The organism is Paenibacillus sp. J22P169 (assembly GCF_059691995.1).
The window spans coordinates 230,686-346,028 of record NZ_JCAUAO010000004.1; the positions used below are offsets into that span (position 1 = coordinate 230,686).

The window sequence follows — 115,343 nt, forward strand, 5'->3', positions numbered from 1 at the left end:
CGTTCTGTCTATTATTACAAACGATATCAACGCGCTTAATGAACTGGTTAGGTGCTAGTAATATTTTATTAGGTATAACGGTCCTCTTCTTTGGCGGTTTTGGACTCACAGCATTATTCATGAATCAATCGCTTGGATTAGTGATGGTTTCCGGGTCATATGCGGTTTTTTATATTTTGCTGTATTACATTGCAGAGCCTTGTTATCAGCTTTTCTTCAAAATGATGCCGATCTCCAAACGGGATGGCTATCGTTATTTTGCGCAAGGGGTCGCTGCTTCTGGCGGTATTCTAATTGGTTCGTTTTTTTCTATGCTTCATTCGTTCGGTCTCCTTCGATTGTCGCCTCTAGCGTGGCTAGGTGTCGTGATTGCAGGGATTCTGGTCGTTGTAGCTTGGTTTGGTCGAAATCTGTATATTCGTGAATTGGTCAAAAGCGTACAATCCTTGCATGGGGATTTATCGGAAATTGCGAGCTCTTTTATCGGAGGTATACGCAGCTCCAAGGCTTTATCGGCGATCCTGGCCTATTTGAAGCACCCTAATGATTACGTGCGGGAGCTTGCCTTGGAAATTATCGGTAAAGCGAAAGATTCCGCGTTCTTGCCTCATTTGATCCAAATGATCGGGGAAGAGAGCTCGCGGATTCGAATTGCGGTATTACGCGCGATGAACCTGCAGGGTGCCACGATTCAGGATCTCGTGCAGGTCGCGTCCTTCCTGGAGGATGAGGATCCAGAGGTTCGTGCCGAGTGTGTGAAGTTGATTTCGAAGGCTTCTCATTTGAAGAGCCAGTCCCATTTCTTTATCCGTGTGAAGTTGTTGGATACGCATCCGAAGGTGGTGCATGAAGGCGTCAAAGCCCTGTACGCACTGGAAAGTGAAGAGAGCTACGCGGCCTGTGAGGAAGCGATTATCAAAATGCTGGATACCGGCGGAGAATGGGCTGTCTATGGCTGCCATACGGTAGCTGATCTGAAACTAGATACGTATACAGCTTGGGTCGTGTCATTACTTGATGAGGAGCGTCCCGCTGTGAAGGTGGCAGCAGCGCATTGTATCGGTAAGCTTCAGCACGTGGAAAGCATTCCTGTCATGCTGGGGATGGTGTCCATGGCGGATCAGGAGCTGCGCAAAGCTATTCTGCAATCCTTTGTGGATATGGGCGAGAAAGCATTGCCTACACTCCTGGAGTACAGTCACCATCCGAATCCATTCATCTGGAATGCCATTGTAACTACGCTCGCTGAACTGTTGGAGGAAGGTAGACTGCGCTCAATGCTCGTTGAGCTTTGTGTACAGCGGCTGCAAGCATCGACACAGGAGCGAGCGCTGCCTATTGCGCTCGAGAAGCTGGGCCTCATGGGACTTGCGGAACTCGCGAAGGAACGCTGTGGAGAGCTGCATGATGCACTAATTGATGGGGCATGGTCCGTCATGGCTAAGCTCGTCGATGAGCGGATCATTATGACACTGCGCGAAGCCATTCAAGACGCGAATGTTGAACTTCGTGAGAACGGTTTGGAGGTACTTGCGGAGGGACTCGGCGATCGGAAATTGGCCTATGCTTTATTAGACCAATTGAAACAGGAAGGCGTAGCAGTTGTCATGGAAGAATTACAGCCGCTTCAACTGCTTCAAGAAGCTACAACATGGGCAGACAGCTGGCTCAAGGATATTGCTATCTACGCACTAAGTGCATTGGAGCGTGCAGATATGAAGGAAGAACGCAAGTTTTTAACGATGCTGGATAAAGTGATCTTTTTGAAGCAAGTCAGTTTATTCGCGGATTTGTCCGTTGATGAGTTAGGTTTAATTGCGGGAATTGCAACCGAAGAAGTTCATGAGGATTTAACCTACTTATTGCGGCGGGGAGAACCCAATGCAGCGATGTATCTCCTTATTGAGGGGCATGTTGAATTAAGCAATGAGACGGGTGTTGGTGAGACATCGACGATTGGCGTTTTGGGACCTAAGCAAGCAGTTGGGGAAACGACGGCATTAGACGGCTCACCATCGTCCGTTACCGCACAGGCGATATTCGATGAGGTACGCGTCCTTACCTTGCAGGGAGAGAGTTTATCACGGTTAGTGAGACTGTACCCGGAGATTGGAATCGGGATGCTGCATGCTTCAAGTGCAAGAGTACGATTGCTGGAAAACATGCTGTTGAAAATGTCGTAGGAGTGATCGGATTGAGTATTGAGTCCATCGTATTGAGCAACGATTTACAAGAGCTAGAACGTCTAGCGGCCTTTATCCAAGGCATATCAGGGACTCTCGGCATGGATGAGAAGTCTCTGTTTCAAATCAATTTGGTCTGCGATGAGCTCGTTACAAACATTATTCTATACGGCTACCCATCTGCTCCAAATGGGATGCATACGATTCGCCTTGATGTTGGGCAAACCCCGGACGGTTGGGAGCTTTGTCTGACCGATCGTGGGATTCCTTTTAATCCACTGTTAAAATCCAGCCCCCGCACCGACTTATCTATTGAGGAGCGAGGTATCGGCGGGTTGGGTATTCATTTTGTCAGGCAAGTCATGGACGAACTGCACTATGAGCGCTTGAATGAGGAGAATGTGTTTCTAATGAAGAAAAATCGCATCCAAGAGGAGGGTGTTTCATGAACATTACCGAGCAGAAGCAAGATGACATTGTACTGGTAAGCTTACAGGGGAGATTGGATGGCAATACATCCGCAAGCTTGGAATCAGCTTTTGCTAAGCTGGTTGAGCAAGGCAATGGCAAGTTCGTGTTTAATCTACAAGGGCTGGATTATGTCAGCAGCGCAGGACTAAGAAGCTTGCTATCCGCTGCCAAAATGGTCAAAGTGATTCAAGGTAAGCTTGCGCTAGCTCGGATGAACGAGCATGTGAAGGAAGTTTTTGATATGTCGGGCTTTAGCAGCATTTTCAAGCTGTATGAGACCGAAGACGAAGCAATTAATGCCATTAAATAATTAGTTTTGAGAACAACTTTAAATGGATTAGGGATAGTTAAGCTGGCTAATTGATTGGATAAAAAGGAGCTGAGCTGGATGGATCTTGTCGTAGGCGTGCTTGTAATTTTGTGTCTTGTGGCTGTCATCCAGTGGCAGCTAGGGAATCGAAAACGGCAAGCAGCGGAGTTGGAGCTTAGGCGGACGATGCAGCTTTTTGATGTGAGCTTGGAAGTGAACTCAACCATTCGCAAACAGGACCTGCTTGTCAAAATCATGGAAACTTCATCTCGGATCATGAATGCGGAGGCATCCTCTGTTATTTTGGTCGACGAGGAGAAGGGTGAACTGTTTTTTGACCTTGCGCTCGGAGCAAAAGGTGATGAGGTGCGTGAAATCCGCCTCAAGATCGGCGAAGGCATTGCAGGCTGGGTCGCACAGACAGGGAAGTCGGTTAAGATTGACGATGCGGCACGGGATGAACGCTGGTCATCGAAGGTCGCCAAGCGCGTCGATTATCCAACGCGTAACATGCTCTGTGTTCCTCTAGTCAGTAAGGGGAAAATCATTGGCGTGCTGCAGGTTTTGAACAAACGAGGCGATGCACCGTTCACGGATCGAGACTTGCAGTTACTGGAATCGATCGCTTCGCCAACGGCGGCTTCGCTAGAAAATGCGATGCTGTACGATGCCTTGGAGAAATCGATACATGCTTTGAAAGTAACGACGGCGGCAAAGGAACGCATGGAAAGTGAACTGCGGATCGCCACCGACATTCAGATGGGATTTCTTCCTCGCAAGAGTTTAAGTTTGCAAAGTCGTGGTGCGGATGCTGAGCTTGGAACAGATGGCAAAGATATGTTTCTTAATGCCCAAGCGGAGGCGCAGGCGATTATTCGACCAGCGCGCGAAGTAGGCGGCGATTTCTATGATTATTTTCGAATTGACGAGAATCGCTTATTCTTTGTGCTTGGCGATGTCTCAGACAAAGGGATTCCCGCTGCTTTGTTCATGGCGGTGACGATGACGCTGCTCAAAGGTAAAATGTCAGCTGAGTTGACACCAGGTGGCCTGCTAACGGCCGTCAATCAAGAGCTCTATAAGGATGACTCCACGATGTTTGCGACGATTTTCTGCGGGGTATTGAACGTTGCGACAGGTCAACTTCTATATAGTGACGGCGGTCATTGTCCGCCTTATATCGTGAGGGCAGGCGGTGAAGTGGAGCTTTTAAAAGGGAAAAAAGGACTCCCGCTTGGCGTCATGGACGACATGCTGTATATGGATAATGAGGTCACTTTAGATCTAGGAGATCGCATCATCGTGTATACAGATGGCATTACGGAAGCAGAAGACCGACTTCAACACCAATATGGCTTTGCCCGGCTCCAAGATGTGTTGGTGAAGGAGCAAGCGAGTAAGCCGGAGCAATTGCTTGGTCAGATGGTGGTGGATGTAGATCTCTTCGCAGATGGAGCCGTCCAATCGGATGATATTGCCGTGCTCATTATTGATCGCAATCCAATCAAATTGTAAACTCCGCTGTAAAGCGTTGTGATATAGTTAATAGACAGACTTCTTGCACTGAGGGACGGACATGTAGAAGTGCAAATCAGGGTTGAATCAATGCTTCCATTAAAAGCTCGCTAGGAGGGTTATGCCATGCAAAAATCCCATATTAACCGGCAACCAGATTCTTCTTTGCATACGAATCAGAAAAGCAATAAACCAAATTCTCCCGTATCCTCCGATCTGATGAACATTCAACGAGCTATCGGCAATCGCGCTGTTGGCAATATGTTGAACATTCAGACCAAAATGACCGTTGGTCCAGCTGGTGATGCGTATGAGCAAGAAGCTGATCAAATGGGGAAACAAGCGGCTGAACATATTGCTGCGTCAGAGAGTAGTGGAGCCTCTAAGCCAGATGTTCAACGCTCAGAAGGCGGGGAGTCGGAAGAGGAAGAGCTGCAAATGAAGCCATCCTCGGAGTCGATCCAGCGCTCAGAAGGCGGCGAAGCGGAGGAAGAGGAGCTGCAGATGAAGCCATCCTCGGAGTCGATCCAGCGCTCAGAAGGCGGGGAAACAGAGGAAGAAGAGCTGCAAATGAAGCCATCCTCGGAGTCGATCCAGCGCTCAGAAGGCGGCGAAGCGGAGGAAGAAGAGCTGCAGATGAAGCCAACCTCGGAGTCGATCCAGCGCTCAGAAGGCGGGGAAGCGGAGGAAGAGGAGCTGCAGATGAAGCCAACCTTGGAGTCGATCCAACGCTCAGAAGGCGGGGAAGCAGAGGAAGAAGAGCTGCAGATGAAGGCATCGTCCGAAGGCGGATTTGAAGCGGATGCAGGGATTGAGTCGCAGATTAAAGCGAAACAAGGCAGCGGCAGCAAAATGGACGCAAGTATTCAAGCGAAGATGGAATCGGCGTTCAAAACCGATTTCAGCAACGTAAATATACATAATGATTCAGAGTCATCCAAGATTAATCGATCCATAGGTGCAGAGGCTTTTGCTACGGGAAATGACGTGTTCTTTAGGGAAGGCCGATACAACCCAGATACACGCGAGGGGCAAGAATTGCTTGGTCATGAATTAACCCATGTTGTTCAACAACGAGGCGGCAAGTAAAGCGAACAAGTATGAATTTAAGACCATGAAGGAGCTAGGTAGAGATGCCCCAAGGAAAACAAGGCCAGACCAAACCAGCGAGCCCCTCGCATCAGCGCACTCAGCAATTGCAAGCGGGTCCGATAAGTACCAGTGCCTCACAAGTGTTACCTATGGGGACTAACATCTTTATGCAGATGCAGCGTACAGTTGGTAATCGCGCAACACAAGCTTACGCGAATCAGCTCATTCAGCGGAATCCAACGCAAACACAAACGCCAGTTCCCACCGTGGCACCGCCAGTCGCTTTCCACCGCCGCAGGTCAGGGACTGGCGCACCGCCAAGACCTACTACACCTGCGCCCACGACAATAGTAGCACCGCAGGCAACGAATACGACACAGACACCAGCCCCAACAACGACGACAACATCGCAGACAGCGACAACTAGTCAAACACCAGCCCCAACAACCCTGACAGCACCGCAAACAGCGACTGTGCAAACACCAGCGCCAACGGTGATTACGCCAACGGTACCATCCGCTTCTACCATGCATCCTACAGGAGACAATACCAAGGATAATGCAGACATGACATCTGGGGTGGGTGGAACGTTCTCCGACAGCTTCGGTAAACGTGCCGATGATTTGAAAGAGTCGTACGATAAAACGAAAGATGCTGGAACGGCGCAACAGTCAGCTACCATGGGGGCTGTAGCTTCTACCGCAGATCTTGTGAGCGGGCCTTTCCAGATCATGAGTGCGATCAGAGAAACACTCAATGTTTCTGGTGATGCGAACCGAACTGGTCATAACAAACGCTGGCAGTATGCAGGCACAGGATCAGCCATGATTGAGTCAGGCGGTAAAATGGTCAGCGGCTCGGCTGGTCTCGTAGACAAAGCAGCCAAATCAACGGGGCATAAAAATGGCGTAGGCGGTTCTTCTTCTGTCAGTGATTATACCGGCACAGTGGCGGAAGCGATCTCCGCAGTCAAGAATACGATTATGGCAGTTAAAGGCATTTACGATATGTACAGTAAGCACTCCGAAAATGGTGGGCTCGATAAAGGTGAAAAAGCAAGAGGGACTATCGAGATCGTTAGTAATGCTATCCAAGCTGCGCAATCGGGTATCAAAGTGGCGAAGGGCATCATGGAGATCATGGAGACGAGTACGGCTAGTTTGACAGCTGTTATACCGGGCGTCAGTATTGCCGTAAGCGGTGTGAAAATTGCCATCAAAACCGTTGATGTGATCAAAGCGGGCTTAAATCGCAGCGCCATGACGACGATGAAACGTGATTTCAAAGGCAAAGCTGAGCACGCCGATATTCTCAAGGAAAAACGTTGGTACACGCGAAATGCTGGTGTAGACAAAGCGAAGCTAGCTACGAAAAAGCAGCAACTGCAAGCGGATATTGCATCCGGAGATCCAGTCAAAGTGGCAGCAGCCAATCAACAACTGGATGAAATCGCTCAATATGAATTAGCGAAAGAAATGAAGAAGATTAACGTGAAGCGAACAGACCGTGGAGCTATTCAAATCGGGCTTGAGCTTACCAAAATTGCGGCAGATATTGCTACGCTAACAGGGGTAGGAGCACAGGTGGGGACACCACTGAAAATCGTTGCTTCTGGTATCGGTGCTGCTATGCCAATTGCTAGATCCTTGAAGCAGGCTGGACGTGACCGCGCATCGAAAGCAGGCGCTTGGGGTATTACTAAAGCGATCTTCAATGCAGATAAATCGACTGATAAAAAGCTTGAAAAACGTGCTAACGACACGGATCTTATCTTTGATATGTTTATGAAACTACCTGTATACAATGAAACTGACGCAGGCGTAGTCACACGTTACAAACAAGTAGAGAGCTTTGTAGAAGCAGCTGGTATCAGCATTCAAGCTTTGTATAAGTTCGAGAGTGATCCTGCTAAGCTGAAAGGCGCCATTGTTGAAGCGATGGGCAAGAGAGAATAGGAGATTGAACAGATATGTTGACAGAGCTTGCACATGCGCGTCACTTGGCGCAATTAGGGCAATTGAAAGAGATTTTGGATGAAGCAGAGCTTGCCACGAATTTATTAGAGAAATCCGAAGCGATTCCGCTTCATGTGCTTATGGCAGGATTTCAAGAGGATAGTCAAGGGAGGGATCGTTTCCTTCATTTTAGCTTTTTACCCTTAAATGATGAGGAAATAGTCGCTATTCAACTGCTGCAAATCTACAGTACACTGCCGTTTCATCTTCAGGCAGGTGCTCGTGAAGAGGTAGCCGCGCTCTTACTAGAAATTAATACCCGTTTGCCAATAGGTCACTTTGGCGTGAATGAGGAAGGCGAGATCCACTATCGTTATGTGTATAGCTTATCCGCTTCGCGTACGTTCGAAAGTGATGAAGTATTAGAGATTCTTACTCTGTTCGTCTATATGTGTGATATGTTTGCAGAGCACATTGAGCAAGTTGCCAGTGGTGAAGCGAAAGCAGAGCAGGTCATTCAAGTCTTAAGATCATAAGTTGCGAAAAGACCTCCAAACCCACTCTCTGTGGTGTTGGAGGTTTTTCTCATTTCCTCGGAAATATTCGACTTATTTCACCTTGTTTTGCAGCAGTTCAATGAACTGCTTACCGATATCTCCCATTTGCCCGCCTGCAGGGCGATTGCCTCCACCGAAGCCTCCACCATTTTGGCCTCCGCCATTCGCATTACCGCCGCCGGAGCCACCATTTGGTTTTTGGCCGCCGGCTGGCTGACCACTAGCTGTCCCATCCGTGGCATTAGCTGTAGGCGCAGCAGAAGCATCAGGCGTCTGCGCTTTGCCTGCATCGCCTGAACCGCCATTGCGATTGCCGCCAGGGCGTTGGCCATTTTGACCGGCATTGCCTTGACCATTTGGCCCGCCGTTGCCGCCGTTACCGCGATTGCTCATGCGTGTTTCTGCATCTGTAAGGAAGGTCTTCTGCGCATCTGTCAGTGAAGCCATCAGCTTGGTTTTATTGTCATCACTAAGCTCTTTCTTCGTGATGATATCCTGAGCGACCGGCAGCATGGCTTGCGCTTGCTCTTTCGTGATGGTCAACCCATCCGCCTTATCCAGCATCATCAGCATTTGAAAAGTACTGAAGAGTTGACGCTGTGCTGGGTCCATCGCAGGACGGTTTTGTTGGTTGTTCTGTTGGCCATTCCCAGCTGCCTTCTCCGTTTGTTGCCCAGGCTGGGAAGTTCCTGCAGCTGCAGTTTGTGTGTCAGATTGATTCCCGCATCCGGCTAGAAGAATGGGGACCAAGATGCATATGCCTGCTAGTTTGCTCATATTCATACGTGTATGTATCACTCCTATTTTTGTTTTCCACGTTGTCATTGTACGATGTTATTATGAAAGAATAGCGAATAAAAGCTGAAAGCCAGCTTAAAATTAGTAGATTAAAATGCCATGAGGGAGGCGCCAAATGGAGTTTAGAACGATTGATGTGGAGAAGGATCGAGAAACGATCATTGCCTTTCGGAAAGATTCTTACGTAGTGAGCTTCGGGAGTGAAGAAGGCTTCGGAGATGAGGATGACTATGTGAGAAGGATTGCCGATCGCGTTAGGCGCTTTCCAGATGGACTTGTGCTGATTGAAGATGAAGGACAACCCGTTGGTCAATTAGAGCTTCAAATAGTTCTTCACGAGGGCAGTTATATCGGCTATGCCAACTTGTTTTACCTAATTCCATCCTACAGAGGTAAAGGATACGGTCGACAGTTAGTAGCGTATGCGGAAGGTTTTTTTGAGAAATATGCCGTGAAATCATATCATCTACGAGTGGCGCCAACGAATTTACCTGCGCTGCGCCTGTACGAGAAATGTGGCTTTCGCCTCTTAGAAAAAGAAGAGGATCAACCCAACGCCGTCTGGCGAATGGTCAAGGATCTCTAGTAGGTCTCGCGCAGCGGAGCCGATTAAGAATAAAGCCGTTAAGCGCAACCTATATGCGCATAGCGGCTTATTTGCTATCTGACGTTGCGTTGGAAGCCCAGTGTTCCGGGCGAGTTAAGTACGCAGGCAGCTTCGTGTGCTTATCGCCTTTGGCGGCATTCACTTGAAACTGAGTAAGAAACAAACTGTCACTTAAATCCGCGCCACGGAGGTCAGCGTCTCTGAAATCAGCGCCGATGAGATCCGCTTTTCGCAGATCGGTGCCTCGCAGATCAGCTGCAATTAAATAGGCACCTCGCAGGTTGCTTGCCCGAAGATCTGCACCATTCAAATTAGCCCCAATCAGATCGGCGCCTCTCCCATATGATTTACGGCGCCCTTTGGTGACCGGGAGCTCTTTGAGGGCTTTTTCGCGCACACTTTCACTTGTTTGAAGAAGCAAAACATTCACGGCGGCTCGATGTGCGGCAACGTCCAGCTTGGCGAGGCTATCCGGATCAAGGTTCGTGAGGCGTTCGGTTTCGACAAGCAATGTGTTCAGCTCTTTATGAAGCTCTTCAACCTCTTGCCATTGTAAAGCCTCCGTCAAATACCAGAGAAGCTCATGGAGCTGGCGCATCAAAGGAAATATTTCAAACATTTGCTTCGCGGTGTCAGGAGCTATTCGCCAATCCTTCCCGCCAAAGGTGCTCTGCGAAACTTTCTGGCCCGCCCCAAAGCAGTCATACACCGTACAACCCCGAAAGCCGATCTGCCGGAGCTGGGTATGTACACCACAACGAAAGTCGGCTTGCAGGTTCGTACAGGGATGTCCGGCATCCTTATTGTTGGCGAAATCCGTTGAAGCTGCGTAAGGCAGGGCAACACAACATAGGCCAAAGCAGTTCTCGCAATCTCCTTGCATATGGAGTTTCTCTATCATCAATGACGATCTCCTTGTAATATGATCATTTTTTACATTATACAACGCAGAAGCCATATGCAAAAACCAAGAGTTATGCTATAACTGGTGAAAAAGCTATTTCACGAACAATGTGAGAGGGAGACATCCATGAGCACATTAACGAAAGCAATTTTAATAGCAGCCAAGGCACATGATGGTCAGGTAGACAAAGGGGGCAGCCCTTACATTCTACACCCTATTCGTCTAGCCAGCAGAGCAAAAACTACCGAACAATCCATTGTTGCCGTCTTACATGATGTTGTGGAGGATTCGAGCTTTACCCTATTTGATTTGAAAAAAGAAGGCTTTAGTCTACCTATCCTGGAAGCGCTAGATTGCCTTACGAGAAGGCCTGATGAGTCGTATGAAGGATTTATTAAGAGAATCAAAGTTAATCCATTAGCCTCATTCGTGAAGCTCCTGGACTTAGAAGATAATTGTGATCTCAGTCGAATTGAACATCCTACCCGTCAAGACTATGAAAGAATCGATAAGTACAAAAAAGCGATAGCCGAATTGAAATATGGAAGCTGACACCTTGGGGGTGTCAGTTTTTTTGTCGAAAAAGACTTGCAGAGTGAGGACATCAATCGACATACGAAATGAGCTTTTTGCAATATGATAAGTGTATGCGTACAAGCTGACTATATGAAGAAAGGGTTGATCGCCATGAACAACATAAAAATATCCTCAAAAGGTATCGAAAAAGCGCTTCGTAAGTTTGATTATTTGCAAGCTATTGCCGAATACATTTGGAACGGTTTCGACGCTGAGGCTACGGCGGTAGACATAACCCTTCATAAAAACATACTAGACGGCGTGGATCAAATCATGATTGCAGATAATGGCTATGGCATTAAGCTGAAGGATTTAGAAGGAAAGTTTACGCCTTTCTATGAATCCGAGAAGAGTGTGGATCCTGATAAACGGGGAAGAACGACTTCGGCAATGCACGGGAAAAATGGGATTGGTCGCTTAACGTTTCACCGTTTTGCTTCCGAGGCTGTTTGGCAAACCACCTATGAGGACGGGCTTCTGCTCAAAAATACGTATAACATTCACATTCATGCCAAACGGTTGGATGCCTATCATGTGACGAAGCCTGATGTAACAGATAAGGACAGAGGGACGACCGTCACGTTTAACAATATAATCAACGAGTTCGTTGTTGAGGATTTCCTGGCATTTTTGAGCAGAGAATTTGGGTGGTTCTTGGAACTACACGCGGACAAACCCTACACGATTCGTATTGATGGTGAACCGTTAGACTACGCAAGCTTGATCGCGGAAAAGGAAACCTTTACTTCCGTGCATCCGATGTCGCAGACGAAATTTCGCATCACGTATATACGTTGGGAAGATCGTATGAATCATGAATATTCGAAGCTGTATTTTATCGACTCGAAACAGAAAGAGCAGCATAAACAGCCGACGACGTTTAACAATAAAGGTGATTCCTTTTACCATAGTGTCTATATTCAGAGTAAGCTATTTGATCAGTTTGATTTTAGCTGTGAAGATCTGAGTGGACAGCAGTCGTTTACTTTCGGTGCAAGTCGAAAAAGCGATGCTTTTCAATTTCTATTGGATGAGCTAGGCACGTTTATTAGTGAGAAAAGGCAGCCCTATCTGCGGAAATTATCCGATGCTGTCATCAAGGAATTTGCTGAAGCTAAGGCGTTTCCAGCGTTCACGGGCGATCCTGAGGCGGCGAACCGCCGGGATGAGCTAGAAGCTGCGATTCGTGAGTTGTGCCATGCGGAGCCCAAGGTATTTGCTAGATTGAATCCCGAACAGAAGAAAGTGCTTGCGCACCTGATCCATTTGGTTGGGTCAGAGGAGAGGCAACGGTTGATGGCGGCACTATAATTGGGTACTATAAGGACTAGTTATACTTGGGTATACTAGCGATTGAAAGGGGCCCAGATCATGAACGTTGAAGAAGTGAAGCGAATTAGTGAAGTGTCTAAAAATGAACGGTGGCCTTACCCGCGCACGTTTCAAGCGTTATTGGATGCAGGCGTGACTTCCTATCGAACTGAAGTTGCAGATAATTTTACGGTGTATATGGGAAATGAGGATCGATACGAGGATATGAATTCCTCGATGTCCGAGACGTCCAAGATTGCAGATCATTTTAATGGCGATGAGGTGTTAAGAGGCCTCCAGCACCATCAGAAGCATCTTACGCCTTATTCGGATTTCTTGAAGGATATGTCGAAAGCCGGGGTTCACTATTATATGGTTGATATGGTTGAACGTAAGATAACATATACTAGCGGCAGACCGGAAGAAGCCTATACAGAGGCTATTCCTGTATTTAAATAAGATTGTGCAGCTAAGCTGTGTCCCCATAAGGGCGCGGCTTTTTTCTATGGTTGTATGAAATTAAGTGTAGGTTATACAACTATTCACTGGAAGGGATCTACAGGATTATCCATTTTTATCTCGAATACTTGGATACAGCTTTTTTTCGGGGAGGAACAAGAGGAAATGGAGAAGAGAATTGTAATTGGCATCGATGGTGGAGGAACGCACACAAGAGCAGTGGCAGTGGATTTATCCGGTCGAGTAGCCGCTTTTTCACAAACGGGCGCTGCTAATATTCATAAGGATTCTAATGCAAAAGAGCATGTGAGAGCTGCGATTACCAGCCTATTAGTAAAAGCAGGACGAAATGAAGGAGATATCGTTTCACTTGTAGCAGGAATTGCCGGACTAGATCGGGCAGAGGATCAGGTGTGGTGTGACGATTTTATCGCAATTGATGGGGTACATGGGAAGAAACGGGCCGTTAGTGATGCTTGGATCGCGCAAGTCGGCGCCTTAAGTGGAGAGCCTGGGATTATTGCCATTTCAGGGACGGGATCCGTTGTTTTTGGTATCAAAGAGAACGGGGAGCAGCTGCGAAACTATGATTTTCGGCAGTATGCAAGCTCGACTGCGAGGCATCTTTCCTACGAAACCGTCTTTCGTATCCTAGCAGGAAGCTATGTGTTGGAAGACGAAGAACTTATTTCAAGGATCTTTGCCTATTGGGGAGTCTCGCATATGCAGGAACTAGGTAAATTAGCCTCCACTGGTTTCATACCCGACCAGCAAGCCTGTAATCGGAAATTTGGTGACATGGCGCAACTGGTAACAGATGCTGCGGCAGCGGGGAGTCCTTTGGCGAAAGAGGTGTGTAATGTGGCAGTCTCCCAGCTCGTAACTGCAATCCGGCTTATCGGATCGCAATTTACATCGAATTGTATCCGTTTAGCACTGATCGGCAGTGTAGCACGTAGTCCGTATATGATGAAGCGACTTGAATACGAAATAGCCCGAGATAATAAGCAAGGAAAGACATATGAGGTCCAGCAGCCACGATACGAACCTGTCACTGGTGCTATCCTTATGGCGTTTCATCAAGCAGGAATCCACATAACGAATGAAATCTATGAGAATCTGAGTTTGAGCCAGCGGTAAGGAGTGATAACCATGCAAACTGTCTATCTGATATCTGGCCCAGCAGGGGTCGGAAAGTCAACGACCTCACGGGAATTGGCCAAAGCTTTGCCCAATTCCGCATATATTTCAGGTGATGCAGTTAGTTATATGCACGTGAATGGCCGTGAGAAGCCATGGGAAAGTCGATCTGAGCTATCCCTCATTTGGCATAACATTTGGCAGCTTACTGCTAATTTTATTGCACATGGCGTAGACGTGGTCGTCGATTATGTGACGTTTCCTGAAGAGGCAGCATGGCTCCAAAAGCAGTTAATGGCATTAAATGCTAATGTTGTTTATGTTGTTTTGTGGACAGACAAAGCGACGATTCTGCAAAGGGATCAAATGAGATTGCCGCAGCATCAAATGGGTGAACGTTGCCTAATTCTCATCGATGAATTTGAAAACTCGGGATTAGAGCCGAAACATCTTATGGATACGAGTCTACGCCATGTTGAGGATTTGAATGAGATCATAGATGACATTCGGAGTAACGAAAGATACAGGCTGAAATTCGAATTATGTCCATAACAAAGGAGCCCCTAAATGAACAATCACGCAACAGGGCTACATCACATCAAAGCAATGGTCGAGAAAAAGGTGACCTGGCTTGAGTTGTTTTACGATTTACTATTTGTAGCGGCCGTTTCCAAAGCAAGTCACGTCTTGCTGCATGTGCATCATGGCACGATTCCGCTAGAGTATTTGAGCAAATTCGTTCTCATCTTTATTCCAATCTGGTGGGCTTGGGTAGGGCAGTCGCTTTTTGTCAATCGGTTTGGGCGGGACAGTACCTCGCATCGCGTCTTTCTCATTCTGCAATTATTTTTTGTGCTAATTATGACGGCTAGCCTGTCAGTCGATTTTGATCAGTATTTTGTGCCATTTCTTATCGGATATTTAGGTTTGAGAGCGATGACGGCCATTCAATACCTGGCTGTACATCAAAAAGAAGAAGAACATCGTCGGAACACAGCGCGTTACTTAGGCAGCCGATTCTGGATCGGACTTGCCATATCGGCGCTCTCCCTGTTCTTCGATTCATGGATCCGATACGCTGTGTTGTACGCGGGCATTATGGTGGATATTCTGCTCCCCTTAATGGGGCGGAAATATTTGCTGAGAAGCCCGATTAACACCCATCATTTATTAGAGCGCTTCTCGTTATTCACGCTGATCCTGCTAGGGGAATCGGTCATTAGTATACTTGCCGTCTTGCAGTCGAGCGATTGGACGTGGCAATCCATTGTTTTCGCGTCCATCACCTTTCTATTAATCATCGCGATGTGGTGGCAATATTTTGAGAATGTGGAGAAGAAAGTGAACAAAGCGCTAGAAACGGCAGGGCAAACCATCATCTATGGCCATTTATTCATTTATTTATCCTTGTGTATGATTGCCGCTTCGATACAGCTGTTATTCTTGGAGCAGTTGAATTATGGGTTTATGTTGAGCTTTATTTTCGGCTCTGTGCTCCTGTATTTTTTCTCAACATCACTGGTTTTTCACAAGTATAGACATGCACATCAAAGGCTAGGATTAGCACATTTAGCGATATTTCTAGGGCTGCTAGTTGTATTTCTTGGGTTGGATCTGATGTTCGAAATGCCAAATTACGTAATTATCGGAGAAATGACGTTATTTTTTGTTGTGTATGCGAAGGGAACGACTTGAGACTTGAGATATCACTGGGAGGGGAACATGATATGCGCGTAGACATTAACGCTGACCTTACACTCAAATCACTCGAACCAAAGGATGCGGAAGCTTTATTTGCACTAACCAATAGCTGTCGGGATTACCTGAGAGAATGGTTGCCATGGGTGGATGCGACTCAGCATAGCGATCAGTCAAGAGCATTCATCCAACACTGTCAAAATCAAGAGGCAGCCAATAATGGCTTCAATGCTGGCATTTGGTATAAAGGAGAGTTCGCAGGCTGCATTGGATTTCACCCGATTAATTGGGCTAATCATTACGCTAGTCTGGGTTATTGGCTAGGGGAAGGCTTTCAAGGTCATGGCATAATGACTCGGGCCTGCCAATGGGTTATCGATTATTCGTTTAACGAACTGGGCCTAAATCGCGTGGAAATCAGATGTGGAGAAAGCAATTTCAAAAGCCGAGCCATCCCAGAGAAATTAGGATTCACGAGAGAAGGTCAGGTTCGCGATGCCGCGTGGCTTTACGACCATTATATCGACCTTATCGTGTATGGCATGCTGAAGCGGGAGTGGCGAAAGGGAAACCAATAAACGTACAGGGTCAAAGATAACTTTTTCAAAGCAAAAACGATTGATGAACTCATCCTCTCGAGTATTGTACATGAGGTTAATCATGAGGGCATGATTGCTTCGATGCTTAAGGTGCTTAAATAACGACCAGATCACATAAAAACAGCTCTTCAAAGAATAACTTTGAAGAGCTGTTTTTGTTTATTACATGTAGGATAGCACGCCATCCATTATTCCGTCTGACGCTCCGTCTGTATCCCCGATAGCCTGTACCACAGAAGCATCCCCAGCGAACAAAGCCCAACCAGAATTAACAATCCATATACATGCATGTACGAATAAAGAAGCGACGTATTCTGCTGGATTTCCAGTAAAATACCGCATATCGCGACTGATATTGATCCTCCAAAAAACTGGATGAGTTGCATGAGTCCCATGCCTGAGCCAATTAAGTGCTTCGGCAGAATGCGCGAAGTTTCGTTATTCAATGACGCAATCGTCGCTGAAAATGCAGGAGAGAAACAAAGATAGCCAATCAGAATGACATGCGGCGAAGCGCCGAGCAGCGTGGAGAATGCAATCATCACCAGTGATAAGACTCCATGGCCGATAAGCAGAAATCGCAGATTGCCGAATCGATCGATCCATCGGCCGACGAAGCGGGTTAGGAACGCGGAGAGGATCGCGCCTGGCGCAATTGTTAAACCGATGGCCATCGCCGATTGATGGAACAGCTTGGCCAGTACGAGCGGCATCAGAAATAGATTCCCAAGGTTCAAGACCAAGATACAGAAACCGATCACGACAAGCTTCCGGAACGCGGGATTCGCCAGCAATACGGGATTAATGAACGTGTCGCTTGAGCGCCGCAGATGCCAAACGTGTACACCAAAGGAGAGGGCACTAATGGCAAGCCACACGCCAGAAATCTGCGTGACAGCGAGTAGTAAGGTCGCGGCATTGACGACCGTCAATAGCGCTCCTAGCATGTCGAAACGGAACGCTACGGGCTGCTCCTTGGGGAGCAATCGCAAGAGAATAGGAAGAATGACTAAGACTAAGCAGGTAATCGCGAACAAGCCATTCCAGCCCCAATATTCGCTGATAATGCCGCCAACGATAGGGCCGAGCCCGAAGGCCATCGCACTCCCCGCGGAAATCATCGCAATGGCCGAGCCTCTTCGTTCAATCGGGATGTAACGGCTGGCGAGTACCAATCCTAGACCGGCCATGACTCCTGCACCTGCGGATTGTAGAATACGGGCAGCAAGCAAGGTGTGGAATTCCCGAGCGAAGAGACCAAAAACAGACGAAAGTCCAAGGATGATAAGCCCTATGGTTAGGAGCTTGCGTATTGGAACCACATCGGAGAGTCTGCTATATAGGACGGTTGATAAGGCATAGCCAATGGAATAGCTAGAGATGACCCAAGATCCGAGATCCGCAGTGATGCTGAGATCTTGAATAATACTAGGAATCGAGACGTTGAACATCGTCGTATTCATAACAACAATGAACAAGCCGATTGTCCAAACGGGCATTACAATTTTATCGTTCATGTGGATCCATCCTGTCTGACGCGAGATGTACATATGATTTCCTTATTATAAACCTACATCGTCTAATAGCCAAAATTGATAGGCAATCGCCAATTGACAGGTTGGAAAATCGGAGGTATTATTTTATTATACATTTAGATAAATATCTAAATAAGGAGGACCACCATTTGAATGAGGCATTTAAAGCGTTAGCGGACCCGACTCGTCGTGAAATTTTACAGTTGCTGCGAGAAAAGAGTATGAATGCTGGTGATATTGCTGATCATTTTAAGATTAGTAAGCCGAGCATATCGCATCATTTGAACCTGCTTAAACAGGCTGGGCTCGTAATGGATGAACGTCAGGGACAACATATCATGTATACCTTGCATACCACGGTTGTTGAAGACGTCATCGGATGGATGTTTAACATACTTAACAAAAAAGATGAGGAGGAACCATCATGAAAAAATGGAAGGAGATTTTGTTATATGTGATTAGCCTTTCCCCAGCGTTAGGGGGCTTACTCCTGTATAATCGTCTTCCGGACACGATGGCGAGCCATTTTGGAGTGAATAATGAAGTGAACGGTACGATGAGCAAAGAAATGTCGCTGCTCATGCTGGTGCTGCTGGGTCTGCTGCCGCTGTTCATGCGGGTTATGAGAGCGATCGATCCGAAGAAAGCGAATTTCGAGAAATTCCCTGCGGCTTTTGAGGTGACACGATTCGGGATCTCCATCCTTTTAGCTGTCGTAGGTTGGGCGGTCATTTTCTTTAACTTGGGGCATAGCTTGGACTTTAAGAAAATCACCATGATATTACTGGGCGCGCTGTTTGCCGTAATGGGGAACTTTTTGACGCAAGTGAAGCCCAATTATACGTTTGGCATACGGACACCATGGACACTCGCGAATGAAGAAATTTGGAGGAAAACACATCGTTTGGGCGGTCCACTTATGATGCTGGGCGGAGTCATTTCGTTTATCGCCGCGTTCTTAATGACACCAATCGCAATCTTCATTTTTATAGCGGCAATTGTCATCAGTTCCTTTATTCCGGTCATCTATTCGTATGTTATTTTTACCCGTCTTTCAAAGTAAATAGACGATAGGAAGACTGCCAGCGATAAGCTGAGCGGTCTTTTTTTAACTACGGTCAAATTTTCTTGACAATCGACAAACGAAGAGTCGCTAGCTTACATCTGTTTAACACCATTAACCTTTAAGCTTGGCGTGTCACTTTTCAATGCATATTTCCGATTTAGCAGAAATCCGAAGAGGGAAGCAAGGGATTGCTGAAACAGCATGCCAAGCACAACTGGAATTGCCACAGGGGGCGGGAAATAGGCAACAGCGAGTACCGCGCCCGCACTTATATTTCGCATACCACTGTTAAACGTAAGGGCAACCACGACATCTTGTTCCCAGCGGAACAACCTAGCGACAAGCCATCCAAGCATGTAGCCTAGCGAGGCCACGATGAGCACGAAAGCTGCCAGACCGAGCAATTTTGCGTTGAAGTCACGTAAGTAGGGCGCGATGACGGAGCTATTAATGGCGACGACAACGCCCATGAAAATTTTAGAAAAAGGACCTAAACGGCCACCCCACTGCTCCTTTATTTTCCCCCGCGTCCATTGATTCAGCAGCATCCCGAGGAGAGAAGGGACAACGATCATGAAGAATAAGCCTTTCATCATAGCGAACGTATCGAGCTGAACCTTGGTACCGACCAATACAGAGAGCGTATATGGCACGACGAAAGGTGAGAGGATCGTATCCATAAGGATGATCGAAAGTGTCAGTACAATATTGCCTCGATAAATCGCCACCCACACGAAACTAGTAATGCCAGTTGGAATGGCAGCGGCCAAAATAAGTCCCGTAATCGTCAGCGGTTCGTGACTATAAACAACATGCCCAAGACCGAGCGCAATAAGCGGCATCCCGACATGCAGAATAAATAAAGTAGCTAGAAGTGGAAGCGGTTGAACGACAACCTTGATGAATTCTTTGAAGCTGGAAGCGATACTTCCCGAAAAGGTCATAAAGGCAAACAACCAAGGTGAAAGATAGGTGAATCCAGATAAGTGACTTCCGAGCAGAACCCCGATAAGGACACTTAGGGGAGTGATGAGCGGCAAAATCTTTTCTAATTGTCGATTCAACTGAGGCAGCATCTAGGTGAACATCCTTTCTGGACTAGCATAAGCACGTTTTCCTCATTGTAGCAGAACGAGCATTAGAGGAGTAGACTGTACCATATTTACTTCCAGAAATGTAAATTTAGTTTTCTTGGGTGAATGTGGACACACAAAAGACTGCCGAAAGACATAAATATGACTAATGTGACAATTGAAAGGAGTCCATATAATGTATCGTTTCTGGGATAAAGTCATTAAACTGATTATGGTATCCGTACATCCGAAGCATATTGTGGAAATCGGGGCACACGCGGGGAATACTTCTGTACAACTACTGGAATATTGTTTAGGATTTGGCGGAAAGTGTGTCATCATCGATCCTGCGCCGTTATTTGATGTAGATAGCTTTACAGCACGCTATGGAGAATCATTCGAGCTAAAGAGAAAACTCAGCCTTGAAGCTTTGCCAGAATTGAAGGAAATGGACCTCATCCTCATTGATGGTGACCATAATTGGTATACGGTGTTTCACGAACTGAAGGAGATCGAAAGAATCGCAAGGGTACAAGGGAAATTCCCGATTGTCTTGTTCCATGATACGCAGTGGCCGTATGGTAGACGTGACATGTACTATATGCCAGAGACGATTCCTGCTCAGTTCTGCCAACCTCATGCAAAGAAAGGCATGGCACCTGGGCGGCGGGAGCTTCTTGAACATGGCGGATTGAATTATGGTCTCAATAATGCCTTTTTGGAATATGGGGAACGCAACGGGGTACTGACTGCGATTGAAGATTTTCTGAAAGAGACGAGTTTTGATTTGACATTTAAGCAGCTTTTTTCCAACAACGGCTTTGGGATTGTTTATCCGAAAGATCAAGAGACTACGAAATTGGTCGAGTATGTATTTAAGGCATCAGGAATGTAGCTCGAAGCGAGCCAAGGCTGCCATTGAACACAATGGCAGCCTTGGATAAAGAGAATTGAACTTTTATTTACCAAGTAAAATTTTCGTGTATGGAGAATCGATAGGCAGCATGATGACAGGCTCTCCTTTAAATGACACCAAGTAACTATCCAGCGTACGATAGAAATTGTAGAAAGCAGGATCCTGGCCGTAAGCAGTGTTGTAAATTTTAGCCGCCTCTTGCTCGCCTTCGGCTACGATTTTCTTCGCATCCGCTTGGGCTTGCGCGATTAGTTCACTTGCCTGTCTGTCGGCTTTGGAGGTGATTTTCTTGGATTCCTCATCGCCCTCAGACAAGTACTTCGCCGCAATAGATTGACGGTCGGAGATCATCCGTTTGTACACGCTTTGCTTGTTGGAATCGGGCAGATCCGTGCGCTTGATGCGTACATCGACGATTTGGATACCGTAGTTATCGCGTTCCATCAACTCCGAAACTTCCTTCGTAATCTCATCGTTCAAGTTACCACGTTGTGTGTTTTCGCTAATGATATCGCTGTAATTAATTTCCGATAACTTCCGTCTAACGGTGTTGTACACAGCAGCATCAATACGTTCTTCTCCGCCTGTGATCGATTGAATCGTGCGCAAGAACTGCTGAGCATCATCAATCCGCCATACCGTATAGTTATCAACTTCGATTGGCTTCTTATCTTTGGTCAAAATGGAAGTAGGCTTGCTATCGTAAACCATTTGGTATTTAGGGAGCGTGCGAACCGATTCAATGAATGGGATTTTAAAATGAATACCAGGTTCGGTTTGGATACGAACGGCTTCTCCGAATTTGAGAACGACGCGGTATTGGCCTTCTTTGACAATAAAGATGGAGATTAGGAAGAAAAAGACGAGAACGACACCAATGATGGATCTCAAAATCCATTTACTTTGTAAGGTCATTTCGCAGCTCCTCCTTGCGTCGTGCCGGTTGCAGCAGCAGGTGTGCGCAGCAGCTCATTAATCGGCAAATATTTGACCGTTTCGCCGGTGCTGTCGCTGATGAAAATTTTGGCATTCGGTAATATTTTCTCTAACGTCTCGATGATAAGCCTGCTCTCTGTAACTGATTTATTATTGGCGTACTCTGCATATAGGGCGTTAAACTTCGCAACATCCCCCTGTGCATTCAAAATCCGTGATTTCTTCTGGGCCTCGGCATTCTCTAGAAGTGCCTGAGCGTTACCGCGTTCCCTTGGAAGGATATCATTTTCGTATTTTGTCGCTACGTTAATCTTCGTATTTTTCTCTTCACGAGCGTTGGTTACATCTTTAAAAGCATTTTGCACATCGCCCGCTGGCGGCTCGATATCTTGGAACTTCAAATCGACAATATGGATACCTGTTTGATACTTCGTCTGCATCTCAATCAGTCGCTCTTTAACCTTGCCTTGGACCTCGGTTTTTCCTTCTGTAATGGCAAAGTCTAGCGCCGTAGCGCCGATAACCGAACGAATCGCTGCACTCGCGGAGTTGCGAAGGAACAATTCAGCATTATCAATATTGTACAAGTAGTTACGCATGTCACTGATATTCCATTCCACAACGGCATCAGCGGATAAAATATTTTCATCCCCCGTAATCATCATCGCTTCTTCTTCTACGGGTGTGATTTTGCCATTGGTTTCACGGAAGCCAATTTGGATACGCTGTGTCTTTTTGGCAGGAAGTACAATGACCTGTTGAATAGGGAAAGGGAGTTTAAAGTGCAGCCCAGCTTCTTTTTCAGTCGTGTATTTGCCTAGGGTTAAAATGGCCGCTTTCTCATGCTCCTGGACCGTATAGAAGGTGGACTTTCCAAAGATAAGGACGAGAACGATAATAAGGCCGGCAATGATTTTGGTCACCAAGCCCGGCGGGAGCGAGGTTGGTCTTCGTCGATCTGGTTCTGGGAGTACAAATGGCTCCATTGAAAACACCCCTTTAATATAAGTTTTACTGATATGCTATACGGGAAGTTTTGGGAATGGTTTCAATAGGAAAATTGTTATTTCCAAGAGTTGGCTGTCATGCTATGATATTGAGTAATTGCATACGAATGAATCCCTAGGGGCGCCGAGAGGCTGAGACAGTGTAGACTGAACCCTTTGAACCTGATCTGGTTTATGCCAGCGGAGGAAAGTGGAACGAATTTTGGAGCCGATTTAATATTTGTTTATGATGAGGCAGCCTACAACCACTTTCCTGAGGAAAGTGGTTTTTTTGTGTTTTACGACGGTGTCAGAATAGTTTGCTTGCTAATGAACACAAGTGATGTTTGGTGGAGAGGAAGTGGGTTGTAGGTGTCGGAGAAAGAGCTGCATGTCATAACGGACGGGAAGCTTACATGGTCTGAACTGGCGAAAATTGCGGTTCAAATCTACCCGTATGTCACGGCGATCCATATTCGCGAGAAAATGAAGTCCTTGGACGAAGTGTTTATCGGCGTGCAGTACTTATTGGAGCAGGGGATTCCTGCGAAGCGTTTGTACGTCAACGGTTTTCCTTCTATTGCGCTCGCCTTACAGACAGGGGGGCTTCAGCTTCCAGGCACGACGCCAGCACTTGTTATACAAGATGAGTTTTGCCGGGGGATACAGCGCATAGGAGTCTCAGTGCATCATGCAGATGAGGCGAAATGGCGTGAACAAGATGGCGCCGATTATGTCATGTTCGGTCATATCTTTGCGACCAACTCCAAGCAAGGAGTGCCCCCAAGAGGCTTGGAGCAATTACGGGAATTAGTTAATCACATTAACATTCCAGTGATTGCGATTGGCGGGATGACGCCTGCAAGTGTAAGATCCGTGCTGGATACAGGAGCATCTGGCATCGCAGTCATGAGCGGAATATGGGAAGCGGCGGATCCTCTCGGAGCCGTTATAGCCTACCAAGATGAGCTTAGACAAATAGAGGTGAGTTAAATGTCAGCAGCAAGATCAGATGTCATCATCGTTGGCGGTGGTGTGATTGGCACATCCATCGCGTATTACTTGGCAAAAAGAGGGCAATCCGTCACGCTGCTGGAGCGCAGCCAGCTAGGCACAGAAGCCTCGGCAGCGGCAGCGGGCATGCTCGGGGCGCAGTCCGAGATGGAAGACACAGGCGCCCTATTCCAGTGGGCGCGACAAAGCCGTGCCATGTTCCCCGAGCTGAGCGGGGAACTTCGAGAACTCACGGGCATCGACATCGGTCTCGTCCGTGAGGGGCTGCTGAACGTCGCGCTCAGCGACGTTCAAGAGGAGGAGCTGCGCGCGCGGGAAAAGCTCCAGCGCGACGCGGGCGAGAAGGCCCAGTGGCTCAGCGCCGCTGAAGCCACGGCCATAGAGCCCGCGCTGAGCGGGGCGACGCGCGGAGCCCTGTACCTGCCCGAGGATGGGCAGGTAGATGCTCCGCTGCTTGCGGCGGCATTCGCGCAGGCGGCGCAGGTACTGGGGGCGAAGGTGCAACCGTTCGCCCAGGTGCAAGGGCTGCTGACCGCGCAGGAGCGCGTCATCGGCGTGCTGACGGCCGCCGGTCCGCTCTACAGCGACCACGTGGTCGTCGCCGCAGGCACGTGGAGCGGTCAGCTGCTAGGGAGCATCGGCATCGATCTGCCGATGTATCCCGTGAAGGGCGAGTGCTTCTCCGTGAGGACACCGAAGCCTATATTGAAGAAAACCCTGTTCACACCAGGGTGCTATATCGTTCCGAAAGCCGGCGGACGGCTAGTGGTCGGCGCGACGGTCGTGCTGAACAGCTATGACCGCAAGGTGTCGCTCTCAGGTCTAGCCGAGCTGATGGAGCGCGCGAGGGGGCTGATGCCCGCACTCGGCGATGCCGAGTGGGAGAAGGCTTGGTCGGGGCTGCGTCCGCAGACAGCCGACGGGCTTCCATACATTGGAAAAGTACCGACACATGAGGGCCTGTATACAGCGTGTGGTCATTACCGCAACGGGATTCTGCTGAGCCCGATCACCGGGAAAGTGATGGCGGATTGGATTGTAGGCGGAGATGGCGCAGGTGAACAAGGGATACATGCGATAACCCCTTGGTTGGATTCGTTCAGCCCTGATTTGTCACCAGAGACGACGCGAGTAAGTCACGGGGAACAGGACTTATTTTCAGCTTCAGGAAAGGAATTGATAAGCATTGAAACTGCACATTAATGGTCAACAGGTTGACGTACCCGATACGATTCGGACCGTAGTGGAGCTGCTCGCGCACTTTGATTTAAGCGACAAAATGCTTGTGGTGGAGCATAATGCAGCCATTTTACATAAAGAGGATCACGCTGGAGCTGAGCTTGCAGAAGGACACAAAATTGAGATCGTTCATTTCGTTGGAGGAGGATAAAACATGTTAAAAATCGGTCCATATGAGTTTCGTTCACGTTTGCTGCTAGGTACGGGGAAGTTTCCTGATTTTCAGATTCAAAAACAAGCGGTGGATATCAGTGAATCCCAAATTTTGACGTTTGCGGTTCGTCGGATGAACATTTTTGAGGCGAGTCAGCCGAATTTCTTGTCGATGTTGGATACGTCGAAGTTCACGTTGCTGCCGAACACCGCAGGTGCCAAAACTGCTGAAGAAGCGGTTCGCATCGCTCGTTTAGCTAAGGCATCAGGTTTATGCGACATGATCAAAGTCGAGGTTATTGGGGATGAAATGACACTGCTGCCTGATCCAGTGGAAACGCTGAAAGCTTCGGAAATGCTGCTGGAGGAAGGCTTTATTGTACTTCCGTATACATCAGACGATGTGTTATTAGCTAAACGTCTGCAAGCACTTGGCGTACATGCGATTATGCCTGGTGCATCACCAATTGGCACGGGGCAGGGGATCATTAACCCGTTGAACCTGAGCTTCATCATCGAGCAGGCGACGGTTCCGGTCATCGTGGATGCAGGAATTGGTGCACCTTCGGATGCGTCGTTGGCGATGGAAATGGGTGCGGACGGCGTACTGCTTAACACGGCAGTATCGGGTGCAAAGGATCCTGTCAAAATGGCATACGCCATGAAGCTCGCGATTGAAGCGGGACGCGCTGGCTTTGAAGCGGGACGCATTCCGAAGAAGCGTTACGCATCGGCGAGCAGTCCAATGGATGGTTTGAGCCGGGTGTAGGAAAAGGGGGAGTACCGTGGCGATTTACAAAGCTTTGACGATTGCCGGCTCGGACAGTGGCGGTGGTGCGGGCATTCAGGCGGATCTGAAAACATTTCAAGAGTTAGGCGTGTACGGCATGTCCGTAATTACGGCTGTTACTGCGCAGAATACGCTGGGTGTACAAGGGGTTTACCCGATGAGCGCGGAAGCGATCGAACGCCAACTGATGTCCATTGGGGAAGATTTACGACCAGATGCTTTGAAAACAGGCATGCTGTTCAGCGGCGAAATTATTCGCATTGTGGCGGCGGCGATTAAGAAATATGCATGGAAGCAGATCGTTGTAGATCCTGTGATGATTGCCAAGGGCGGAGCTTCGCTCTTGCAGCAGGAGGCGATTGACGCGATGATTCATTCGTTGCTGCCACTAGCTGATGTGGTGACGCCGAATATTCCTGAAGCGGAGGCGCTTAGCGGGATATCGATCACGGATGGAGACTCCCGGCAGAAGGCGGCCTTGCGAATTCATGAGTACGGCTGCAAGCATGTGATGATCAAAGGCGGTCATGAAGCGAATACGGAACAGGCGACGGATCTGCTGTATGATGGAGTTTCCTTTACCGAGTTCACTTCGAAGCGATTGGTTACGCAGCATACGCATGGAACAGGCTGCACATTTGCAGCCGCATTGACATCAGGATTGGCGCAAGGACACACGACGAAGGCGTCCTTACAACTGGCAAAAAGCTTCATCCACGCTGCGATCTCGGAGCCTTTACATATCGGAAGCGGGCATGGACCGACAAATCATTGGGCTTATCAGCAGAGTGTTCGAGCAGCTGATTCAAGAGCTACGCCCACGCGAGGTGTGCGATGAGCGTTGTAAGAAATCAAGAAGAGCTGCGCAGTGCGCTGCGTTTGTATTTGGTCATGGGCAGCCCTAACTGTGCTGGGGCTGACCCGTACGAAGTGCTGGAAGCCGCCATCGACGGCGGCATCACGATGTTTCAACTGCGCGAGAAGGGCCCCGGTGCCCTACAGGGGGCGGAGCTGCTCGCGCTGGGTGCGCGGCTGCGCCGCCTTTGCGCGCAGCGCGGGATCCCGTTCATCGTGAACGATGATGAACGGCTGGCTCTAGAGCTTGCGGCCGATGGAATCCACATCGGCCAAGAGGATGCCCCAGCCGCCGACGTGCGCCAGCGGCTGCCGAACATGATCGTGGGCGTATCGGCCCACGATCTGGGCGAGGCCCAGTTGGCGCTGGCAGAAGGCGCCGACTACTTGGGCGTAGGCCCCCAGTACGCCACGCGAACGAAGCTCGATGCGCGTGAGGTCCAGGGGCCTGCCGTACTAGCGCGGATGCGCGCAGGCGGCATCCAGCTGCCGCTCGTGGGCATCGGGGGGATCGATGCCACGAATGCAGGCGCCGTCATCCGCGCAGGCGCGGACGGCGTCGCGGTGGTGAGCGCCATCGCGGGTGCTCGATCACCGCGTGAAGCTGCGGAGTCGCTACGGAGGCTGCTTTACGTGTCGTCATCGAATATCGACTGACAAAAATCAATCTCCCATCATCACATCAACAAATAACGACTGACAAAAATCAATATTTGGTAAATGAAATTACACGTCTCGAACATTTAATAGGGGGTTAGGGAATTCAATTTGAATGGAACTATCCCCTCGGTCATTACGCATCATCACATCAACAAATAACGACTGACAAAAATCAATATTTGTAAGATGAAGTTGCTCTTCTCCCGAACATTTGATAGAGGGTTAGGGGAACCATTTGGAATGGAACGCCCCCTTCGGTCATCTCGCATCATCACACTAGCAAATAACGAATGACAAAAATCAATATTTGTAAGATGAAAATGGCTAGTTTTGAGCACTTGATAGGAATGAATAAGTTCTGCTAGATGACACGAACCAATTAAATTTGCATTTTCCTGGCGACGTTTCTACCTTTATTGGTGACAGAAACGTCCCTTTTTGCTACCATAGTAGAAAGCTTAATTTCGGTAACCCTTTAAAGCGGTGAACTGTCGCATAGACAAAGGTCTAGTACTGAATCATTTGGTACTCCGAAACCGCAATTGACATAGATTCTGTTTAGCATTATGATACGGTTAAAAAGATTTGACCGTCGTTTAATTAATCTTTCTAAGAGATTAAAAGTTGACCAAGAGGCGCTGTTGCAAGGCTTTTCGAGAGAAATACTCGTTCTAGCATTTGTTACACCGTTCACCTTGGAACTAGAGAGGGAGGTCGGATCCACGATGAAACTGCAGCCTGTTTATATCATTGAAGAACTTGAACAACTCAAAACCATAAGCGATCCACTTCGCGCTAGAGTACTGCTTTATCTCATAGAGAAAGCTTATACCGGCCAGCAGTTGGCTAAACTGTTAGGAATGGCGCGTGCCAAGGTGCATTATCATTTGAATGAGCTTGAGCGACATAATTTGATTTGTGTTGTTCGTACGGAGCTTAAGAATGGTATTGTACAAAAATTCTATCGTGCGGTAGCGCGAGGGTTTGTACCTGGCGAGAACTTACTTCCGTATGTTTCGGAGGTAGAAAATTATTACCGAGAACGTACATTGAGTGTACTTGGACATGCTAGAAACAGAGCGATTAATGCGCCTGAAGAGGCGTTTCAGATTCCGTCACCCGACCGATCTCAATGGCCGATCATCATGACGCAGGTTGAAGTGCAAATGAGTAGAGCGAAGTATACGGAATGGTTGAGGAAATTTCGCGCCCTGATTTATGAGCTCGATGCTGAACAAGAAGAGAGCGGGGAATGGTTTTATCTGACTACGGTCGGCTTTCAGACACATGAAAGAGGCTTTGACCCCGTTGAACCCGCCCAAGAAGAGGAGAGTTAATCCATGTTGGATCCTAGACTAACTAAGCTTGCAGACGTATTGGTGAATTACTCCGTAAAAGCGAAAGCTGGCGAGAATATTTTAATTGAAGCGTACGGTATTGATTCCGCGTTGGTTAAAGAAATTGTTAAGAAAGTTCATGCCGCAGGAGCACATCCTTTTGTAAACTTGCGTGACCATGCTGTCATTCGTGAACTCGTTATGAACGGGACAGAAGCTCAAATGCAAACATGGGCGGATGCAGATGCTTTCCAAATGAAACAAATGCAAGGCTACATAGGGGTACGCGGCGGCGCTAATATTTATGAGCTGTCGGATATTCCAGCGGATCGGATGAAGTTATACAACTCCGTGTATTATCAACAGGTTCATTTTGATGTCCGTGTGAAGGATACGAGATGGGTCGTTCTGCGTTACCCAACGTCTTCGATGGCGCAGCTTGCTAGCATGAGTACAGATGCGTTCGAGGATTTCTATTTCAATGTATGTACGATGGATTATGGCAAAATGTCAAAAGCGATGGATCCGTTGAAAGAGCTTATGGATCGCACGGACAAAGTGCGCCTAGTGGGTCCTGGAACGGATTTGACCTTCTCCATTAAAGGAATCGGCGGCGTGAAATGCGATGGTGAGCTGAATATTCCGGATGGTGAAGTGTACTCGGCTCCAGTGCGTGATTCCGTTAACGGTGTCATTTCTTACAACACTCCTTCGCCTCATGATGGCTTTATCTTCGAGAATGTTGTGCTTCATTTCGAAAATGGTAAAATTGTTAAAGCGACAGCGAATGATACGGATCGCATTAATGAGATTTTTGATATGGACGAGGGCGCGCGTTATGTTGGTGAGTTCGCGATTGGCGTGAATCCTTACATTCAACACCCGATGAAGGATATTCTGTTCGATGAGAAAATCGACGGCAGCTTCCACTTCACGCCTGGTAATTGCTATGATGATGCGTATAATGGCAACAAATCTTCGCTGCACTGGGATATGGTAAATATCCAACGTCCGGAATACGGTGGCGGTGAAATTTGGTTTGACGATGTTTTGATCCGTAAGGACGGCATTTTCGTATTGCCAGAGCTTCTAGTCTTGAACCCGGAGAACCTGAAATAGGTTTCCCGTTCTATTGAAATAAGGTTGTCCATCGTCATAGACGTGGGCAACCTCTTTTTTGTTGCAGACAAGTTTTATGACATCGTACTTTTCAACTGCTGAACAAGCTTCTTAGGTGCCGTCCGCGCATACCCTTCTACGATTAAATCCTGAATTTCAGTCCAAGGCACGAGGTCAACGTTCAGAATGCTTACCCAGCCATGACGGCCGATGTAAGGCGTCTTTTGATACGCTGTGCCTTCTTGACCTAAGAGGAATTCCTGGGTTGTAAGATTCGTTTTGAGCGATGTTGAGACTTGGCCATCGGTCTCACCAATAAAAATAAAAGGTTTGTCTTTGACACGAAAGGTGGTGTGGCCAAAGCCATCTACCTTTTCTTCTACTTCCGGCAGTATAGTGCAAAAATTGCGGATTCTGGCAACCATCGCGAGTCCTTGAGCGGATTCAATCTGACTGTGGGACAAGAGGATCAACTCCTAAAGAGTGGATTTGGACTTTCGAGAAACAACTGCCAATTAAATCCGGCGTTGCTGTGACTGATACTGCCGAGGTGGCAGACCGACAGCCTTTTTAAACGTCCGAATGAAGTTGGAATAATCGTTGAAGCCTGCTAACTGGCAGGTGTCGGTGACCGTAGAGCCTTCGCGCAGCAAATGTTTAGCTCTGGCTATACGTTTGAACAGGATGTGCTCGTGAATCGTGCTGCCTGTATGCTTTTTGAATAGTCGGCACAGGTAAGAGCGATTCATGAAAACGACCTGCTCTAGAACCTCAAGCGAGAGATCTTGATCTAAATTTTCGTCAATGTAGGTGAAGAGAGAGGAGAGCTTGTCCGGCATCATGACCTGTTCTTCTTGTTTACCTTGATTTTGAAAGATCCGATTAATAAAAACAAGCAGTTCAATAAAGGTCGATACGTACAGGATATCTGATCCAGGCAGTGCCTGTGGGCGGCGATGCATCTCCATGCGATCATAGAGCTTCATGATGTCGTCGATTTGCGGCGGCGTCAGTCTCATCCGATTTTGCTCACCAAAAACGCGGTTATCAAAGCAGTCCAACAGGTTGAACTCTGGAGAATTGAATTGCTGCAACAGAGCAGGATTGAAGTGAATAACGACGTTCTCGTAACGTTGTTTTTTCGATTGGAAATTAGGCCGATGAAGCTCATTGCTATGCATAATCAGCAGGTCGCCATACTGCAAGGGATACACTTGCTTTTCGATAAAATAATGAACGTCACCTGTCAGAAAGAAGTAGATTTCATATTGATCCTGATGCTGGTGGAAATCCAGTGGGATCGGATTATGGGTTACCGCGTGTCGAAAAGTCAACAGCTGATTAAGATTTTTGTACATTTCCTGCATGTGAAGATCTCCTCTGTGTGGAGTTGGAGTCAATATAAGCAAACTTTTGCCCAATTAATGCAATGAATACGTTTTTATTATACTGCAAAATATAGGAGAGATAAACATTCAACCTATTCTTGCTTATAACTTAAGGAGGCCTATATATGAAATTATCCGTATTTACTGTTGCTACACCAGATTTGACACCTGAAGAGCTTGCTAAAGTAGCCGCTGCTGCTGGTATTTCTGGCATTGAGTGGCGCTTCAAAGATATCCCTGCGGACGCAGTGGGAGAGACGCCATCCTTCTGGAGAAACAATCTGTGCTCCATTGATCCATCTGCTTCGGATGCAGAACTAGAGCGCTTTAAACAAGCAGCGCTTAATGAAAACCTAGTTAATCTGAGCATTACACCGTATCTGAACAACTGTGATGTAGCGGAAACGGAGCATGTCTTCAAAGCGGCTCAAAAAATCGGCGTTCCTTTTATTCGTGTTGGCGTGCCTGGCTACGATAAGAGCCAAAACTACAATGATTTGTTTGCCAAAGCAGTGGACTACCTTCACCATGTACAAGAGCTATCGCAGCAATATGGGGTGAAAGGTTTAGTTGAAACGCACCACAACACGATCACTGCAAGTGCTGGGTTAGCGCATCGACTCGTATCTGGTTTCAAACCGGAGAACATTGGTGTGCTTCACGATGCAGGGAACATGGTACATGAAGGCTTCGAGAACCACCGTATGGGCCTTGAATTGCTAGGACCTTACCTTGCACACGTGCATGTCAAAAATGCCGCATGGACGCTTACAGGCGAAGAACAAGACGGCATTAAGCTTTGGAAAAGCGAATGGGCACCAATTGATGCGGGTATCGTGAACTGGAAGCAAGTACTTAGCGATTTGAAAGCAGTCGGCTACGACGGTTACCTCGGTATTGAAGATTTCAGCGGTCAATTCGGTTCTCAAGAGATGCTAAATAACTTCGCAGCGAAAGTGAAGCAATGGCTGGCGTAATAGTATAAGAGAAAAACCTTCAAAACCACTGTCAGTGGGGTTGAAGGTTTTTTTGTGCTCGGTTTATTGGTGGTTAAAATGCAAAAATACAAACTTTTTAGGTGAAGTAGCTTAGGCTTGTTTAATAAATGCAAAAGTGCATCCTTTTGGATCGAAAAGGTCTGAAGAGAGCTGAAATCACAAAAATTGATGCCTTTTCGCATCAATTGCATCTGAAATCGCTTATTTGTTAGAAAAAAGATGCACTTTTGCACTTCTCAGCAGGATGGACTGGACGCTGGTGGTTGCGATACGATGGTGCTGCTACCTGAATATAGCTTGGCTAACTCTATTTGTCTTCTGTATGCAGCTTCACAAACGCACGAATCGCAGCATTAATCTCCCGCTCAATAGCCCCAGAAACGACATCCGTATGCGGGTTGTACACTTCACGCAGATCGGCATCCGCATAGCCATCCAAAGCGACGATGGCACCCGCACGCACACCACGAAGGGAAGCGATGACATAGAGGGCGGCAATTTCCATCTCAACGGCCAAAGCGCCAGCTTGCTTGTATTTACGGTGGGGGAATTCCTCAACCCCTTGGAAGAAAGCATCCAATGTAACCGTAATCCCTTGCTTCACGAGTCCATCCGTTTCAGAAGCCGCTTCGAATAGCGCACGGGTAACAGCGTGATCAGCTACCGCGGGGAAGCCGTGAGGAACTAACTGGCGAGTCAAGCCTTCTTCACGTACTGCGGCTGTACTTACAACGAGGCTTCCAGGCGGTACGTCGGCTGAGTAAGATCCAGCGGTTCCTACGCGAATCAGTGTCTTGACGCCACCTTTGATGAGTTCTTCGAAGCAAACAGCCGCTCCTGGCGACCCGACACCATGACTTACAACGGTAATGGGAACGCCATCTTTTTCGCCAACGAAGGTCCGATATTCTCGGCTAAAGGAAAGCTCGCGTACATTGTCTAGTTTGCGGGAAATAGCTTCCGCTCGGAACGGATCACCGCACACGATGGCGTAAGGAGTTAAGTCTTCCGAATTGACTTGTAAGATAGGTAATAGCAACTTAATCGAACTCCTTTCTGACCCACTCATCTTCTGGAATTGGTATGGCTTCACCTGAGAAGCGCTGTTCTTCGAAAGGATCTGCGACGTTATGGAAGCCATTGCGTTCCCAGAAGCCTTCGCGATCTTCCGCCATGAATTCGATGCCGCGAATCCATTTAGCACTTTTCCAGAAGTACAAATGAGGGACAACGAGCCGAAGCGGCCAGCCATGCTTTAGCGTAAGTGGCTCGCCATCAAAGGTCATAGCCAGTAAGATGTCGTCACCCATCAAATCTTTGAGCGGCACATTCGTTTCATAGTCGTTGTCCGCATGAATCATGACAAACTTTCCTTCTGGCTTTACATCAATCAGTTGAAGGAAATCTCTGAATCGCACACCTTCCCATACCGTATCCAGCTTGGACCAACGGGTCACACAGTGAATATCGCATTGAACTTGTGTACGAGGTAGGGCAAGTATGTCGTCGTAGCTGAATGTTTTCTCTTCGGCTACTTGTCCAAAAACGCGTAACGACCACGCCGTCATATCGTACTTTGGTACTTCACCCTCATGTAAAATGGGGAAGCGGTCCGTAACAACTTGACCAGGTGGAATTCGACCAGCAAGCTCTTGTGGAACGTCTACAGCGGGAATTTGCATGCGCTTGATGCGCTCCGCTTTGGTGTCTTTATGCATCTGCCATCCTCCTAAGCTTATGCGTGCTCTGTTATCGCGAGCTGCCATTCGCTTTCTGCGCATCCTCTAAGTAATTACTTTTACGGAAGAACAGCATGGCAAGCAATGTCACGATATAAGGCAGCATTTGTGTGAAATGGGTAGGTAATGAGAAGCCCTGAAGTCGGATACTGAACGCATCCATTAAGCCGAACAGTAAGCTGGAAGCCATGACGCCAATCGGATTGGCTTGTCCGAGCATAGTCGCAACGAGTGCGATGAAGCCGCGGCCTGCTGTCATGCCTTCAGTGAACATGGTCACTTGACCCAGTGAAAGCTGAGCGCCTGCTAGTCCGCAAAGGACACCACAGATGAGAACGGCCAAATATTGCATCCGATTGACCTTAATACCGATACTCTTCGCGGCAACCGGGTTTTCACCGACAGCGATCATTCGGAAGCCAATAACGGACCTAAATAGTAAATACTGAAGAGCGAATACAAGTACAAAAGCTAGATAGACAAGAGGGGAATGCCCGGAAATAATCCCGCCAATGACAGGAATATCTTGAATGAAGGGGATGTCCCACTTCGGAAGTCCGATCATATTTTTATCATAGTAAGCGCCTTTTACATTAAAAATGGCTTTCAAACAAAACGCTGTTAATCCTAAGGCGAGGAAGTTGAATGAAATACCGACGACGATAACATTTGCTTGCAAATGTATACTTATATAAGCAAATATCAGTGAAAACAGCATGGTTACGGCTATGGCAATGAGCACGGCAAGGAATACGTTGCCTGTGTAATAATTACCAACAATCGCCGAGAAGGCGCCAACCAAGACGAACCCTTCTAAGCCGACATTAAACAATCCGACCCGCGAACAGATCGCTCCGCCGAGTGCTGCAAGAAGAATGGGAGCAACCATGCGAAGCATGGAGTTAAATAATGATACATCAAGAAGATGCTCCATCGCCCTTGCCTCCTTTCCGACGTTTCCATAGGGTATAGCTGAATTTAGCTGTTACAAAGAGAATTAACAACGATTGAATGACACTGGATATTTGCAGTGGAATGTCTGTATTGCGCTCAACACCCATGCCTCCGGTCTGCAAGGCAGCAAGGAGAAGAGAGGCGATGGCCGTACCTAAGGGGTGAGCCCCTGACAGTAAAGTCGCCATGATGCCTGACCAAGCATAGCCTGGATTCGATATCATCCCATCGGTATAGCGATATTGCATACCGAGAACCTCGACGGCTCCAGCAAGTCCGGCGAAACCGCCGCTAGCGAACATACTCGTTAGCATCACTTTTCGTCTATTTACCCCGCCATAGGCTGCAAATAAGGGGTTATAGCCCAACATCCGAATTTCATAACCAGCAACGGTATATTTAATGAACAAAAACAAGAGAATGGCTAGTCCAATGGCTATGATAAAGCCGGCATGGACGCTCATCCCTTGAAACAGCTTGGGAAGCCATACGCCTTTATCAATCATCATTGTTTGGGCGAGCGCTGCTGAACCCGATTTGTCTTTCAATGGATAAGCAACCAAATATCCTGCGAATAAAGCCGCTATATAATTAAGCAACAATGTTGTAATGATCAAATTCATCCGAAATTTAGCATCGAGCCAGCCGGCAAACGCTGACCAAATGCCGCCTGCTAGAATGCCGCCAAGAATGGCAGCTAGTAATTTAAATAACGGAGGTCCAGGCAGGTACAGCGCAACCATGGCGCTGGATAAAGCGCCTAGAATCATCTGGCCTTCCGACCCCATGTTGAAAAATCCAGCACGAAAGGCGATTGAAACGCCTAACCCAACAAGAATGAGTGGAGTGGCGCGCGTTAATGTATTCGTGAAATAGAAGAAGTTGCCGAAGGCACCTTTCCACATCTCTGTGTACGTTTCAATGACGGACCCGCCAATCAGCAAGATGGCAATCGCACCACCGAGTAAACCAATGACAACAGCCAGCAGCGGTTGAATCCAAGCGCTTAGATTGAGTCGACTTTTAAGCATTTGAATTTCCTCCTGCCATCCATAAGCTAATTTGCTCCTCTGTTGCTTCTTCTGCTGACAATTCGCCGACAATTCGGCCTTCATACATGACAACGATCCGATCGGACAGCTGGAGAATCTCTGTTAACTCAGAGGAAACTAATAATATAGCTCCTTGCTCGTCCCGTTTTCGGAGGAGCTCTTCATGAATCAATTCCATGGCCCCGATGTCAACACCGCGCGTAGGCTCAGCAGCAATGAGGAAAGGTTGTTTCTGAGCAATCTCTCTGGCCACAATAAGCTTCTGCAAATTACCGCCGGATAGGAACTTCACTTTGGTATCTTGAGAGCCAGCCTTAATCTGAAATTGCTGGATGAAGCCGCTCACCATCTGACGCAGCCCCATACCTTGTAAAAAGCCTGAGCGACTTGTGGTTTTATGATGGCCCATCGTACCATTTTCTAACACAGTGCCTTCTTTGGCTGCACCCCATTGATAACGATCTTCAGGTACATGGGATAGTCCAATTTCTCTGATTTCACGAACAGAGCGTCCTTGAACAGGCTTGCCTAATAATTGAATTTCTCCCTGATCAATCGTTTGAAGTCCGGAGATCGCTTGAATCAATTCCGATTGGCCATTACCTGAAATGCCAGCAATACCAACGATTTCTCCGGCTTTTACTTGCAAATTAACACGATCGAGCACAGGCTTTCCTTTATCTCCAAGAATGGAAACGTCTTGAACCTGAAGAATGGTCTGACCAACATTCAGATCACGTTTCTTAAGCTGCTTCAAATCTCTGCCTACCATTAACTTGGAAAGCTCTTCGATGCTAGTTGCGCTTGCATCTACGGTGCCTGTCATTTTCCCGTCCCGAAGCACGGTAACCCGATCCGCAACTTCCATCACCTCATGCAGCTTGTGCGTAATGATGATGAAACTCTTGCCCTGATTGGCTAGGCTCCTCATAATGACGAGCAGCTCCTTCGCCTCCAGAGGCGTGAGCACACCAGTGGGCTCGTCCAAAATAATAATGTCTGCGCCTTGATATAACACTTTCAAAATCTCCACGCGCTGCTGCAAGCCTAATGGGCAATCAGCGACTTTCATGGTCGGATTAATGGGTAGGCGATACTTGGTGCAAAGCTCTTCGACCTGTGAAACAGCTTTTTTACGATCAAATTTGAGTCCAGCTTTGGGCTCATTGCCGATCACGATATTTTCAGCCACAGTAAACGACGGAAAAAGCATGAAGTGCTGATGCACCATACCGATACGATGACGAATAGCGTCAGTAGGGTTGGTAAACACAACTTCTTTGCCATTCAGAAGAATACTGCCAGCCGTAGGCTGCTCCATGCCGTACAAGATGCGCATTAGGGTTGTTTTGCCGGCGCCATTTTCCCCGACTAATGCATGAATTTCACCTTGACGCAGCGAGAAATCAACGCCCAAATTAGCTGTTAAATTGCCATATGTTTTTGTAATTTGACGCATTTGAAGCAGCATAACGGTTTTTCGCTCCTCTACCTAGACATGAGGAAACTGCTTACGTCTCCGTAAACAGTCTCCAGGTCAAACATATGTGATTATCGTACTGATAACTATTTTACTGGATTTTCTACTTTCACTTTACCAGAAACGATATCATCACGTATAGCTTTTACCTTCGTAATGACATCTTGTCCTACGAAAGGACTTAGTGCCGATTTTGTTTCTCTCGTAACGAATGTAAGACCAACGCCATCTTCTTTCAAGCCGTAGTCAACAGCACCGAATTTGAACGTGCCATTTACGAAATCTTTTACCGTTTGATAAGCAACAGCATCTGTACCTTTCAATTGGGAAAGCACGATGTGCTGTGGATCTGTTACCGTACGGTCAATATCTTGTCCGGAAGTAAAGAAGCCTTTTTCTTTCGCTGCTTCGAATACACCAAGATCGCCTACAGCGGATGCGCCTGCAATGAAGTCTGCGCCTTGCGAGAATTGTGTTAATGCCAATTCTTTCGCTTTTGCTGGATCCGTGAAGCTGCCTACATAGTTAACGATGAATTTCGCATTCGGATTTGTTGATTTCAAACCTTCTTGGAAACCAACGGTATATTTCTTGATAAGTGGGATATCTACGGCAGCAACCATACCTACCACATTTTTCTTCGTAGATAGACCTGCTGCTGCTCCTAGCAAGTAAGCAGCTTCATGTTCACGGAATACAACGCTGCGAACATTCGGAAGATCGACAACCGTGTCAATAATCGCGAAGGATTTCTTCGGATTCTCAGTTGCTACTTTTTTAAGTGCATCCTCAGCTGTGAAGGAGCTTGTAATAATCAGATCATAATTGTCAGCAACGGCAGCGCGTAAGTTTTGTTCGATCGCGCTCGCATCTGCGGACTCTACAGTTTTAACGGTAACACCAAATTCTTTACTAGCTTTCTTTACACCTTCATCCATTTGTGTGAAGAATGGGTTCACACCGATTTTCTCAGGTGTAATAAGGATAATCTTCTTATCTGATTTGGCTGCTGGCGCACCCGATGCTGCAGGTGATGCTGTGTCTGTTTTCGCAGCCCCACAACCTGTTAGTAAGACAGTTGCGGCAAGAACTGAAAATATTGCTTTTTTCATGATGTGTTTCTCTCCTCTATATCTAGTATGTATTTAAGTAACCGATGACTTCATTTATATCCTACTAAAAAAGTCGGATATAGTCAAAGGGGTTGTTTTCCAATTCGACAAAATCAAACATTTTTCTACATATTTAAATCCCAACGGTTATTATACTAAATTGCACGATCACAATCCATAAGAATTACTTGGCAACTGTGAATAAAGGGAAAACCTTCAAAACCGCGAGGCCGCGGTGATGAAGGTTCTTTGTGGTTTCATGAATGTGTATGTTTCTCAGCCGTACGATTCCGCATCCGCAGTGTCATCCACGCACTCCAGCCATAAATCGCGGCACTGACATAAAATAAGACATCGATCGTCAGCCAATCAATGATATACCCGCCGATTAGTACGGCAAATCCGGATGATACCGATGTCCAGAAATGGTAATTGCCAAGCGTTCCGCCACGTTGTCCAGACGCGGTTCCATCCGCGAGTAACCCCCGCTCGCTCATCTTCTGCATGGCGTTGCATACGCCCATAAAAGCTTGAATGAGTAAGACGAAGCCGTAGGAAGGAATCCAAGGGAAGACGAGCATTGCTGCCATCATACCAAGCGAACTTCCTGCCATTAGCTTCACTGACGCGTGGTCAACGAGCTTGCTAAGCCAGAGGGCCGAGGCCGCCGAGCTTATCGTGAATACGGCGAAAGCGAGGCCATATGCGGAATACGTGCTGCCGAGATTTTTCAAAAACAACAAATAATACGGATAAATCACCCCTGCCGCCAATGTCGCTAAGCTTTGGGATCTGATGAGCAGTCGAACATTCATCCTAATGCCCCCTATAATCATCATAGAATTGGTTCATAAAAACATGCTGTGGGTCCCACGTATCTTTGGCTTGGAAGAAGGCCTCCGCCTTTGGATAAATCGTCTGGAACTGATCTACCGAAGGGAAGGGGGCATATGGCAAATAATAGGAACCGTTTAATGGGATTAATTGATCGATGATCCGTTGGATCCCATGGGTCATACGAGCCTGCGCCGCTTTACTTAGCGGGGTATTGAACAGACAGACGAGGGCGAACATGTCACTTTTGGCATACGAAAGTGCTGCCTCCTCATCATGATTGACGTATCGAACTGTAATATTTAATAGGTTTAAATGCTCCTCCTGCAGGATCGGTTTCATATGGTTAACAAACGCTGCAAAATGTTCCACGGGAATGAAATATTCTTGGAGTAGATCATTCTTAGAATCCGAGCTATAGTCCATAAAGTCAGATTCAGAGCGCATCGCATTGTTACGTGATAGAATCGTACTCCGTCCGATGAGGAAATACCGCTGTAAGTCCCAAAATGTATTCTTTGCCCAATCGAAAGATCGATTGAGTCCAAATAGAAGCTTCAATGGCAACACATAGCTGTCCTTCAGCTTTAACTTATTGTAATCGGTAAGAGGAAGATCAGGCCGTGATTTGTAATTCGTAGCATACATTTCCGATAAGAAAGTATCTGGTGCAACAGAAATACGTGCGAGATGCATGTAGATGTCGGGATTCTTTTTAACATGGTTAAGAAAATAATCTGTATAAGCTTCAGTCGTCATCGTGTCACTTGTCATCTCATACACTTCATCCTCCTTTAGCGACAATGTTACATCCAAAATGACACCGAATAACCCATAGCCACCCAGCGCTAGCGGGAATAGCTCCGCATTTTCAGAGCGTGAAACATTTCGTGTAAGGCCGTCAGCCCCCAATAGTCGGAAAGATTCAACCGTACTAATGAGAGAGCCATTCCGAATGTCACGGCCATGAGCATTGACCGATATCGAGCCGCCGATCGTAAAAATATTTTGCGACTGCATCGTCTTCACCGCCAGCCCATAAGGGTTAATGTACTTCTGCACATCCGCCCAAGTGGCGCCAGACTGCACAGTAATCGTCTTCGCCTTCTCGTCAAAAGCCAGAACCTTGTTAAATGGCGTCATATCCAGCACAATACTGTCCTTGTAGTACGTATGCCCACCTTGGCTGTGACGCTGGCCTGCAATAGAAATCTTGAGCCCTTTCTCAGTGGCTTCGCTTACAATCTCTTGAAGCTGTTCTACTTCCTTACTTGGAACGACACGCTCAATCTTCACTGGTCGAAGCTTGCTGTAATCCGACCGTAAGAAAGGGTCCTCTCCAGCGACGAATGTCCTCGCATACTGCCAGAGGCATAACGCAATTAACAGGAGTAAAACCATCATTTTCTTCATGCGATGCGCTCATCTCCTAACTGTCTAGTTATGGCGACATTGTGCGAAGCTTATCTCACTACATTATATGTCCTAAATTATTCCTTTAGTGTAATTTCACACCTTAAGCTATGTCAATTGAAATTAGATGACTGCATCATTTGGATGAAAAGTCAGAGGCTGTCCTGGAAAAGTAGATTGTTCTACTTCAGTCCTAAAATCGCAATGAAAATATGACGGTCAAGCAAGTTGATATCGACCACTACATTTGTGTAAGATGAAGGGGAAGTTCTACCTGCTATATTTGGGAATCAGGAGTATGAAGGAGGCGAGCCATGGCGCGTTCAAAGCCGCTTTGGTTGCTAATTAGTTGGTTTGGGATTGCTGTACTCGGATTATTAATTCTCAAATGGACGGGTGTTTGGAAGCACGTAGATCTGAACTGGGTCACGAAATGGCTGCGAGATCTAGGTCCGCTTGGCGGACTGTTGTATATCCTTGCGTATACGCTGAGGCCGTTGGTTTTGTTCCCTGCAACACCATTGACGCTCTATGGGGGCTATGTATTTGGCGCTTTTTGGGGGACGATCTACGATATTATAGGAGCAGGTGCAGGTGCATTATTGTCTTTCTACATTACGCGCAAATGGGGCCGCGGCAGCTTTCAACGTATTTTACGAAGTCCTAAACTGTTATCATTCGATCAAAAAGCTGAGGAAAAAGGCTTCATGGTCGTACTCTATATGCGACTCATGCCTTTCTTTCCATTCGATGGCATCAGTTATGGTGCTGGATTATCGAAAATCCGCTTCTGGGACTATACGTGGGCAACGTTCATTGGGATTATTCCAGGAGCGATCGTATATAACGTATTTGGTGCTTCCTTAAATGATATATGGTCATGGAAGTTTCTCGGGGCCGTAGCGATGTATGCCGTTTTTGCTATTGTTCCACTGGTTATTAGGAAAAGACAAGGGCGCAAAGTGCGTCAAGCAGCGTAAGAGTAGGAATAAACAATCAGCCGTGGGAGGCATGGGAACGATGAAGGGGAAAGTTGAAGTAAGAGATATGGTATTGAGTTTTGGGGGAGCAGCTGCTCTGCTCCTTATTTTTATTGTGCTGTCGCAGAGTTTTTCGGCGAAATGGTTGCAAAACTTTGATGAACATGTAGGCGGTTACATACAAGAGCAGAGAGCTGATCTGTGGACTGCCGTTGCGAAAGTATTCACCTTTATGGGCAGTGGATCGACCGAATTTATCCTATTTTTTCTAGTTGCTGCACTATTAATTTTCAAATATAAACATCGCTTGGAAACGCTAGTCTTATTCCTTGGTGTGCTTGGTGCTTGGGGATTAAATACAGGACTCAAAGGACTTATTGAACGCGATCGTCCATCCGTAGACGGCTGGTTAGTTGAGGTTGATGGATTTAGCTTCCCGAGCGGTCACGCGATGGTTTCGATTCTTTTTTACGGACTGCTCGCGTATTTGTTATGGGTAAATGTGCGTCAATCCTGGAGAGCGGCGTGGTGGATACCAACGGTAGCTGCCTTCGTTATTTTAAGTATTGGACTTAGCCGGATTTACCTCGGTGTTCATTATCCAAGTGATGTGTTGGCAGGCTATACGGCTGGTGGTATTGCACTTATCGGTTGTATACACGCGGTTCGGTCGATTAGGAGCAGAAGAGTGAGTCCAATTCACAGCAAGTTAGGCAAAAAAGAAAATGGAAATCATAAAGTTTCCCAGTAAATCCATTTAAGTACTATATTAGTAGACAAATGAAAGAAGTGTTACGCTTGCGACATGGATGAACGCGTATTAGATAAAGACGAAATTATCAAAGAGATGGCATATTATATGTGGGAATAGAATATAGATCAAATTAACCTTTCCACTTTGAATATGTCAAATATCACTATCTCTGACATTTCAAATTTGCCATATGAAGATGCTATAGATGACTACCACGGTAATAACTCGCCCAAGAACTCAGGACAATGCCACTTCGGTTTGTCCTTTTTTCTTTTGTGAGCTGAGCGTTGTATAATTAAGTAAGTGCATCATCGGCAGAAGACTCAGAAAGAAGGGATGACAATGCTGAAGCTAAGTATTCTTGATCAGTCACCGGTATCATCCGGCTTTACCCATAGTGAGGCACTACAACAAACGATTGCGCTCGCGCAGCTCGCTGATCGTCTCGGCTACACCCGATTCTGGGTGTCGGAGCACCATAACTCAGCAGGGCTTGCCGGTTCCTCGCCAGAGGTTTTATTATCCACGCTGGCTGCTCGCACAAGCCGAATTCGGCTTGGCTCCGGCGGCGTGTTGCTGCCTCATTACAGCGCCTACAAGGTCGCTGAAAATTTCCGCATGCTCGAGGCGCTCTATCCAGGGCGCATCGACCTTGGGATCGGGCGTGCGCCCGGCGGCACGCCGCATACGGCCAAAGCGCTGCGTGGCGTCGGCGCGGATCTGTTCGAAGGACTGGAGCGGTTCCCCGCTCAAGTCACGGATTTGCTGCGGTTCCTCACCGACACGGTGGAACCTGGGCACGTGTTCGAGGGCATCCGTGCCACCCCATTGGTGGCCTCGATGCCCCAGGTGTGGCTGCTCGGCTCCACCGGGCAGAGCGGGGTGTATGCGTCGCAGGCTGGCGCAGCCTTCTGCTTCGCGCACTTCATCAACGGAGCGGGAGGACAGCATGCGGTGCGAAGCTACCGCAGCTCGTTCCAGCCGTCCGCGCTGAATGTCGTGCCGCAGGCGACGGTCTGTATTTATGCGCTGTGCGCCGAAACGACAGCAGAAGCGGAGGAACTCGCGACCTCAATCGATTTGCGCATTCTGCAAATGGAAAAAGGCGAGTTCACCGGAGTGAAATCGCCGAAGGAAGCAGCGGAATACGCGTATTCCGATTGGGATCAAACGCGAGTCCGTGATAACCGTTCCCGGATGATCGTGGGTAATCCAGGTCAAGTCAGGGAACAAATCCTGAAGCTTGCCGAAAGCTACGGTGTTGACGAAGTCATGGTCGTAGCAGGCGGCCACGAGGTGGAGACGAGATTACGGACAGTTGAGCTGTTGGCGGAAGTCTTTCAATTAAGCCATCAGCACAGTTACGTGATCTAGGGACTAGGGGATCGATCGCCTAGCGCGTGCGCTTCGGTCGTTTATCGATCTCTTGCGTGACAATAAACGCAAGTTCTTCATTGCCAAAGAGGGAAAGCACGCCTAGCAAAGTGTCATCCGGTACCTCGCCAGCTTCCTCTTTCGGCACCGTTAATTCAAGAGCTTTTTCTAACGCCTCGTTATTCGGCTGGTCTGGATAGGCGGTATGGTAAAGTGCTGCTGGATCCAGACCATGGTTGATGCACCACTGTGCAAAAACCAAAATCATCATATGCTCTTCACGTTTGTAATTTTCGATCATTTGCTCTTCTAATTGTTTATTATTCATTGGGTAACAGACATCTCCTTATACAACCTCATTGCAACACACGTACTATCTAGGCCAACCTCTATCGACCTTCGGGTGGATGGGTTCATTATAGCGAAAGATTAGGTGTATTCACAATGATTATTAAGAATGAGAAAATTAAAGCATCTGAAGTTCAGGTCACTGGGCTGCAGGGTGAGGACCTAGGCGTGATGTCCACGAAAGACGCACTTCTTCTGGCCAAAAAGTTAAAAGTCGACCTCGTCTGTACCTCGCTCATGAGCAGTCCTCCTCCTTGCAAGCTGATCGGAGCGGGAGCAGCCAAACAAGAGGCCTTACAAGAAAAGCAGCAGACACGGAAGCTAGAGCAAGGGCCGAAGGTCAAGGAGCTTCGCTTGACGGCCAACATCGAAGATCACGATCTCGAGACGAAGCGCAATCAGGCTGAGCGCCTGCTAAAAGGCGGGGACGCCGTCCAACTGGTCGTTAAGATCTCTGGCAAGGAAGGCGCGAAAGCGAAGGAACTCCTAGAAACGCTAGTTAAGGAGCTTAGCGCCCACGGCAAGAAGCATACCGGCATCCAACTAAGCGGCAAGCAAGCAGCCGTTCAGTTGGATCCTTTGTAAAAAAGCATGAAAAAGCATGGACAACCCTTGTGAGTTGTTCATGCTTTTTGTTACCTAACTCCCCCGAATCAACGCCAGCTACACAAACAAATGATGCTACTAGAGTTCCTCAGTCAACGCCAGCTAGACAAACATATGATACTTCTCAACTCTCCCAACCAACAACGTTAGCCGGAAGAGATTAGCAGGAAAAAGTACAGTTAATTTCTTGATACTTATCTGTTTTTAACAAATAACTGGAAAAACTCCATCTAATCTGATGCTTTTATTAGCAAACTTACTTAATCCTCTAAATTAACTGCATATTTTCCATTTAATTGTTATTTCTAGCCGATATGAACGGAAATAGATGTACTTTTTCCAGTTAATTCGCGGAGGTGGCAGGTAGGCTGTAGACTTATAGCAAGAAGCAAGAAGCAAGAAGCAAGAAGCAAGAAGCAAGAAGCAAGAAGCAAGAAGCAAGAAGCAAGAAGCAAGAAGCAAGAAGCAAGAAGCAAGAAGCAAGAAGCAAGTAACAAGTAACAAATAACAAATAACATGTAACAAGTAGAGTAACAATGGCAATAACGTTGAAGCCATGACATATTGGACGAGTTTATTAGTTGCTATACTAGGAGATGATTGTAATCGCTTGAGAACCCATGTGCTCCCATGCGTCTTTGAAAGCAGCCAGTGGATAGGCTTCTTGTTCACCGGTCATGGGGTCGTTCATATAGGCAAAGTCATCGTCCCATCCGGTTAGCAACAGGGCGTGTTCGGGCTGATACCAGGGAACAACCTCGCCAGACTCGTCCTCCCACTCCAAATCCAAATAGGGGGTATCCATGTGCTCGGTTGCCCATATCATGGCCGGGCTGCCTTTGGCAATGACGCCGAGTAAATCATCAAAAGAGGTTCCTGTCAGATCGCGAACGTGACCAGGCAACCACTGATTCATCAGCTTCGCGACTGGGGTATGATAAATTCCGTAGCCGATATCAAATGGATCGCCAACGAAAACATCTTTGGGATTTGCGCCAACAAAGGCACCAAACTCATTCTCATAGGGCATGTCCCCCGTGGGCAGAGCATAAGCCACTTCTTCCTTCGTTATTGGCAGCCCGGCCCAATTCAAAAGCATGGTCGCAGCGACAGCTTCACATCCATTTGGCAGCTCAGGTAGTTGTGATAGCGGTGGGATTGCTTTGATCTGGACATGATGCTCGATTAGCAAAGAGGCTTCAGAAGATGTCTGGCTTGATGTGGGGTCTGACTCTGTGATTGTCTCAGTTGTTGCTTCTGTTGATATAGTTTTAGACGACTCTGCAGTTGTCTCTATAGACGTAGACGTGGAAGGTTGTCCAGCATTAGTTAATGGAGTTACCATTGCGGTTGTCCCAACTGTAGAATTCTGTGATAGAACTTCTCCAGCTGGTTTGGATAGTGAAGTGATTAGTTCTGCACCGGGGGTGTTTGTTTTAAAAAGTAGGATCCATGTCAGGCATACTGAAGCCAGCAAAATTAGCGTGATACATTTCCTCATGTCGCACTCCGTTCCTGTCGATGTTTTCATTACATCATGGGTTGCTAGGGAATGCAACAGAAGAATTCGGAATGAGCCCACAGACACATATGACACTCCCTTACTCGCATAGACTAGACATACAGGCATGTCTGTTAACAGCAAGCTTTTTATGTAGGCTGAGAATATCAAGAAGATGGTGAGGCATTGGATGAAGCGAATTTATTTGTGGTGTATAGCTGCTTTTGCTTGTTATGCTATTTTTGTGATTATGTATTTCATCAAAGGGGATTTGTTTAAAATCCCAGTTGCGTTGGTGGGGACTGCGGCTGACCCGAATACGTTCATGACGCATGCAGAAATTGCCAAGGCGGAGACACTTTCGCGGATTCACTCGCTAACTTTCTTCCTAAGCTCTCCGTTGCAAATCGGTGTGACAGTTGCTTTATTTGGCATTGCCGTCAGTTTCCGTCAACTCGCTGAGAAAGTATTCCGAGCTTCATTCCTGCAAATACTCCTCTTTGTGGTGCTTTTTACGCTCGTTTTGGACGTGCTGTTTCTTCCGATTGATGTATTCTTATTTAAAATCGACCAAGCCTACGGCATCTCCAATGAGACGCCTATCATTTTTCTGAAGGATTATGTCAAAACATTTCTCATAGACATCGTTGGCACGATCATGATGGTTGGTATTTTTAGATGGATCAGTAAGTGGAGCCCAAAGCGGTGGTGGGTATGGCTGTGGTTGATTTCGATTCCATTGATCTTATTCGTAACGTTTATTCAGCCCGTGGTGCTGGACCCGTTGTATAATCAGTTTCAGCCACTTCAAAATCAGGAGCTTAAAGCGCAAATTCTCGATCTTGCTGCCAAGTCGAACATTCCGACTGATCAGGTTTACGAGGTTAACATGTCAGAGAGAACGAATGCGATTAACGCTTACGTGAATGGTATAGGCGGTAATGCGCGTATTGTGCTTTGGGATACAATTTTGACTAAGCTGCAGTCGGATGAGATCCTTACCGTAATGGCACACGAAATGGGGCATTACGTAGAACGCCATATCTATTGGGGAATTGCCTATGGCGTTGCACTCAGTTTTGTAGGCTTCTGGCTAGCATTTCACGCATACCGACTGATTTTGAAGCGTTGGGGTTCGCTGTGGGGAATGCGAGGGGAGAGGGACTTAGCGGCCTTGCCAATTCTGCTGCTGCTCATCTCATTGATGGGCTTCCTTTCGTCGCCAGCACAAAATGCTTTCTCTAGGGTGATTGAACACCGGGCAGACGTCTACGCGATGCAAATGACAGGGGATGGCGATGCGGCGATTCGCGCTTTTCAGCACATTGCGAAAGAGAATCTCAGCCCAGTTACGCAGCCTAAGCTGGTGCAGTGGTTCCGCGGCTCTCATCCGACGATCGAGGAGAGAATTTTGTATTTTGAGCAGTTTGCGAAGTAGGGCAGCCTAGTAGGCAAAATCAAAAAAGCACGAATGTTAACCTATTTCCATAGGTAGCATTCGTGCTTCATTCATTTCATAGGGTTAATCATTTCTGCGTGTCATTTGTTGCCAAACAGAGCCCTCAGCGGCGTGACCGCCTTCGATACGCTCTAAAGCAATCTTCACTTGCATCCGAACCTCGAATTCGGAGTCGTCTGCCGCCTGCTTTAAGTCCTCAAGCACGCTGTGGTCGCCGACTTCATAAAGGAAACGCGCCGCACGCCAGCGGACGAGCTTGTTGCGGTCCTTGAGTGCCTTGGCCATCGCCGGCATGGCGGCTGGGTCACCAAGATCGGACAGCGTATCGCCTGCTGTCCGACGCACCGATGGTGTATCGTCCTCGAGAGCACGATACAGGTAGGGCAGTACCTCGGGTTCCTTGATGTCCCCGAGGTACACCGTAGCCAGTCGCCGAAGCGACGTGTTCTCGTCCTGCAAGGCATGGACGAGAAGCGGCAGCGTCTCTAGCGACGGCTGGATCTTCTGAAGCGCGGCGTAGCGCAGCTTCCAATCGCTGTGTCGCAGCTGCTCCGCCGCTGCGACAAGATCTCCTGTGGTGACTTCCTCCACAGGGGCATCGGTGGTCTCCTGCATCGCGCGGGAGACCAGTTCTTCGACGCGGGCATCGTCGTAAGAAGCGTCCAGTTCCTGGACGACTTCGCCCGCGATGTCCGACAGCTCGCCGTAGCGGACGCCGAGCTCCTCGAGCTTCCGCTCTTTGATCAGGTTCGGCGAAGCCGTACCTGCGCGGACCGCGGCTTGCGTGAAGCGCTCCGGCATGGCGACGCGCGCTTCTTCTGAGCCTGCGCGCACCCTCACCTGGAGAGGAATACCGCGAAACATTTGCACGAGCACCTGCGCTTCGCCAAACGCAGCATCAGCTGCTGGCTGCTCGGTTGGCAATCCAGCGCCGGCCGTCGGCTGAGCCTCGCCGTAAATCTCGCGCGCCTGTGCGAGGATGAACTGCCAGTCGCCCTTGGAGCTGCGGTCTACCGCGATGAAGTCAGCTGCGTGAAACACACTGATAACGCCGGGCACAGTAAGTAATTTCTGCACGGCTTCGGAAGCACCAGTTAGATTTTTTTTCGTATACGTTTCTCGCACGCCGGCCGGTAAAGACTCGTCCATGTTGAGCTTCATAGAATTCGGGCTGGGTGTTGGTTCGATGGAAATGATTTTCATAACGTTCAACTCCTTAGTAGGAACGGATCAATCACGACTTTGCCGTTCATTCGTTCGATGAAAAGGCCCGGACGGGGGACCGTCCAGGCCTTCTATCGGCAGCTAGTGCCCTTCGCTTCTAGTCTAAGTCGACCAGGTTACGATTTAAATATAGATCCAGCGTTTTGGTTAGATCAAATACCGTATGAGCCAAGTCCACATTTTCAAAAACATGATCACATTGGTCACGATAGGCTAATTCATTTTCGTAATCAGACAAATATTTAGAGGCGATTTCTTCCGAATCTCCGCTTTCTTTCATCCGTTCTTCAAGTGTGTCTCGCTGGGCATAAATGAAGATTTGGACGACGCGGTCGCCATATAGCTTTTTTAGCGTTTCGGCGCCAAAGCGGTTCAAGATCAAGTAGATGCTGCCGCTTTGCTGGAACATCAGCTCAATATCCGCGCTTTTGATTCCATATAGATGGTCATTAACAGTACTAACTTCAATGAATTCGCCGCCAGCTTGTGCTTGAACAAATTGAGCGGGTGAGATGAAGTGATAATCTTGGCCATCTTCCTCAGTCGCTTTCGGAGGTCGTGTGGTGTACGAAATCACTTGTTTCATCCCCAACGTGGAGCCGGACATTTCCGCAACGGTTTTACGGCCTGCCCCGTGTGGGCCAGTGAATACAAAAATCATTTCCTTATCCTTTAATGCGTACATGGAACATACCTCCTTCGATTGGATGGGGGGTAAATCCTAAGTGCGAGCACGGGTTGAAACGATTTTTATACGATAGATGTTGAATAAACCATACCTATAGTTTACAACGTAAGGCGGCATCGGTAAAGTCTTGCATGAAATCGCTTCATTTCTTCTAGCGTTTTCCGCCACCGCCGCGTGTGCCTCTTGGCGCACTGCCACGAGCGCCGCCTTGACCGCCGCGCGGGCCGCTTGGTCTGTCACCGCGAGGCGCGCCACCGCGTGATCCGAAGCTGTCGCCACGAGGTGCTGCGCTGCGCGCACCACGCTCATCACTCCGCCCGCGAGCTGCACCGCTAGTGCGAGCGCCGAAGCCCTCACCGCGAGCTGCACCGCTAGTGCGAGCGCCGAAGCCCTCACCGCGAGGAGCGCCGCTTGTGCGAGCGCCGAAGCCCTCGCCGCGAGGAGCACCGCCTGTGCGAGCGCCGAAGCCCTCACCGCGAGGAGCACCGCCCGTGCGAGCGCCGAAGCCCTCACCGCGAGGAGCAGCACCGAGTGCTGCTCCATCGCCACGGCCCTTGCCGCCGCGAAGCGTACGAGATGCGCTAGCCGCGTCATCACGACCTGCGCCAGCGTACTTGTTGTATGGCGAGTAAGACTTATCGCCATGTGGAGCTGAACGCTTACGCTCAGTACCCTCGCCACCGCCATTATACGAACCTGTTACGCGTGCTTTTGCAGCGCCCATGTTTGTGCCGCGCGCTGGGGCAGCATTAGTTGTTGCAGCTTCATGAATGACTGTTGCGCGCCCCCATGTATTCGGGCTGCGCTCCGAGTTCACTTTAGCCGGTCTTTCACCTGAACGCCCAGCACCAGCTGAACCTCCGCGTGAGCCAAATTTGTCTCCTTTGGAACCAAAACCTGTTTTCCGCTCGCCACCGTACTGAACATTAGCACGATCACCGCGCAATTCGCGCGCGCCAGGTCTTCCCGCACGTCCGCCGCTGCGCTGCTCTGGGGCACCAGTTCGGTCATTGCGTCTGCCACCGCGTGAAGAAGCTCCAGCTCCGCCTTTTCTTGCAGAACCTCTGCCATCTTGCTCGATGTAATCTTCTGTTTGGGAACGAACAACGCGTCTTTGCTGTCCATCAGCACCGCGAAGTGACATTTTGATACCTTTTTCGATAAGCTCAATCGTCGGCATATCACGTTGCGTTGCGAAAGTCACAGCAACACCTGACTCTCCAGCACGGCCTGTTCTACCAATCCGATGGATATAGCTTTCGGCATCCTGTGGTACATCATAGTTGAAGATATGCGTTACACCTTCAACATCTAGTCCACGAGCTGCGATATCAGTAGCGACTAGGAGCTCGATACGTCCTTCTCTGAAACGCTTCATCACTTGCTCACGTTTTGCTTGAGACAAGTCACCGTGCAGCTCATCGGACATTAATCCGATTTCTTGCAGTGTTTCATTGAGCGCAATGGCTTTGGCTTTGGTCCGGCAGAAAATCATCGCAAGATAAGGTCTATATTGTTTAATTGCTGCAATTAAAGCATCTTGTTTATCACGATCCGTCGTAGGAACAAGCACTTGCTGAATTTCAGTCAAAGTAACTTGTTTACTTTGAATTTTAATTTCTTTTGCTTCCTTCATATAAGCCTTAGACAGATTGATGACTTGTTCGGGCATTGTTGCAGAGAAGAGCAGCGTTTGGCGGTAAGGTGACGTTTGCGCAATGATATCCTTGACTTCGTGCAAGAAGCCCATGTGCAGCATTTGATCTGCTTCATCTAATACGAGTATCTTCAACTTATAGAAGTTAATTGAACCGCGGCGAAGATGATCAAGCAATCTTCCCGGTGTTCCTACTACTATATGTATGTTACCTTGAAGCTTTCTAAGCTGTTTTTCTACATCCTGCCCGCCGTATGCAGCAAGGACCTTTGCGCCTGTTATCGGTACAAGGGTTTTCAACTCATTGCTGATTTGAATGGCTAACTCACGAGTAGGCGTTAGAATAAGCGCCTGAACGTCTGAGCTTTCTACATCAATTGTTTCTAATATAGGAAGTACAAAGGCAAGGGTTTTACCTGTACCTGTTTGAGCTTGTGCGATAACATCCGATCCTTTTAACAATACAGGGATTGCTTCCCGTTGAATGGGGGTCGGTTCTACGACACCTTGATTTTGCAAAACTTGAACTAATTGTTCTCTAATACCTAATGAGGCAAATCCATTTGACATGGGTAATTGGCCAGCTCCCTTTTTCCTTCTTAGTAAAGACGATTCCCTCATTGTACAGGAATGAAAGACAAATGAAAACAGGAGCCGACCCGCAAGCAGAAATAAACTACTTTATTAATAGAAGTTTTACATGCTGGTTGTGCTCCAAAAGGCATGGCAAGACCTCCTATTAGAAATAAAGCTCCTTTAGGAGGCTAGCCCTAATCTATCTAGTCCTGGGGTAATGTTTGTGCTGTTCCAAACACACGTGTAACCGTCTGATTGAAGTCTGTTAATAGAGGCATAAGGGAATGCCCTTTCCAGCTTTCCTGTGCGTAGCTATTCATTTTATTAAGGAAATCTCGATTAGCAGAAATATAGACATCCATTAGATCTGGTTTGAGGACACGAAGCTTCTCAGCTATAGCCTGTTTAAAGCGATGAGAAAGTAAATCATGATGCACAGCCGTTTCGTAACTATTATAACCTTTATTCAAATCATTAGACGGTAAAGAGTCATCGTAGGGATTATCATCGTTGTAGAAGCCCTTGTTCGTTCCTTGATTATTCGTCTCTTTGGTCAGACTCTTCGTACCAATCGCACTGCTATCCATCATTAATGCGACATAAGCATTCTGATTTGTAATCATGACTAAGGCTGTATTGACCCCATCCATGGTATGGAGTTGATCCGAGAGATATTGACTGTATTCCAGTTTCGTGTTGTTGTGTGTAACAGGACCAGAGAGTTGTTGTACTTGATAAGCACGTTCTCTCTCATCTGCTTTTTCGACAGGAGCGCCAAAATTCGAGCTCGTGGAGTTATTTTGATTGCCTCTGTACTCTTTTCCGCTAGAGCCACATGCGGATAATGTAAGCAGAAGGAATATGATTCCACAAATCGGAAAACCTAACTTCCTGAACATAATTAACAGACCTCCCAATGCGTTTTAATGTCTATAGGATGAGATGTTTCTGTCTAATTATTCGTGTTCACAAATAAAGGCTTTTATGCATAAAGAGGTGGGTGTATGGAAATAACCATGAAGGGAAATATATCGCTACAGACGCTGTTTAAGAACAATTTGTGAACTCTCCTACAGCGATTGACAAAAAGTTTTCACGAATTTATAGTTATTAAAGTGAATTGACATGGGCATGGCCTTCGTGGTAAAAATATTGTTTTAAAAGTGGGGTTGATACAATGAGTCAATTGAAAAAGTTCTGGCGTCTGCTACCCCTTTTAGCGGTGATGACGTTCATGCTAACTGGGTGCGGAGACCCAACCTTATCTGCTTTAGTGCCAAAAGGTCCTGTGGCGACGGAGCAGCTTTATTTAATGAAATTAAGTCTCTTTATCATGATTTTTGTCGTAATTGTCGTATTTGCGATTTATGTGTACGTTTTAGTTCGCTTTCGCAAGCGTAAAGGCGACGACAGTGTGCCGAAGCAAGTCGAAGGAAGTCATGTTTTGGAGATTATCTGGACAGTCATTCCAATTCTCTTGCTGTTAGTACTTGCGGTGCCGACAGTATCCTACACGTTCAAACACTCCGAGAATTACAACAAGAACAAAGACGCTATCCATGTGAAAGTCACTGCGCATCAGTTCTGGTGGCAGTTTGAATATCCAGACCTTGGTATCGCGACAGCTCAACAGCTTGTGATTCCTAAGGACAAAATCATTGCCTTTGATGTCGTTTCTGCTGACGTTGCTCATGCTTTCTGGGTCCCATCTCTAGGTGGTAAAGTTGATACGAACCCAGGTATCCGTAATACGCTTTACTTGCAAGCTGATGAAATTGCAACATTCCAAGGTAGATGTACAGAGCTTTGTGGAGCTTCACATGCTTTGATGAACTTTACCGTAGCGGCTAAGTCTGAAGCAGACTTTAATGCTTGGGTCGCGAAAATGAAAGCACCTTCTACTGTGCCGGCAACTGCACAAAAGGGTGAGGAACTTTTCAAAGAAAATTGTATGTCTTGTCATGCTGTTAATGCTAGCGGTCCAGGGGTTGCACCTAACCTTAAAGGCTTCGCAGATCGTGACACACTTGCGGGCATATTAGAGAAGACACCTGAGAACATGAGCTCATGGATACATAATCCGCAAGAACTGAAACCGGGCAACAAAATGCCAGCATTCGGTAAAGAAGCTAACGGTAAACTAGATGACGCTCAAATTAAAGAAATTGTTACGTACTTACAAACATTGAAATAAACTCTTGATGTAAAGGAGGTTCATACGTTGGCTCACTCTCATCCAGTAAAAAAACATACCGGCCTTATGGATTGGCTTACAACCGTCGATCATAAGAAAATCGGTATCCTGTATTTACTAGCGGGCGGCTTCTTCTTCCTCGTAGGAGGACTTGAAGCAATCTTGATTCGGATACAACTCGCTTATCCAGATCAACAAATTTTTGTTGGAGATTCATTTAACCAATTAACAACGATGCACGGAACAACGATGATTTTCTTTGCGGCCATGCCGGTTATCTTTGCTTTCATGAATGCCATCGTTCCTCTACAAATTGGTGCAAGGGACGTTGCGTTCCCTTTCGTTAACTCATTAGGCTTCTGGTTATTCTTCGCCGGCGGCGTGCTCATGAACACAAGTTGGTTCTTGGGCGGCGCACCTGATGCAGGTTGGACAGGATACGCACCATTATCCTCAATAACAGATGCAAGTTGGGGAGCAACTCTTGAGAACAATTTGCAAGGAACTGACTTCTACGTACTTGGTTTGCAAATTGCTGGTATCGGTACGCTAATCGGGGGGATTAACTTCCTCGTAACGATCATTAACATGCGTGCTCCTGGTCTTACATACATGCGTTTGCCAATGTTTACTTGGTCTGCTTTTGTAACTTCAGGTCTGATCGTTCTTGCGTTCCCTGCGATTACGGTTGCTTTGGTTGAGCTTATGTTTGACCGCGTCTTCGGTGGTGCATTCTTCGATGCAGCCAGAGGCGGTAACAACGTGCTATGGGAGCATTTATTCTGGATTTTCGGGCATCCCGAAGTTTACATTTTGATTCTTCCAGCATTCGGTATTATTTCTGAGATCGTTTCTACTTTTTCGAAAAAACGTCTGTTCGGATACAGCTCCATGGTATTTGCAACAGTGCTAATTGGTTTCTTAGGCTTCATGGTTTGGGTTCACCATATGTTTACAGCAGGTCTAGGCCCAGTAGCGAACTCGATCTTCGCGATTGCTACAATGGCGATTGCTGTTCCAACAGGTGTGAAAATCTTCAACTGGTTGTTCACACTTTGGGGTGGTCAAATCCGTTTTACAACAGCAAATATCTTCGCAACAGCGTTCATTCCAACATTCGTTATGGGTGGAACTACGGGGGTTATGCTTGCGATTCCCGCGGCTGACTTCCAGTATCACGATACGTACTTCGTAGTAGCGCATTTCCATTACGTTATCGTTGGTGGTCTAGTTCTAGGATTGTTTGCAGGTCTTTACTACTGGTGGCCGAAAATGTTCGGTCGTATGCTTAGTGAAGGCTTAGGTAAATTGCATTTCTGGTTGTTCTTCATCGGCTTCCATCTGACATTCTTCCCGCAGCATTTCTTGGGTCTAATGGGGATGCCACGACGCGTCTTTACGTATCAACCAGGATACGATCTCGAAGTTGGTAACTTAGTTTCAACAGTAGGTGCGTTCTTCATGGGTATCGGTACGTTGGTGTTCCTCATCAACATTATCGCTACAGCAAGAAAACCTATTACAGCTCCTGCAGATCCGTGGGATGGACGCTCCTTGGAGTGGACAATTCCGTCACCTGCACCTGAATATAACTTCAAACAAACACCGCTTGTTCGCGGTTTGGATGCTTTCTGGAAAGAAAAAATGGCTGGTAACAAGCAAATGACACCAGCTGAGCCAATTGGTTCGATCCACATGCCTTCGGCATCGATCTTGCCGCTTGTGATGTCTGTTGGATTGTTTATCGCTGGTTTTGGCTTTATGTACAAAAACTACTATGTAGCTGCTGCAGGTATCGTAGTTACATTCATTGCCATGTTCTTGCGTTCCGTATATGACGACCACGGTTGGCATATTGAACCAGAAGAGCTTGAAGACGATAAGGGGGGGAAGGCATGAGTACTCATCATACGGGCGCACTGCCTGCTAATCCGGAAACGGCTACCCTCGAAGGGAAAAATAAAGTTCTTGGCTTTTGGCTTTTCCTTGGCGCTGAGGTTGTATTGTTCGGTTGCTTATTCGCAACATACATTGCCCTTCGGAACTCTGTTCCGGATGGCCCAACGGCTGATGAGCTTTTCAAGCTCAAAACGGTTGGTTGGTCAACTTTCATTCTCTTAACAAGTAGTTTAACGAGTGTATTCGCAATTATTGCGATGCACCGTCAAAAAGTAGGTCAATTGCTAGCCTGGTTAGCAGTTACAGTTTTGTTCGGTCTTTCCTTCTTAGGAATGGAGATCTACGAGTTTTACGAGTATGTTCATGAAGGCCACAAGTTTACAACAAGTGCTTTCTCAACCTCGTTCTATACGTTGGTTGGCTTCCACGGTGCTCACGTAGCATTCGGTGTTTGCTGGATTACGCTGCTGATTTTGCAAGGACTAAAGAAAGGTCTTACAGTTGTAACGGCACCTAAGTTTTATGTCGCTTCCCTGTACTGGCATTTTATTGACTTAGTCTGGGTATTTATCTTCACAGTTGTTTATCTGATGGGGAAGGTGGGTCACTAAATGAGCAGCAATTCTCATGATACACACGCACCTAGCAAGCGAGTTAAGCACGATTCACCAGTGAATCACTATTTGACTTACATTATCTCGATTCTACTCACGATGTTGGCATTCGCTGTCGTACTTTACGGAGATTTGGATCGCTCGTTTATCTTGATTTTCATCGTATCCCTTGGGATCGTGCAGGCACTCGTTCAGTTGCTTTTCTGGATGCATGCCAAAGAGAGAGGACATTTATTCCCTCTAATCTTTATCTTTGCAGGAGCATTCGTTGCTCTTACTGGTGTAATCACAGCCGTATATTGGGTTTGGTGGTAAAAAAGGAAGAAGAGGCAACTTTGTGTAGACAAAGTGCCTCCTCTTTTTTTAAAGGGAGCTATTCGAAGTAGTCAGCTTGAAAGGAGATAGATGCAGGTATGAGTCAGATTGGTGGATTTTTCGATTTGTGGAGCCCTGTTTTACTATTGATCGTCGTTGTGATCGGATATAGTTATGGTCGGTTTGTCGTGAATGGAAATGGGAGCGCTGCGAAATCAGAACCAATTTCGATCACACAGCAGCTTCTCTTCTACGCAGGGCTAGTCTTATTCTATATTGGACAAGGAAGCCCAATTAACTATATTGGTCATCACTACTTGTTCAGTATGCACATGCTGCAACAAACGATTCTATACTTAATTGTACCGATCTTCATTTGGTTAGGAACTCCGGCTTGGTTAGTTAGGGCAGCTATGAAAAATATCGTGTTTCGTGGTCTATTTTCCTTCTTCACACGGCCTCTGATCGCATTATTCATGTTCAATATGCTCTTCTCCATCTACCATATGCCTTTTATTATGGATTACTTGATGAAGAATGATGTACCGCTTCTTGCTTATCATACTGTGCTTTTAGTGACGGCCTTTATCATGTGGTTCCCTGTATTTTGTCCGCTGCCTGAGCTGAATCGCTTGAACGATTTGAAGAAAATGGCGTATATTTTCGGGAATGGCGTCTTACTGACACCGGCTTGTGCGCTTATCATTTTTGCGGATTCGATTATCTATGATATGTATGACAATGTTACGGTTCCTTTTGTTCACTTGTCGCCGCTTGATGATCAACAACTAGGTGGCGTAATTATGAAAATTTTGCAAGAGATTATCTACGGCGCCACTTTAGCTTATATTTTCTTCCGCTGGTATCGCAGAGAGCGCAAGGATGAGGACGAATTGGATCCACTTCCATCACAAGAAAGCATGAATAATCAAGGCGGGAACTGGAATCGCGCTTAGAGAAAGGATTTAGGAAGATGCACATATTACCCACGATTTCTACGATGTTTATCGTTATCAGTGCCATTTTTGTTGGGTTCGGATGGTATCATATTGTAAAAGGGAACCGGGATACGCATGAGAAGCTGATGGTTCTAGGCGCAATTTTCGCATTGGCCTTTTTCATCATCTACATGTCCCGTACCTTATTTGAAGGAAACACGGCATTCGGCGGACCAGAGAGCCTAAAGCTTCCCTATCATTTGTTCTTGTTCTTCCATATCACCCTAGCAACGATAGGTGGCGTACTAGGTCTCGTCACACTGTGGTTCGCTTACAAAAAGAAATTCCTTAAACATAAGAAAATCGGCAAAGTTGCTGCGATTGTATGGCTGCTAACAGCGCCTACAGGCGTTATGGTCTATGTATTGTTGTATGTCATGTATCCAGGTGGTACAACGAAGCCAGTTATTGATGCCATTTTCGGTTTGTAAACCATATGAATAGCACGGAATGATGTGAAAAATCATCGTTCCGTGCTATTTTTTTGTCTTTAGAAGGGCTGATTTCGTGATTTTGACCATTCGATTGCTGAAATCAACAATTTGACATGACGAAATGAGCATGCAATTTTTCATATTGCTCATAGGTTAAACCATTTGATTCCGCTACGCTTAAGGAAGAGATGCATCTCACCATAACATGTAGTGGAGGGTCAACGAATGAAGAAAATTTTAGCTTCAACCATGATTGTCATGATGATGGGTACAGCCATTGCCTGTTCCTCGAAGACGGAATCAACGACAACAACGAGTGAGTCACAATCACCTGCAACAACTACAGCGACGACGTATCCGATGACAACAGATAAAACACTTACTTACTGGGGTGAGTTGAACGGGAACTTAACAGGTGTGAAAACGACACATGCCGATGTCCCCTTTTTCCAAGAGTGGCAGAAGAAAACAGGTGTACCGCTTAAATTCTTAGCGCCTCCTACGGGACAAGCCAAAGAAGCGCTAAATGTGATGCTCGCATCTGGGGATTTGCCAGATATGATCGAATACAACTTCTTGAGTGATTTCCCAGGTGGACCCGAGAAAGCCATTAAAGATGGTTACATTTTGAAATTGAATGATCTGATTGATAAATACGCGCCGAACCTGAAGAAATATCTAAAAGAGCATCCAGATGTCGACAAAATGGTGAAAACGGACAACGGCAGCTACTATGCGTTCCCTTTTATACGTGGAGATGAGTATTTACAGGTTTTCCAAGGACCGATGATTCGTAAAGACTGGTTAGATGAGTTAGGACTCCCAGTTCCTGAAACCATTGATGACTGGACTACGACGTTGAAGGCATTTAAAGAGAAGAAAGGTGCAGCAGCGCCACTATCCTTTATCAGCAAACCAAGATTTTTCAATGAGTCTTACAACGGTGCATTCTTAGGCGCATTTGGTGTGAACCGTGGCTTCTATTTGGATAATGGGAAAATCAAATTCGGACCTTCGGAAAGTGGCTTCAAAGAGTACTTGAAGACCTTCCACCAATGGTATCAAGATGGCTTGCTAGATAAGAACATTGCTACGGTGGATACGAAAGCCTTGGATGGCAGCTTCGCAACCGGTGCGACAGGGGCAAGTATTGGTAACGCTGGCGGCGGAATGGGCAAATGGCAGCCGCTAGTTCAGGCCAAGGATCCTAAAGCACAGCTGGTAGCAGCACCATATCCGGTACTAAAGAAAGGCGATACGCCGAGATTTGGACAAAAGGATAATCCTTACTCCTCTGGAGGCATTGTCGCGGTAACGGCGAAGTCCAAGAATCCAGAATTAGCCGTGAAGATGCTGGACTATGGGTACAGTGAAGCTGGTCACATGTTCTTCAACTTCGGAACAGAGGGCGTTAGCTACTCGATGGTGGATGGCTATCCGAAATATACCGATTTACTGATGAAAAATCCAGATAAGTTAGCTCCTGCACAAGCGATGTCTATGTACATTCGCGGCAGCTACAACGGTCCATTTATCCAAGACAAGCGTTATGCGGAGCAATTCTTTGTACTGCCAACCCAACGCGATGCAATCAATGTGTGGAAGAAAACCGATACAGCCAAATACAGCTTGCCGCCGCTTACACCAACACCGGAGGAAAGCTCCGAATATGCGAAAATCATGGGCGACATGAACACGTTAGTTGATGAAATGACGCTGAAAATCATTTTGGGCAACGAGCCAGTGGATGGCTTTGAGAAGTATGTGGATAAAATGAAATCCCTGAATTTAAGCCGCGCTATCGAGATTCAGCAAGCAGCACTAGATCGTTATAACAAGCGATAAGTTTTAAAAAGCATGGAGAGGTGAGGGGGATCTGAGATCTCCCTTCTCTACAAGTAAACTGGTGAGAGGGTGAGGATGGAGATGGCGAATACACAGCCACTGGAAAGCGTAACGCTCACGAAGCAACGAACGGGGACAAATAGATATATCCGTGATTTTATAGCCAATAAGTACTTGTACCTCATGATGGTACCGGTGCTCGCCTATTACTTGATTTTCCATTATGCACCGATGTATGGTGCCTTAATTGCCTTCAAAGACTATTCACCCATGAAGGGAATTCTTGGCAGTGATTGGGTGGGCTTTAAGCATTTTCATGACTTTTTCAGCTCGTTTTACTTTTGGCGCATATTGAAAAATACGCTGGTCATCAGCTTGTACTCCTTGATATTTGAGTTTCCTGCTCCGATTATTTTGGCCCTCTTGATTAATGAGGTGCGAAGTAGGACCTTCAAGCGGGTGGCACAAACGATTACGTATATGCCATATTTCATATCGCTCGTTGTCATTTGCGGGATTATTACGGACTTTACGAATGCGGACGGTGTCATTAACAATATCGCGATGTCCTTTGGGTATGACGGGCAAGCGATGCTGCAGAAAGCGGAGTTGTTCCGACCGATCTACATTTTATCAGAGATTTGGCAGCGAATTGGATGGGAATCCATTATTTATATTGCTGCGTTAATGAGCATTGATACGGAACAGTATGAAGCTGCACGTATGGATGGCGCTAGTCGCTGGAAACAGATGATGTATATCACATTGCCAGGTATTATGCCGACTATTGCGATTATGTTTATTTTGCGTATGGGTAATCTGTTGAACGTGGGCTTTGAGAAAATCATTCTGCTCTATAATCCTGTCAGTTATGAAACGGCGGACGTGATTTCCTCTTTCGTCTATCGCAAAGGGTTGCTGGAGTTTGGATGGAGCTACAGCTCAGCTGTTGGCTTATTTAATTCCATTATCAATCTAATACTACTCATTACAGCGAATTACATTAGTCGTAAAGTAAATGAAAGCAGCTTATGGTGAGGTGATGTTGATGAGAAAAGGACCTAGCTTTGTAGAAAGACTGTTCGATATCGCTATTCATTTGATTTTGACGCTACTCGTTGTGGTTACGTTGTACCCTTTGCTATACGTTCTATTTGCTTCATTCAGTAATGCGAATGAATTAGTTGCTCACAAAGGGATTTTATATAAATCACTTGGCTTTAGTTGGGAAGCCTATAAAGGGGTTATGAAGAACCCCGGAATTCTTATTGGCTATCGAAACACAATGTTTATTGTGGTCGCTGGTGTCATAGTGAACCTTCTGATGACAGCGTTAGGTGCCTACGTGCTATCTAGAAAAAATGTCATCTGGAATAAGGCATTTATGATCATTATCGTGATCACAATGTTCTTCCATGGTGGCTTAATCCCGCTCTATTTGATCGTCAAAAATGTAGGCTTGCTCGACACCCTATGGGCGACGATTATTCCATTCTCCATCAGCACATTTAATTTGATTATTATGCGCACAGCATTTATGGCGATACCAGACAGCCTAGAGGAGTCGGCCAAAATCGATGGGGCCAATCACTTTACGATTTTGTTCCGAATCATCATTCCGCTGTCCATGCCTGTCATTGCCGTCATGATTCTGTACTATGCGGTAGATAAATGGAATGGCTGGTTCTACGCATCGATCTTTATCAAAAATCGAGACCTTTTCCCGTTACAGCTTGTTCTCAGGGAAATTTTAATTTCCAACTCAACAGATGGCATGTCCGTGGGAGCTGACGCGGGTGATCGCTTCCAGATTGGGGAAACCATTAAATATGCGACCATCGTCGTGGCGACATTGCCAATTCTATGTGTCTATCCATTTGTACAACGCTTCTTTGTCAAAGGGGTTATGGTAGGCTCCCTGAAGGGATAGACCATGAAAATAGGGATCTAATAGCGCTTTTATCAATCGGATTTGTCATTTTGGACATTCCTCCCCTTGCGAACAGAGGTATAATAGAGTGAAGGAGACAATCCCTTCAGAGGAATTTTCAAGGTGCGCAGTGGGAGGAGATCCATGTGAAGCTTCGATTTTTTTGGCCGAAAAGAAAAAGTATTGTATTTACTTGGCTATTATCATACAGTGCCGTATTATTCGTACCTATGCTGATGAGCATCCTCATTTATTCGCAGTCTAGTCATGCTTTAAAGAGTGAAATTCATCGTGCGAATGATTCACTACTGAAACAAGTCCGTTACACGATCGACACGCAGTTCGATTTGATGAAACGGTTGAATATGGAAATTACTTGGAATGCTAAGCTTCAAAGTCTGATGTACAGCAATATCCGAACAAATGATGATCAATATCTGGCTTTTCAGCTAGTGAAAGAGTTTCGGATGTATCAAACCTCGTATGCGACGATCGATGAATTCTATGTGACTTGGGATCAGGAGGCCTCAATTCTCCGTCCAGGGAATATGCGAGATCTGCAAACAGCGTTTGATACGATCCACAATACAGGTACCCTCAGGTATGAACAATGGCTGGATACGATTCACCAAGCTACGAATAACCAATTTCTTATTCTTCCCCGTGTCGATGCAGGTCCGTCTTCCTCTTCCATCGCGTACGTCACACACCTGCCCAAGGATTTGAATGGTAAACAAACAGGTACCGTCGTTGTGATGGCTGATATGGAACGGTTCGAGAAGGCAATCGAAAGCATTTCAGGCTTTAGCGGTGGGCAAATCGTTATCCTTAATCATGACAATCAAGTTCTACTCTCTAATGTCCCTGTGACGGTAAATAAGAATCTCATTTTGGAGCAATTGCAGGATGAGGATAGTGTGACGTATAAACCTTCGCAGGATGGAGAATCAGAGCTTTTCTATATTCAATCGGCTGTTTCTGATTTGAAATATGTACTGATTATTCCAAGCCGTATTTATTGGGAAAAAGCGGAGTATGTCCGCAAGTTCACTTATATCAGCATCTTGATAAGTTTAGTTGGTGCAGCCGTGCTGACTTGGTTCTTCCTGCGGCGTAATTACTCACCGATCCAGCGTTTGGTACAATCGATTTCCGACAAAAATGCCTTCGAAGAACGTGCAGATGGGAATGAACTGCATTTCATTCAGAAAGTGATCTCGCATACGCGGAATGAGAAGGATCAAATCGCGCTGCAGCTGCAATCTCACCATCATGTGCTCCGTTCGAATATGTTAAATCGGCTATTGAAGGGGAGAATTGATTCGCTCGTTTCGTACGAGGAGGCTTTCAAAACCTTTCATATGGATTTGATTTCGAATCATTTTGCGGTTATCCTGTTTGCGATTGAGAATTCCGATAGTATATCTACGAATTTACCAGGCATGGACATCAGTGAACGCCGAAAATTGATGCAATTCATTATCACGAATGTCGTAGAAGAGCTCGTTGGTCATCGCCAGCATGCTGGTTATGTGGCTGAGATTGATGACATGATGGTGTGTTTGGTGAACTTCGCAGAAACGGATGCAGCAGAGCGGAAGGTTGATCTAGATTGGATTGCTGCAGAAGCACAGCGGTTCCTGACGCGGTTCCATATGGACTTAACAATATCCATCAGTGGTGTTCACCCTTCTTTGGTTGGCGTTGCCGAGGCATATAGTGAGGCATTGGATGCTATGGAATATAAGATGGTTAGAGGGAAAAGAGAGATCATCACCTACGATGAGATCCGAATAGACACGGCAGATAAGCTGCAGCTAGGCTACTATTATCCGCTCCAAGTGGAACAGCAAATTATTAATCTCATCAAAACGGGAGATATTGAGCAAGCCTCGGCTAGCATGAACGAGATTATGGGGCGCAATTTCGATAAGCCGCTGGTTTCGCTTACTTTGGCAAGATGTCTCATCTTCAATCTCGTCGGTACGATGGTGAAAGCGATGAATGAGCTTGGAGACGGAACTACTCAGCCCTGGCTAGGGGACAACCCGTTATGGATGGATAAAATCATTGCCTGCGACACGATCCTGGAAATGCAGCAAGAGCTGCAGCTACTGCTCAGAGAGGTATGTGCGTTTGCCGCTTCCAAGATAGAAGCTAACCAGACGAAGGAGCGCACGGAAACCTTGCGCGAGCTAATTGCGAAAGTTATGCGATATATCGAGGAGCAGTATCAAGACGCTAATTTAAATGTGAATACGATTGGTGAAAACTTTGCCTTAAGAGGCAGTTACGTATCCAAATTATTCAAGGATCAGACAGGTGAGGGTTTGCTTGACTATATTACGAAATACCGTGTTCAACAAGCGAAGAAAATGATCAGCTATAAGCAAGATTCGATCTCCGAGATTGCGCGGCTAGTTGGCTATAATGAAGTGGCGACATTTATTCGTGTTTTCAAGAAATACGAGGGAATAACGCCTGGGAAATATAAGGAAATGAACTGATGAGGATCGAACGATCAGATGCTGGGAGGGGAACGGAATGAGCAGACGAGCTAGCAGCAAGAAGCTATTACTTCTAGGTATAATCACCCTTGGACTGACGGCATGCTCTTCTGGGAGCCCGACGAATCTTACGACACCGTCAGGGCAGCCAACAACCACGGCCAAGGATAAGGAACAGTCTGCGCCAGCAGCTACGAAGCTGACCTATTGGTCAGAGCTGAATGGAAATGCTGCGAGTGTGAAAGCGAAATTCAAGGATATTCCCTTTTTCCAAGAATGGCAGAAGAGGACTGGGGTCCAGCTTTCCTTCATACAACCGTCTGCGAATCAGGCCAAGGAAGCAATGAATGTCTTATTAGCCTCTGGCGACTTGCCTGATATGATGGAGTACGAGTGGGATAGCTTCCCTGGCGGGCCTGAAAAGGCAATCAAAGATGGTTATATTTTGAGACTGAATGAGGTCATTGATAAGTATGCGCCTAATCTGAAGCAGTACCTCAAGGAACATCCAGAAATCGATAAGGAAATTCGGACTGATGACGGCAGCTATTACGTTTTCCCTTTTATCCGTGGTGACGATAAGCTTCGTACGTATCAAGGGCCCATTATCCGTCAAGATTGGCTTAATGAGCTCGGACTAGAGGTCCCAACCACGATAGAGGAATGGCATATGGTGCTCAAGGCGTTCAAGGAGAAAAAGGGGATTGCAGCTCCGTTGACATTTCTGGGCGTGCCGAATCCGCTGTTCGGGATTGAGGGCGGCGCTTTTGTAGGCGCTTATGGGATTCGCAAAGGCTTCTATCAGGATCATGGTGAGGTAAAGTACGGTCCCATGGAGAAGGGGTACCAAGATTTCTTGGCTACTTTCCGAGGGTGGTATGAGGAAGGATTAATTGATAAGAATATCGCTTCCGTGGATACCAAAACGATGGACTCCAATATGGTAACGGGGAGAAGCGGAGCAACGATCTGGAATGCGGGAGCAGGCATTGGGAAATGGCAGCCGCTTGTCGAGGAGAAAAACAAGTCAGCTTTGTTTGCAGCGGCTCCTTACCCTGTGCTCCATAAAGGAGATAAGCCTAAATTCGGACAGAAAAGCTATGCTTATGTCGGTACCGGTGGGGTGGCTATTTCAAGTAATAGTCAACATGCGGCAGAGGCTGCTAAGTTACTTGATTACGGCTATAGCGACGAGGGTCATATGCTCTTTAATTTCGGGATTGAGGGAACGAGCTACACGTTGAAAGACGGCTACCCAACGTATACGGATTGGATTCTGCGAAATCCAGACAAGCTGGCCCCATCGCAAGCATTGTCGATGTATACGAGAGCAAGCTATTTTGGACCGTTTGTTCAGGATGTTCGGTATGTTGAACAATACTACACCTTGCCTGAGCAAAGGAAAGCGATTGGGATCTGGGCGGATACGCAAGTTGAATCGTACACCTTACCGCAAATTCCGAAGACAGAGCTGGAGAGTGCTGAGTTTTCTTCGATTATGATGGATGTGATGACACTCGTCGATGAGATGTCTCTGAAAATTATTCTCGGCGTCGAGCCGCTTGATGCGTTCGATAGCTACGTTAGCAAAATGAAAGCATCCAAAATTGATCGAGCCATTGAAATCCAGAAGCTAGCGTTGAATCGCTATGAGAAGCGTTGATAGCTTCTCTTTTTTTTGTTCATTCATTCATTAATTTACCAATATCATGTAAAATAGTGAGCGTAAGCAATTTCGTGATGAAAGGTAGGCTCATGGATGACATACCCTTTAGTTGTTGAACAGGTATCGAAGCAGTACGGAGATAAAACAGCTGTGAATCGGATTGGGCTGCGTGTGAAGCAGGGAGAAATATATGGGTTATTAGGCGCGAATGGGGCCGGCAAAACGACAACAATGCGGATGGTACTCGGCCTTATTTATCCGGATGAAGGCAACATCATGTGGAACGGGCAGGGATATCGGGAAGAGCTTCGCAGCTTGATGGGGTATTTGCCTGAGGAGCGTGGACTGTATCCCAAAGTAAAAATCAGTGAGCAGATCTTATACTTAGCCGAGCTTAGGGGGATGAAGCGACGCGATGCAGATCGCAGCTTGAAGATGTGGTTGGAGCGGTTTGAGGTTCCTGATTATTACAACCGAAAGGTTGAAGAGCTGTCTAAAGGAAACCAGCAGAAGATTCAATTCATTGCGGCGGTCATTCATAACCCGGAGATTCTTATTCTGGATGAAGCCTTCAGCGGGCTAGATCCGGTGAATGTTGAGCTGCTGAAGAAAACGGTGAAAAGCCTCCGTGATGAGGGAAAAACGATTTTATTTTCCAGCCATCGCATGGAGCATGTGGAGGAGCTTTGTGAGAATATTTGTATTCTGCACCGCTCAAATACGATTCTTCAAGGCAGCTTAAAGGACATTAAAGCGAGCTTCCCAAAGGAAAGAGTAGTGCTGGAGACAGCGACGAGCGTAGATGGGTTAGAGAAGCTTCAAGGCGTAACAGCGGTGAACCAAGGGTTAAATGGGTACGAGCTTCGCATTGCGCAGCCGGAAGCCGCGCAGCGTATTCTACAACACGCGATGGAACGATCCACGGTGCAGCGATTTCAGATTATGGAGCCTACCTTGAATGAAATTTTTATCCAGAAGGTGGGAAGCCAAAATGAATAGTATATGGACAGTCATTAAATTTACATACCTGTCTCGCTTTCGCATCAAATCGTTTCAAGTGATGAGTCTAATCTTGCTAATCCTGATATCGCTTTTGATCCATCTTCCAACCATTATTAAGCAATTTTCTTCCGATGAGGCGATGAAAATAGGGGTATTTGGTACGCAACAAGCGATTGTGGCGTCCAAATTAGAAGCTTTTTATAAGAATCAGCCGAATGCAGAGATACAAATTGTACCCCTTTCAGATCAAGGCAGTGTAGAAGCAAATGAGGCATATGGGAAGCAGCAAATCGCAGATAAGAAGATAAAGGGATACTTAGAGTTCACGGATGGGAAACAAGGCGGATTCCCGAAGATGATCTATAAATCCACAGGAACGCTGGAACTCTCGCCGAAAAACAAGCTGCAAACGGCGCTTCAGCTAATCAAGACAGAAATGGTGCTACAAGGTGCTGGTGTGCCAGATGCGTTGAAGACCGATATTCAAACGCCTGTCTCCTTGGAATCGGTGCAAATATCCACATCGGATCAAGCTCCTGCGGGCAAAACAGAGTCCCAAATGAGGTTGTCCTATATGTTGGTTTATGTCCTGCTCTTCATGCTTTACATGGGAGCAATTGGATTTGGGAATCTCGTTGCAACGGAAATCACAGCCGAGAAAAGCACGCGCGTCATGGAATTGCTCATTACTAGCGTGTCACCACTGAAGCAGATGTTTGGTAAAATCATTGGTATTTGCTTGCTGGCGCTATCACAAATTGCCGCATTAATCGTCGTTGCAGCACTTAATATTCAGTTTAGTGATGCATCGGCCATCAAGGATCTGAATATCAGTTGGAGCGATTTAGAAATATCACTTATCGTCTATTTCTTAATTTTTTACTTACTCGGTTTCTTCATCTATGCGACGATTTTCGCGGCAGTAGGCTCCCTCGTCAGTCGAACCGAGGATGTGGGGCCAGCCATTATGCCAGTTACCTACATCATTGTTGCAGCTTTCATGATTGCGATCTTCGGACTTAATCATCCGAATGCACCGTTCGTGGTTACGATGTCGTTTGTGCCATTTTTCTCACCTATGATTATGTTCTTGCGGATTGGCATGAGCTCCCTGCCGTTCTGGCAGGTTGCGCTTTCGATCATCATACAGCTGCTTTCCATCGGCGCAATGGCTTGGCTTTCGGCGAAAATTTATCGCACCGGCGTGCTGATGTACGGCAAGCGGCCGACGTTGAAGGAGCTGCGCAAGGCGATGCGAGCGTATCGGTAGGGAGTGGACTAAATAAATCAATTTTATATGAGAAGCCAGCAAACCCTTGCGTTTGCTGGCTTCTTGTGCTTCAAAACTAATATAATCTCAATTTCAACTTTATCTGATCTTCACTTCATCTTGACATGTACTGCTTATATTTATACCTGTAACAGCAAATAAACATTGAAAAGAGGTAATTAACATGGTAAAGAAAACAAAATTATTTACTGTACTTGGTGTTTCAGCAGTACTATTAGTGGGAGCTGCTAGTGCATATGCAGCCAATGCGGCTAATACAGGCAATGCATCCCAAAAACAACAACTAAATGAGATAGTACAAGTACAAGCAACAGACAAAGCACCAACTCCTCAAGAAATTGAAGCTGTATTAAAAGGTGAACCAACACCTGCAAATATTAAAGTAGAAGGTTTATTTTCAAAAGATGGTAAGCCTGATCATACGGCAGATTTTTTTCTAAACGATGAAGTATTAATTTCATTATTAAAAATGAGCACGCAAGAATTAAAACAGGAATTAGCAACAGGAAAATCTGTCGTTGAGATTGCAGCGTCTAGAAATGTTTCAAAACAACAATTGATTGATGCCATTGGAAAAACGCAGGTTGACGCGCAAATTCAAGCTGAAAACAAAGGCGAAGTTCCTAAAAGCGGTAGTTCAATGGAAAAGGATATTGCAAGAAAAGTGGAACAAGTCATCGAGCACAAAACGGAAACCCCATGGAGTAAATAAATCGTTCTACAAAAAAGGGAACAGTTCTGCCGATAGAGGCAGCTGTTCCTTTTTAATTTCTTTACACAATCTTCATTTGGCTATGTTACAAATAAGTAGGTAAGAATAGTATCCAAAAGCATAGTAGGAGTAATTATATGCAAAAAACAATTTTAATCGTAGAAGACGAAGATATTTTGCGTGAAGTCATTAAAGATTATCTCCTAAATGAAGGTTATCACGTATTGGAAGCAACAAATGGGAAAGAGGCATTATCCTTATTTCAAGATCATGAAGTTCATTTAATTATTCTTGATATTATGCTGCCGGAGCTTGATGGTTGGTCTGTTTGCAGACGAATACGGAAGACTTCTAATGTTCCTATCATTATGTTGACAGCAAGAGTGGACGAAGATGACACATTGTTAGGATTTGAGCTTGGTGCAGATGATTATGTAACTAAACCATACAGTCCAGCTGTCTTATTAGCCAGGGCCAAACGACTGATCGATAGCAGGAACAGGGAAGAACGACAATCGGACGCCGCCATGTCTCACCCCAATAGCGATGCTTTGTCTGCAAATGGGGTTCGGATTCATTTCCCTTCGCGAACACTAACGGTAGAAGGGGAGCAAGTCTATCTGACATACACAGAATTCCAAATCTTAGCCTATCTCATGCAAAATAAAGGCCTTGTGATCTCGAGAGACCAGCTCATCTTGAAAATTTGGGGCTATGAATACGATGGTGATGATCGCACAGTGAACACCCATATCCGTAACCTAAGAAGTAAGTTAGGGGATAAATCCAAACTGATTATGACGATTGTGAGGACAGGCTATAAGTTCGAGGGTAACGCATGAGAACGAGTATTGTATTTAAATTATTTGCTCTGACCACCTTGTTATGCTTATTCATATTAACTACGATTTATCTGGGGCAAACGATATTTTTCAAACAATACTACGCAAACAGAAAAGTGAATGACATTCAAACAAATATCCAATCTTTTAAAGATGATTATTTGAAAAGTGGAGGGAATCTACTCACAATTCAGCAGCTGGAGCAGGATTTTTATCGGCAAAATAATACTTGGATTACGACTTTAGATAGCCTAGGGAACTTAAAAAATGTGAATGATTTCTTTGTGGAAGTCAAGATGGATGCATCTAAAGCCAACACAGCAGAGTTCTCTGGTAAAACGATGAACATTCCGCTCTATCATATGATGAACATCAGCGCGATTTTAACGAGTACGCCAAGTCAAGCAAAATCCCTTCTGATCTCGAAAGCACGTGTTTCTATTTCAGCGTATAAGAAGGACCTGGCGTTAATTCCATATCGTGTACAATTGGTGGAAAAAGGCGGTATATTCTGGGAGAATGAGAATATTTCCAAAAAGATATACGATCTTCAAATTGAGATTAAAAATTCAAAGACAATTAAATCCATGGTTCCTGATATTTTACTTAACGGTACGATTACCAAAGTTCAATTCCCGACTGGAAATGAATCCTCTAGTTTTATGTATACCAATAGCTTGTTTATGGACAGATTGAAGGATTTTCAATCCACGTTACTATTCGATGATACGAGAAACAGCTATGATTCCTTGCAAATTCTTGATTTTACGCAAAATGACGTGAAGTATAAACTTTTCATTGACCAGATTAAAGAGCAAGATGGAACAATCAGTTATCTATTCTCGATGGCTTCTCTTCAACCCGTTGATGAAGCCGTGCAGATGCTTAAAGATTATTATGTGTACATGATTGCACTTGTGATGATGCTAATTGTGCTTGCTGCTTTGTATTATTCGAGGAAGATAGCCAAACCTTTGTTACAGATTAATCAGACAACGAAACGGATTGCCAGCTTAGATTTTTCGGAAACGATCCCAATTCGATCCAAAGATGAAATCGGCGACTTATCTCAAAGTATCAATTCCCTTTCCCAAACGCTGCACTCCTATATCGAACAGTTGCAAAAGGACATCGAGAAAGAAAAGAAATTAGAAAGTACACGAAAAGAGTTTATTTCGGGAGTATCTCATGAGCTAAAAACCCCTCTTAGTGTCATGAAAAGCTGCATTTCGATTCTGAAGGATGGCGTTGCTACACATAAAAAAGATCATTATTTTGAAGCCATGGACAAAGAAGTCGATAAGATGAATCTTTTGATCGTGGATATGCTTGAGCTGGCCAAGTTTGAATCAGGCACGTATACAATGAAGATGGATCCGTTTAGCATAGATAAGCTCATCGAGGAGATTTGTGAAAAACTATCTGTGGAATTCAGCAGTAAACAACTTCATGTGCATACCGAGCTTGCAACCGTTGAAGTCATGGCAAATCAACATCGGATCGAGCAAGTCCTTACCAATTTTCTAACCAATGCGATTCGCTATACGCCAGAACAAGAACACATTTTTATTTCAACGCATGAAGATCAAGATCAGGTTAAAGTGTGTATTGAAAACAAGGGGGCTCACATCCCCTCAGATCAGCTAGATAAAGTATGGGACCGCTTCTATCGTGGAGATACGGCACGCCACCGCGCACAGGGCGGAACCGGATTAGGTCTTGCCATTTCGAAAAATATTTTGGAGTTGCATGGTGTGCCCTACGGCGCGGCGAACACAGAAGACGGGGTTTTGTTTTTCTTCTGGTTAAAAAAACAAGTTTAAACATGTAGAAACCACTTTTCATGACGGGATTTTTAACGTCTAGAAAAGTGGTTTTTTTAACGTAATCTTCACCTCATCTTTATTTCGACTCCGTTTGATCTTCATCTGCCTCTATTAAAATAACTCTATGAAACGATAAATTCTGCTAGATAGAGTTTGCTTAGAGAGGAGATCCACTTATGAAAAAAACGATGATCCTTGCCTTATCTGCTATCCTACTACTTGTTTCAGCTACATTTGTATTTAAAGTACAAGCGAATAGTCTAGCTAAAAATGAAACGATGAATTCTGTAAAAAGCGAATCTATGAATAAAGAAACCCGCATTCTAGAAGGAAAAACGATTGTCATTGATGCTGGGCATGGTGGAAAAGATGTGGGTGCGACGGGTCAGACTGGCATTTATGAGAAAGACATTACGCTACAGACAGCCCTTAATTTCCAACGAGAGTTAGTAGAGAAAACGGGAGCAAAAGTCATTTTGACACGTGATAAAGATGAATTTCTGACATTAACTGAGCGTGTTGATATTGCTAAAAACCATTCAGCTGATCTATTTATTAGTATTCACTTTGATGCGTTTACTAGCAATGATGTAGCAGGGATAACGACCTATTACAACAGATCGGAAGATCAAGAATTAGCATCTATTTTGCACAAGCAGCTATTTAAGCAAAACTTTAATACGAAAGACCGTGGGATAGAAAAGGGAGACTTCCATGTATTAAGAGAAAACGCAAGTCCATCCGTATTACTTGAGCTTGGTTATATTTCAAATAAAGAAGATGAACAACGTATCCAATCTCAAGCGTTTCAAACCAATGCAGCAAATGCGGTTACTAACGGCATTATTGCTTTTATAAACAAACAAACTTCGGTTGCTTAACTTTATAAAGAGAGGACTGGAGGAGTTGTATCAAATCAAACCTGAGGAAGTAGAGAGCTTTATTCTGTATACAGCTGTAACTAATATGAAAGCCGACGAACTAACTGTCATTAAAGTGAAGGATGCCAATCAACTGGGGAACATGCAAGGGAAAATATTGAACAGAGTAGAAGCACAAGAGGTCAAATTTAAAGACTATCGTCCGGACGAATATTTTCTCGTAGAGAAGCATGTCTTAAAAACGAAAGGAAACTATATTCTTTTCGCAGTATCCGAGGAGGCCGAGCAAATGGAGAGCGCATTTGATGAAGCGTTCAAGTAACGACTTGGGGTAAAAAAAGCGAGCTTTAGCCAATATGGCTAGAGATCGCTTTTTTGTTTTATAGAGAAAGCTTCAACAGCATGGACGCATGCGGGGCAAGTGTAAAAGAAAGCTCCTGTGGCGTACCGAGTTCTTCTCGATTCCATAGGTCACGTACACTTCCATTTGATTCGGTACCAAGCTGGGAAGGTGTCACTGTAACAGTCTGGATTTCGTCACCAGCATTGAACAAAGCGACATAACGAACACCGCCAGCGCCATTTGAAGTCCAGACAATACGCTCATTCTCCCTGTACAATTGACGGGCATCTCGTCCGTTACGAAGGACATCCAGCACTTCTTCATTCGTGAGTAGTGACAATGTCCACTCATCATTGTCCCTGAGCTCTCCTCCAAACATAAGCGGGGAACGGAAGATTGCCCAAAGCGTCATCATTGTTCGCTGCTCGTCCTTTGTGAATCTCGTCCAGCGGTCGCTAGCCCCACCGTCAACGGAACGAATGCCGATGTGACCGAGAGGCAGCATATCGCAATCCGGCCAACTTCCTTCTCCAACATGCGGCGCCCATTTCTCACAGCGTTCGAACATGCCGTATAGCAGCCGCCAGATGTCCCAGAAATCATCGGTCATACGCCATAGGTTGGCATTTGCCTTCAACTCTTCTGCGAACTCGAGCGGTGCCGGACCTGGTGAAAGGCTCAGCACCATCGGACGTCCACACGTATCAATCGCCTTCCGTATGAGTTGAATTTCGTCTAGTTGAATGCCGTAGAGCAGCGAATCGGCGATATCGTCAACTTTGACATAGTCTACACCCCACGAGGCGTAAAGCTCGAATAAGGAATTATAATATTCCTGTGCACCTTCCTTTGCTGGATCGACGCCGTACATATCCGTGTTCCACTTGCAAATCGCGCCATTCCATGTCTTTGCAATGGACCGTGCGCCCACATTGGTCCCAAGTATGGGTGTATCAGCATGAACTGCTTGACGTGGAATACCTCTCATCATATGAATGCCAAACTTCAAACCCAGGCTGTGAACGTAATCAGCCAAGGGATTGAAACCTTGTCCATCTGTGGCGGATGGAAAACGGTTTGTTGCTGGTATGAGACGGGAGAACGCATCCATCTCGAGCGGAACATAAGGACGGTAAGCAGAAGAAATAGCTCCAGGTTCGTACCACTGAATATCGACGACAACATACTCCCAGCCGTAAGGCTTTAGATATTCTGCCATATATTCCGCGTTCCCACGCACTTCTTCTTCATTGACGGCTGCTCCATAACAGTCCCAGCTATTCCAGCCGAGCGGAGGTGTGGCAGCCCATTGGTGATGATTGGTCATTGGATGAACTCATCCCTTCTCGTTTAAGTAATAGCCATATAATAAGACGAAGTTGCTATGGAAGCTAGCGCAATGTTTTGCTCTCGTATGTAAAATATTGCGGTATGTGTCTAATCGAACACGATCTGATCGATCGAAAGAAGTTCTTTTCCTTCACGGAACCTGCTTGGCGAGTAGCCGGTCCAACTGCGGAATACTTTGCTAAAATAGCTGCCATTTCTGTAACCAACTTCTCTTGCAATCTCTTCAACTGTCAATGAGCTGCTCCGGAGCAATTTCACGGCAAGTTCGATTCGAAGTTTGGAGGTATAGGCCATCGGTGAGAAGCTAGTCGCTTGATGGAAGGTACGCGCCAGATGGTATTTAGAGCACCCAGCTGCCTCCGCTATATGGTCGAGTCCTTCAAGTATCCGGTAGTTGATCTCAATATAATCAGCTGCCCGTCGCACGATCTCTGGCCAGCCACTTCGTTCCTGACGCTGCGTACTGCTGCTTCGAAGAAGCTCCATCATGAAGCTGTACACAAGAGAAGATGCGTAATAACCGTCTTTTATTGCTCCGATTTGGGCTTCGGCGTAGATGGTTTCGAGCCGACGAATAGCCAAGCTGCGGGGTTCGAACTGTGGCATCGGTCCAAGCTCCTGGAGGATTCCATGCCACAGATGCTGCAGATGGCTCTGCCTAAATAGAGCGAAATAGAACGACCAATGAGAGCTGTCCTCAGGTAAGTAGTAGCGATGTCTGCCGGGTATTTCAACCAAAAAGGAAGTTCCCTCTGGCACTTCGTGATATCGGCCGTCTAGCTCGATCTTCCCTCGTCCGGAAATCGTATATTGGAACAAATATAGGGGCCCGTCAATTCGCTTCATGCCGTCCCAATCATATTCTTGCTGGCGAATATCCTGAAATCCAACAGCAAATAACTGGAAAAGCGGAAGTATGGGGTTTTCTTGGAAACGGTACCCGTAAACGCCGTAGTTATCCTTTACTACCATAATCGATTGTTACCCCTTGTATGGATATTTGAATTAGCTATACACCTTTTATCAAATATTACCATGATCATACTGCTTATAGTATCCTGCCAGTTGATATCTTGATAGATATAACCAGACTATCGTCATATGCTTGAAATAACTGGATTTTCTCCTGTTAGTTCGAGGAGAAATAGGGTGGAATCAGAAATAACTGGATTTCATCCAGTTAATTTCAACGACTGCTCGAAAATGCGCCTACTTCGGTCAAAATAACTGGAGTTTCTCCAGTTAATGGCGCTCGCGAGCAGAAATGCCTCAAAGTAGCTGTATGTTATACAGCTATTCTCCAAACCCTGTAGCGCTCGCTCGCGGCGCCTCCCAAACCTTGTAGCGCCTCCCCGCGGCGCACAACAAACAAAAAAAGCATGCAAGACGTAACCGTCTCTGCATGCTTCTTTGCTGCCTATCTACCTGGCAGCAGCTGCTTGATCCAACCGCCGAAGCTCTTCGGATTCCGCGATTGAATGAGCACCACGCCTTCGCCGCGGAAGCGGCAGACGACGCCTTCACCGCTCGTAAGGCTGGAAATCCAGCCTTTAGCGGCTTTTTCAATCGTATACGGCGTATAATCTGGCCAGGCAACGAGATGCCCGTTATCAATCACCACTTCTTGGCCTGGCGCCAAGTTAATGGCATGGATCGCGCCGTAGGAGGAGAGGAACACGGTGCCGCGACCGCTAATCTCGACGATGAAGAAGCCTTCGCCGGACATGAAGCCGCTCGCTAGATTTTGCATCTTGGTGTTCACCTGAATGCCCGAAGTGCCAGCGAGGAAGCCATCCTTTTGGACAAAAAGCTTGTATGTACCATCTAATTCAACAGCTTCAATATCACCGATAACCGCAGGTGCTAGAAGCACCTCGCCTGATCCACGGTTAGGGCTCAATTCCTGGAAGAAGAAGCTTTCGCCGCTGAGCATCCGTCCAAGACCTCGCATAATTCCGCCGTCTGCCGTTCCTTTAAGTTCAATATTCGGGGACATGGAGACCATAGCGCCGGATTCGGCTTTAATGTTCTCACCAGCATCAAGCTGAACGCGCAGCATAGGAAATGCGCCTTTATATAAGATTTCGTGTTTCATCGTAATCCTCCATTTAATTATTTTTAGATTATCAAATTCCCTTATAATTCTACGCAGCTTTGGGCCGTGTGGTTGCATCCAAGCTGCGATTCGTATACACGAACACGGCACAGATTAGCAATATACTCATCGTCACAAAGAACACAGAAGTGAACCCGTACTCAGCTGCCAGATGACTACCGAGCAAGGGACCAATGAGGTTCCCAAGGAACAGTGAAGATGTATTGAACCCATAAGCGGTGCCTTGAATCTCAGGAGCTGCAAGCTTCATGACTAATGCGTTCAGCGAAGGAATCATCCCGCCGATGAACAGTCCGAGTAGGAATCTGCCGACTAACAGCGTCGTAATATTGGTGGCAAAAGCCTGTGGAATGAAAGCGACAGCCGCCATCGTGAGGGCAATGACCAGCGTCATGCGCTGCCCGATTCGGTCACCTAACCGACCCAATGTCGGAGCTCCGAATAGATTGGCGATACCGGTGATCGCGACGATAAGTCCGGCGAAGAAGGCCAAGTGCGCCCCCGTGTATAAGGTTTTGGCATACACAGTTACGATGGGCTCGATGCTCATCATGCCGATCTGTGTGATCAGTGATGCGGCGAACACAGGGAGCAAGGGGCGAAACAAGCGCCACGGAGTTCGCTGTCGAACCTTTTTCTGGGAAGCGGGCTTCCGCTCTTCCTTGATGAACACCATGACGATAATACTGGCGCATAGCATGAGGCCTCCTGTGAAGAAGAACACGTGGTGGTAGCCGAGAAAGCTTGCCAGTACACCACCAATTAAAGGGCCTATGAGTGTGCCGGCGATAGCGCCCGTTTGCAATGTACCCAGTGACTTACCCGAATGCTCTCGCGGTGTCAGAGAGGCTTGCAACGAAACCGCCATTGAGATGAAGCCGGAGAAGAATCCATTCAGCAATCGCAGCGAGAGCAGCTGCCAGGGCGATGTAACAATGCCCATAAGTGCGGTGACGACGGCCATCCCGAACCCGGCGCGCAGCAGCATGATCTTGCGGCCGCGTCGATCGGCAATGGCTCCCCATAGTGGCTGGGTCAAAAAGGAAGTGATGAATTGGGCAGCCACGATCCAGCCTGTCCAACGGACAATATCATCTAGGTCGTGAACCCCTAACTCCCCGATATAGAGAGGTAAGAACGGGAGAACCAGATTCATGCCACATGTAATGGAGAAGTTCGCGCCCCAAAGTATCCATAATGACTTTTTCCAATGTAAGGGGGTTGCCATGATGAGGACTCCTTATCCTTTTTTTCTCAGTATAGCATAAATGGATCGATCCCCAAGAATTTAGGAGCCCTTAGAGAACTGCTGCCGATAAGAGCGAGGGGACATCCCTTCGAACTTGGTAAAGCTTGCTGCAAAGTAAGCGGCTTGCTCAAAGCCAACCTCTTGGGCAATGTGCGCAATGGGTAGCTCCGTTTGCAGAAGCAATAGCTTGGCCTGACCTACTCGTAATTTAAGAAGATACGTTACGGGGGAGCAGCCGTATTCTTTTTGCATACAGCGAGCTATGTAGACAGGATGGAAATTGAGCTCATCTCCCAGCTGCTTAGCGGAGACCGTTTCGCGGAAATGCTGCCTTAAGTAGGAGGCTGCTTTCTCAGCGCAGGCTCTGGAGGCGGAGGCATGAGCGGTCTCGGCAGACGCAGCCAGTTGATACAGGATTTCTTGGAATAGCTGTTGCTGAGCAAAACGCACGCTGTTCACATGCGCACGAGGCTGAAGCTGCAAAAGCTGATCGAAGACCTCGTACATTTTCTCAGGGTGCTGCAGCGTTGTGAACTGCGGAATTCGCATCGTGAAGGGCTCCACGGCGAAAGCCTCCACCACGGCTTCCTCCGGAGTTGGATCCTCCAAGGAGACAGCTGCAACGGTACTAGGCTTTATTAATTCCCAAGCTCCGCCTACATGGAAATGCAGCCAGTAGGTGTGGGTTAACTCCGTGCAGATCTTGGTAGCGAAATGGTAGCGATCAGGCCGTAAAATGACAGCCTGCCCCACCCCAACCTCGAATCGGGCATCCTCCTCACCGATGTAGAAGCAGCCGGAAGTCGTAATAAGTAAATCAAATACCTGGATGTTGCTGCGACTGGGGTGCTGCCCTCCCTTGGGGATGGAGTTATATCCGCTCGCGATATAGTGGGGCAGAGGAGGGATTGTGATTTCAAGAAATGCCATAATGCCACCTTCTTTTATCCAGAATGAAAGTTGGAATTGTATAAGTTTCAGTTGCGATGTTGATACATGAAACCAACTATAACAGCTATAATTTGAACTGACTAGTAAGTTTCATTTTCATAATAAATAGCGAATTATAACTGGATGGTGGCGTGAACATGACGGCTGAAAAAAATAAGTTTTCCTTATGGTTTCTAGCATGGCCTATATTTGTAGAATTACTGCTGCAGCTGCTCCTGGGTGCAGTTGATACGCTGATGGTAAGTCGTGTCTCTGATGATGCGGTAGCTGTAGTTGGCTTAGCGAACCAAATCTTCCAAGCGGTTATGATTTTATTTATGACAGTTGCCAGCGGCGCAGGTATTCTCATTGCACAGAAAATTGGGGCCAAACAGCAGAATGCCGCACGAACGGTTGGGATTATGGCCGTCACGATCAGCGGATTCATTGGTGCGATCCTCAGTGTGATCTTATATGTAGAGGCTGTTCCATTAGCGAGACTGTTTCAGTTAGAAGAGCGGTTGCTTCCGCTTGCACATACGTACATTTCGATTGTCGGCAGCGGAATGGTGTTGACAGCATTAACGGCCACACTCAGCACGGCCATTCGGAATACAGGCAACACGAAGGGACCGATGATTACGGCAATTGGCATGAATGTGATCCATGTCATTTTGAACTACGCATGGATTAATGGGGCTTTCGGATTCCCGCAGCTCGGCTTAACGGGTGTTGCCATTTCAACATTAGTGAGTCGGTTTCTTGCGACTTGTCTAATGCTCTACCTGTTTGTTTCTGCCTTCGAGCAGAGGATCAGATGGCGTGATCTTGCTGTTTTCAACAGGAAGCTATTTGGTGAAATCATCAAAATTGGCTGGCCGCTCGGCGTCAATATGTCGTCTTGGGTATTATCGCAGCTTGCGATTTATAGCTTTTTGGCAACGATGGGTGCTGCTGCTTTGGCGGCGAGAACGTATATGAATACACTGGAATCCATCTGCTTCATGTTAGGTTATTCGATTGCTTTATCCGCTCAAATCCAGATTGCGCATCTGTTTGGCTCGGGGCAAACACAGGCCGCCTATAAAGCGGGCTACCGCGGCACATGGATTGGACTCGGCTTAGTCGGGTGTAATAGTATTCTTCTTTTGATTATCGGTAAAAGCTTTCTTGGCTTCTTCAGTACAGACCAAGCGATTATCGAGCTAGCGCTCTCCTGCCTAGTGCTAAGTGCCATACTTCAGCCAGGCAGAATGATCAATATGGGCTTCGGCAATGCATTGAATGCGATTGGCGATACCCGGTTTAACATGGTGATTTCACTGTTTTCCATGTGGGGTGTTGCTGCAGGTCTTTCCTATGTACTGGGGCTGCATTATGGCCTAGGATTAGTGGGTATTTATATGGCGATGATGTGCGATGAGTATCTTCGCGGTATTCTGGTGGCTATCCGTTGGCGGCGAAAGAAGTATTTGCGTTTGGCGGAAGGAAGAACGAAGGGGATTGAGGTTGTAGGAGCTAAAGAAGGAAACGTTCAAAGTGTCCATAGTGCTTAAACCAATCCTATAATGGGGTAAGAATAAGAGAAGACCATTATAGCACGTAAGAGTGGGATGGGTGAGCGAGTATGGATAAGAACCATGAGAAAGAAACAGAAGTGAAAGGCTATGCTACACGGCTTCAAAGTTTGGTGGATGATTTCAAAAGCAATATCCATGAGCAATTGAATGAAGATTATCAGAGATCGACTTCCTGGTCAGAACGTCTTGCGGATCGTGTGGCAAGTTATGTAGGCAGCTGGCAATTCATTGTTATGTTTGTGGTCGTTTTGATCATATGGATCCTTCTGAATGCCTTGACGTTTACGAGAATGATTCATTTTGACGAGCCGCCATTCATTTTATTGAATCTCTTACTGTCGTGTTTAGCTGGCTTTCAGGCACCTATTATCATGATGAGCCAGAACCGACAATCTGCAAGAGATAAAGAAGAAGCCATCATTGATTTTGCGATAAATTACAAAGCGGAGAAGGAAATTGATGATATGCAGGGCCACTTACATAGGTTGGAGGCTGACTTTGCCGAGTTCAGGCATGAAGTGAGATCGGAGCTAGCTGAAATTAAAGCGTTGTTGAAGCAAAAATGAGAAGAGGGGAACAAGAGTGCAGTTCACTTTTGTTCCTTTTCGTATGCTCAGCTATCAACCATCTACCTCCGATAAGTGCGAAACCGAATATCCTGGCTATAGTTGCCGAAGCCTTCTCCATACAGCGTCAATCCACCGACATGCTCGGCATGTTCGGGCACTTCTAACCGTAAGGTCCACTCGTTGCGTGAGATCGGAAGGTCCTGAATTGTAACCGCGGAAAGCTGCTGTCCGTCTAGGAATGTTCCCTCTTCGGTGATGCGAAGTACCTTCAACCAACCATACTGGTTCGTGTAGTCCGACCACCAAGATGGGGTCAGCCGGCCGCGGCCATCCCCTGAATCGCCGGGGCTTGTCCAGTAGCCAAGCAGGGTGTCATTCACATAAAAGTGAATATCAGACGGCCAATTGGCTGCGATACCTGGTGCTTCCGAGCCAATTTCCAGCGAGATTTCGATCTCCTCCAAGTCTTGACCTGCAAGCATATAGTTGGGAACACGATACTCTACGAAGCCCTTGGCAAACCATAGGATTCTAGCATGCATGCGCTCTGGCTCAAAGAAAAAACGAGGATCATCGAACTGACCGATCAGCCGCTCTTCTGTAGCTAAACCGCAGGTCGGATTGACTTCGAAGCGAGTATAGTGACCAACGGGGATAGAGACTTCGTTGAACAAACGCCTCTGTTCGATCGACTGTGGAAGCTGGATGTCAATACGCGAGAGGGCTAGTGTACAAATTTTGTGCGTGCCGCCTTGCTTACGGACGAGCTTCGTATGGATGAGTCCGCCTGTCTCCAGCTTCTTGACATGCATCGTCACGATGGCACTGCTTAGCGAGAGCCGCTGAGCCAAATCCTTCACGTTCATCTCTTGTTCTGCTAATAATTCCAATATGTGAAGCCGCACATCGCTAGCCAGCGCTTCATATAAAGGCAGCCATTTGCGGTCTGTAGTCGTGTGAATCATGCCCAGTAACTCCTTCTTCTTCATTCTCTGATTAATATAAATATGAATGCAACTAAAACGGATGAAAGGTCTTGATCTTCATCGGTTTTTATTGTTTAATATGAGCTATACATAATAATTTTATTAACTGATTCATATTTATATTAATTATACTATGAGGTGATCGCCATGTCTATGAAAGCAAGCATGATCCTTGATAAGGATTTTGTAGTAGGAGAAGTGGATCCGCGTCTGTACGGTTCTTTTATTGAGCATTTGGGACGCGCGGTATATGGCGGCATTTATGAACCTGGACATCCGCAAGCAGATGAGCAGGGGTTTCGCGGAGATGTATTGGAGCTAGTTAAAGGTCTGCATGTGCCGATTGTACGTTACCCGGGAGGTAACTTTGTATCGGGTTACAATTGGGAGGATGGCATCGGACCTGTGGATCAGCGTAAAAGACGTCTTGATCTTGCTTGGCGCACGATTGAACCGAATTTGATTGGCCTTAATGAGTTTATGGACTGGTGCCGCAAAGCGAACACAGAGGCTATGATGGCAGTGAATCTGGGAACTCGTGGTCCTGCTGAAGCAAGAGATATTATCGAATACGCAAACATCACAGGTGGCACCTACTGGAGTGATTTGCGAATCTCCCACGGCTATCGCGCACCGCATAACATCAAAACATGGTGCTTAGGCAACGAAATGGATGGCCCTTGGCAAACAGGAAGCAAAACAGCTGCCGAGTATGGGCGTACTGCCTGCGAGACTGCGAAAGTGATGAAATGGGTAGACCCATCGATTGAGCTTGTCGCATGCGGCAGCTCGAGCTTGACGATGGCTACCTTCCCAGATTGGGAAGCAACCGTTCTTGAGCATACCTACGATCATGTTGATTATATTTCGCTTCATCAGTATTACGGCAATCGTGAACAGAATTCTGCGAATTTCCTGGCTCAATCCTTAGGAATGGATCGATTCATCCATACCGTGATTGCGACGGCTGATTACGTTCAGGCCAAAAAGCGCGGTAAAAAGAAAATCAATCTCTCCTTCGACGAATGGAATGTCTGGTACCACTCTCATGATGCAGATCGTAAAATCGAGCCTTGGTCTATCGCACCGCCACAACTGGAGGACATCTATAACCATGAAGATGCGCTTCTGGTCGGCTGTATGCTGATTTCCATGTTGAAACGTGCTGATCGTGTCAAAATGGCATGCTTAGCACAATTGGTTAATGTGATAGCTCCGATTATGACGGCTAATGGCGGTGCGGCTTGGAAGCAAACGATTTACTATCCTTATCTGCATGCCAGTGTGTTTGGCCGCGGAACGGTTCTTGTACCACTCATTAAGTCGCCGAAATATGATGCGAAGGACTATACGGATGTCCCTTACCTCGAAGCTGTAGCCGTACATAACGAGGAAACATCGGAGTTGACTATATTCGCAGTGAATCGCCATTTGGCAGAAGCGCTCCCCTTGGAGATGGATCTTCGCAGCTTCGGCGGCTTCCACATCGTTGAGCATATTGTATTGGAGCATGAGGATCTCAAGGCATCCAATACCTTAGAAGCGCCAGACCGCGTTAAACCACATTCCGCTGGGAATGCGACGATTTCTTCGAATGGACAAATTGAGGCTGTTCTTGGTAAGGCTTCTTGGAATGTGATACGTCTTAAATTGACGTAAAAATATTAAATAAATTCATATAGACACCTATAAAAAGCCGCGTTTGGTACCATAATAATCATATGAGAATCCTCGATCGTGTAAGGTAAACGAGGCTACCCATGTGACGGTGCCCGCGGCTCTTCTTTCTTTTCCAATCTACGCTCTGGTATGATGAGAGAAATGAGATTGAAGGAGTTTGGGCACATGAAAACGAGGATGAGTTGGGTTGGAGGCTTCATACTGGTGGCAGCAATAGGCTTAACCGCTTGTGGAGAAAAACCGACGGTTACACCGAGTGCGAGTGTTTCTGCCAATGTGGATGTTCCAAAGCTATATCAAAACTATTGTATCTCTTGTCATGGTAATCAATTACAAGGCGGGCAAGGTCCTAATATTCAAAAAGTGGGAGAACGCCTCGATGAAACTGAAATCGTAAAACGGATACAAAAGGGTGGTGGCGGGATGCCGCCGTTTCAGGTGACGATGAAGGAAGAGGAATTGAAAGCACTTGCAGCTTGGTTAGCCGGACTCAAGTGATTGGGAATAAGTGGGAGGGTTAAGGTTCCTTTAAGGTTACCTACATAATTCCTTCACAATTGACATTTACAATTAGGGGCATGAGGAGAGTGATGTAAGATGCACTTGAATTTGAAGCCCCGGAAGCGTCTTTCGAGTAAAAGGAGCTCAAGCCGTCTGGGAGCATCGATTTCACTAGTTTTATTTATGATCGGTTTACCGATTCTGTCTGTCGTAGGTATGGAGTTTCTTGAACGTGGTAATCTTGCTGAAACCATGCAATGGATTACAGGTAATCAATCTTTCTTTTTGCTCAATGTAGGGCTAACCTTCTGTCTGCTGGCCTTCGTTTATGCCCTCGTAGGATCTTTGGCAATCTCTGGCTCCATCACGACCTTAATTCTCGGTCTAATGGCAATTATCTCGTATATGAAAGTGAAAATGATCGGGGAGCCGTTCTTCCCGTGGGATATATTGCTGAATAAAGAGAGCATGGATATTGCTTCGTTAGTCACTGGTAAAGCAGCATTAATTCGAATATGTGGTGTTGCGGCCGCGATTCTCATCGTTCTTGCGCTTAGATGGGTGATTCCGCGTGTGACAATCCCAATTATCGCCCGAATCGGTTTAGGGCTTTTTTCGCTCTATGCCATGTATGCATTTGGGGTCAAAACACCGTTAGCAGGAAAAATATTAGACCACGCGGGTGTGAACGAAATTGTTTGGGATCAGCAGCAAAACTACGCGAACAATGGTCTCACGCTTGCCTTCACACTAAATGTGAAGAACTCCATTGTACAGAAGCCGGATACCTACAGTGAGCAAGCACTCGCGGCTGCCGCGGCTACTATTCAAGAAGCCGCTGTGCAAAAGGATGCAGGTGCAGGCGTACGCAAAGCGAAAGCTACCCTCGCTGACGGGAAACAGCCGAATGTTATTTTCGTTATGAGCGAAGCATTCTGGGATCCTACCCTACTAGAGAATGTAACGTTCAGCGAAGACCCCCTTCCGACAATCCACCGTTTGCAGAAGGAATCTAGCTCCGGTTATTTGCTTTCCCCACAATATGGCGGCGGCACGAGCAACGTGGAATTTGAAGTGTTGACAGGGAACTCGATGAGCTTCTTACCTGGCGGATCCATTCCGTATCAACAGTACATTTCGAAGCCAGTTCCAAGTTTGGCAAGTTATTTTGCCGATAAAGGGTACAAGAGCATGGGGATTCACTCCTACGAAGGTTGGTTCTGGGACCGGAATTCGGTATATAAGGAGCTAGGTTTTGAATCCTTCAAAAGCAGCGAGCATTTCGAGAATCCGGAAACTAAGGGTTACTTTATCTCCGATGCTGAAGTAGCCAGAAACGTGATTAGTGAAGTAGATAAAACGGAGAATCCGATGTTCATCTACACAGTAACCATGCAAAATCACGGTCCGTATGATGACCCTCGCTATGGGGAAAATCAGTTCAAAGCAACAGGCAATCTTTCCGCGCAAGCCAAAAGCATTCTTGAAACGTATACGCAAGGTGCGCATGATGCGGATCAAAGCTTGCAAATGATGATCGATCATTTCAAGGATTCGGATGAACCAACGATGATTGTCTTCTATGGTGACCATTTGCCGATGTTAGGCATGGATTATCAAGTGTATAAAGAAGCAGGCTTTATCTCAACAAGCGATGCGAATAAATGGTCGTTGGAAGAGATCAAGAAGATGCATAGCATTCCGCTAGTGACATGGTCCAACTTTGATATGCCGAAGCAGGATATTCCAGTGTTGAGCGATTCTTTCTTAGGGGCACATGTTCTTGATATGCTTCATATGGAGAAGCCAGCGAATTTTGCTTTAGATGCTGAGTTGGCTCAGCAGGTACCAGGCTTGCTTAGCAACTTGATTGTAGATCAAGATGGACAGCTGCATGCAACTACGCCGGAATCCGCGGCACCGCTCATTGAGGATTATCGGAATGTACAATATGACTTAATGTTCGGTAAGCAGTACTTGGCCGATTATTTGGATCATGATTATTTGACCAAAGGTACGCAGGCAGGCTATAATGCCGAATTTGGCGGCACAGACGCTGTGAAGTCCGAAGCTCAAGGCAGCAACGACGCGAAGTCGTCAAGTACACAGTAGCTTGATTTGAAAAAGGCCATCTCTCAAGTAGATACTTGGGAGGTGGCCTTTTGTGCTTTTCACAGGGATCCGCTTACGAGCGCACCCTTGAACCATACGGCTTGACGCGGCGTTCTTCGCGCTACGGCTTCGGCCGAGCAGCTGGCAGGCAGGAGCACAAAGTTTGCGGTGTCACCGACCTTTGGCCATACTTGTTCGCCTTTTTGGTCGAGTGGCGTTATCCCGCCAGTAATGAAGCCAAGGGATTGAGAGAGCGCGTACTCATCGTTATACCCATATAGTTCTGCGAACCGTCCAGCTCGCTCCAGCTGATCACCATTGCCAAAAGGAGACCAGTGATCCGTCAAGCTGTCTGTTGCTAATTTCACATGAACACCCTTGTTATGCAGCATCGGGAGAGGCATCGTAGATTTTCCGATAGGTACCGTCGAGGCAATGGACATGCCCAGAGAAGCCATCCTGGAAGCTACTTCTTCGGATTCCTGAATAGGAGCACTAGCGAACCAAAACGCATGGCTAACAGTCACTTTGCCTTGCAAGCCAGCTTCTTCCGTTAAATCAGCCAGCCTCAGTAAAGTTTGCTTCCCTGCTTCATGTCGATCATGCAAGTGTAGATCAATGCCGGCGTTGTTCATAACTGCTAGCTCTACCATGGTCTGCAGTGACTTTTCAATATTGCCATCTACCGTGAAAGGATCTACCCCGCCGACAAGGGTCGCTCCTTCTGTCAAGGATTGCTTTACGAGCCCAACTGAATCCGAGCGAAGCAGTCCATGCTGCGGGAAAGCAACAATTTCGGAGGAGATTTTACCAGAGAATGTCTCCAAGGCTAGCTTGGTTGCCTCTAACCGATGCAGTCCACTGACGGGTTCAATGTTACAATGGCTGCGGACATGCGTGGCCCCAAACCCTTGTATAAGCGCCAAAATACTCTCTGCCTGTTGTCTTGCTGTGGGCAGCAGTTTAGGTAATAAAACTTTTTCTTCTTCAATCCGCTCGAAAATGCTGGAGATTTTTTTTACCGCTTTCCAAGGCCCGTCATAATACGTTTTATCTAAATGGATATGCGCCTCCTCGAAAGAGGGCAGCAGCAGGAACTCCTTGCAATCGTACTTGGGAAGATGTCCCTGAGGCTCCAATTCTGATCCAATAATGTCAGCTATGGCGCCACTTTCAATCCTAACATGACAAATCTTCGTATGTGTACCAACAACTTGTCCATCGTCTATGACATAACTCTGCTCTAATCTCACATTTGTTAACCAATAGGAAGTATGTAGCATGATATCCGTCCTTTTCTCAGAAATAATAAGCCCCGCCTGTGATACATTGTACAACAAGAGAAATAACTGTTGCCAGAATCAGGGTTATTTTGGTAATATGGGATTCCGTCTCTACGCGGCGACTGCACGAAAAAACGAAAAAGCGAACGGATCTTGAACGACAAAACAGGAGGTGTTTTATGCTTTTCGCGGTTTTAGCGCGCAAGGCGTACGCAAGAAACTTGCAGTATCGTGGCTCGCATCTGCTGCATAATGCAGTAAGCGCGGTGTTCGGCTTTATTTATGCGAGCATCTGGACCGGCTTAGGCAGCGACGCATCGCTAGGCGAGTACGGCGCCAAAGGCATCGTGAGTTATATTGCTTTTAACCAAGCGATTCTGTGGATTACACAATTTACGACGAATGGACTCGGACTCGAGCAATCGGTTCGGACGGGTCAAATAGCGGTCGATCTGATGCGGCCGGTGCACTTATTTTACCAAGCGATGAGCCGTGAATGGGGCCAAGTGTGGTATCAATTTGTATATAAAAGCATTCCGATTTATGTCCTCTATGTTTTCATCTTCTCCTTACAGCTTCCCCATCACGCTTCGGTGTATGGATGGACAGCTCTCTCGCTCGTTACGGCCTCCTATATTTCAATCTGCATGAACTACTTAATTGGCGTAGCAGCCCTTTGGACGACGGAATCACGTTGGTTGTATTGGGTGAACTACTCATTCGCTATGCTGCTTTCAGGCTTTTTTATCCCCGTGGAATGGCTGCCGGGCTGGCTCCGTACCATTAGCTCGTACACGCCATACCCTTATTTACTCTACTACCCAACTCGGATCTACCTTGGACTTGAACATGGAGCTGTAGTGCTCGGTGCTGTTCTTTGGGGCATCGGGTTTACTTGTGTCTGCTTGGCCATTACCCATGTGGTTCGAAGGAAGCTGGAGGTGCAAGGCGGATGATCTCGATTCGGCTGTTTATGCTGCTTATAAGGGCAAGTTTCCGAAGTCGGATGCAGTATAAGTTTAATTTTGTTTTCTCGACTATCATGGCTTCGTTCATTCAAATCTCTGAATTCCTCATGGTGGCGCTGGTGATGATGAAGTTTGGCAACATGCAGGGTTGGACACTGTACGAGGTGAGTTACTTGTATGGGGTGATGATGATTTCTAAAGCGATTTATCGCACACTTGCCTCCGACGTGCATCATCTTGAAAAGTATCTCGTTTCTGGAGATTTGGATGCGATACTAATTCGACCAGTTCCAGTGCTGCTTGCCCTGATGACACAAAATTCACGGATTCTTATTGCTGAAATCGGCCAGGGTCTGATCCTTCTCTTCATTTCGATGAAAGCGCTGCTGGCTAGCGGGCAAATCGGATGGGTTGCCATCCCGTTGACAGGCTTCATTATCCTCACAGGTGCAGTCATCTTATTCGCGATCGGGCTTGCGACGGCTGCGGCCGGCTTTTGGCTCACACGCATTGAGTCTCTACAAAATATGACCGAAGACGCCTCCCAAACAGCGGCTCGTTATCCGCTCAGCATCTATCCCAAATGGCTGCAATACGCGCTGTTAGTGCTTGTTCCGGTAGGCTTCGTTAATTACATTCCTGCTCTTTATGTGCTGAGGCATCAAGGAGGCATGGAACTGCTGCTAGGTACATTAGTGGTCTCGGTAGCTGTTCTATGGCTTGCTATGCGATTCTGGAAGCTAGGACTTTCGCGATATCAAAGCACAGGTAGTTAACCACATGAATAAAAAGGGAGGGCAAACATCCGATGATTACAGTCAGGCATTTACGCAAAACCTTTCAATCCCCCGTCATCCAAGAAGGGAAGTTCTCGGGGATTCGAACCCTGTTTTCTAGGGCATATAAAGAGAAAGAAGCGGTACGCGATGTGAGCTTCGAGATTGAAACTGGCGAGTTCGTCGGGTATATTGGACCTAATGGAGCGGGAAAGTCGACGACGATCAAAATGCTCACAGGCATCCTGCACCCCACCTCTGGTGAGGTCTTAATTCATGGAAGCAGCCCGCAGAAACAACGGAAGCAGGTCGTTAGGCAGCTTGGTGTTGTTTTTGGGCAGCGAAGCCAGCTGTGGTGGGATCTCCCCGTGAAGGATTCCTATGAAATACTTATTGCGATGTATCGCGTGGAGGCTGCAGATGCCCGCCATCGATTAGGTGAATTGACGGAGCTGCTCGATTTAAAAGAAATTCTAGATACCCCGGTTCGCAAGCTCTCCCTCGGTCAACGAATGCGGGCGGATTTGGCGGCTTCCATGCTGCATGATCCAGCGATTTTGTTTCTGGATGAGCCTACAATCGGCCTAGATGTCGTGGCAAAGCGAAATATTCGCGGCTTTCTGCAGACGTTGAATCGAGATTTCGGGAAGACGATATTGCTAACGACGCATGATATGGACGATATTGAACAGCTTTGTCCGAGGGTTATCGTCATTAATCATGGGCAAATTGGTTATGATGGTTCCATAGATAAACTAAGAGAACGCATTGGATTACCGACCATGATGAAGGTGTCCTACCGAGGCGAATATCATGTCCCAGACAGCTGGGAGCTGCCTTTCCGTGTGGTGGAGCAAGAAGCGAACATCCTGACAATTGCCTGCAATCGGCAAGAGCTCAAGGCGATGGATGTGCTGCGGATTGTGAGCAGCTGGGGCGATATGGACGATGTACATATGGAAGAACCGGAATTTGAAGAAGTGATTCAGAACGTTTATTCATAGATCAGAGAATGGGAGTGGAACGAAATCATGGCGATAGGGAATGAAGAACGAGAGAAGGAAGCACAGCGCGTCTCTGTGGTACGAGCCAACATTCAGCGACGTATTATAGAGCTGCGTCAAACGGTGGATGATCGCAGATCAGAAGCAACGGCCATTGGTCGAAGCTTCTGGGATGATATCTCCGTCAATGCAGACAATGACGATGATTTGATTGAAACTGCTGCGAGTATGGCTCAGCAGGAGCATGTGCTGCAAGGGCAAGAGCGCAGCTATCGACTGGCGCAGGATGCATTGCGTAAGCTGGAGCGCGTGGTCGATGCGCCATATTTCAGCCGCATTGATTTTCAAGAGAAGGGTGAGCAGGAGCGGGAGAAAATCTATATCGGTTTAACCTCTTTTATTGATAGTAAGACAGATGAAATTCTCATCTATGACTGGCGCGCGCCGATCGCCAGCTTGTTCTATGACTATCCCCCAGGTCCGGCGACGTACCGGACGCCAGAGATGGATGTCAGCGGCGAGCTATGGCTCAAGCGTCAATATATCATCAAAGCTGGCGAGCTGCAGGATGTGTTCGATACGGGCATCTCGATCGGTGACGAGATGCTGCAGAAGATGCTCAGCCGCAGTGCGGATGAGAAGATGAGCAGCATCGTGACCACGATTCAACGTGAGCAGAATCAGATCATCCGCGATGATCAGCACAAGGTGCTGGTCGTCCAAGGTGCTGCCGGCAGTGGGAAGACGTCCGTGGCGCTGCAGCGTATCGCGTATTTGCTCTATAAATACCGAACGACGTTGAGTGCTGATAACATGATTCTCTTTTCGCCGAATTCATTGTTCAGCGATTATGTATCACGTGTCTTGCCAGAGCTAGGTGAAGCGACGATGCAGCAAACGACCTTTCAGGATTATTTAACACATAAATTAACAGATACGGGGCTGACGCTGGAGGATCCGTATGATCAGCTCGAATTTATTTTGACGGGCACGGAACAGGATCCCTTATATGCAGTCAGGTTGCAGAGCATTACCTACAAAACCTCCGAGGCTTTCCTAGGTGTAATTGAAGCCTACGGTGAGAAGTTGAAGGAAGGCGGCATTCGATTCCTTGATTTGGCTGTAGGGAAAAAAGTGTTGATCACAGCAGAAGAGCTTAGCGAGCGGTTCTATGGCAAACCGTCGATTCTTGCTATTGGTGAACGCATGGAACAGCTCTCGGAATGGATTCTCGAAAAGCTTGAGGTGTTTCAAGCCGATGTGCAGAAACGGTTTTATCGCAAGCTTGTGCGCGAACCGAAGTACATGGGCACTGAACCGGAAATGAAGAAAATGAGCCGTGTCAAAGCACACAAAGCCATTGCTCCACTCAGGGAAAAAGCGCAAAAGCTAGCCTATGTCGATGTGCTCGGCATGTACAAAGAGCTGTTTACGGATACGAGCCTACAGCAGGAGCTTGTGAAGCTATCTGGGCAGTCGCTGCCAGAAGCATGGGCGACGATCAGCACCTTCACGGTGGAAGCGTTGGAGCAAGGCCATCTGCGCTACGAGGATGCAACGCCTCTTGTGTATCTCAAAGGACTTGTTGAGGGACAGCTGCGCGTGGGCACGATCCGCTATTGCCTAGTCGATGAAGCGCAAGATTACTCACCGTTTCACTATGCCTATTTGAAAAAGCTATTTCCACGCGCCCGTTTCACACTTCTAGGCGATTGGAATCAAGGGATCTTCACGCACGCGAATGTGAACGTGAACGAGCTTGTTAGTGCTGGTGTGGGTTCAGACACCAACCAGCAAGAGCAAGGCTACAGCTCGATTAGCGAGCTGATGGGGGAAGACGAGACGGAGACGATCCGTCTCGTCAAGAGTTACCGCTCGACACGCGAGATCACCGATTTCGCGTGTCAGGTCTTGCCGGGCGGCGAACCGGTGGAACCGTTCAGCCGCAGCGGCGAAGAGCCGCGCCTGCTGCGCGCAGGCAGCGAGCAAGAGCTGATCCGCCTCGTCGCAGAGGCGGCGGCTCTCAGAAGCGGCGGCGGCGCAAGCTCCGTCGCGATCATTTGCAAGACCGAGCGTGAGACACAGCACGCGTACGGACGCTTGAAGCCGCTGCTGTCGGACCTCGCGCGGATCAGCAAAGATACGCTGCACTACGAAGCAGGCGTTATGATCCTACCGGCGTACCTCGCCAAAGGGCTCGAGTTCGACGCGGTTATTCTCTACGATGCCGGGGCGGCTGTCTACGCGGAGGCGAAGGAACGCAAGCTGTTTTACACGGCTTGCACTAGGGCACTTCACTATTTAGATGTCTGTTATCTAGGTGAATTAACCCCTTTTCTCCCACAGAAATAGACATCCGTCCATACCTATCCGCCCTGCCTAACATAGAATACATGGAGCACTCAAGATTAGGTTTAGCAGGCGGAAGGGGGAACTAACCATGTCAAACGTTGGATACTCCAGCGCAGCAGTAGTTCTGGTATTGTACATTTTGTTGGTTATCATTTTGGCAACATTCTACTAATACAGATGGCTGTATAAAGCCGCTTTCCGATCTTCGGGAGGCGGCTTTATTGTGTGTTTACGCATAATTTTCCAGATGCGGGAGAACTTAACGATAGCCGTTATCCATCTCATATCAAAGTGGGAGAACCTTATGCTTGCAAAGAATCAGATTACGACACTCCAATTATATACGATCGTGATTATTTCAATCGCTATTACGAATCATGTCTTGCTCATTCCTGTGTTGCTGCATTATGGAAAGCGAGATTCATGGATGGGGGCCATACTTTCACTTGTTCCAATGCTTATCTGGACATGTCTGATTTATTTCTTGGTTAGACGATCCAAGCAGGGAAACTTGATGGATTGGATCAGAATGAAGACAGGGAAATGGATCACGTATCTTATTCAATTTGCGATTATTCTGATCTGTTTTACGCATTCTGTTGTCACGATTAAAGACGTGACCATGTGGACACACATCACTTATCTGCCTAGGACTCCCGTATTAATGATTGAATTGATATTTATTCTATTTTGTTTTTTTGCGGCAAGGGAAGGCATTAAAGTGATTGCAATTGCATCAGGAATCCTCTTACCGGGTGTTGTTGTCCTTGGATATTTCGTGATGGGCGCTAACTTTCAATATAAGGATTACACCCTACTTACTCCACTTTTTACACATGGCTATGGACCGACAGCTATGTGTATGTTACTGACCTGCAGCGCATCCTTCGAAATATTGGTCGTTCTTGTGATGCAGCACCATGTCCGGACACGTATTCGTTTGCGAGGGTTACTGATTGTAACCACCTGTGTAATTGGACTTACTGTCGGCCCTCTAACGGGGGCAATTGCGATTTTTGGTCCCTTCGAGGCGGCAGATTTAAGATACCCCGCATTTGAACAATGGAGAATGGTAACCCTCGGGAAATATATTTCCCACCTAGACTTCTTATCTATTTTTCAATGGATTTCAGGGGCAAGTATGCGTACATCCATCTTGATGTTCATTATGGTAGACATGATGAACATTACTAAGAAATCGACCAGAACGAAATATCTTGTGTGGTTCAGCCTTGGATTAATTGCAGCAAGCCTGTACCCTCTATCGGATAATCAAATGGTACAAATGCTGCAAAACTATTACTATTCCGTCATGTTTGTAGTCGGCCTATTCTTGCTCTTGTTCCTGCTTGTAGTTGCGATGTTGCCTGTACGGCGAAAGGAGAAGATGCCTAGTGGATGAGCAAGATTTCCGTGAATGGTTTGCTCTTTCGGACGACATTATTTTGAAAACATATCCTGTCAAGCAAAATGGAGTCGCCCAGCGTGTTATCCTGCTTTATTGTGAAGGCATGGTACGAACCGATATGATCGAGGGACTTGTGCTGCCTAAACTAAAGGTTTTTATAGATAGTGACTATTATCAAAATGAAAACGCCCTTGATCTGAGTTCGATGCTGCAGTTGGTCAAGTTTACGGGTAATCGCGCCATAGAAGATATGAAATTAGCTGTGTATGCAGGACAGCTAATTTTATTTTTTGAGAATACCCAATCGATTTACTCACTGGATATTGCTTCACCTCCGAATCGTTCACCCGAAGAATCTAGTACGGAAACTTCGATTAAAGGACCGCGCGACGGGTTTACAGAAGATGTGATTACGAACATCGCCTTAGTCCGCAAACGATTGGCCACACCGAGCTTATGTTGTGAAAAGATACAATTGGGACAAAAGAGCAACACGACAGTTGCCCTGCTATATCTTGGCGATGTCATCAACGACTGGGTCTTGCAGGAAGCAAGAGACCGACTGCAATCGATTGATGTTGATGCGATTATTAGCAGTTCGCAACTGGATGAGGCTTTATCAGGTCGAACATTCTCCTTATTTCCACTGTTAAATTATACGGGGAGGCCCGATTTTGTGGCGGATAGCCTACTCCGTGGACGATTTGCGGTTATCGTTGATGGCTCGCCAATGGTACTAATCGCGCCAGCTAACCTATCTTATATTTTAAATTCACCAGAGGATGTCCATAATCCGTTTATTTTCGTCGCTTTCGAGCGATTACTTCGATTGATCGGCCTGTTAATCTCGGTATTGCTGCCGGGCTTGTGGATATCGGTATCCAGCTTTAATTTGGACCAAATTCCGTATCCACTTGTCGCGACAATCTCCTCCTCACGATTAGGATTGCCTTTATCTGGACCGATGGATTTTATCATCATGCTGCTGTTATTCGAATTGTTCCGCGAAGCGGGTGCCAGGTTGCCCAAAGTGGTTGGACAAACGGTCACCGTTGTTGGCGGCTTAATTGTCGGTGACGCAGCGATTCGCTCAGGCATTACAAGTCCTACAACTTTGGTCGTGACTTCCTTATCGACGATATCCATGTATACGCTTGTCAATCAGTCTCTTGCCGGTACAATTACGGTTTTACGTATTGTTATTCTATTAATTTCCACCATGTTTGGTATTTATGGATTCATGATATCCCTCATGGGGCTCGTACTGCTCATGTCGACATTGAGTTCGTTCGGAGTGCCGTATCTCTCCCCGCTTTCACCTCCCCAATTTGGGGAAATATTCTCAGCTTTTTTGGCCAAACCTTGGAAGAAGCTAAAAACAAGGCCTCATTCGCTCAGCCCGAAGGATGACACCCGGGAAGGTGAGGAACCTTCATGATGAGAATAGCGTTGGTGAAACTAGCGTTCGGAGTCTTCTTTTTGATTAGCCTGACTGGCTGTTGGGATTTGAAAACGATTCAAGACACGAATTACATGACAGCGATTGGCTTTGATTATAAGGATGGGAAATACATTGTTTATGGACAAATGCTGGATTTCGCCAGTGTGGCCAAACAAGAGGGAGGGCAGTCGTCGCAGCCGCCTTTGATTTGGGTTGGCAAAGAAGAAGGAGCAACCATTAGTGAAGCATTCAATAAGCTCTATCGAACGTCTCAGCAACGTGTATTTTGGGGTCATGTTGGCGCTTATTTATATTCTAAGGATGCGCTGAACCAAGGCATTAGCATCTTTACTGATGGAGCGATTCGGTACAGTGAAACGAGATTCACCCAATGGGTATATACAACAAACGAGTCTATTGAGTCTATTTTGTCCGTAATCCCTTTCTTCAATGTTTCACCCATGAGTTCCATTTTGATGCAACCTTCAGACAACTATCGTCAACGTTCATACATCCCCCCCCATCGTTTGTTTTGGGTTGTGTCCAAATTAAGGGAGCCCGGGTTTACTGTTATGCTTCCTTCGTTAGGCATCGATAAAGAGGTTTGGAAGAAAAATGAAAAGCCAGATCAAAAACTATTCGTGAGCGGTGTCTATTCCCTAAATAAGCAGCATGATTTGGAATGGTTTTCCGAGAACCAATTTATTGGTGCAAGATGGTTGAATCGATACACGAGTCGTACCCCATTAGTTGTGTATAAAGAGGGCAAGGCGATTCAAAACACAATTATCAAACCGGAGGCTCTTATCAAGGTGCGATCGAATGGGGAACAAACCTTCTTTGATATTGAGATCAAAGCCTACGTTACCATTGCTGAAATGTTTAAAGACATCGGCGAGAAGGAGTTGCAAGAACAAGTTTCCAAACAAATAACAGATGAAGTCAAGTCAACCTTTAAGCTTGGGAAAAGCCGTGGAATCGACGTCTACGCATTGGAACATGTGTTGTACAGGGATGATTTCAAAACGTGGGCTAAACTAACCTCCTATGGAGAGAAGCCACTTACCGACTATGAGTTGGGAAACATTTCGGTGAAAGCGAAAATTGTCCACTCCGGCATGTTGAAGATGAAAGAGAAAACGAAACAGTATTAGTTTACAAATAGGCTGCCTACTGACGGTTCGATGATCAGGAGGCGGCTTTTTAATTTGTGGTATACCGAACCCCGAACCCGGAACCCCGAACCCGGAACCCCGAACCCCGAACCCGGAACCCCGAACCCTGAACCCTGAACCCTGAACCCCGAACCTGGAACCCCGAACCCCGAACCCTGAACCCTGAACCCCGAACCCTGAACCCCGAACCCCGAACCCTGAACCCCGAACCCTGAACCCTGAACCCCGAACCCTGAACCCCGAACCCCGAACCCCGAACCCTGAACCCCGAACCCCAAACCCCAAACCCCAAACCCCAAACCCCCAACACGCCGAACGTCCCAGTGGGGTCATTACTGTAAAATAACTGGAAAACATACAGCTAATAATTCTCAATTGCGCGGAAAAATGAAAATAACTGGATTTTATGTCGTTAATTCCGGCTGATAATAATGTTAAAAGTGATTTCTAAGGAATTAACTGTATATTTTCCATTTAATGTTCATTTTCATGCCGAAACCGCCAAATTAACGGGAGCTTTTCCAGTTATTTTTTGGAGCGACAACTTTAGCACCATAGTCACCAAACAATCGCACCCCACCAACTATTCAGCTAAGAGTCACCAAACAATCGTACCCCACCAACTATTCAGCTAAGAGTCACCAAACAATCGTACCCCACCAACTATTCAGCTAAGAGTCACCAAACAATCGTACCCCACCAACTATTCAGTAAGAGTCACCCAACAACCCCCCCACCAACTATTCAGCTAAGAGTCACCAAACAATCGCCCCCCACCAACTATTCAACTTAGAGTCCAAACTACCGCACAACTAGCTACTCTTAACGCACTCACACATCGCCCTGCACCATCTCTGCCAACTAGCTAACTCCTTGCTCTCCCACCCCAGTTTAGAAATATTTAAGAATTGTTTTAGTCCATGTTAATAGGTGGTTTAGAGGCGATTAACTCTTGAGGGCTAAGATAGTCAGTATGGAAGCGCAAGGCGCAGCCAAATTAGAGAAAGCGTATGGATTACGCGGAGGCAGGACGAGATGAATAAGAAGTTAGCGATGTTGGGATTAGGTGTAGCGGTAGGCAGCATGATGCTAGTGACCTCAGTATATGCAGGTGTGGGAGAAGCTCCGGGATATGAAGCTTTCAAATCAGCCGTGAAACAAACAGCGACGATCACGAACGTAACACGCCAAGTAAACGTGTCTCTACAAGACAACGGAGCATCCTTGCTCCAAGTAAAATCAACGATCAAAACTGGCGGTGCGGATCACGCTGGAAGTGCACAAGTGAATGTACTTAATGGCACTGATGACGAGCAGCAAACGATTCAATTCTACAGCCAAGATGGCAAGCAGATTATCAAAACAGCGGATTCTGACGTGTACAAAGTCATCGAAGGTGGCGACGCGCCAGCGAAGTTCAAAGGACATAACAAAGGCAATCATACCCCAGACCCAGCAGACATCAGCGAAGTAGAAAATGTGGTGGACGCCCTAGTCGGCAATTTAAAAAATTATGTCACGATGGACGAAACAGCAGGGAACGGCAAGGAAATTCATTTTAAGCTATCCGGTAGCCAGATCTCTCCGGTTGTGAACACCGTGGGTTCGCTTGTAATCAAACATGGCACGATGGCCAAAAATGAGCCAATGCCAGCCAAAGCCAATACGCTGGGGATTGACCTCGCGACGCTAAGGAATAGCCTGCCACAGCTTTCTTCTGACATTTCGATGGATGAAGTGGAAGTGAATGCAAGCGTGGATAGCGATGATCACATTACGAGTCAATCTGCACAGATCCATTTGTCAGGTAAAGATGAGCAAGGCGCTGCGCATGATGTTGTGCTTCGCATTGATATGACACTTTCCAGCTTGAACTCAACACTACCTGATACCGTTGATTTGAGCGGAAAGCAAGTGGAGAACGTGAAACTAGATGAAATGTCCAGCCACAAAAAGTGGAGCGACAAAAACTAAGCTCTAGGCTCTAAGCTCTAAGCTTTTATCTCCAAACACCTAGCACTGCAAGCAACAATGACTCAAAGAGGAGCCATCAACCTCGGTTGACCTCCTCATTTCCCTTTTGAAAGGCGGAACGGCATGAAACACGTCGTTGAACTAAACAATGTAACGAAAATATTCAGTAACCTCCGCGGTATTCATCAAGTCAATATGACGGTGCAACGCGGTGATATATATGGTTTTTTTGGTCCAAATGGAGCGGGGAAAACAACCGTGATGAAGATCATGACAGGCTTATCTCAAGCGCAGCAAGGTGAAGTGAAGCTGTTCGGTTACGACGTGAAAACGCAGTATGAGCAAGCGATGGCGAAGGTCGGCGTGTTGATCGAAACGGCAGAAGCCTATACCTACATGAGCGGCAGAAGGAATCTGGAGCAAGCGGCGCGACTGTATCAAGGCGTGAGCAAGCAGCGAATAGACGAAGTGCTTGAGATCGTAGATCTTACCCCTTTTCAACATGAAAAGGTAGCAGGCTACTCACTGGGCATGAAGCAAAGGCTCGGACTAGCGGCCGCGATGCTCTCTAAGCCGGAACTTCTCATTCTTGATGAGCCGACGAACGGTCTCGATATTGAGGGGATGGTTCACATTCGTGAAATCATCCTGCGGTTAGCACGAGAGGAACGGATCACGTTCTTAATCTCCTCTCACCTCATCCACGAAATGGAGCTGATGTGCAATCGCATTGGCATTATCCATCAAGGGAAGCTCGTCCGTGAGGGACTTGTCTCCGATTTGATCAAAGGCAGCCCATCCTTGGAAGCCGCTTACCTTCGAGAAATTCAAGAAGTCAGGGGGCTTGCCGCCAATGCCTAGCATTTTAACAGCTAACGTCTGGAATGAAACGCTGAAATTAGCCTACAAAAAGAAAACAATCTTCTTCCTAGCGGTCACCTTGCTGCTGCCTATTCTAGCAGGTATTTTGCTTTCGAGGTTCCAGAATGGTATTGGCATTGGCGCGATCGCCGCGAAGGACTTCCCTATTGTGATGTTGGGCTTGTTCACAACGATTTTCCTGCCTCTGTTCGTGTTCATGGGGGCTGCGGATGTGTTTTCCGGTGAGATGGGTGATCGTACAATGAAAAATATTTTAACGAGACCACTCTCCCGTTTCAAAGTATTCGCGTCCAAACAACTAGCGCTCGCCATCTATATTGCGCTCTACTTGGTCGTTGCCCTCATCGCATCGATGCTCTCCGCTTTCTTATTTCAACATTTCGGTGGCATCGGTACACTCGCCAATTGGTTGCTGGCTTACGGCACTGCCTTCGTACCCTTGCTAGTATTGAGTATCGTCGCGGTATGTCTGGCGCAATTTTTCTCGAGCAGCAGCTCGGCGCTTACGGTCAGCATCCTCCTATACTTGGCATTCAAGGTAGCCGCTTTTTTCATTCCGCAGATTGCAACGTACTCACCTACAGCTTACATGGATTGGCATATGCTTTGGGTTGGCGGTTCGATGGTAACGAGTAAGATCTTCTCGATCTTTATGTTTTTGATAGCGTGCAGTATACTATTTTTTACAGCAGGTTATTATTTGTTTGATAAAAAGGAGCTCTGAACCCGATGTCGATTCGCATACGGCTAGTCCTGTCCTATATTGCCATGCTGCTTGTACCGCTTGTGCTCTTTGGGCTAGCCGTCATTCTCATCAGCATCGCCACCTTCGGGAGCTTGAAATCAGGCTTTGATGTCGACTTTTCGCATGGGAATCCCATTAAGCGCGTCGTTGATCAGGAAGCGGAAAATGTCGCTTATATAAAGGCCAAAATTGAATCGGATCCCGATGCCTTTTTGCAGGAGACGTTTGTGAAGGACCTGAACGAGCGGTTTCACAAAATTAATATGGGACTAATCGTTCGGAAGGATCAAACCATTACGTATGTATCTTCCTATCTGAAGGAAAAAGAAGCTGGGGACACCTCGCTGCTTCCGCTTTACGGTACACCACCAGGGAAATTTCAGCGCAATCAAGGATCACTGTGGATAACTAGACAGCAGGATTTCTTGTTTTCTGATAAGAGTAAGGGTACGGTTTTCGTGTTTCTAGATGGCGGTCCTTTTCAGAAATATTTGCATCAATTCTCAAAAACGGTTTTCTTAACTTTTATATTCATCCTCATTGCTACCAATGGCGTGCTGACTTACTTCGTTTCGCGCAGCATTATTCGGCCACTACGAGCTCTTAAACGGGCAACAGAGGAGATTAAAGAGGGAAATCTGGATTTTGAAATTGTTCCACACGGGAACGATGAGCTTGGCGAGCTCAGTATCGCTTTTGAAGAGATGCGGCGCAAACTTAAGAAATCAGTGGATCTGCAGCTCCAATACGAGGAGAATCGCAAAGAACTCATTTCGAATATTTCCCATGATTTGAAAACACCTGTTACTGCTATCAAAGGCTATGTCGAAGGCATCATGGATGGCGTTTCGAATTCGCCGGATAAGCTAGACAAGTATATTCGTACTATTTATAACAAAGCGGCGGATATGGATCGGCTGATTGATGAGCTGTTTCTATTTTCCAAGTTGGATCTGGGGAAAGTTCCGTTTCAATTCGAAACCGTAGATTTAGGCAACTATGTGCAGGATTGTGCGCAGGAATTACAATTTGATATGGAGAAAAAAGGAGTCCAGTTTACGCTGACCGATCTGCCGCAAGAGCCGATACTGGTTACAGCAGATCGTGATAAGCTTAGACGAGTGCTTCTAAACATAATAGAGAATGCAATCAAATACAGTGAAGAAGGCAACTGTCAGATTACGTTAAGCGTGTCGAGACAAGATGAATTCGCCGTTATTCATATCAAGGATAATGGTCAGGGCATCTCAGAGGAGGCGCTTCCGCATATTTTTGATCGTTTCTACCGCGCAGATCCTTCGCGCAATACGGCAACTGGAGGCAGCGGGCTAGGACTGGCGATTGCGAAGCAAATCATTGAAGAGCATAGCGGGCGCATTGGTGCGACAAGCGTGTTAGGGCTGGGCACTACCGTGTTTATGGCCTTACCACTCTATCAGGGGAAGGGAAGCGAAGCATGAGTCGGATTTTGATCGTAGAAGATGAACAAAGCATTGCCGAGCTAGAACGTGATTATTTGGAAATTAACGGGTACGAGGTTGATATTGAAACTAGCGGTGAACGTGGACTTGAGCGGGCGCTGTCGATAGACTATGACCTAGTAATACTCGATCTTATGCTTCCGATTATGGATGGCTTTGAAATTTGCCGACGTATTCGGAGTGTGAAGGACATTCCAATCGTCATGGTTTCAGCTAAAAAGGAAGATATCGACAAGATACGAGGACTCGGCCTTGGAGCCGATGATTACATGATCAAGCCGTTTAGCCCAAGTGAGCTGGTGGCCAGGGTGAAAGCCCATTTGGCCCGGTACGAACGGTTAATGGGGCGTCGTGAGACGAAAAACGATGAGGTTCGCATTCGCGGTTTGATGATTGATAAAACGGCGCGGCGCGTATTCGTGAATGACAAAGAAGTCATGTTCACGACCAAAGAATTCGATCTGCTGACTCATCTCGCGATGAATCCGAATCGGGTATACAGCAAGGAACAGTTGTTTGACCTGTTATGGGGAATGGACGCCATGGGGGAGATTGCCACTGTGACGGTACATATCCGCAAGCTGCGAGAGAAAGTGGAGCAGGATCCATCAAATCCACAATATATTGAAACCATATGGGGAGCGGGCTATCGTTTCCGAATCTAACTAGCAAAGCTTGGGGGAGTTGCCTAACTCATCTCAGGCTTTTTGGTAGTCGGCATAAACATTTTCTTAATTCACAAATGGTTATTTACTTCGTTACTTTGTTAAGATATTGTAAAGGTTACTTAACAAGAGGAGTAAACGATGATGGAATTTACTGTAGATCTACATATTTTAATGAAACTTGGGATTTCAGCAATTTTTGGATTAATTATTGGATTGGAGCGGGAGATTAGGAATAAACCGCTGGGACTTAAAACGTCACTTGTCATTTGCTTAAGCAGCTGTCTATTGACAATCGTGTCCATTGAATCGGCGAATAAGTACGCTGTTGCTGGTTTGCATGTCATGGACCCTATGAGGTTGGCGGCGCAAGTGGTGAGCGGGATCGGTTTTCTGGGAGCAGGTGTTATTCTTCGCAAGCACAATGATGTCATTATCGGGTTGACGACAGCTGCTATGATATGGGGAGCTGCGGGCCTTGGTATTGCGGTTGGAGCTGGTTTCTACATTGAAGCCTTTTTTGGACTTGTGCTTATTCTCGTTAGTGTCATTGTTTTGCCTTATTTTATTAAAAAAATGGGGCCTAGACCGCTGATCATGAAAGATCTTCGTGTGCGTCTGCTTGTTTCCCATGAGGGGAATTTAACGACAATTATCAAAGCGATTATTGCCAAAGGGTACAAAATGAAAAGTGTTCATATCAAGGAATTGAACCAAGAACTGCAGGAGCTAAACTTCATCGTGTATGTGGATCGGAAATATGCTTCAGAAGTATTTGACGAAATGAAGAGTATGGATTACATCGAGATCGCTGAAGTCGAAACGTTGTGAGAAGGGGACCGGATCGTGGCCGCAGAGGCTGCTTTCCGGTCTTTTTACCACATAAGAACTATTGGCGATAAAAACCACATTTAAAACGCGGTCGCGCATCCTCGAATGACTTCGATATAAGTTTTTCTCATTTTTAGGCTGAAACGCTCAATGCTGCTGCAAACTTAAGACCTAGCTCATGGCATTGTTGTTTCTCATCCTTGGACGGATTAAGCTCAACCTTGAAGCCATCAAATACTTTTTCCCCGCCGATTTTGGCTAACTTCTCTTCGAGTGTATCTACCGCTTTGCCAAAATAGGTGTAAGAGGAATCAGCAGAACCGAATACGCCGAACTTGCGTCCTTCAAGATTCACTTCATCCATTTCCTCGTAAAAATCTTCGTATTCATCAGGTAAATCACCATCGCCCCACGTATAAGCCCCGAGTAGAATACCGTCATAGTTTTCGAGCTCGCTAGCGTTGGTATCCATCACGTTTTTGAGAACAGGCTCGATGCCTGCTTCTTGAATACCGGCTGCTATTGCATCGGCGAGTTCTTCTGTATTTCCAGACATGCTTGCGTATACAATGATAATTTTGGACATGGTGGACCTCCTAGTAGTTATATATATAAGCAACCCATTAACTTCCATCATATTAGTTGATAATGATTATCATTGTCAATATAAAATTTTAGAGAGAACGTTCTTTGAACCGATACGACTAAGCAAGCGTTCATGCTACAATAGGGATATGAAGGGGGCTGCGCCATGGAGAATGTTCTACAGCATTTGAAAAACCTTGGCTTCACGGATCTGGAAGCCAAGTGTCTGCACGTGCTTGCAGTGAGCGGCACGCAAACTGGCTACGAAATCGCCAAGGGGCTTGGCGTATCGCGCTCGAACGTGTACGCAGCTTTGCAAAAGCTCGCGGAAAAAAGCGCAGTGCTCACAAGTCATGGTGAGCCCACCGTGTATCAAAGCGTGCCGATCGAGGAAATCGGCGAGCGGATGGAAGCGGAGCTACAGGCATCTATCCGCTATGTGAAAGAGCATTTGCCGAAGCAAGAGACGCATCGGTCAGAGTACTTCAGCATAGAAGGCGACGCCAAGGTTATGGAGCGTGTTCGCTCGGAGCTGAGGAAAGCGAAGGAAGAAGCATTCTGTGATCTGTCTCCAGAGGAAGCTAAGCTGCTGAAAGAGGATATTCGTGCAGCGACTACGCAGGGCGTGCGAGTAATGATCGTGCCGACACGCGAAGCGGGGGCTGGTTTCTATCCTTTTGCACGTAAACGCACTGAGGGTTTGAAGAGCCTGGAGGGTCGTAAATTTACCATACTCATTGATCGTAAACTGGCGATCGTGGGCACGCGTGGCGGAGGAGATTCAACGCTTGCGATGCTAACCGAACAACCTGCGATGGTGGAGCTGCTTTATACTCATTTTTGCAGTAGTGTCGTGGTAAACGAGCTGCAGCAGGACATGGGGACGAAGCTTGAGGATAAATACGGAAAAAATTTCAAGAAAATCATTCAGAAACATATAGATGGCCGAGTGCCTGAACCGAAGAAAATGGATGAGGGCAAAATGATTGCGCTTAAGCTGCATTCAGGGAATGAGATCGCGGGAGAGCTGGGAAGTCTCGCTAAGGGCGTATCTGGCGGAGAGAATTTAATTGACGAGAGCGCTAAACAAGGTAAGTATGAGCCAGAAAAGCTGGAGCTAGGAAAGATAGAAGAAGGAAAGTCAGGACAAGGAAAGCAAGAAGAGGGAAAATCAGGACAAGGAAAGAGGAAAAAGAAGAAATGATGCAGCATGAGCATGAAGTAGATCACGAGCGGATATTACTCGCGGCGGAAGCGCTCGTGAAGGAAAAGCTAGAGCGCGATAGCAGCGGCCACGACTGGTGGCACATCTATCGCGTGGTACAGACGACGAAACGCATCGCCGCCCAGGAGGGCGCTGATCGCTTCGTCTGCGAGCTTGCGGCGTTGCTTCACGACGTCGTCGACGAGAAGCTCAACGCCGATCCAGCCGCGGCGCAGCGCGAGCTGGAGGCTTGGCTCGCCGCCAGCGGCACGCCGGCGGCGCAGGTAGAGCACGTGCTGGAGATCATCAGCACGATGTCGTTCAAGGGCGGCGCGCGGCCGCCGATGCGCACGCTTGAGGGCCAGGTCGTGCAGGATGCCGACCGGTTGGATGCCATTGGCGCGGTGGGAATCTCGCGCGTGTTTGCCTATTCGGGCTGGAAAGGCCGCCCGATTCATGATCCTTCCGTCATCGCGCGCGAGCACATGACGGTGGCGGAGTATCGCGGGGGCAACGACACCGCGATTAATCACTTTTACGAGAAGCTCCTCAAGCTGAAGGAGCTTATGAACACGGCCTACGCGAGGCAGCTCGCGGAGGAGCGGCATCGCTTCATGGAGCTCTATCTGCAGCAATTTTATGCAGAGTGGGAAGGCGAGCGATAAGATTGCTGGAAGAGAGCAAGAGAGAGCCATTGATGGGCTCTCTTTTTTTGTGGTTTCTTTATAGGGCGTAACCCCCAACCCCCATCACCTAGCCCCCCAATGTAATAACTGGATTTCCTCCAGTTAATTCTGCAGTATTCTGCCATTTACGACGATTAACTGGATTTTATACAGTTATTCGCCCCCGATTTGGAGCAACAGAAGTAATCTGGCGAAATTAACTACATAATATCCATCTAAATCCAAATGCGAACGAAATAACACGAAATTAACTACATAATTTCCAGTTATTTCGTGCATGGGAGCGGTGCGGCATGGAGTGAGTTGCAGTAGATTGGAGCACAAATATTTAGCTTGTTGAAACAATGAGAGTGACTGAGGCGGAAAGATGAATATGTGGAGGTCCAGCAACCAGGTTGCAGCAAATGCAGCATCCCTTCGAGTAATCAACCATCCCCCATCACCTAGCCCCCCAATGTAATTAACTGAATTTCCTCCAGTTAATTCTGCAGTATTCTGCCGTTTACGACGATTAACTGGATTTTATACAGTTATTCGCCCCCGATTTGGAGAAACAGAAGTAATCTGGCAAAATTAACTACATAATTTCCATCTAAATCCAAATGCGAACGAAATAACACGAAATTAACTACATAATTTCCAGTAATTTTTTGCATGGGAGCGGTGCGGAATGGAGTTGCAGTGGATTGGAGCACAAATATTTAGCTTGTTGAAACAATGAGAGTGACTGTGGCGGAAAGATGAATATGTGGAGGTCCAGCAACCAGGTTGCAGGAATACAACATCCCTTCGAGTAATCAACCATCCCTATCACCTAGCCCCTAGCCCCCCAATGTAATTAACTGGATTTCCTCCAGTTAATTCTGCAGTATTCTTCCATTTACGGCGAATAACTGGATTTTATACAGTTATTCGCCCCCAATTTGGAGAAATAGAAGTAAACTGGCGAAATTAACTACATATTTTCCATCTAAATCCAAATTCGAACGAAATAAGACGAAATTAACTACATAATTTCCAGTTATTTCGTGCATGGGAGCGGTGCGGCATGGAGTTGCAGTAGATTGGAGCACAAATATTTAGCTTGTTGAAACAATGAGAGTGACTGAGGCGGAAAGATGAATATGTGGAGGTCCAGCAACCAGGTTGCAGCAATACAACATCCCTTCGAGTAATCAACCATCCCCCATCACCTAGCCCCCCAATGTAATTAACTGGATTTCCTCCAGTTAATTCTGCAGTATTCTGCCATTTACGACGATTAACTGGATTTTATACAGTTATTCGCCCCCGATTTGGAGAAACAGAAGTAATCTGGCGAAATTAACTTCATAATATCCATCTAAATCCAAATGCGAACGAAATAACACGAAATTAACTACATAATTTCCAGTTATTTTGTGCTTGGGAGCGGTGCGGAATGGAGTTGCAGTGGATTGGAGCACAAATATTTAGCTAGTTGAAACAATGAGAGTGACTGAGGCGGAAAGATGAATATGTGGAGGTCCAGCAATCAGGTTGCAGCAAATACAACATCCCTTCGAGTAAGTAGCCAGTTCCCACCAGCCCAATCAGCCCAACAGCTCCACCAGCCGTATCAACGCCCCCAGCCTTATCAGCTCCCCCAGCCTTATCAGCTCCCCCAGCCTTATCAGCTCCCCCAGCCTTATCAGCTCCCCCAGCCTTATCAGCTCCCCCAGCCTTATCAGCTCCCCCAGCCTTATCAGCTCCACCAGCCCTATCAGCGCCACTAGCCGTATCAACGCCCCCAGCCTTATCAGCCCCACCAGCCCTATCACCTCCACCAGCCCACCCAATTCCCAGCATTCCGCCCACAATTTCGCCCCATCAACCCCGCTACCACGTTTCCTTCCAATTTGTGATAAAATAGAAAGAATGATTCATCAACCTCACGCGGAAAGAGATGTTACTACGATGAAAAAAGAAGCAAAGTATATAGCAACCGTTTCACTTGGCGTTATGGGCGCGGGCTTTCTGGCTACGCTGCCTTCAGCAGTTTCCTCACAAGTATGGGGCACGTTCCTGCAAGGTGGGTTCGAGGCTGGGGTTGTCGGCGGTTTGGCCGACTGGTTCGCAGTCAGCGCCCTGTTCCGTCATCCGCTCGGCATTCCCATCCCGCACACGGCGCTACTGCCGAATAACAGGGAGAAGATTACGAAAGCGCTCGTCTCCACTGTTCAGAATGAGCTGCTCTCCAAAGAAACCATTCGCGCACGCTTGCAGCAAATTCATTTCTTGGAGCGTGGCCTAGAGATCGCAGACAAGCAGCTGGACAATGCATCTCTGCACAAAGGGCTCACTGCGCTAGCCAAGCAAGCTCTACAAGCGATTGATCTAGAGAAATTCACCCCTCTCTTAGCAGAGGAAATTCATAAAGCGATTCAAGACGTGGACACAACTCGTCTCGTAAGAACGCTCATCACGACCATCGAAGACGGCGGCTACGATGGCAAAACATTAGATTTTGTCCTCGATAAAGCAGCAGCGTGGGCGATCAAAGCGGATACACGCGACCAATTAGGCGCGATGGCGATCAAAGCGTTCGAAGGCTTGCAGTCCAATGGCTTCATGGCTTTTGCTGTAAATGCGTTTATCGGTATGGTGAACGAGGAGAAGATCGGCGGTATCATTCAGAATTTCGTGCTGAGCTACATCGACCAAATGCGTATGAAGAATCATCCGCGCCGGGAGTCTGTGCTTACTTTCATCCGTAACGAGCTCCACAAGCTGGAACGCAATCCACAGCTTCTAGCGGAGCTAGAGTCACTAAAATCCAAGCTTCCTGAGTTGTTTGACCTCGATGAGAAGCTAGCTCTTTTACTTGCAAAGCTCAAAGAAAAGGCCGAAAACTTCGTGGATCAGCCTGAGTTTGTCCCTGTTCATGTGGTGCCAGTCCTTCGCAAAATGCTTACATCCATACGTGAAAACCCAGATATGCTGCACAAGGGTGAGGACTGGATTCAAGAGCAGATCGCATCTTATGTGGAACAAAATCACAGTAAAATCGGCCAATTGGTGAAAGAGAACCTAGACAAACTCGACAACGAGAAGTTAACGGTTCTGATGGAGGAGAAGATCGGCAGCGATCTACAATGGATTCGGGTGAATGGGGCGATTTGTGGATTTATCATTGGGTTAGGCTTGGCAGGCTTGAAAATGTTATTCTAATGCGACAAACGTAGGGGATGAGAGAGCTTGATCGAGATAAAGGGAGTCAGCAAGACGTTCGTCCAACGTATCGGCGGCAGTTATCAAGCGTTGGATGACATCACATTGACGATAAATAAAGGGGAGTTCGTCTCCCTGCTAGGCCCCTCAGGCTGTGGGAAGTCGACGGTTCTGAACCTTGTCGCGGGCTTTGATACACAGTCTGAAGGCCTAATTCAGGTCAATGGGAAAAAGGTAACAGGCGCCGGTGCGGATCGCGTCGTCGTCTTTCAAGAGCATGGGCTGTTCCCATGGCTGACGGTTCTAGACAATGTCGCCTTTGGCCTTAAGCAGAAGGGGATTGCGAAGAAAGAGCGTCTCGAGATGGCGATGGAACAGATCAAAGCCGTGCATTTAAGCCGCTTCGCGGATCGTTATCCGCACGAGCTTTCAGGCGGAATGAAGCAGCGGGCAGCCATTGCCAGAGCGCTGGCGATGGATCCGGAAATATTGCTGATGGACGAGCCTTTTGCGGCCCTTGATGAGCAAACACGTCTTATTTTGCATAAAGAATTGGAAGAAATTTGGATGCGTACGCGCAAAACGATTCTCTTCATTACCCACAATATTCGTGAAGCGGTCATTCTGTCAGATCGGGTTTTGGTCATGTCTACACGTCCCGGCACGATCAAGAAAGAGTTCTCTGTCAAAGCAGCGAGACCTCGCGACAGCGCAGATTCCGTGCTCCATCATATGGAGGCGTTGATCATGGACGCCTTGGCGGATGAGCTGGAGAAGGTTGTGAGAGAGGAGACGGGTGATGAGTACAGCATTAAGAAGAACGATTTTTCTGGTACTGCTTCTGATAGCTTGGGAGGCGGGATATAGGATTTTCGGGTGGGGATGGAAATTCCCTTCCGTTTCGCAGACGCTGCAAGCCTTCTACGACGGTATCGTACACGGCGAACTGCTGCAAGCAGCAGGTGCAAGTATGTTGCGATTGCTCATTTCCTTTGCACTTTCTCTCGCCATAGGGACAACATTAGGGTTTCTATTTGCTCGCTATCGCTTACTCGATGACACACTTGGTTTCCTCGTCGTTTCTTTGCAGACAATTCCTAGTATTGCTTGGTTGCCTTTTGCTATCATTTGGTTCGGTCTTAACGAATCTTCAGTTATTTTCATTACGACGCTCGGAGCCACCTGGACGATGGCTTTAGCGAGCCGCACGGGCATTAAGAATATTCCGCCGATTTATTTGCGCGCAGCTCAGACTATGGGGACGGGAAATGGCTTCAATCTGTTCATTCAAGTCATGATTCCGGCGGCTTTTCCACATTTGATCAATGGTGTTCGTACTGCATGGGCATTCGCTTGGCGGGCACTTGTTGCAGGCGAGCTCATCGCGAAGGGGGCGGGGCTAGGACAGCTTTTGCAGGACGGACGGAATCTTGGTGACACCTCGCTGATGCTCTGTATCGTCATTATTATCGCTGTGCTAGGTACGGTTTCAGACCATTTCTGCTTCAAAAAACTAGAAGATAAAGTGCTAGAGCGCTACGGCCTCGCTGGCTCCAAGTCGTAGGGGAGTGAGCGGTATGAGAACAAGCATCAAACTGTTCCTGCTACTGCTGCTTGTGGTTACATGCCTAAGCGCCTGTGACGAGAAGCTGACAGCAACAGGCAAGCCACAGGTCGTTCGGGTCGGTGTTTTCAAAAATGTAACCCATGCGGCCGCCTATATCGCGCTGGAAAAAGGCTACTTTGCCCGCGAATGGGGCGAAGAGGTGAAGATCGAGGTGACACCCTTCGACAATGGATCCGATCTGTCCATCGCGATGGCGACGGGGGATATCGACATTGGTTTCGTAGGTCCAGGGCCAGCGACTACATTTTTCTTGAAAAGCGGCAATTTCCGCGTTGTCTCCGGATCCAATAACGGCGGCGCGGTGCTGGTGGCAAGATTGGACACAGGGATTCAATCCGTCACTGACTTAAAAGATAAAACCATCGCAATTCCCGCCAAGGGGAACACGAATGAAATATCACTGCGGTTGCTGCTTCAGCAATCCGGTATTGCACTAGGGAGAGGCGCAGATAACGCGCATCTCATCGTACGTTCACCAGCGGATACGCTGATCTCTTTCCGTCAGAAAGAAATTGACGCAGCCTTAGTCCCGGAGCCATGGGGAACTCAGATCGAGAAGGCAGGGCTCGGTAAAGTCGTCGTTGATTGGCAGGCGATCCCGCCGAACCATGGCGACTATCCAACGGTGATTATGGTGGCCAGCGATACGTTTATCGCTAAGCACCGTGATATCGTGAAGGGCGCGATTAAAGCCAATGTAGACGGGATTACGTTCATTCAGAACAATCCTGACCAAGCTTACGATCTGATCAACAATCAGTTGAAGAAATACAGCGGCAAGGGTATGGATAAAAGCTTGATCAAAGCTTCGCTTAGCCGCTTGAAACTAACCACTGACGTTGATGTTAAGGTGATGGAGGAGATGGCGAAGGTATCGATCGGTGCAAGATATATCAAAGGCATTAAGCCAGAGAAGCTGGATCTTAGCCCCTTCGTGGATCTTTCCATACTGGCCGAAGTGAAGGCTGGGAAATAAGAAAGAGCTCGTCGCATCTGCCTTAGGCGGATGAAGACGAGCTCTTTGTATATAATGCTGCTCTAATTCCCACCAGAAGCAGCTTGTTGCTCATTTTTTTGCTGCTTATGCGCCTTGGCATCGATGACCTTGCCGCTGCCACTTTTGTCACCTTGTACCGTAGCTGCATTCATTGCACTGCTCCCTTGGAAGATGCCACCTTCCTCGATAATGAAGGAACGCACATCAATATTCCCAATCAAAACGCCAGAGCTTGTCACAATCAGCTTGCCCTTGGTATAAATATTACCTTTCACTTTACCGGCCACGATAATATCGCGGGCATTGATATTGGATTGTACGACAGCGTTTTCACCAATGGTGATGTCACCGGCACATTCGATATCGCCGTTCAATTGGCCCTCAATGCGAAGACTAGCTTCAGATATGATTTTGCCTTCACAGATCGTACTGCCTCCTATCAGGGTATCCGTTGTTTTGGTATCGATTCGTTTCAATTTGGAACTTCCAATCATTTGCGTTCATCCTTTCGATCAGAAATGAGATAGGGTTTAGGGTCAATCTGTACACCGTTTTTATGAACTTCATAATGAAGATGGGAGCCCGTGCTGCGTCCGGTAGAACCAACGAGACCGATCTGTTGACCTTTAGTTACTGATTCTCCGCGTTTTACGAGTATTTTATTCAAATGCATATACTCCGTTTCAATACCTCTAGAGTGATCAACAATGATGTAGTTTCCAAACTCGCCATCATAACCCACAGCGATGACTTTCCCTGCGGCAGTTACGAAGACAGGGTCGTTGTATTCGCCATCGATATCATACCCCGTATGCATGGAAGGCCGGAATGTAAAAGGATCTATGCGGATACCAAAGCCGGAGGTGATACTATGCGAGGTGATGGGCCAAAGCGTTGGTGTAATACTGCGTAGACGCTCGGCTTCTTTAATTTTGGCTTCCGATTCATTTAGATTGACGAGGAGAGCATTAATATCGCCAACTAATGAAAAAAGCCCTTGCTTGGTGTTGCTAACGAGGGTAGATACACCATCCGTTGTGACAGGCACATCGCTGCCGCCAACATCAACGTTCGTTCCATGTACGGGTTTGGTGCTCGGGGTGCTCGCAACTTTTTTGCTTGTCCCGTTTATGCTTTCTGGCTGACTCATGAGTTCGATCACATGATCAATTTTCTTGATTTCCTCTAGCTTGACCTTAAACTCATCGGCCTGCTGAGCCAGGTCAATCAAATCAATTTGCAGTTGCTCAAGTTCACTTGTTTTATGTGTAATTTGATCAACCAACTGACGTTCTTGTCCATCGAAAGCTTGCTGCATACTGGTTTGAGTTTGATGAGATCGGGTATTCATCAAGTAAATGGTCACCAAAAAACCCATCAGTACAAGCAGGAGCACACTAGGCACAATATACAGACTACTGTGCGGAAGCTTGAATCTTACGGTATGGCGGTTGGCACCCGGAATGATCATGAAGGTGAGTTCCTTTTTGCCCCAAATGAATTTCAACAGATCCTCCTCCCTTTCCGTAACTATGTCCCCCTTCTTGTTTACGATTGTATTCCACAGCGGGATGAGTCATGCCTAATTTTTTGGACATGGGGGGAAGATGTTAAGGAAGTGAGTTCAACTTTTCCCTCCTGGGGAACGTCTATGAAATATCAACTACACATGCAAGTGAAGGGAGTAATGCTAATGTTAAAAAGGACACTGCTGCTGTTGGCGATAACAACTATTGCCTTAACGGGGTGTAAATCATCTGGACCAACAAGCGGAAACACGACAGTTTCTGAATCACCTATACCAAGTACAGTGGCTACAACGGGGCCATCAACAAACCCTGCGACACCTAGTGCGGAGCCGACAACCGTACCTACGAAAGGCAGCGATGGCACAACGCCCACAACAATGAAAGGAGTAACTGCGCTAAGACTTGCTGATGCTCAAAAAGGTTGGATTGGCGGCAAAGGCTATATCGCTCATACCGATGATGGTGGTGTGAAGTGGAAGGTACAATATACGGGGGTTGGTGAAGTTGGGCAGCTATTTGCTCTGAATGCTCAGGATGCGTGGGCAACCGAAGATGGTACGGGGAAGCTGTTAAGCACCCATGATGGTGGCGCCCATTGGTCGGCAATTGGGACTGTTCCGAATCAAGCGTTCCTCCACTTCGTATCGAAGCAGGAAGCCTACAGCGGCAATGCCCAGACCGTGGATGGCGGTATTAAATGGGTGAAGCTTCCAGTGCCCACAGGTGTGCAAGGGGATGCTTATTTTCATGATAAAAAGAATGGCTGGGCTGTCCGCCAAGTGCAGGATACGATCGAAGTATTGCGGACGCAGGACGGCGGGCAAAATTGGAAGCCCGTCATGTCACGCAAAACCGTGGCGACATTGACTGGCACCGTCATTCGTTCGGCTGGCGTGGATGACGCATGGATAGAGCTGATTGGGGAATCGGGGATGTCGCAAACGTCGTATTCGCTGTTTCACACGAAAGACGGCGGCAAGACCTGGCAGACCGTGCTGGTGAACAGCACGGCTGGTGGAGGACCGGCCCCTGGATTCCCTATGGGGGATACCACGGGGCCGAAGAACACGGGCTCGAAGCCCGGCCCTCTCTACGTCGTGAACACCGACGTAGCATTCATGGGCGGCAGCTGCCCGGCGTGCGACAAGCCCAACTCCGTCGGCTGGACGAAGGACGGCGGCAAAACCTGGGTGAACGGTACGGAGTCGTTCACAGGGTACGGCGAGCTGCTGCTCGGCATGGCAGACGCGAATAGCGGCTGGCTCATCACGAATGATAATGAGCAGCCGATTGTCATGTACACCACCCGCAACGGTGGTGTGAACTGGAGTAAGGTGCATACGTTCGATGCACCTTGAGGCAAAAGGCCACCGCGGCTGTCTTCGCGCGGTGGCCTTTTCAAGTTTAACGCTTATATTGCAACGACGATGCGTGCTTCTGTCGCAAGTCGTATAAGCGCTGCAAATGTGGAATAGCGCGCTGTTCGTCTTGCTTGGCGAGCGCGATGGTTAATGAATCAATAAGCGCTACAGGCGCTACCATTGAATGAAATTCCTGCCGTTCTCCTCTACAGGTATATAAGACATTGGTAGCCGCATCTACAAGTTCTGAAACTAAGAGATCAGTAACGAGAATGGAGGTGCAGTTCGTTTCCTGTGCCATATCAAGAAGCAGCTTGGCTTCCGGTGGTGTGTTGGAAAAACCGAAAACAATGAGCACGTCATTCTCTCTAATTTGGGAGACCCACTCGAACAGTTCAGAACCGCCTCGACTAATATGGTTGACACGATAACCGAAACGGTTCAATCGAAAATGCAGCAATTCACACAGAGCATGGGAAGGTCCAGAACCGTACACGAGGATTTGGTTGGCTTGCATAATGGCTTGTACAGAACGATTAAAATCTTCCCGCGATAATCGTTCCATCGTTACAGCGAGATGATTCATTTCAAGCTCTATCATTTTCCCTACGATATCGTCGTCAGCTACCTTTTGCAGCTTATCTTTCATTTTTAACGCAGGCGTTGGGACGGCTTCTTCTTGCAGTTGGCGTTTGTATTCTTTGAAGTTCACATACCCGACTGCTTTCCAGAACCTAGACACAGTTGCGATGCTGATTCCTGATTGATCAGCAATATCTTGTTCGGTCATATAAGCAATCTGATGGGTGTTCTTTGT

The 115,343-nt window shown here is 46.9% G+C and carries 109 protein-coding genes and 1 riboswitch (2 of these 110 only partly in view); of the genes, 75 read left to right on the forward strand and 34 right to left on the reverse strand.

The window, feature by feature from the left end:
* From AC58QG_RS21210 to AC58QG_RS21240, 7 genes are all read left to right on the forward strand, one after another.
* Window positions 1-2,183, forward strand: partial view of an MFS transporter gene (locus AC58QG_RS21210; RefSeq protein ID WP_497364119.1) — the 3' portion only. 877 nt of this gene lie to the left of the window's left edge; only the last 2,183 of its 3,060 coding nucleotides appear in the window; the start codon falls outside the window, past its left edge; it ends in the stop codon at window positions 2,181-2,183.
* 11 nt (window positions 2,184-2,194) lie between these two features.
* Window positions 2,195-2,632: an ATP-binding protein gene (locus tag AC58QG_RS21215; protein ID WP_497364120.1), complete on the forward strand. Its 438-nt coding sequence runs from the start codon at window positions 2,195-2,197 to the stop codon at window positions 2,630-2,632.
* Window positions 2,629-2,964 (forward strand): STAS domain-containing protein, encoded by a 336-nt coding sequence (locus tag AC58QG_RS21220; RefSeq protein WP_497364121.1) that lies wholly within the window; start codon window positions 2,629-2,631, stop codon window positions 2,962-2,964. Before AC58QG_RS21215 ends, AC58QG_RS21220 begins: the two co-directional genes overlap by 4 nt.
* Before the next feature lie 78 nt (window positions 2,965-3,042).
* Window positions 3,043-4,479: a PP2C family protein-serine/threonine phosphatase gene (locus tag AC58QG_RS21225; protein ID WP_497364122.1), complete on the forward strand. Its 1,437-nt coding sequence runs from the start codon at window positions 3,043-3,045 to the stop codon at window positions 4,477-4,479.
* A 126-nt stretch (window positions 4,480-4,605) separates the two neighbouring features.
* Window positions 4,606-5,568: an eCIS core domain-containing protein gene (locus AC58QG_RS21230; protein ID WP_497364123.1), complete on the forward strand. Its 963-nt coding sequence runs from the start codon at window positions 4,606-4,608 to the stop codon at window positions 5,566-5,568.
* Window positions 5,569-5,612: 44 nt separating this feature from the next.
* Window positions 5,613-7,526 carry a hypothetical protein gene (locus AC58QG_RS21235; protein WP_497364124.1) on the forward strand — a complete coding sequence of 638 codons (1,914 nt, stop codon included), beginning with the start codon at window positions 5,613-5,615 and terminating at the stop codon, window positions 7,524-7,526.
* Between the two features lie 14 nt (window positions 7,527-7,540).
* Complete coding sequence (locus tag AC58QG_RS21240; protein WP_497364125.1) at window positions 7,541-8,062, forward strand: YbjN domain-containing protein; 522 nt, start codon at window positions 7,541-7,543, stop codon at window positions 8,060-8,062.
* 72 nt (window positions 8,063-8,134) lie between these two features.
* On the opposite strand, the gene AC58QG_RS21245 is transcribed toward AC58QG_RS21240, so the two are convergent.
* Complete coding sequence (locus tag AC58QG_RS21245) at window positions 8,135-8,866, reverse strand: hypothetical protein (protein WP_497364126.1); 732 nt, start codon at window positions 8,864-8,866, stop codon at window positions 8,135-8,137.
* 130 nt (window positions 8,867-8,996) lie between these two features.
* Here AC58QG_RS21245 and AC58QG_RS21250 point away from each other — a divergent pair, with 130 nt between their 5' ends.
* The gene (locus AC58QG_RS21250) at window positions 8,997-9,467 is read left to right on the forward strand and encodes a GNAT family N-acetyltransferase (RefSeq protein ID WP_497364127.1); all 471 of its coding nucleotides are present in this window, start codon (window positions 8,997-8,999) and stop codon (window positions 9,465-9,467) included.
* Window positions 9,468-9,534: 67 nt separating this feature from the next.
* Here AC58QG_RS21250 and AC58QG_RS21255 read toward each other — a convergent pair whose 3' ends face one another.
* On the reverse strand, window positions 9,535-10,389 hold the full coding sequence (locus AC58QG_RS21255) for a pentapeptide repeat-containing protein (RefSeq protein WP_497364128.1): 855 nt from the start codon (window positions 10,387-10,389) through the stop codon (window positions 9,535-9,537).
* 129 nt (window positions 10,390-10,518) lie between these two features.
* Between AC58QG_RS21255 and AC58QG_RS21260 the strand changes: the two genes are divergently transcribed.
* The 7 genes from AC58QG_RS21260 to AC58QG_RS21290 all read left to right on the forward strand — a co-directional run bounded on the left by AC58QG_RS21260 (window position 10,519) and on the right by AC58QG_RS21290 (window position 16,154).
* Window positions 10,519-10,944, forward strand: a complete 426-nt coding sequence (locus AC58QG_RS21260; RefSeq protein WP_497364129.1) for a GTP pyrophosphokinase — start codon at window positions 10,519-10,521, stop codon at window positions 10,942-10,944.
* A 135-nt stretch (window positions 10,945-11,079) separates the two neighbouring features.
* Window positions 11,080-12,279, forward strand: coding sequence for an ATP-binding protein (locus AC58QG_RS21265; RefSeq protein ID WP_497364130.1), 1,200 nt, complete (start codon window positions 11,080-11,082; stop codon window positions 12,277-12,279).
* A 60-nt stretch (window positions 12,280-12,339) separates the two neighbouring features.
* On the forward strand, window positions 12,340-12,738 hold the full coding sequence (locus AC58QG_RS21270) for a DUF1398 family protein (protein WP_497364131.1): 399 nt from the start codon (window positions 12,340-12,342) through the stop codon (window positions 12,736-12,738).
* A gap of 165 nt (window positions 12,739-12,903) precedes the next feature.
* Window positions 12,904-13,878 carry a BadF/BadG/BcrA/BcrD ATPase family protein gene (locus tag AC58QG_RS21275; RefSeq protein ID WP_497364132.1) on the forward strand — a complete coding sequence of 325 codons (975 nt, stop codon included), beginning with the start codon at window positions 12,904-12,906 and terminating at the stop codon, window positions 13,876-13,878.
* Window positions 13,879-13,890: 12 nt separating this feature from the next.
* Window positions 13,891-14,430 carry a P-loop nucleotide/nucleoside kinase family protein gene (locus tag AC58QG_RS21280; protein WP_497364133.1) on the forward strand — a complete coding sequence of 180 codons (540 nt, stop codon included), beginning with the start codon at window positions 13,891-13,893 and terminating at the stop codon, window positions 14,428-14,430.
* 54 nt (window positions 14,431-14,484) lie between these two features.
* Window positions 14,485-15,573, forward strand: a complete 1,089-nt coding sequence (locus AC58QG_RS21285; RefSeq protein WP_497364363.1) for a low temperature requirement protein A — start codon at window positions 14,485-14,487, stop codon at window positions 15,571-15,573.
* Window positions 15,574-15,605: 32 nt separating this feature from the next.
* Window positions 15,606-16,154, forward strand: coding sequence for a GNAT family N-acetyltransferase (locus AC58QG_RS21290; RefSeq protein WP_497364134.1), 549 nt, complete (start codon window positions 15,606-15,608; stop codon window positions 16,152-16,154).
* Window positions 16,155-16,363: 209 nt separating this feature from the next.
* On the opposite strand, the gene AC58QG_RS21295 is transcribed toward AC58QG_RS21290, so the two are convergent.
* Window positions 16,364-17,692, reverse strand: a complete 1,329-nt coding sequence (locus AC58QG_RS21295) for an MFS transporter (protein ID WP_497364135.1) — start codon at window positions 17,690-17,692, stop codon at window positions 16,364-16,366.
* Window positions 17,693-17,859: 167 nt separating this feature from the next.
* On the opposite strand from AC58QG_RS21295, the gene AC58QG_RS21300 reads away from it, so the two are divergent.
* Together AC58QG_RS21300 and AC58QG_RS21305 are read left to right on the forward strand one after the other, a co-directional pair.
* Window positions 17,860-18,138 (forward strand): autorepressor SdpR family transcription factor, encoded by a 279-nt coding sequence (locus AC58QG_RS21300; RefSeq protein ID WP_497364136.1) that lies wholly within the window; start codon window positions 17,860-17,862, stop codon window positions 18,136-18,138.
* The gene (locus tag AC58QG_RS21305; protein ID WP_497364137.1) at window positions 18,135-18,773 is read left to right on the forward strand and encodes an SdpI family protein; all 639 of its coding nucleotides are present in this window, start codon (window positions 18,135-18,137) and stop codon (window positions 18,771-18,773) included. Before AC58QG_RS21300 ends, AC58QG_RS21305 begins: the two co-directional genes overlap by 4 nt.
* 95 nt (window positions 18,774-18,868) lie before the next feature.
* Here the strand turns inward: AC58QG_RS21305 and AC58QG_RS21310 are convergent, their stop codons facing one another.
* Entirely contained in the window at window positions 18,869-19,852 is a 984-nt protein-coding gene (locus AC58QG_RS21310; protein WP_497364138.1) for a bile acid:sodium symporter family protein, read from the reverse strand.
* Window positions 19,853-20,045: 193 nt separating this feature from the next.
* On the opposite strand from AC58QG_RS21310, the gene AC58QG_RS21315 reads away from it, so the two are divergent.
* Window positions 20,046-20,744 carry a class I SAM-dependent methyltransferase gene (locus AC58QG_RS21315; protein WP_497364139.1) on the forward strand — a complete coding sequence of 233 codons (699 nt, stop codon included), beginning with the start codon at window positions 20,046-20,048 and terminating at the stop codon, window positions 20,742-20,744.
* A 63-nt stretch (window positions 20,745-20,807) separates the two neighbouring features.
* On the opposite strand, the gene hflC is transcribed toward AC58QG_RS21315, so the two are convergent.
* Together hflC and hflK are read right to left on the reverse strand one after the other, a co-directional pair.
* The gene (gene hflC / locus AC58QG_RS21320) at window positions 20,808-21,680 is read right to left on the reverse strand and encodes a protease modulator HflC (protein WP_497364140.1); all 873 of its coding nucleotides are present in this window, start codon (window positions 21,678-21,680) and stop codon (window positions 20,808-20,810) included.
* The gene (gene hflK / locus AC58QG_RS21325) at window positions 21,677-22,687 is read right to left on the reverse strand and encodes an FtsH protease activity modulator HflK (protein WP_497364141.1); all 1,011 of its coding nucleotides are present in this window, start codon (window positions 22,685-22,687) and stop codon (window positions 21,677-21,679) included. The genes hflC and hflK overlap by 4 nt, the downstream gene beginning before the upstream one ends.
* A gap of 128 nt (window positions 22,688-22,815) precedes the next feature.
* A riboswitch (TPP riboswitch) is annotated at window positions 22,816-22,914 on the forward strand.
* Between the two features lie 145 nt (window positions 22,915-23,059).
* On the opposite strand from hflK, the gene AC58QG_RS21330 reads away from it, so the two are divergent.
* The 8 genes from AC58QG_RS21330 to AC58QG_RS21365 all read left to right on the forward strand — a co-directional run bounded on the left by AC58QG_RS21330 (window position 23,060) and on the right by AC58QG_RS21365 (window position 29,854).
* A complete protein-coding gene (locus tag AC58QG_RS21330; protein WP_497364142.1) occupies window positions 23,060-23,680 on the forward strand; it encodes a thiamine phosphate synthase in 621 nt (206 codons plus the stop codon).
* Window positions 23,681-24,904, forward strand: a complete 1,224-nt coding sequence (thiO, locus tag AC58QG_RS21335) for a glycine oxidase ThiO (RefSeq protein WP_497364143.1) — start codon at window positions 23,681-23,683, stop codon at window positions 24,902-24,904.
* The gene (gene thiS, locus AC58QG_RS21340; RefSeq protein WP_056608183.1) at window positions 24,888-25,091 is read left to right on the forward strand and encodes a sulfur carrier protein ThiS; all 204 of its coding nucleotides are present in this window, start codon (window positions 24,888-24,890) and stop codon (window positions 25,089-25,091) included. Before thiO ends, thiS begins: the two co-directional genes overlap by 17 nt.
* Window positions 25,092-25,094: 3 nt before the next feature.
* On the forward strand, window positions 25,095-25,862 hold the full coding sequence (locus AC58QG_RS21345; RefSeq protein ID WP_497364144.1) for a thiazole synthase: 768 nt from the start codon (window positions 25,095-25,097) through the stop codon (window positions 25,860-25,862).
* 16 nt (window positions 25,863-25,878) lie between these two features.
* A complete protein-coding gene (thiD, locus tag AC58QG_RS21350) occupies window positions 25,879-26,721 on the forward strand; it encodes a bifunctional hydroxymethylpyrimidine kinase/phosphomethylpyrimidine kinase (RefSeq protein ID WP_497364145.1) in 843 nt (280 codons plus the stop codon).
* Entirely contained in the window at window positions 26,718-27,395 is a 678-nt protein-coding gene (gene thiE / locus AC58QG_RS21355) for a thiamine phosphate synthase (protein ID WP_497364146.1), read from the forward strand. Before thiD ends, thiE begins: the two co-directional genes overlap by 4 nt.
* Window positions 27,396-27,964: 569 nt before the next feature.
* A complete protein-coding gene (locus tag AC58QG_RS21360; RefSeq protein ID WP_497364147.1) occupies window positions 27,965-28,735 on the forward strand; it encodes an ArsR/SmtB family transcription factor in 771 nt (256 codons plus the stop codon).
* A gap of 3 nt (window positions 28,736-28,738) precedes the next feature.
* The gene (locus tag AC58QG_RS21365) at window positions 28,739-29,854 is read left to right on the forward strand and encodes an aminopeptidase (RefSeq protein WP_497364148.1); all 1,116 of its coding nucleotides are present in this window, start codon (window positions 28,739-28,741) and stop codon (window positions 29,852-29,854) included.
* A 74-nt stretch (window positions 29,855-29,928) separates the two neighbouring features.
* Here the strand turns inward: AC58QG_RS21365 and AC58QG_RS21370 are convergent, their stop codons facing one another.
* Complete coding sequence (locus tag AC58QG_RS21370; protein WP_497364364.1) at window positions 29,929-30,279, reverse strand: MmcQ/YjbR family DNA-binding protein; 351 nt, start codon at window positions 30,277-30,279, stop codon at window positions 29,929-29,931.
* A 90-nt stretch (window positions 30,280-30,369) separates the two neighbouring features.
* Window positions 30,370-31,221: an AraC family transcriptional regulator gene (locus AC58QG_RS21375; protein WP_497364149.1), complete on the reverse strand. Its 852-nt coding sequence runs from the start codon at window positions 31,219-31,221 to the stop codon at window positions 30,370-30,372.
* A gap of 146 nt (window positions 31,222-31,367) precedes the next feature.
* Here AC58QG_RS21375 and AC58QG_RS21380 point away from each other — a divergent pair, with 146 nt between their 5' ends.
* A complete protein-coding gene (locus AC58QG_RS21380; protein WP_497364150.1) occupies window positions 31,368-32,219 on the forward strand; it encodes a sugar phosphate isomerase/epimerase family protein in 852 nt (283 codons plus the stop codon).
* Between the two features lie 328 nt (window positions 32,220-32,547).
* Here the strand turns inward: AC58QG_RS21380 and AC58QG_RS21385 are convergent, their stop codons facing one another.
* The 8 genes from AC58QG_RS21385 to AC58QG_RS21420 all read right to left on the reverse strand — a co-directional run bounded on the left by AC58QG_RS21385 (window position 32,548) and on the right by AC58QG_RS21420 (window position 40,824).
* Entirely contained in the window at window positions 32,548-33,279 is a 732-nt protein-coding gene (locus AC58QG_RS21385; RefSeq protein WP_497364151.1) for a nucleoside phosphorylase, read from the reverse strand.
* A gap of 1 nt (window position 33,280) precedes the next feature.
* Entirely contained in the window at window positions 33,281-33,958 is a 678-nt protein-coding gene (locus AC58QG_RS21390; protein WP_497364152.1) for a sulfite oxidase-like oxidoreductase, read from the reverse strand.
* 31 nt (window positions 33,959-33,989) lie between these two features.
* Window positions 33,990-34,913: an ABC transporter permease gene (locus tag AC58QG_RS21395; protein ID WP_497364153.1), complete on the reverse strand. Its 924-nt coding sequence runs from the start codon at window positions 34,911-34,913 to the stop codon at window positions 33,990-33,992.
* A complete protein-coding gene (locus AC58QG_RS21400) occupies window positions 34,897-35,964 on the reverse strand; it encodes an ABC transporter permease (protein WP_497364154.1) in 1,068 nt (355 codons plus the stop codon). The genes AC58QG_RS21395 and AC58QG_RS21400 overlap by 17 nt, the downstream gene beginning before the upstream one ends.
* Window positions 35,957-37,456: an ABC transporter ATP-binding protein gene (locus tag AC58QG_RS21405; protein WP_497364155.1), complete on the reverse strand. Its 1,500-nt coding sequence runs from the start codon at window positions 37,454-37,456 to the stop codon at window positions 35,957-35,959. Before AC58QG_RS21405 ends, AC58QG_RS21400 begins: the two co-directional genes overlap by 8 nt.
* 95 nt (window positions 37,457-37,551) lie before the next feature.
* A complete protein-coding gene (locus AC58QG_RS21410) occupies window positions 37,552-38,577 on the reverse strand; it encodes a BMP family lipoprotein (RefSeq protein ID WP_497267741.1) in 1,026 nt (341 codons plus the stop codon).
* Window positions 38,578-38,834: 257 nt separating this feature from the next.
* On the reverse strand, window positions 38,835-39,392 hold the full coding sequence (locus tag AC58QG_RS21415) for an MFS transporter (RefSeq protein WP_497364156.1): 558 nt from the start codon (window positions 39,390-39,392) through the stop codon (window positions 38,835-38,837).
* A gap of 1 nt (window position 39,393) precedes the next feature.
* Window positions 39,394-40,824, reverse strand: coding sequence for an FAD-binding oxidoreductase (locus AC58QG_RS21420; RefSeq protein WP_497364157.1), 1,431 nt, complete (start codon window positions 40,822-40,824; stop codon window positions 39,394-39,396).
* Window positions 40,825-41,138: 314 nt separating this feature from the next.
* On the opposite strand from AC58QG_RS21420, the gene AC58QG_RS21425 reads away from it, so the two are divergent.
* The 3 genes from AC58QG_RS21425 to AC58QG_RS21435 all read left to right on the forward strand — a co-directional run bounded on the left by AC58QG_RS21425 (window position 41,139) and on the right by AC58QG_RS21435 (window position 43,932).
* The gene (locus AC58QG_RS21425) at window positions 41,139-41,804 is read left to right on the forward strand and encodes a TVP38/TMEM64 family protein (protein WP_497364158.1); all 666 of its coding nucleotides are present in this window, start codon (window positions 41,139-41,141) and stop codon (window positions 41,802-41,804) included.
* 40 nt (window positions 41,805-41,844) lie between these two features.
* Entirely contained in the window at window positions 41,845-42,555 is a 711-nt protein-coding gene (locus AC58QG_RS21430; protein WP_497364159.1) for a phosphatase PAP2 family protein, read from the forward strand.
* Window positions 42,556-42,900: 345 nt separating this feature from the next.
* A complete protein-coding gene (locus tag AC58QG_RS21435) occupies window positions 42,901-43,932 on the forward strand; it encodes an LLM class flavin-dependent oxidoreductase (RefSeq protein ID WP_497364160.1) in 1,032 nt (343 codons plus the stop codon).
* A 19-nt stretch (window positions 43,933-43,951) separates the two neighbouring features.
* Here the strand turns inward: AC58QG_RS21435 and yxiS are convergent, their stop codons facing one another.
* Window positions 43,952-44,260, reverse strand: a complete 309-nt coding sequence (yxiS, locus tag AC58QG_RS21440) for a protein YxiS (protein ID WP_497364161.1) — start codon at window positions 44,258-44,260, stop codon at window positions 43,952-43,954.
* A 119-nt stretch (window positions 44,261-44,379) separates the two neighbouring features.
* Between yxiS and infC the strand changes: the two genes are divergently transcribed.
* Window positions 44,380-44,865 carry a translation initiation factor IF-3 gene (gene infC, locus AC58QG_RS21445; RefSeq protein WP_497364365.1) on the forward strand — a complete coding sequence of 162 codons (486 nt, stop codon included), beginning with the start codon at window positions 44,380-44,382 and terminating at the stop codon, window positions 44,863-44,865.
* 610 nt (window positions 44,866-45,475) lie between these two features.
* Here the strand turns inward: infC and AC58QG_RS21450 are convergent.
* Complete coding sequence (locus tag AC58QG_RS21450; protein ID WP_497364162.1) at window positions 45,476-46,231, reverse strand: C39 family peptidase; 756 nt, start codon at window positions 46,229-46,231, stop codon at window positions 45,476-45,478.
* Between the two features lie 346 nt (window positions 46,232-46,577).
* Between AC58QG_RS21450 and AC58QG_RS21455 the strand changes: the two genes are divergently transcribed.
* The gene (locus AC58QG_RS21455) at window positions 46,578-47,825 is read left to right on the forward strand and encodes a M48 family metallopeptidase (protein WP_497364163.1); all 1,248 of its coding nucleotides are present in this window, start codon (window positions 46,578-46,580) and stop codon (window positions 47,823-47,825) included.
* 84 nt (window positions 47,826-47,909) lie between these two features.
* Here the strand turns inward: AC58QG_RS21455 and AC58QG_RS21460 are convergent, their stop codons facing one another.
* The 4 genes from AC58QG_RS21460 to AC58QG_RS21475 all read right to left on the reverse strand — a co-directional run bounded on the left by AC58QG_RS21460 (window position 47,910) and on the right by AC58QG_RS21475 (window position 52,890).
* Window positions 47,910-49,049: a virulence factor gene (locus AC58QG_RS21460; RefSeq protein WP_497364164.1), complete on the reverse strand. Its 1,140-nt coding sequence runs from the start codon at window positions 49,047-49,049 to the stop codon at window positions 47,910-47,912.
* Window positions 49,050-49,167: 118 nt separating this feature from the next.
* On the reverse strand, window positions 49,168-49,755 hold the full coding sequence (locus AC58QG_RS21465; protein ID WP_497364165.1) for a guanylate kinase: 588 nt from the start codon (window positions 49,753-49,755) through the stop codon (window positions 49,168-49,170).
* A 154-nt stretch (window positions 49,756-49,909) separates the two neighbouring features.
* Window positions 49,910-51,985, reverse strand: coding sequence for a DEAD/DEAH box helicase (locus AC58QG_RS21470; RefSeq protein WP_497364166.1), 2,076 nt, complete (start codon window positions 51,983-51,985; stop codon window positions 49,910-49,912).
* A 209-nt stretch (window positions 51,986-52,194) separates the two neighbouring features.
* Window positions 52,195-52,890 (reverse strand): YhcN/YlaJ family sporulation lipoprotein, encoded by a 696-nt coding sequence (locus tag AC58QG_RS21475; protein ID WP_497364167.1) that lies wholly within the window; start codon window positions 52,888-52,890, stop codon window positions 52,195-52,197.
* A 278-nt stretch (window positions 52,891-53,168) separates the two neighbouring features.
* On the opposite strand from AC58QG_RS21475, the gene coxB reads away from it, so the two are divergent.
* The 18 genes from coxB to AC58QG_RS21565 all read left to right on the forward strand — a co-directional run bounded on the left by coxB (window position 53,169) and on the right by AC58QG_RS21565 (window position 73,269).
* Window positions 53,169-54,185 (forward strand): cytochrome c oxidase subunit II, encoded by a 1,017-nt coding sequence (coxB, locus tag AC58QG_RS21480; RefSeq protein ID WP_497364168.1) that lies wholly within the window; start codon window positions 53,169-53,171, stop codon window positions 54,183-54,185.
* Window positions 54,186-54,251: 66 nt separating this feature from the next.
* Window positions 54,252-56,084, forward strand: a complete 1,833-nt coding sequence (gene ctaD, locus AC58QG_RS21485) for a cytochrome c oxidase subunit I (protein ID WP_497364366.1) — start codon at window positions 54,252-54,254, stop codon at window positions 56,082-56,084.
* Entirely contained in the window at window positions 56,081-56,695 is a 615-nt protein-coding gene (locus AC58QG_RS21490; RefSeq protein ID WP_497364169.1) for a cytochrome (ubi)quinol oxidase subunit III, read from the forward strand. Before ctaD ends, AC58QG_RS21490 begins: the two co-directional genes overlap by 4 nt.
* A complete protein-coding gene (locus AC58QG_RS21495) occupies window positions 56,696-57,013 on the forward strand; it encodes a cytochrome C oxidase subunit IV family protein (protein ID WP_057315113.1) in 318 nt (105 codons plus the stop codon).
* A gap of 98 nt (window positions 57,014-57,111) precedes the next feature.
* Window positions 57,112-57,969, forward strand: a complete 858-nt coding sequence (locus AC58QG_RS21500) for a cytochrome c oxidase assembly protein (RefSeq protein WP_497364170.1) — start codon at window positions 57,112-57,114, stop codon at window positions 57,967-57,969.
* Between the two features lie 17 nt (window positions 57,970-57,986).
* Window positions 57,987-58,442, forward strand: coding sequence for a DUF420 domain-containing protein (locus tag AC58QG_RS21505; protein WP_497364171.1), 456 nt, complete (start codon window positions 57,987-57,989; stop codon window positions 58,440-58,442).
* Window positions 58,443-58,670: 228 nt separating this feature from the next.
* Window positions 58,671-60,290, forward strand: coding sequence for an extracellular solute-binding protein (locus AC58QG_RS21510; protein WP_497364172.1), 1,620 nt, complete (start codon window positions 58,671-58,673; stop codon window positions 60,288-60,290).
* Window positions 60,291-60,371: 81 nt separating this feature from the next.
* Window positions 60,372-61,328 carry an ABC transporter permease gene (locus tag AC58QG_RS21515; protein WP_497364367.1) on the forward strand — a complete coding sequence of 319 codons (957 nt, stop codon included), beginning with the start codon at window positions 60,372-60,374 and terminating at the stop codon, window positions 61,326-61,328.
* Window positions 61,329-61,338: 10 nt separating this feature from the next.
* Entirely contained in the window at window positions 61,339-62,220 is an 882-nt protein-coding gene (locus tag AC58QG_RS21520) for a carbohydrate ABC transporter permease (protein WP_068663236.1), read from the forward strand.
* Between the two features lie 146 nt (window positions 62,221-62,366).
* Window positions 62,367-64,727: a helix-turn-helix domain-containing protein gene (locus AC58QG_RS21525; RefSeq protein WP_497364173.1), complete on the forward strand. Its 2,361-nt coding sequence runs from the start codon at window positions 62,367-62,369 to the stop codon at window positions 64,725-64,727.
* 37 nt (window positions 64,728-64,764) lie between these two features.
* Window positions 64,765-66,390, forward strand: a complete 1,626-nt coding sequence (locus AC58QG_RS21530) for an extracellular solute-binding protein (protein WP_497364174.1) — start codon at window positions 64,765-64,767, stop codon at window positions 66,388-66,390.
* 96 nt (window positions 66,391-66,486) lie between these two features.
* Window positions 66,487-67,392: an ABC transporter ATP-binding protein gene (locus AC58QG_RS21535; protein ID WP_497364175.1), complete on the forward strand. Its 906-nt coding sequence runs from the start codon at window positions 66,487-66,489 to the stop codon at window positions 67,390-67,392.
* Window positions 67,385-68,665: an ABC transporter permease gene (locus tag AC58QG_RS21540; RefSeq protein ID WP_497364176.1), complete on the forward strand. Its 1,281-nt coding sequence runs from the start codon at window positions 67,385-67,387 to the stop codon at window positions 68,663-68,665. The genes AC58QG_RS21535 and AC58QG_RS21540 overlap by 8 nt, the downstream gene beginning before the upstream one ends.
* 184 nt (window positions 68,666-68,849) lie before the next feature.
* Window positions 68,850-69,398 (forward strand): hypothetical protein, encoded by a 549-nt coding sequence (locus AC58QG_RS21545; RefSeq protein WP_497364177.1) that lies wholly within the window; start codon window positions 68,850-68,852, stop codon window positions 69,396-69,398.
* Window positions 69,399-69,535: 137 nt separating this feature from the next.
* Complete coding sequence (locus tag AC58QG_RS21550; RefSeq protein WP_497364178.1) at window positions 69,536-70,240, forward strand: response regulator transcription factor; 705 nt, start codon at window positions 69,536-69,538, stop codon at window positions 70,238-70,240.
* On the forward strand, window positions 70,237-72,063 hold the full coding sequence (locus AC58QG_RS21555; protein WP_497364179.1) for a sensor histidine kinase: 1,827 nt from the start codon (window positions 70,237-70,239) through the stop codon (window positions 72,061-72,063). The genes AC58QG_RS21550 and AC58QG_RS21555 overlap by 4 nt, the downstream gene beginning before the upstream one ends.
* 179 nt (window positions 72,064-72,242) lie before the next feature.
* Window positions 72,243-72,947 carry an N-acetylmuramoyl-L-alanine amidase family protein gene (locus AC58QG_RS21560; RefSeq protein WP_497364180.1) on the forward strand — a complete coding sequence of 235 codons (705 nt, stop codon included), beginning with the start codon at window positions 72,243-72,245 and terminating at the stop codon, window positions 72,945-72,947.
* Window positions 72,940-73,269: a DUF4358 domain-containing protein gene (locus tag AC58QG_RS21565; protein ID WP_497364181.1), complete on the forward strand. Its 330-nt coding sequence runs from the start codon at window positions 72,940-72,942 to the stop codon at window positions 73,267-73,269. The genes AC58QG_RS21560 and AC58QG_RS21565 overlap by 8 nt, the downstream gene beginning before the upstream one ends.
* 58 nt (window positions 73,270-73,327) lie before the next feature.
* Here the strand turns inward: AC58QG_RS21565 and AC58QG_RS21570 are convergent, their stop codons facing one another.
* The 5 genes from AC58QG_RS21570 to AC58QG_RS21590 form a co-directional block, all read right to left on the reverse strand.
* Window positions 73,328-74,617, reverse strand: a complete 1,290-nt coding sequence (locus AC58QG_RS21570; RefSeq protein WP_497364182.1) for a glycoside hydrolase family 27 protein — start codon at window positions 74,615-74,617, stop codon at window positions 73,328-73,330.
* A 110-nt stretch (window positions 74,618-74,727) separates the two neighbouring features.
* Window positions 74,728-75,612: an AraC family transcriptional regulator gene (locus AC58QG_RS21575; RefSeq protein ID WP_497364183.1), complete on the reverse strand. Its 885-nt coding sequence runs from the start codon at window positions 75,610-75,612 to the stop codon at window positions 74,728-74,730.
* 445 nt (window positions 75,613-76,057) lie between these two features.
* Entirely contained in the window at window positions 76,058-76,735 is a 678-nt protein-coding gene (locus AC58QG_RS21580; protein WP_497364184.1) for a TIGR00266 family protein, read from the reverse strand.
* 49 nt (window positions 76,736-76,784) lie between these two features.
* Window positions 76,785-77,984: an MFS transporter gene (locus tag AC58QG_RS21585; RefSeq protein ID WP_497364185.1), complete on the reverse strand. Its 1,200-nt coding sequence runs from the start codon at window positions 77,982-77,984 to the stop codon at window positions 76,785-76,787.
* A 60-nt stretch (window positions 77,985-78,044) separates the two neighbouring features.
* Window positions 78,045-78,935, reverse strand: a complete 891-nt coding sequence (locus AC58QG_RS21590) for a helix-turn-helix transcriptional regulator (RefSeq protein WP_497364186.1) — start codon at window positions 78,933-78,935, stop codon at window positions 78,045-78,047.
* A gap of 158 nt (window positions 78,936-79,093) precedes the next feature.
* On the opposite strand from AC58QG_RS21590, the gene AC58QG_RS21595 reads away from it, so the two are divergent.
* Both AC58QG_RS21595 and AC58QG_RS21600 read left to right on the forward strand, forming a co-directional pair.
* A complete protein-coding gene (locus tag AC58QG_RS21595; RefSeq protein ID WP_497364187.1) occupies window positions 79,094-80,491 on the forward strand; it encodes an MATE family efflux transporter in 1,398 nt (465 codons plus the stop codon).
* Window positions 80,492-80,562: 71 nt separating this feature from the next.
* The gene (locus AC58QG_RS21600) at window positions 80,563-81,081 is read left to right on the forward strand and encodes a DUF1003 domain-containing protein (RefSeq protein ID WP_497364188.1); all 519 of its coding nucleotides are present in this window, start codon (window positions 80,563-80,565) and stop codon (window positions 81,079-81,081) included.
* Window positions 81,082-81,143: 62 nt separating this feature from the next.
* Here the strand turns inward: AC58QG_RS21600 and AC58QG_RS21605 are convergent, their stop codons facing one another.
* The gene (locus AC58QG_RS21605; protein WP_497364189.1) at window positions 81,144-82,049 is read right to left on the reverse strand and encodes an ArsR/SmtB family transcription factor; all 906 of its coding nucleotides are present in this window, start codon (window positions 82,047-82,049) and stop codon (window positions 81,144-81,146) included.
* A 168-nt stretch (window positions 82,050-82,217) separates the two neighbouring features.
* Here AC58QG_RS21605 and arfA point away from each other — a divergent pair, with 168 nt between their 5' ends.
* From arfA to AC58QG_RS21620, 3 genes are all read left to right on the forward strand, one after another.
* Window positions 82,218-83,729 (forward strand): arabinosylfuranosidase ArfA, encoded by a 1,512-nt coding sequence (arfA, locus tag AC58QG_RS21610; protein WP_497364190.1) that lies wholly within the window; start codon window positions 82,218-82,220, stop codon window positions 83,727-83,729.
* 186 nt (window positions 83,730-83,915) lie between these two features.
* The gene (locus tag AC58QG_RS21615; protein WP_497364191.1) at window positions 83,916-84,248 is read left to right on the forward strand and encodes a c-type cytochrome; all 333 of its coding nucleotides are present in this window, start codon (window positions 83,916-83,918) and stop codon (window positions 84,246-84,248) included.
* 99 nt (window positions 84,249-84,347) lie between these two features.
* Complete coding sequence (locus tag AC58QG_RS21620) at window positions 84,348-86,363, forward strand: LTA synthase family protein (RefSeq protein ID WP_497364192.1); 2,016 nt, start codon at window positions 84,348-84,350, stop codon at window positions 86,361-86,363.
* A gap of 59 nt (window positions 86,364-86,422) precedes the next feature.
* Here the strand turns inward: AC58QG_RS21620 and AC58QG_RS21625 are convergent, their stop codons facing one another.
* The gene (locus tag AC58QG_RS21625) at window positions 86,423-87,646 is read right to left on the reverse strand and encodes an amidohydrolase (RefSeq protein WP_497364193.1); all 1,224 of its coding nucleotides are present in this window, start codon (window positions 87,644-87,646) and stop codon (window positions 86,423-86,425) included.
* Window positions 87,647-87,825: 179 nt separating this feature from the next.
* On the opposite strand from AC58QG_RS21625, the gene AC58QG_RS21630 reads away from it, so the two are divergent.
* The 13 genes from AC58QG_RS21630 to AC58QG_RS21690 all read left to right on the forward strand — a co-directional run bounded on the left by AC58QG_RS21630 (window position 87,826) and on the right by AC58QG_RS21690 (window position 103,348).
* Window positions 87,826-88,602: an ABC transporter permease gene (locus tag AC58QG_RS21630; protein WP_497364194.1), complete on the forward strand. Its 777-nt coding sequence runs from the start codon at window positions 87,826-87,828 to the stop codon at window positions 88,600-88,602.
* Window positions 88,599-89,390: an ABC transporter permease gene (locus tag AC58QG_RS21635; RefSeq protein ID WP_497364195.1), complete on the forward strand. Its 792-nt coding sequence runs from the start codon at window positions 88,599-88,601 to the stop codon at window positions 89,388-89,390. The genes AC58QG_RS21630 and AC58QG_RS21635 overlap by 4 nt, the downstream gene beginning before the upstream one ends.
* 32 nt (window positions 89,391-89,422) lie before the next feature.
* Window positions 89,423-90,394: an ABC transporter ATP-binding protein gene (locus tag AC58QG_RS21640; protein ID WP_497364196.1), complete on the forward strand. Its 972-nt coding sequence runs from the start codon at window positions 89,423-89,425 to the stop codon at window positions 90,392-90,394.
* A gap of 27 nt (window positions 90,395-90,421) precedes the next feature.
* Window positions 90,422-92,746, forward strand: a complete 2,325-nt coding sequence (gene helD, locus AC58QG_RS21645; protein WP_497364197.1) for an RNA polymerase recycling motor HelD — start codon at window positions 90,422-90,424, stop codon at window positions 92,744-92,746.
* A gap of 304 nt (window positions 92,747-93,050) precedes the next feature.
* The gene (locus AC58QG_RS21650; protein ID WP_497364198.1) at window positions 93,051-94,148 is read left to right on the forward strand and encodes a GerAB/ArcD/ProY family transporter; all 1,098 of its coding nucleotides are present in this window, start codon (window positions 93,051-93,053) and stop codon (window positions 94,146-94,148) included.
* Complete coding sequence (locus AC58QG_RS21655) at window positions 94,141-95,592, forward strand: spore germination protein (RefSeq protein ID WP_497364199.1); 1,452 nt, start codon at window positions 94,141-94,143, stop codon at window positions 95,590-95,592. Before AC58QG_RS21650 ends, AC58QG_RS21655 begins: the two co-directional genes overlap by 8 nt.
* Window positions 95,589-96,749, forward strand: coding sequence for a Ger(x)C family spore germination protein (locus tag AC58QG_RS21660; protein ID WP_497364200.1), 1,161 nt, complete (start codon window positions 95,589-95,591; stop codon window positions 96,747-96,749). Before AC58QG_RS21655 ends, AC58QG_RS21660 begins: the two co-directional genes overlap by 4 nt.
* Before the next feature lie 1,056 nt (window positions 96,750-97,805).
* The gene (locus AC58QG_RS21665) at window positions 97,806-98,744 is read left to right on the forward strand and encodes a hypothetical protein (protein ID WP_497364201.1); all 939 of its coding nucleotides are present in this window, start codon (window positions 97,806-97,808) and stop codon (window positions 98,742-98,744) included.
* Between the two features lie 123 nt (window positions 98,745-98,867).
* On the forward strand, window positions 98,868-99,605 hold the full coding sequence (locus tag AC58QG_RS21670) for an ABC transporter ATP-binding protein (RefSeq protein WP_497364202.1): 738 nt from the start codon (window positions 98,868-98,870) through the stop codon (window positions 99,603-99,605).
* Complete coding sequence (locus AC58QG_RS21675; RefSeq protein ID WP_497364203.1) at window positions 99,598-100,350, forward strand: DUF2705 family protein; 753 nt, start codon at window positions 99,598-99,600, stop codon at window positions 100,348-100,350. The genes AC58QG_RS21670 and AC58QG_RS21675 overlap by 8 nt, the downstream gene beginning before the upstream one ends.
* 5 nt (window positions 100,351-100,355) lie before the next feature.
* Window positions 100,356-101,831 (forward strand): sensor histidine kinase, encoded by a 1,476-nt coding sequence (locus tag AC58QG_RS21680; protein WP_497364204.1) that lies wholly within the window; start codon window positions 100,356-100,358, stop codon window positions 101,829-101,831.
* Window positions 101,828-102,517 carry a response regulator transcription factor gene (locus AC58QG_RS21685; RefSeq protein ID WP_497364205.1) on the forward strand — a complete coding sequence of 230 codons (690 nt, stop codon included), beginning with the start codon at window positions 101,828-101,830 and terminating at the stop codon, window positions 102,515-102,517. Before AC58QG_RS21680 ends, AC58QG_RS21685 begins: the two co-directional genes overlap by 4 nt.
* Before the next feature lie 141 nt (window positions 102,518-102,658).
* Window positions 102,659-103,348: an MgtC/SapB family protein gene (locus AC58QG_RS21690; RefSeq protein ID WP_497364206.1), complete on the forward strand. Its 690-nt coding sequence runs from the start codon at window positions 102,659-102,661 to the stop codon at window positions 103,346-103,348.
* Window positions 103,349-103,481: 133 nt separating this feature from the next.
* Here AC58QG_RS21690 and AC58QG_RS21695 read toward each other — a convergent pair whose 3' ends face one another.
* On the reverse strand, window positions 103,482-103,934 hold the full coding sequence (locus AC58QG_RS21695) for a flavodoxin (RefSeq protein WP_497364207.1): 453 nt from the start codon (window positions 103,932-103,934) through the stop codon (window positions 103,482-103,484).
* A 165-nt stretch (window positions 103,935-104,099) separates the two neighbouring features.
* Here AC58QG_RS21695 and AC58QG_RS21700 point away from each other — a divergent pair, with 165 nt between their 5' ends.
* Both AC58QG_RS21700 and AC58QG_RS21705 read left to right on the forward strand, forming a co-directional pair.
* Window positions 104,100-105,137 (forward strand): TrmB family transcriptional regulator, encoded by a 1,038-nt coding sequence (locus tag AC58QG_RS21700; protein ID WP_497364208.1) that lies wholly within the window; start codon window positions 104,100-104,102, stop codon window positions 105,135-105,137.
* Window positions 105,134-105,802, forward strand: a complete 669-nt coding sequence (locus AC58QG_RS21705; protein ID WP_497364209.1) for an HD domain-containing protein — start codon at window positions 105,134-105,136, stop codon at window positions 105,800-105,802. The genes AC58QG_RS21700 and AC58QG_RS21705 overlap by 4 nt, the downstream gene beginning before the upstream one ends.
* A gap of 1,592 nt (window positions 105,803-107,394) precedes the next feature.
* Here the strand turns inward: AC58QG_RS21705 and AC58QG_RS21710 are convergent.
* Window positions 107,395-107,640, reverse strand: a complete 246-nt coding sequence (locus tag AC58QG_RS21710; protein ID WP_497364210.1) for a hypothetical protein — start codon at window positions 107,638-107,640, stop codon at window positions 107,395-107,397.
* 118 nt (window positions 107,641-107,758) lie between these two features.
* Here AC58QG_RS21710 and AC58QG_RS21715 point away from each other — a divergent pair, with 118 nt between their 5' ends.
* From AC58QG_RS21715 to AC58QG_RS21730, 4 genes are read left to right on the forward strand one after another with little or no spacing between them, the layout of a single operon-like run.
* Window positions 107,759-109,012 (forward strand): DUF445 domain-containing protein, encoded by a 1,254-nt coding sequence (locus AC58QG_RS21715; RefSeq protein ID WP_497364211.1) that lies wholly within the window; start codon window positions 107,759-107,761, stop codon window positions 109,010-109,012.
* A 27-nt stretch (window positions 109,013-109,039) separates the two neighbouring features.
* Window positions 109,040-109,879, forward strand: coding sequence for an ABC transporter ATP-binding protein (locus tag AC58QG_RS21720; protein WP_497364212.1), 840 nt, complete (start codon window positions 109,040-109,042; stop codon window positions 109,877-109,879).
* A complete protein-coding gene (locus AC58QG_RS21725; protein ID WP_497364213.1) occupies window positions 109,812-110,576 on the forward strand; it encodes an ABC transporter permease in 765 nt (254 codons plus the stop codon). Before AC58QG_RS21720 ends, AC58QG_RS21725 begins: the two co-directional genes overlap by 68 nt.
* A 13-nt stretch (window positions 110,577-110,589) precedes the next feature.
* Window positions 110,590-111,615, forward strand: a complete 1,026-nt coding sequence (locus AC58QG_RS21730) for an ABC transporter substrate-binding protein (RefSeq protein WP_497364214.1) — start codon at window positions 110,590-110,592, stop codon at window positions 111,613-111,615.
* Window positions 111,616-111,677: 62 nt separating this feature from the next.
* Here AC58QG_RS21730 and AC58QG_RS21735 read toward each other — a convergent pair whose 3' ends face one another.
* Both AC58QG_RS21735 and AC58QG_RS21740 read right to left on the reverse strand, forming a co-directional pair.
* Window positions 111,678-112,130 (reverse strand): bactofilin family protein, encoded by a 453-nt coding sequence (locus AC58QG_RS21735; protein ID WP_497364215.1) that lies wholly within the window; start codon window positions 112,128-112,130, stop codon window positions 111,678-111,680.
* On the reverse strand, window positions 112,127-113,143 hold the full coding sequence (locus AC58QG_RS21740; RefSeq protein WP_497364216.1) for a peptidoglycan DD-metalloendopeptidase family protein: 1,017 nt from the start codon (window positions 113,141-113,143) through the stop codon (window positions 112,127-112,129). The genes AC58QG_RS21735 and AC58QG_RS21740 overlap by 4 nt, the downstream gene beginning before the upstream one ends.
* Before the next feature lie 186 nt (window positions 113,144-113,329).
* On the opposite strand from AC58QG_RS21740, the gene AC58QG_RS21745 reads away from it, so the two are divergent.
* The gene (locus AC58QG_RS21745) at window positions 113,330-114,523 is read left to right on the forward strand and encodes a YCF48-related protein (protein WP_497364217.1); all 1,194 of its coding nucleotides are present in this window, start codon (window positions 113,330-113,332) and stop codon (window positions 114,521-114,523) included.
* A 46-nt stretch (window positions 114,524-114,569) separates the two neighbouring features.
* Here the strand turns inward: AC58QG_RS21745 and AC58QG_RS21750 are convergent, their stop codons facing one another.
* Window positions 114,570-115,343: the 3' portion of a MurR/RpiR family transcriptional regulator gene (locus AC58QG_RS21750; protein WP_497364218.1), read on the reverse strand. 66 nt of this gene lie beyond the right edge of the window; 774 of the gene's 840 nt are visible here — the last part of the coding sequence; the start codon falls outside the window, past its right edge — the gene reads right to left on this strand; it ends in the stop codon at window positions 114,570-114,572.

Coding starts and splice junctions, on each gene's coding strand:
- AC58QG_RS21700 (WP_497364208.1), top strand. CDS start 104,100: ATGGAGAATGTTCTACAGCATTTGAAAAACCTTGGCTTCACGGATCTG.
- AC58QG_RS21630 (WP_497364194.1), top strand. CDS start 87,826: ATGCTTTTCGCGGTTTTAGCGCGCAAGGCGTACGCAAGAAACTTGCAG.
- AC58QG_RS21415 (WP_497364156.1), bottom strand. CDS start 39,392: ATGAATGTTCGACTGCTCATCAGATCCCAAAGCTTAGCGACATTGGCG.
- AC58QG_RS21430 (WP_497364159.1), top strand. CDS start 41,845: ATGAAGGGGAAAGTTGAAGTAAGAGATATGGTATTGAGTTTTGGGGGA.
- AC58QG_RS21460 (WP_497364164.1), bottom strand. CDS start 49,049: ATGAAAATCATTTCCATCGAACCAACACCCAGCCCGAATTCTATGAAG.
- AC58QG_RS21450 (WP_497364162.1), bottom strand. CDS start 46,231: ATGGTAACTCCATTAACTAATGCTGGACAACCTTCCACGTCTACGTCT.
- AC58QG_RS21595 (WP_497364187.1), top strand. CDS start 79,094: ATGACGGCTGAAAAAAATAAGTTTTCCTTATGGTTTCTAGCATGGCCT.
- AC58QG_RS21455 (WP_497364163.1), top strand. CDS start 46,578: ATGAAGCGAATTTATTTGTGGTGTATAGCTGCTTTTGCTTGTTATGCT.
- AC58QG_RS21365 (WP_497364148.1), top strand. CDS start 28,739: ATGTTGGATCCTAGACTAACTAAGCTTGCAGACGTATTGGTGAATTAC.
- AC58QG_RS21395 (WP_497364153.1), bottom strand. CDS start 34,913: ATGGAGCATCTTCTTGATGTATCATTATTTAACTCCATGCTTCGCATG.
- AC58QG_RS21380 (WP_497364150.1), top strand. CDS start 31,368: ATGAAATTATCCGTATTTACTGTTGCTACACCAGATTTGACACCTGAA.
- AC58QG_RS21675 (WP_497364203.1), top strand. CDS start 99,598: ATGCCTAGCATTTTAACAGCTAACGTCTGGAATGAAACGCTGAAATTA.
- AC58QG_RS21650 (WP_497364198.1), top strand. CDS start 93,051: ATGCTTGCAAAGAATCAGATTACGACACTCCAATTATATACGATCGTG.
- AC58QG_RS21250 (WP_497364127.1), top strand. CDS start 8,997: ATGGAGTTTAGAACGATTGATGTGGAGAAGGATCGAGAAACGATCATT.
- AC58QG_RS21530 (WP_497364174.1), top strand. CDS start 64,765: ATGAGCAGACGAGCTAGCAGCAAGAAGCTATTACTTCTAGGTATAATC.
- AC58QG_RS21435 (WP_497364160.1), top strand. CDS start 42,901: ATGCTGAAGCTAAGTATTCTTGATCAGTCACCGGTATCATCCGGCTTT.
- AC58QG_RS21625 (WP_497364193.1), bottom strand. CDS start 87,646: ATGCTACATACTTCCTATTGGTTAACAAATGTGAGATTAGAGCAGAGT.
- AC58QG_RS21520 (WP_068663236.1), top strand. CDS start 61,339: ATGAGAAAAGGACCTAGCTTTGTAGAAAGACTGTTCGATATCGCTATT.
- AC58QG_RS21305 (WP_497364137.1), top strand. CDS start 18,135: ATGAAAAAATGGAAGGAGATTTTGTTATATGTGATTAGCCTTTCCCCA.
- AC58QG_RS21730 (WP_497364214.1), top strand. CDS start 110,590: ATGAGAACAAGCATCAAACTGTTCCTGCTACTGCTGCTTGTGGTTACA.
- AC58QG_RS21295 (WP_497364135.1), bottom strand. CDS start 17,692: ATGAACGATAAAATTGTAATGCCCGTTTGGACAATCGGCTTGTTCATT.
- AC58QG_RS21735 (WP_497364215.1), bottom strand. CDS start 112,130: ATGATTGGAAGTTCCAAATTGAAACGAATCGATACCAAAACAACGGAT.
- AC58QG_RS21705 (WP_497364209.1), top strand. CDS start 105,134: ATGATGCAGCATGAGCATGAAGTAGATCACGAGCGGATATTACTCGCG.
- AC58QG_RS21370 (WP_497364364.1), bottom strand. CDS start 30,279: ATGGTTGCCAGAATCCGCAATTTTTGCACTATACTGCCGGAAGTAGAA.
- AC58QG_RS21685 (WP_497364205.1), top strand. CDS start 101,828: ATGAGTCGGATTTTGATCGTAGAAGATGAACAAAGCATTGCCGAGCTA.
- AC58QG_RS21285 (WP_497364363.1), top strand. CDS start 14,485: ATGGTCGAGAAAAAGGTGACCTGGCTTGAGTTGTTTTACGATTTACTA.
- AC58QG_RS21290 (WP_497364134.1), top strand. CDS start 15,606: ATGCGCGTAGACATTAACGCTGACCTTACACTCAAATCACTCGAACCA.
- AC58QG_RS21680 (WP_497364204.1), top strand. CDS start 100,356: ATGTCGATTCGCATACGGCTAGTCCTGTCCTATATTGCCATGCTGCTT.
- AC58QG_RS21570 (WP_497364182.1), bottom strand. CDS start 74,617: ATGACCAATCATCACCAATGGGCTGCCACACCTCCGCTCGGCTGGAAT.
- AC58QG_RS21240 (WP_497364125.1), top strand. CDS start 7,541: ATGTTGACAGAGCTTGCACATGCGCGTCACTTGGCGCAATTAGGGCAA.
- AC58QG_RS21575 (WP_497364183.1), bottom strand. CDS start 75,612: ATGGTAGTAAAGGATAACTACGGCGTTTACGGGTACCGTTTCCAAGAA.
- AC58QG_RS21390 (WP_497364152.1), bottom strand. CDS start 33,958: ATGCATAAAGACACCAAAGCGGAGCGCATCAAGCGCATGCAAATTCCC.
- helD (WP_497364197.1), top strand. CDS start 90,422: ATGGCGATAGGGAATGAAGAACGAGAGAAGGAAGCACAGCGCGTCTCT.
- AC58QG_RS21315 (WP_497364139.1), top strand. CDS start 20,046: ATGTATCGTTTCTGGGATAAAGTCATTAAACTGATTATGGTATCCGTA.
- AC58QG_RS21615 (WP_497364191.1), top strand. CDS start 83,916: ATGAAAACGAGGATGAGTTGGGTTGGAGGCTTCATACTGGTGGCAGCA.
- AC58QG_RS21425 (WP_497364158.1), top strand. CDS start 41,139: ATGGCGCGTTCAAAGCCGCTTTGGTTGCTAATTAGTTGGTTTGGGATT.
- AC58QG_RS21220 (WP_497364121.1), top strand. CDS start 2,629: ATGAACATTACCGAGCAGAAGCAAGATGACATTGTACTGGTAAGCTTA.
- AC58QG_RS21580 (WP_497364184.1), bottom strand. CDS start 76,735: ATGAAACACGAAATCTTATATAAAGGCGCATTTCCTATGCTGCGCGTT.
- AC58QG_RS21400 (WP_497364154.1), bottom strand. CDS start 35,964: ATGCTTAAAAGTCGACTCAATCTAAGCGCTTGGATTCAACCGCTGCTG.
- AC58QG_RS21275 (WP_497364132.1), top strand. CDS start 12,904: ATGGAGAAGAGAATTGTAATTGGCATCGATGGTGGAGGAACGCACACA.
- AC58QG_RS21230 (WP_497364123.1), top strand. CDS start 4,606: ATGCAAAAATCCCATATTAACCGGCAACCAGATTCTTCTTTGCATACG.
- AC58QG_RS21585 (WP_497364185.1), bottom strand. CDS start 77,984: ATGGCAACCCCCTTACATTGGAAAAAGTCATTATGGATACTTTGGGGC.
- AC58QG_RS21270 (WP_497364131.1), top strand. CDS start 12,340: ATGAACGTTGAAGAAGTGAAGCGAATTAGTGAAGTGTCTAAAAATGAA.
- AC58QG_RS21560 (WP_497364180.1), top strand. CDS start 72,243: ATGAAAAAAACGATGATCCTTGCCTTATCTGCTATCCTACTACTTGTT.
- AC58QG_RS21260 (WP_497364129.1), top strand. CDS start 10,519: ATGAGCACATTAACGAAAGCAATTTTAATAGCAGCCAAGGCACATGAT.
- yxiS (WP_497364161.1), bottom strand. CDS start 44,260: ATGAATAATAAACAATTAGAAGAGCAAATGATCGAAAATTACAAACGT.
- AC58QG_RS21600 (WP_497364188.1), top strand. CDS start 80,563: ATGGATAAGAACCATGAGAAAGAAACAGAAGTGAAAGGCTATGCTACA.
- AC58QG_RS21640 (WP_497364196.1), top strand. CDS start 89,423: ATGATTACAGTCAGGCATTTACGCAAAACCTTTCAATCCCCCGTCATC.
- AC58QG_RS21635 (WP_497364195.1), top strand. CDS start 88,599: ATGATCTCGATTCGGCTGTTTATGCTGCTTATAAGGGCAAGTTTCCGA.
- AC58QG_RS21550 (WP_497364178.1), top strand. CDS start 69,536: ATGCAAAAAACAATTTTAATCGTAGAAGACGAAGATATTTTGCGTGAA.
- AC58QG_RS21725 (WP_497364213.1), top strand. CDS start 109,812: ATGAGTACAGCATTAAGAAGAACGATTTTTCTGGTACTGCTTCTGATA.
- AC58QG_RS21235 (WP_497364124.1), top strand. CDS start 5,613: ATGCCCCAAGGAAAACAAGGCCAGACCAAACCAGCGAGCCCCTCGCAT.
- thiO (WP_497364143.1), top strand. CDS start 23,681: ATGTCAGCAGCAAGATCAGATGTCATCATCGTTGGCGGTGGTGTGATT.
- AC58QG_RS21375 (WP_497364149.1), bottom strand. CDS start 31,221: ATGCAGGAAATGTACAAAAATCTTAATCAGCTGTTGACTTTTCGACAC.
- AC58QG_RS21505 (WP_497364171.1), top strand. CDS start 57,987: ATGCACATATTACCCACGATTTCTACGATGTTTATCGTTATCAGTGCC.
- AC58QG_RS21495 (WP_057315113.1), top strand. CDS start 56,696: ATGAGCAGCAATTCTCATGATACACACGCACCTAGCAAGCGAGTTAAG.
- ctaD (WP_497364366.1), top strand. CDS start 54,252: ATGGATTGGCTTACAACCGTCGATCATAAGAAAATCGGTATCCTGTAT.
- AC58QG_RS21465 (WP_497364165.1), bottom strand. CDS start 49,755: ATGTACGCATTAAAGGATAAGGAAATGATTTTTGTATTCACTGGCCCA.
- AC58QG_RS21410 (WP_497267741.1), bottom strand. CDS start 38,577: ATGAAAAAAGCAATATTTTCAGTTCTTGCCGCAACTGTCTTACTAACA.
- AC58QG_RS21475 (WP_497364167.1), bottom strand. CDS start 52,890: ATGTTCAGGAAGTTAGGTTTTCCGATTTGTGGAATCATATTCCTTCTG.
- AC58QG_RS21345 (WP_497364144.1), top strand. CDS start 25,095: ATGTTAAAAATCGGTCCATATGAGTTTCGTTCACGTTTGCTGCTAGGT.
- AC58QG_RS21670 (WP_497364202.1), top strand. CDS start 98,868: ATGAAACACGTCGTTGAACTAAACAATGTAACGAAAATATTCAGTAAC.
- AC58QG_RS21470 (WP_497364166.1), bottom strand. CDS start 51,985: ATGTCAAATGGATTTGCCTCATTAGGTATTAGAGAACAATTAGTTCAA.
- AC58QG_RS21555 (WP_497364179.1), top strand. CDS start 70,237: ATGAGAACGAGTATTGTATTTAAATTATTTGCTCTGACCACCTTGTTA.
- AC58QG_RS21510 (WP_497364172.1), top strand. CDS start 58,671: ATGAAGAAAATTTTAGCTTCAACCATGATTGTCATGATGATGGGTACA.
- coxB (WP_497364168.1), top strand. CDS start 53,169: ATGAGTCAATTGAAAAAGTTCTGGCGTCTGCTACCCCTTTTAGCGGTG.
- hflK (WP_497364141.1), bottom strand. CDS start 22,687: ATGGAGCCATTTGTACTCCCAGAACCAGATCGACGAAGACCAACCTCG.
- AC58QG_RS21535 (WP_497364175.1), top strand. CDS start 66,487: ATGACATACCCTTTAGTTGTTGAACAGGTATCGAAGCAGTACGGAGAT.
- hflC (WP_497364140.1), bottom strand. CDS start 21,680: ATGACCTTACAAAGTAAATGGATTTTGAGATCCATCATTGGTGTCGTT.
- AC58QG_RS21695 (WP_497364207.1), bottom strand. CDS start 103,934: ATGTCCAAAATTATCATTGTATACGCAAGCATGTCTGGAAATACAGAA.
- AC58QG_RS21690 (WP_497364206.1), top strand. CDS start 102,659: ATGATGGAATTTACTGTAGATCTACATATTTTAATGAAACTTGGGATT.
- AC58QG_RS21620 (WP_497364192.1), top strand. CDS start 84,348: ATGCACTTGAATTTGAAGCCCCGGAAGCGTCTTTCGAGTAAAAGGAGC.
- AC58QG_RS21515 (WP_497364367.1), top strand. CDS start 60,372: ATGGCGAATACACAGCCACTGGAAAGCGTAACGCTCACGAAGCAACGA.
- AC58QG_RS21245 (WP_497364126.1), bottom strand. CDS start 8,866: ATGAATATGAGCAAACTAGCAGGCATATGCATCTTGGTCCCCATTCTT.
- AC58QG_RS21490 (WP_497364169.1), top strand. CDS start 56,081: ATGAGTACTCATCATACGGGCGCACTGCCTGCTAATCCGGAAACGGCT.
- AC58QG_RS21280 (WP_497364133.1), top strand. CDS start 13,891: ATGCAAACTGTCTATCTGATATCTGGCCCAGCAGGGGTCGGAAAGTCA.
- AC58QG_RS21500 (WP_497364170.1), top strand. CDS start 57,112: ATGAGTCAGATTGGTGGATTTTTCGATTTGTGGAGCCCTGTTTTACTA.
- arfA (WP_497364190.1), top strand. CDS start 82,218: ATGTCTATGAAAGCAAGCATGATCCTTGATAAGGATTTTGTAGTAGGA.
- AC58QG_RS21540 (WP_497364176.1), top strand. CDS start 67,385: ATGAATAGTATATGGACAGTCATTAAATTTACATACCTGTCTCGCTTT.
- AC58QG_RS21265 (WP_497364130.1), top strand. CDS start 11,080: ATGAACAACATAAAAATATCCTCAAAAGGTATCGAAAAAGCGCTTCGT.
- AC58QG_RS21590 (WP_497364186.1), bottom strand. CDS start 78,935: ATGGCATTTCTTGAAATCACAATCCCTCCTCTGCCCCACTATATCGCG.
- AC58QG_RS21255 (WP_497364128.1), bottom strand. CDS start 10,389: ATGATAGAGAAACTCCATATGCAAGGAGATTGCGAGAACTGCTTTGGC.
- AC58QG_RS21420 (WP_497364157.1), bottom strand. CDS start 40,824: ATGAAGAAAATGATGGTTTTACTCCTGTTAATTGCGTTATGCCTCTGG.
- AC58QG_RS21665 (WP_497364201.1), top strand. CDS start 97,806: ATGAATAAGAAGTTAGCGATGTTGGGATTAGGTGTAGCGGTAGGCAGC.
- AC58QG_RS21605 (WP_497364189.1), bottom strand. CDS start 82,049: ATGATTCACACGACTACAGACCGCAAATGGCTGCCTTTATATGAAGCG.
- AC58QG_RS21360 (WP_497364147.1), top strand. CDS start 27,965: ATGATACGGTTAAAAAGATTTGACCGTCGTTTAATTAATCTTTCTAAG.
- AC58QG_RS21745 (WP_497364217.1), top strand. CDS start 113,330: ATGTTAAAAAGGACACTGCTGCTGTTGGCGATAACAACTATTGCCTTA.
- thiE (WP_497364146.1), top strand. CDS start 26,718: ATGAGCGTTGTAAGAAATCAAGAAGAGCTGCGCAGTGCGCTGCGTTTG.
- AC58QG_RS21715 (WP_497364211.1), top strand. CDS start 107,759: ATGAAAAAAGAAGCAAAGTATATAGCAACCGTTTCACTTGGCGTTATG.
- AC58QG_RS21310 (WP_497364138.1), bottom strand. CDS start 19,852: ATGCTGCCTCAGTTGAATCGACAATTAGAAAAGATTTTGCCGCTCATC.
- AC58QG_RS21660 (WP_497364200.1), top strand. CDS start 95,589: ATGATGAGAATAGCGTTGGTGAAACTAGCGTTCGGAGTCTTCTTTTTG.
- AC58QG_RS21225 (WP_497364122.1), top strand. CDS start 3,043: ATGGATCTTGTCGTAGGCGTGCTTGTAATTTTGTGTCTTGTGGCTGTC.
- AC58QG_RS21405 (WP_497364155.1), bottom strand. CDS start 37,456: ATGCTGCTTCAAATGCGTCAAATTACAAAAACATATGGCAATTTAACA.
- AC58QG_RS21545 (WP_497364177.1), top strand. CDS start 68,850: ATGGTAAAGAAAACAAAATTATTTACTGTACTTGGTGTTTCAGCAGTA.